This is a genomic window from Rhizobium oryziradicis (assembly GCF_001939045.1).
GTDB lineage: Bacteria > Pseudomonadota > Alphaproteobacteria > Rhizobiales > Rhizobiaceae > Allorhizobium > Allorhizobium oryziradicis.
Genome location: NZ_MKIM01000029.1, coordinates 1 through 103,885, shown reverse-complemented (window position 1 = coordinate 103,885; position 103,885 = coordinate 1). Strand labels below are relative to the sequence as shown.

Sequence of the window (103,885 nt, the reverse complement as noted above, 5' to 3'; positions counted from 1 at the left end):
AACCTGAAGGCCGCAGGTTCAAATCCTGCCCCCGCAACCAAATATACAACAAAATCAAAGCCCACTCTCGCGAGTGGGCTTTTCTGCGTATAGGGGGGTAATAGAAGCTTTAAACGCAGCATTGGACACTCAAGCGCCGAATGCGCCCGCCTCCAGCTCCATCCCACCGCCAACCTTCAGCCTGCCAGTGTTCAGCACATCACAATAGACGCCGAATGTCCGTCCGTTGTTGCGAACAATCGTGATTATTCGACACGGCCTTGAAGCCCATAGAGGGAAACTGGGAGCTTTGGATTGTCGGCATTGAATATGACGGGTTTGCCGTTACTGGCCATCGCGTTCTTGACCGCTTCGCTTCAGAAGGCTGCTTCCATCGTGATCGACAGCCCCCACGACAGAACAGTCCGACTGAACAAGTCCACGACGGCCCAGAGATAGAGAGAAGCACGTGCAATAGTGGTTGCGGTGCCCATCGAAGCGCTCGACTCAATCGCGGATGAGCTGCAAGCCGAGCCCGCCAATTGACGCGTCCTAGCTCCTCGAGCCCCCTTTAAAGATCAATGACAAAGCATGCAATGGGCGGACTGGTCCGCCTCCCGGCCGTTTCTGGTGCGCTGGCGTGGGCCATAGCAGTATCATCCTGATGCATATTGAAGGCCGTTGACATCAGGCAATTTCAGAGGGCCTCGTTATTAAAGGCAGGTTCGTTCCCAATGAAAATCAACAGTAAACACCGAGAGAAGGCCAATTGGCTGTTCGTCGAGACGTGAATAGGAATTCTTAGCGGTGTACTGATGCAGAAATGCCCACGAATCCCCTGCGGCCTTTATGTTGTAGATCTAACACTTTGTTAAACAGACTTCGATAGAAATTGTTAACCGTCCTGTCGATGTATTCGGTTACATGTTAGCCTCAGTTGGATCCAGATGAAATCACTGTTCTCAGCATTTTACAGCCGTATGTGCGTGTTCACGGCGCTGGCTTGTATCGTGCTGCCTGCGCAGGGTTTTGCCCAATCTGTTTGGTCTGGCAGTGCTGACAATCAATTCAGCAATACGTCAAACTGGACCCCTGCATCCCCTGGCGCAGGTGATACGGCGAGCGTCAATGCAGGCTCGCCACAGGTTACAAATAATGTGACAGTCAATCATCTGGATGTGGGTGGCGGAAACGTTACCATCACCAATACCGGCGCACTGTCGGCCACGAGTGGCACGACGATCAATTCTGGCAGTGTCAGCATCAATGCAGGCGGAGTGATGAACTCGAACGTCAACCTTGATGGCGGCAGCTTCGCCGTTGACGGTGATCTGAATGGTCAACTAATGCTTAACAACGGCAATGTCACCGTGAACGGCGGACTCAGTCGTGCCTTGGTTGGGGCTGGGACCGCGCTGTCCAACAATGGTGCGGTTGGCGCGGTCAACGTTTCCGCGGGCGCGACTTTCGTCAATAACAGTGGCGCGACGGGTGGCACGGTCACCAATGCGGGTACCACGTCCAATGCCGGGACGATAAAAAGCCTGACCAACACCGCAGGCAACTTCACCAACAATAGCGGTGGGACGGTGACGGGAAAAACAACGGTTTCGGGCGGAACTGTCACAAATAATTTTATCATGACGGATGCCGATGTGGCCGCAGCGGCCGCATTTGTGAACAATACTGGCGCAACCGCGGGCGCAATCCAGAATTTAGGCACTGTCGTCAATGCAGGAACCATTGCCTCCCTGCAGAACGACGACGGTTCTTTCACCAACAATGCGGGCGGCGTGGTGACAGGCGACAGCAACATTTCCGGCGGCAGCGTGGCGAACAACGCCACTCTCAAAAACGTCAATGTCGGTCAAAACGGCACATTCACCAATGCCAGCGGTGCCACCGCCGGTACGGTTGTCAATGCTGGCAAGAGCTCGAATGCTGGCTCTCTTGCCGCCTTGACCAACACGAGTGGCAATTTCACCAATAATTCAGGTGGTACGATTACCGGTAAAACGACAATCGGAGGCGGAACTGTTACCAACAATTTCGTCATTACCGATGCGGATGTGGCGGCGGTCGCTGCGTTCGTCAACAACAGCGGAGCCACGGCTGGCGCAATTCGGAATTCCGGTACGGTCACCAACGCGGGCGCGGTTGCGTCGCTACAGAACGATGCTGGCACCTTCACGAATAATGCAGGTGGTGCAGTTACGGGTACCACGACAGTGCATGGAGGCAGTGTTATCAACAATGCGACACTGGCTGATGTTGATGTTGGAACGGCTGGCCGATTTGTTAACAACAGCGGTGCAGTGGCGGGTTCGATCGCAAATTCGGGTAAGGGCTCGAACGACGGAACAATTGCAGCACTCACCAATAAACGTGGCACGTTCTCCAACACCGGCACAATCAATGGGACTGCAACAGTTTCGGGCGGCTCACTGATCAATGATGGAACGATATCCGGAGCAGTCGATATTGATGACGGTGGTCTGCTGTCAGGCAGCGGCCTCGTTGGCGGGCTTTTTGTGAATGCAGGAGGCGTGCTTGCACCGGGTCCGGGAATCGGAACGATGGCTGTTAACGGAGACCTGACGTTTCGCTCAGGTTCAACCTATCAGGTGGACATTGACGCAAGCGGGCTTTCCGATACGGTGCGCGCAACGGGTGTTGTTTCCATCCAAGGAGGCACGCTGGACATTAGAGCTGCCGGCGGCAATTATGGGTTGGCAACCAAGTATAACATCCTGAGCGCTGGTAACATCACGGGCAGATTCGACAGCGTTTCAAGCGATTTTGCCTTCCTGTCGCCAACGCTGGCCTACGGTGCCTCCACTATAGACATGCAACTTGATCGGAACAGTGTGCAATTCAAGGATGTTGCGCGCACCCCAAACGGTCGCGCGGCCGCGACGGGTGTTGAAACATTGCCATCAGGAAACTTGCTTTATGGTGCGGTATTGTCGCTGGATTCCACGACTGCGAACAGCGCGTTTTCGCAGTTGAGCGGCGAGGTGCATGCTTCACTCAAAAGCGCGTTGCTCTGGGAAAGCCGTTTTACGCGCGAGGCGATCATCGACGAAATCGCGTCGCGTCCTGCTCAGCCAAAGGACGGCGTGATGGTCTGGAGCTCTGGCTTTGCGTCGTCCAACCAATGGTCGAGCAATGCAAATGCAGCAGGCATTGATTCCCGCACCGCAGGCGTTGTCTTGGGGGCAGACGCGCCGATCTCCGATCAATGGCGCTTCGGCGGGCTGGTGGGCTATAGCCGTGACTCGTTCGATCACGCGAACACAGAATCGTATCATGCTGGCCTTTATACCGTGGGCGATATCGGCATGATGAAACTCGTTGGCGGGGCCATCTACGCCCACAACGAAGCGTCAACCCTGCGCACTGTCTCTTTTGGCACGTTTTTCAACCAACTCTCCGCCGATTATGCCAGCGCCACCTCCCAGGTTTTCGCGGATCTGTCCTGGACACAGGAACTGGATGCCGTCAAGCTTCAGCCATTTGCCAACGTTGCCTATGTCAATCTCGGCACTGGTGCTTTCCGGGAAAACGGCGGTGCTGCGGCCTTGTCGGCTGCCGACAGCCGTGATGCGATTGCGACGTCTACGCTTGGTTTGCGCTGGTCCATGGATTGGCTGGAAGTCGACTTGCCTGTGGCCGTCTCAGGCATGTTGGGCTGGCGGCATATCGGCGGCGATGGGACGCCGTATTCCAGTCTGGCTTTTGCGAGTGGCTCACCGTTTATCATCGAAGGTGTCGAGATGCCTCGGGATTCCTTGCTGGCAAAACTCGGCGTCTCTGCAAAGATCTCAAAGTCGGCCCGCCTGACGGTGGGCTATTCCGGTGAATTCGGCAAAGGTCTGCGCTCCAGCGCGGCGCAGATGAGCGTGGTTGCGAATTTCTAGAACCTGTCAGGTTCAGATTGGGCCAGACAGACTGCCATATTTCTTTTTCGCGTGTGTTTTGGCCGCCTGGAGCTGCGACGCAACCTCGCGGTGTATTTCAGCTTTGTCTGTTTGGTTAACCCATAATTAACCATATTTATTTAAACATTACTTAACTTCCTGTTAAAAGTTGAGAATGTTGCCAATGCCGTCGCTTTATCTTTTAAATATTGTCGGAGCTGCGGCTGCTGGTATCGGCAGAATAGGGGTGATTCTGTTCGGTCTTGTTCTTTATGGTTGTGCGCAAACCGGAGGTATCCAGACGTCTATTGTCCCGGTTACGGTGGCGCCAGAGAAAGCTTTGGTGTTTCTCTCGCCTGGGTCATTTGACGCGCTAACAATTGTTCAGACAAATTACTCCAATGCCGTTGTGCAGCAAATATATCTCAGAACAGATGCACTAACGTCAGGGCAAAACTACGTCAAGGCGACCTATTGGGGGCCTGTGGGGCCTCAATATGAAGCGCGAGAAAATCTCCCTTATGTTGCTTTCCATCAGGCGCGTTTGGCGGCAGAGATGCAGGCAGATTTTCCATCTACGCGTATGGTCATATCGCCTGACTATCTTCAGAATGATTATGGTGCGTTTTCCTATGCCATCGGCAAAGGTGTTGGAAACGATCTATGCCTGTTTGGATGGCAGCAAATTCGCACGGCTGACGAGAACCGAACCCTGTTCGGTGATACCGGCATGATTCAGATTCGGTTGCGGTTGTGTCAGGCAGGGGCGACGCAAAACACATTGCTGTCTGTGATGTACCACTACACGTTGACGGGCGCGTTCAATTCGTCAGCCTGGAACCCCTATGGAGCACCACCACGGCTTGCCGCAAACATTGGCACTGCCGGTCAACCGCTCTATCCGATCGGTAGACAGGGTGAGCTTGACAAACCCGTTGCCGCAACTCCGCTGATGGTCCATGGGGTAAGGCCCGTGAATGTGCGGCCTGCGAGTGTGCAGCCCGTAAATGTACAAAAAGTTCAGCAGGTTAATCGCGAGCCATCGAACGCGCCTCAGCCTGTTGCACCAATGGCAGCCACACCGGGGGCGGTCATGCCGCAGATTCCTGCGCCACCCGTCTCCACCAGCCAGCCTTCGTCTCAGGCTCTTCAAGGCATGTCCACCGATACAATGGGTGCCGGAAGCAGCAGGCCTTTCCAGAAAGTCACCATCCCGTCTCCGCCTTGCCCGGCAGGAAGGACAAATGCAACATGCGAATAGCCCGGCTGCCTTTCCCTGACCAAGCGGACCCTGACCAAGCGGATCGTGACCAATTGGATCGTCATCTGCGGCGGCATGCGCGCGCGGGCGCTCACAATTCAAATTCCTCATGTGAAGAGTTGTCGATATGCTAAAGGCAGTGAGCTTTCTCGCGTGGGCGCTGGTATCCGCCGGTTTTCTGATCCTGATCTCGCTGCCGATCAGTTTGCAGACGCATCTGATTGCGACACTTCTTGCCGTCGTTGTGCTGGCCACGCTCAAGACACTGGAGATTAAAGGGCCCTGGCGCATGGTTGGCCTGGCTTGCGGCACGGCTGTTGTGCTGCGTTATGTTTATTGGCGCACCACCAGCACCTTGCCGCCGGTGAACCAGCTTGAGAACTTCATTCCCGGCATCGTGCTCTACATTGCCGAAATGTACAGTGTGGTCATGCTGGCACTCAGTCTGGTGATTGTGTCGTCGCCCTTGCGCTCCAGCGTGGGCAAGCGCGGCTCCGCCGATTATAAACCGACAGTGGACATCTTTATCCCGACCTATAACGAAGATCCCCAGATGCTTGCCAATACGCTCGGGGCGACCAGAAATCTCGACTATCCGGCTGATAAAATTACGGTTTGGCTGCTTGATGATGGCGGCACACTTCAAAAGCGCAGTTCCAATGACATTCCGCAGGCCCATGCGGCAGAGCGACGCCACGAAGAGTTGCAGACCCTGTGCCGCGAAATGGGGGTACGCTATCTCACACGCGATAGGAATGAACACGCGAAAGCCGGAAATCTGAACAATGGCATGCAGCATTCAACCGGAGAGTTGATTGTGGTGTTTGACGCTGACCATGCGCCAGCCCAGGACTTTCTGTTGGAAACCGTTGGGTACTTCGAAGACGATCCAAAATTGTTCCTGGTTCAAACGCCGCATTTCTTTCTGAATCCGGATCCGATTGAGCGTAATCTCAATACATTTGAGAAAATGCCCGGCGAAAACGAGATGTTCTATGGCATTATCCAGCGCGGGCTGGACAAATGGAACGGGTCATTCTTTTGCGGCTCGGCGGCGGTGCTGCGCCGCAGAGCGCTTGACGAAGCTGGCGGGTTTAGCGGCATCAGCATCACCGAGGATTGCGAAACGGCGTTGGCCTTGCACTCCAGTGGCTGGAACAGCGTTTACGTTGACAAATCGCTGATCGCCGGTTTGCAACCGGCAACATTTGCCAGCTTTATCGGCCAGCGTAGCCGATGGGCGCAAGGCATGATGCAGATTTTGATTTTTCGTCAGCCCATGTTCAGGCGTGGCCTGAGCCTTGCCCAGCGGCTTTGCTATATGTCGTCGACGCTGTTCTGGTTGTTTCCAATCCCGCGCACGATTTTTCTGATCGCGCCCTTGTTCTACATTTTCTTCGATCTTCAGATTTTCGTGGCATCAGGAGGGACGTTCCTCGCCTATACAGCCACCTATATGCTGGCGAATTTGCTGATACAGAATTATCTCTACGGACGGTTTCGCTGGCCGTGGATTTCTGAGCTTTATGAATATGTGCAGACGATCCATCTCTTGCCTGCCATCATTTCTGTGATGCTTCATCCCACCAAGCCGACCTTCAAAGTGACGGCCAAGGACGAATCGATCAAGCAGAGCCGTCTGTCGGAAATTGGCCTGCCGTTCTTTATCATTTTCGGCGTGCTGGCCGTGGCAACCGTGGTGGCGGCCTATCGTATCTACGCCGAGCCATACAAGGCGGATGTGACGCTGGTGGTTGGCGGCTGGAACCTGCTCAACCTGATTTTTGCAGGCTGTGCGCTGGGTGTCGTTTCGGAAAAGGGCGATAAATCATCCTCCCGCCGTGTCACGGTCGAGCGCCGCTGCGAGTTTATGCTGGCCAATGAATGGCATCAGGCCCGTGTGGAGAATGTGTCGGTGCATGGCATGCTGATCCATGTGTTTTGCAAGGATAGCGATGCGGCCAGCATGCAGGCAGCCGCACAGGAAACGGCTGGAACAATCCGGATCAAACCGTTTTGCGACGGTGCGCCTTCGACCATGCCGGTCAATATTGTCCGCAGTCATGTGGGGGATGGCTATGTCGGCATTGGTTGCACGTTTTCTCCGCAGCAAACATTGGATCACAGGTTGATTGCCGATTTGATGTTTGCAAATTCCTCCCAATGGAGTGAATTCCAGAAGCGCCGTCATAAAAATCCGGGTCTTATCCGTGGAACGATCAACTTCCTCGGCATTGCATTTTACCAGACCACGCGCGGCTTCTATTATCTGACAAAGGCGTTCAGCACCAAGGTCAACCCGGTTGAGGGGGGCAAGTGATGAAGCGCGTATGTCTCACCATTGCTTTGTTTTCTGTGTCCGCAAGCGTGGCATTTTCACAGGCCGCTCCTTTTGACATGACGCCTGAGAAGGTGCCGGGTGCGGCCGCGCCGGAGCCTCTTGTGCAGAGCCCTGTGATGCCGCCTGCCAAATCCACACCGATGCTGGCACCTATATTGGCACCAGCACCGGCTCCCGCAAGCCCAGCACCCGCTCCCGCAGGCATTGCGCGCGACACCGGGGCTGCTGTGGCTGTGCCGCGTGAAGATCGCAATCGCCGTTACCTCTTGCCTTTCGCCAACTTAAGCCTTTCCGGCGAAATTGATGCGCGGCGTTGGGTGATCTATCTGACCGCAAAAGAGGCTGCTGCTGCCAACACAGTGACGGTTGGCTATCAAAATTCCATTCTTGTCTCACCGGAAAGCTCGCAGTTGTCCCTTGAGATTAACGGCGTACCATCGGGTTCTGCGGCAATCGCCTCTCCCGATGATGCTGGCGGGAGCATGGTCTTTACGTTGCCGGCCGGTGCTTTGAAGCCGGGGGCAAATCTTTTATCGCTCTCGGTCCTTCAGACCCATAGAACCGATTGCACACCACAATCCACCTACGATCTTTGGACCCGGCTTGATCCGGCAAAGACCTATCTCTCTTTCAGCAGCGATGTGGCGGGTGAGTTGACCAGTGTTGGTGATATTGCTGCTGTCGGTCTTGATGCGCAACGCGTGACCACAATCGATATTGTGGCGCCCGCATTGGAAAATCCGACCCGCACGGAAGAGTTGCTGCGCCTGGCGCAAGCATTGGCCCTTCGGGCGCATATGCCGAATGAGAAGATTACAATCCGGCCGGATCTGCCACCGTCTGCGCCCGCAGGCAATCTCGTCGTTCTTTTCGGCACGACGGCTGAGATCACGGGCATGTTGCCGTCCGCTCCGCAAGATTCACGAACCGGGCCAAGTGTTTCCTTCATGTCTGGCCCGCCCTCGTTTGGTGGGGTCAATGCATTGGTTGTCAGCGGGCCAACGCCGGAGGCGCTGAAAGCTGCCGTTGATACACTGGCGGGTTCACGTGTCGTTTCAACAGAGCAAAGCGCCATCGTGTCCAATAGCGGCTGGTCTGCGCCAGATGCACCTGTGATTGACTCTGAAACCACGCTTCCGCTGTCGCAATTGGGTATCCGCAGCCAGGAATTTTCCGGCAGACGCTTCCGCACGGGCTTTATGGTTGCCGTGCCATCTGATTTCTACGCGCAAGCCTATGGTGAGGCGCAGATACTGCTGGATGCAGCCTATTCGCCAGAGGTGTTGCCGGGAAGCCAGATCGACATCTACGTCAACGGGCAGATTGCCTCCACCATGCCCATCAGCTCGCACGAGGGCGGCATTTTCCGCCATATGCCGATTAAAATTCCGATGCGGCATTTCGTTCCCGGCACGAATAGAATCGATATTGAGGCCGTGCTGCGCACGGAGTCCGATGTCACATGCCTGCCCGGCGCTCCAAAATCCCATGCGCCGCGCTTTGCGCTATTCGATACGTCAGAATTCTACATGCCCGATTTTGCGCGCATGGGGGTGACACCCAATCTCGCTGCAACCAATGGAACGGCGGCCCCTTACGCGTCAGCCACGGAGCAGCGCCCGGCAGCGCTCTACATGAGCAGGCTGGATACGGATACATTTTCGGCAACGGCGACCCTTGCTGCACGGCTGGCAACCTCGGCGGGCCACATTATTCCGTTTGAGGTTGTTTCGACCCCTGCGGCGATGACGGGACGCGATAGCATCATGGTGGGCGCGATATCGGAAATGTCACCCGCTCTTCTGGCGCATCTCAGTATAGAACCCGGCAGCCAGACAGCCTGGCATACACCGGAGGCTCGAGCCCGTGAGGACGACAATACAGTGCGGTTCGAGGATTGGAAGACCAAGGTTCATGATGGCGGATGGCAAGGCAATATTGGCGTGTTCGGTGATTGGCTTGCCCGCAATTTCAACCTCACATCCGATTCACTGCGCTTTTTGCCGAGTGCGGATGTGGATTTTTCACCTTCCGACAATAGCGCATTCATGATTGCACAAGGCAAAATAAGCTCGGGAAAAGGGATTCTGACGTTGATAACAGCCCCGACAGGCACCGACCTGGATCTCGGTATGGCTTTGATGGCGAAAGAGGAAAACTGGCGTCGGATCTCTGGTCGCATTTCGACACTGAATACGGCGACGAACGAGGTGGAGACCGTTGCGCCTCAACGCACAGAACTGTTTGCCACCCAATCGTTTTCTCTCAGTAACGTGAGGCTGATCGCGGCCAACTGGTTCTCCAGCAACATCTCCTTTTATGCATTCACACTTGCTGGCTTTCTCGTCGCTTTGGGCTTGGTTACGAACTTCTTGCTTGGCAGACTTGGGAGGCGGCATTGAAATATCGCTTTATCATCGCTTTTTCATCTCTCATTGTGTCAAGCGGTGCCGTCGCAGGCATTCGTCTGGGTGGGTTGGATCAAGCGTTTGAGACAGGAGGTGAGCTGCTCTCAGCGTCCCAATCACAGGCATGGCCGCGCACCGAGCGATTGCCGCGTGATCCGGTGTTGCTGGCACAGGCGGTGCCAACCATCAATGGACAGACGGGGGCGGGGGCATCATCACCGGCGACAAACGCCAGATCAGGGCCGCTTCCTGCGGATCTCAGCGCTCTTCGCTATTTTGCAAGGCGTGGAGATACGGTCAGGCTTCAGGCTGAAACTGCGCGTCTAAGAGCGCTCTACCCCAATTGGGTGCCTCCCAAAGACCCCTTGGCAGACCAGCCTGGCGGAGATCCGCAGATCGATGCCATGTGGAAACTCTTTGCCGAAAAGCGCTTTGATGAGGTGCGGAAAGCGATCGCCGAGCGCCAAAAGACCGACAGCAGCTGGCAGGTGCCAGATGACCTCGCAGCAATGCTGAAGCAGGCCGAAGTTCATGAGGCCTTGGTCAAGGCTTCCGAGCTGAAGCAATATGGCAGCGTGATCGAGACGGCATCCAGGAATCCTGAATTGCTGACATGTAACGATGTTGATGCGCTCTGGCGCGTTGCGGAGGCATTTGCCAAAACCGGACGCCCTGAGAGGTCGCGTGATGCCTACGGCTATATTCTGACAAATTGTACGGTTCCTGCCGAGCGCCTCGCGACAGTGCAGAAAGCCTCCAATCTCTTGCCTCCGGCCATGCTGGATGGGCTTTTGGCAATGGAAAAGCCGGATGCGACAGGAAAGCCTGAGTTTGAAGGCTTGCGCGACGATCTTGCTCGCCGTTTTGTGGCCGAAGCCACCGATAAGCCATCTATGGCTTTGTCAGGTGTTTGGCTAGACAGATTGCGACATCTGGCTGAGACACGCCAAAGTGCTGCCGATGCCTTGTTGCTTGGCTGGTATAGTTTCCGGCGCAATATGCCGGGGGAGGCAGAAAAATGGTTCCGCTTTGCCCATGAAAAGCAAGACAGTGCATCGGCCTCGCAAGGGCTTGCACTGATTTTGCAATCGCGCAAGGATTTTGCAGCCGCAGAACAGGTCATGTACGGGTGGCGCAACAGCTCCGATGAGGCGCGAAGCTCCTATCTCGCCGCAGCAACCAATCTTCTGGCGCAGGTGCCTCCGGTTGCTATTCAATCAGACGTGCTCGAGCGCATGGCGACCGAAACAGCCTCTGCCAAAGACGCAAATACCGCCCAGCAATTTGGCTGGTATGCCCGCGCTTTTCAGCAGCCACAGCTCGCGTTGAAGTGGTTTGAGCTGGCATTGTCGTGGAAGCCCGATGATGAGCCTTCGGCCTATGGAGTAGCCGTCACTGCCGATGAGCTGAAAATGCCAGCTGAGGTCAAGCGTATCCAAGCGCTTTGGGCCGCGCGCTCACCGCGCATCGCCGCCTTGAGCGAGCGTCCGCCCGGCGTTGTCGCGTCTGCTGAACCATCTCGCAATGGTGTGCGACGAGAGGTTGTGTTGAATGACGCTGACAGGGACGGTTCAGGCAGCCTCGCGGATGGTCGCCGAGATACCGCTCCGCGTCCATCACCGAAGCACCGGGGAGCGGGTGCTGTTGGGTGCCGGTCGCTCCTGAACGCGCGAGATCTTTCGCAGGATGAAGCCCTGACACAAGGATGGTGCCTGATGAAAGCCGATCGCGCGGCGGAAGCCGTCGAGGCATTTGACCATGCTCTTGGCAGTGCTCAGGCCAAGGTGCGCAGCGACGCCAGCTATGGCAAATCACTGGCCTATATGCGGTTGGGTTTGACCAATAATGCCGCTTTTGCTGCGACAAATAGCGACCTCGACAGCACCAAGGCCACAGAATTGCAGGTGGCATTGTTGGCCGATCGGGCTGTTGCCAGTTTTCAGGCACGCCGGTATTCCGAGACGATCAATCTGCTGGATCGCCGTGCCCGCCTTGCAACGGAGCGTGTCGACCTGATGGTGCTGCGTGGTTATGTCTATCTGAATTTGAAACGCTATGGGGATGCCAAGAGAGTGTTTGAAAGTCTGGCCGCTATTGGTAATCCTGACGGCGTCAAAGGTTTGGCCGATGTTCGCAACGCAATGGATCCAAGCCACACCGGCTAGAGTTTGTCAGGGAAGAGCGGAATCCGGTTTTCCCGACAAGACAAACTCAAACAAAGAAATTTAGAGACTGTCTGGTTCAGTCTGAACCTGACAGTCTCTAATCTTGGGCTCTGAGCAGAAAATCTGCATCATCTCCATCAGAACGGCATGGCTGCACAACGGCCTGAGGGCCTCTCGTGCGACAAATCCGGCCGTGTGAAGGGGTATCGATCGAGCATGTTGATATGGTTGGGCCTGAGGAGTGGCCAACCTCCTCGGGCTTGACGTTATCGCCTTCGGATAGGCGTTTAACCGCGGCGAGTGCGAGGATGAATGCCAATGGCGCGATGCCGTCGATACAGAACGGATCGCCGCAGCCGTTCGGCTCAATTTCACATTTTCCTAAATCGCAAGAGTGTCGCCATCTTTCGAGCGTGCTCCTTTTTGGCAATTAACCGATTTGCCCATTTTGTTGTTTTTGTGATTATCAAATGAGCATTGAAGTCAGATTAAAACGGCAATAGTTAATGAAAATATTGATATTAAATTATAAAATAAGTTGGCACGGTTCATGCTTTCCCTGTGACTGTAAGATTTAAACAGTCAAAACGGTCAAACAAAAGGTCGGGGAACTCAATGACAAAATCGCATTTTTCCATGACAAGACGCCGGGCTCTGCAACTGGGAGGGCTTGGAGCGGGCATGCTGGCGGCACCTGTTTTTGTTCGTCAGGGCTTCGCAAAAGAAGCGCCGATCAAAATGGGCAGCCTGCTGGATGCCACGGGGCCGCTTGGCCTTGAAGGTCGCCGCATGATCAAGGCCACTGAATATGCCGTCAGCCAGATCAATGAAAAAGGCGGATTGCTGGGCCGCCAGATCGAGCTGAAAGCCTTTGATACCCAGAGCGACATCAAGCTCTATACCCAATATGCCCAGCAACTGGCCATGCGCGACAAGGTGGATGTGATTCAGGGCGGCATCACATCATCCTCACGTGAGGCCATTCGCCCGATTTTTGATCGCACCAAGACGCTGTATTTCTACAACACCCAGTATGAAGGCGGCGTCTGCGATCATAATGTGTTTTGCACCGGCACCACGCCTGCGCAAACGGTTAACCATCTGGTGGATTACGCCACCAAAAACTGGGGCAAGAAGACCTATATCATCGCCGCTGACTACAATTACGGCCATATCACAGCTGACTGGATGAAGAAATTCGTCACCGCCAATGGCGGCGCGGTGGCCGGCGTGGACTTTCTGCCGCTGGAAGTCACCAACTTTTCCTCCACCATCAGCCGCATTCAGCAGGCAGCACCTGAATTTGTGCTGTCCGCACTGGTTGGAGCCAATCACCTCGGTTTTTATCGCCAGTGGGATGCCACGGGCATGAAGGCCAAGATTCCGGTTGGCTCCAGCGTGTTTGGTCTGGGCGATGAATTGCAGGCCATGGATGTGTCCACCACTGACGGCATTGTCACCTGCTACGGCTTCTATCCCGATCTGGATACGCCTGCCGCCAAGGGCTTTGTCTCGGGCCTGCAAAAATTCATTGGCGAGGATGCCAAGGATATTTCCGAGCTTGCCACGGCCACCTATGACGGCGTGATGCTCTGGGCCAAGGCGGTGGAAAAGGCGGGCTCGGTTGAGGCGGCCAAAGTGATCACCGCACTGGAAAGCGGCCTTTCGATCGATGCCCCTGCTGGCAAAGTGACCATGGACCCCAAGACCCATGCCACCATTCGCCCGACCTATCTGGCAGAGCCGAAAAACCGCAAATGGGAGATCCTTGCCACCTTCCCCGATCAATATCCCGCCGACACGGGCGGACGTTGCGATCTGATTGCCAAGCCGGATACCAAGACACAGTTCACGCCTCAGTTTTAACGGGCCTCCCGGCGGGTCACCTACCACCCGCCGGACTTCTCTACGTTTCATCACTTGAGGACAGAGCATGGACATCTTTGGCCTGATTGCCTTCAACATTGTCACGGGCATTGCCACACTGGTGCTGATCACCATTGGCCTTGCGGTGATTTACGGCATGATGCGGATTATCAACCTGGCCCATGGCGAATTCATGATGCTGGGGGCCTATACGGCAGCAACCGCTGTGGAACATGGCGTCAATATCTGGATTGCACTGCTGATTTTACCACCGATTGTGGTGGCGCTGATCGGGCTCATTCTTGAGCGCTGCGTCATCCGCTTTCTCTATGGTCGGATGATTGATACCATGCTGGCCACATGGGGCATCAGCCTCGGGCTGGTGGGGTTGATCACCAGCATTTTCGGCAATGTCATCCATTCGGTGCCAACGCCCGTGGGTGGGTTCAACATTGGCGGTTATGGAGCCAGCGGCTATAGTCTGGTTCTACTAGCCGCCAGCATCCTCGCCCTCGGCGGTCTTTATCTGCTCATGCGCCGCACCAACTTTGGCCTGCTCTTGCGGGCCACCATGCAAAATCCGCGCATGGCGGCATCATTGGGCATTCATCCGCCAACGGTGTTTATGTCCACGTTTGCGCTGGGCGCAGGCCTTGCGGGCTTTGCAGGTGGGTTGTTGTCGCCCATTTCCGGGGTGTCACCCTCCATGGGGGCCGCCTATGTGGCGCGCGCCTTTATCACGGTTCTGGGCGGCGGTCCGGCAGTGGTGATGGGAACGGGGCTGGCATCCGGTCTGTTTGGCCTGATCAACGAGATCGTATCCTTCCTGTCCACGCCAGTTTTGGGCGAAGTGGCCTTGCTGGCAGCCGCCATTGTGCTGATCCGCAACCTTCCCAACGGCATTACCGGTCGATTTTTCAGGAGCAGCCTATGACGTTGCCCATCTCTTCGCGTCTTCTCAGTTTTCTCACGGTCACAGGGCTTGGTCTGGCGGCACTGCTGATCATGCCGCTGTTTCTCGATGGATTCAGCCTGCTTCAGGCCACGCTTTTTGTGGCGGTTGCCATTCTGGCGCTTAGTCAGGCTTTCCTGTGGGGCTATGCCGGAATCCTGTCGTTTGGGCAGGCGGCCTTCTTTGGTCTTGGTGGCTATACCTATGCCGTGGGCGTGATCAATTTTGGCGATTCCACCGGGGCCATTGCCCTGTCGATCCTCATTCCCGCGGCTTTTGCCGCCCTGCTGGGTTATTTCATGTTCTATGGCCGGATCAGCGATGCCTATGTCGGGGTCATCACGCTGACCGTCACCACCATCCTTTATGAACTGTCCAACAGCACATCGGGGGATCAATATCGGATCGGAAGCGCCCAGCTTGGTGGCTTTAACGGCATGCCGGGTCTTGCGCCTTTCAACATTCCCGGCGAGCCGGATCAATGGCTGGACGAGAAAGGCACATGGTATGTCGCCATGGGGGCGTTGCTGCTGATCTATGTGCTGCTGCGCGGCCTGCTGGCAACATGGTTTGGCCGGGTGGTGATTGCCATTCGCGAAAACGAAACCCGCGCCATGCTGGTGGGCTATGATGTGCGATTTTACAAACTCGCAGCCTTTGCCATCAGCGGTGCCATCGCAGGTCTCGGCGGGTGCATTTATGCGGCTTGGGGTGGGTTTGTGAACCCGTCGGTGTTTGCACTGTCGATGTCGGCACAAGCGATTGTCTCGGTGCTGGTCGGTGGCATTGGCACGCTTCTCGGCCCCATTCTGGGGGCGGTCATCATGCAGGCGCTGATCAATCTGTCGGGCACGCAAGCGGTGATCAACCCCAGCCTCGGCATGGGCATTATTCTGGTCATCTTCGTCATTCTGGTGCCGCAAGGCATTCTGCCATCGATTGCAGCGCTTATCTCTAAGCTGAAGCCAGCCCCACATCCCATTGCCGCAAAACCACAGGAGGCAAAACCATGACCCTTGTTCCTCTGGTCGATGCCAAAGGCATCACCATGCGCTTTGGTGGCGTGACAGCCGTGCGGGATGTGAATTTCACGCTGGCAGAATCCGAATTACGTTGCCTGATTGGCCCCAACGGGGCGGGAAAAAGCACGTTTTTCAAAATCCTCACCGGGCAATTGCACCCAACCGAAGGCAAGGTTACCTTTCGCGGCACCGACACCACCCGCGCAGAACCGCATGAGATTGCCAGGCTTGGCGTGGGCATCAAAACGCAAGTGCCCAATGTGTTTGATGGTCTCACGGTGTTTGAAAACGTGCTGGTGGCCGCCCAGCGTCAGCGCACCGGGCCAACGGCGCGCAAAATTGTCTCGGACGTGCTGGAGCGGCTTCGTCTTACCAGCCTTGCCCACAGTCTGGTGGGGCAATTGGCCCATGGTCAGCGCCAATGGGTGGAGATTGCCACTGTGCTTTCGCAAGAACCCGACCTGATCCTGCTGGATGAACCGGCAGCGGGAATGAACAACGAGGAAGTGCGCCGCACCGCCGAATTGATCAAGGAAATCAACAAAACCCAAGCCGTGATTGTGGTGGAGCATGACATGGCCTTTATCCGGATGATTGCCAAAACCGTCACCGTCTTTGCCCAAGGTGCTGTGCTGGTGGAAGGCGATGTGGATACCGTGCTGTCTGATCAGCGGGTGCGCGATGTCTATCTGGGGAGGACGGCGGCATGAGCAACGCAACTCCACTGCTTGAGGTGAAAAACCTGCGCTCCGGCTATGGCCGTATCCCCATTTTGCAAGGCCTGAGCCTGAGCGTTCATCCCGGCGAGCGGGTTGGCATTCTGGGGCATAACGGCATGGGAAAATCCACCCTGCTGCGCACTATAACCAGCCATTTGCCCACCAGTGATGGCAAGGTATCGTTTGAGGGAAAATCCATCACGGGTGCCAGCCCCACCACCATTGCTCGAAGCGGCATTGGCTATGTGCCGCAGGGGCGCGAGATTTTTCCGGGCCTGTCGGTCATGGACAATCTGCGGGTGGGGTGCCGCCTGTCCAAGCGCCCGGAAACCGACGTGCTTGCGGATATTCTGGAGCTGTTTCCCCGCCTCAAAGCCTATCTGGATCGGCGCGGCGGAGCACTCTCTGGCGGCGAGCAGCAATTGCTGGCGCTTGCCCGCTGCCTGTGTGGCGATCCTCGCATTGTGCTGCTGGATGAGCCAACGGAGGGCATTCAGCCTTCTATTATTGAGGAAATTGCCGATACGCTGAAAGCCGCAGCGATCAGCCGAGGGCTGGCCATTCTGCTGGTCGAGCAAAATCTCGGCTTTATCGCAGCCGTCAGCGAGCGGGTGCTGATCCTGCAACGCGGTGAAATCACCCGCGAAGTTCCCCCTGACGCCATGCATGACATTGAGCGGCTTGAAGCCTTTGCCGAATTGGCCTGATTTTTTCGAGGAGATGTATGATGAACCCGCATGTAAGCACAACCAGCATTGATCTGGTGGAAATGACAGTTGAACAGGCGGCAGCAGGTCTGGCCAGTGGTGCCTTTACCGCAGAAGAACTGACCATTGCCTTTCTGGAACGCATCAAGACCTATAACCCTGCTTATAATGCCATTATCTTTCCCAACCCGGAGGCGCTGGATGATGCCTGCGAGATTGATCGCAAGCGGGCCGCAGGCGAGCCGCTTGGGCCGCTGGCGGGCATTCCCATTGTGGTCAAAGACACCATGGATATGGCAGGCTTTCCCACCACGGGCGGCTGGAAGCTTTTGTACAGCGGCACGGGTGGCACCGATCTGATGCCGGACCGGGATTCGCCGGTGGTGGCACGGATGCGGGCCGCTGGTTGTATCATCCTGGGCAAAACCAATGTGCCTGTCCTGAGCGCCACCGGCAGCCATGCCAACGATAGCTGGGCCGGACCAACGCTTAACTCTGCCGCTCCCGACCGCATGCCCGGCGGCAGCAGTGCAGGCACGGCAACGGCGGTTGGCACCAGCATGGCCATTCTTGGCTTGGCGGAAGAAACGGGCGGCTCGATCCAGAACCCGGCCTCGGCGCAAGGTCTTGTTGGCCTGAAGCCGACTTTCGCACTGGTGCCCAATGCGGGCGTTATGCCGCTGGCGGGCAGCACCCGCGATGTGGTGGGGCCGATTGCGCGTTGCGTGAAAGATGCAGCGCTGGTGATGGATGTTCTTGCTGGCTATTGCGTGGAAGATCCCAAAACCGTGGCCGGCATTGGCAAGCGACCGGTGGGGGGCTACGCCGCGGCGATCACGCCTCACGCCATGAAGGGTGCAAAATTAGGACTCTATGGTTCCGGCTGGCGCAATCGTCCGCTGTCTGATGCAACGCAAGCGCTTTATGCACGGGCGCAAGGTGAAATGACTGGCCTTGGTGCCAGCATGGTTGCCGATCCGTTCAAAAACAGCGGCTTTGCCGATCTGGGTCAGCCTGTGCCCGGTCTGGACCATTATGATGCCCGCGGCATGGAATGCGTGCCCTATGACATGATGCTCTATTTGAAGCGTCTCGGCTCCGGCAATCCCTTTGCCACCTATGAGGATTTTGCCAAAGCCGTGAGTGCCGAAGACCCCTTTGCACCAAACGGTGTGCTGGCGTTCATGAACGAAATGCCAGAACTGCTGGAATGCATGGCCGACCCGGAAACACCGCCGTCCATGGCCGCATTTCTCAAGGTGCGTGAACAGTATCTCTCTATTTTTGATGCGGTTATGGCCGAGTATCAACTTGATGCTCTGGTCTTTCCGCAAATGCGCGATCCCTTGCCGCCAAGGGTCGGAGAGGAGAGCATTCACGAAACCACGGTGTGTGAAATCAACATTGCCGGCCTTCCGGCTCTGACCATCCCGGCAGGCTATTATGAGGATGGATCACCGTTCAATCTGGTATTTGTCGGGCCGCTTTGGTCGGAGGCACGGCTTTTGTCTTTGGCTTCCGATTATGAGCAGGCAACCCTTCATCGCAAGGCACCTGATTTGATTTCAATCGGGGACAAGAGCGCATGACATGGTTGCATTTTATGGCAATTCCTGTCACGCCCGGTGAAAATGCCCACAGTAGAGAGGGGGCAAGGAACAGGCATGGCAGAGCATCGTTACGAAGAAATCCTGCGCCACCTGCGCAGTCAGGGGCGTGTTGCCGTGGCAACGCTTGCGACGGGATTGAGCATTTCGGAAGAAACCGTGCGGCGCGATCTGGCCGAGTTGGAGCGGCGCGGCCTGTTGCGCCGGGTGCATGGCGGCGCGGTGCCGCCCCGGCTGGATCAGGAGCAACCGCTGATCGAGCGTGGCAAGCACAATATGCGCGGCAAGGCGCGGGTGGGCGAGCTTGCCCAATCCCTGCTCACCGATGGCATGTCGATTTTTATCGATACGGGCACAACAACGCTGGCGTTTGCGCGTCAGTTGATAGGCAAAAACATCACCGTCACCACCAATTCGCTGGATATCGCTCTGTTGCTCGGGCAAAGCCTGCCGAGGGTCAACCTGACCCCCGGCACCTTGCGCACCAAGGACAATGCGCTGGTGGGCTACGAAACCATTGCCTATGTCGGACGCTATTTTTACGACATGGCCTTCATGGGCATTGGCGGTTGCGATCTCGCGCTGGGCTGGATGGATTACGAGGAACACGAATCCACCCTGCGCCAAGCCTTGCGCAGCCGCGCCCGACGCCGGGTGATGCTGGCCGATGTTGGCAAGTTCGACCGGCAAGCCTATCTGAAAACCTTCGGTCTGGAAGAGCCGCTGACTGTGGTCTGCGACAAGGCACCGCCGCCGCAGTTTCAGCAGGAATTTGCCCGGCATGAGGTGGATATCCTGCATCCCTAAGGGGTTTTCCGTCCGCCCTAGCCGTGTTGGTGATCTGGTACGGGAGTTTGCACAATTCGGCAGTCTACCCGCCGGTGGTGTTTCGCGGCTTTGTGCGTCGCCCACAGACGGCGAGGCGCGGGATCGCCTGACCAAATTGTTGCAAGACGTCGGTGCCGAGGTGACGGTTGATGCCGTTGGCAATCAGTTTGGCCTGTTTCGACTGACCGATGATGACACGCTTGCGCCCGTGATGATCGGCTCACATCTGGACAGCCAGCCGCGTGCGGGCAAGATTGATGGCACGCTGGGTGTTATGGCCGCAGTGGAAGTGGGGCAGTTGCTCCATGCTGCCAAACAGCAAGGCCATGGGTTTCAGCGCAATTTTTATGTGGTCAACTGGACCAATGAAGAAGGTGCCCGTTTTCGCCCCAGCCTGCTGGGCAGTGGTGTGTTTGCCGGGCACCTGACCGAGGCCTTTGCACTGGCCTGCCGCGATGATGATGGTGTGACACTGGAAGACGCGCTTTTGGCGATTGGTTATCGCGGCACCGATCCTCGCCCGCCCATCCCCGATTTTTATATGGAGTTGCATGCCGAGCAGGGTTCACGGCTGGAGGGAGCAGGTCTTCAGATCGGCCTTGTCACGCGTAATTGGGGTGCGGCCAAGCTGGATCTGGTGTTTGAAGGCGAGCAGGCCCATACCGGCCCAACACCAATGTCCAAGCGCCGCGATGCATTGCTTGCGGCCTCTCGCGTGATTGACGGCTTGCGCCAATTGGCAGATGCCAACCCGGATAGGCTGCATACGTCTGTCGGACGCATCGTGGTGTCGCCCAATTCTTCCAATGTTGTCCCGGATCGGGTGGAGTTGACGGCGGAAATCCGCTCTCCCGACGACACCTTCCTGATTGAGATCGAAAAGCTTGCGCAAGCCCAATTTGATGCGGTGGCGCAGGCCACAGGTGTCACATTGCACCGCCAAAACCGTTCGCTGCGGCTGGCCCGCACCATGCCCGAAACCATGGTGGATTTTCTGGAAGGCTGTAGCACGTCACTGGGGCAACAGCCCATGCGGCTTGATACCGTGGCGGGCCATGATGCCCTCAGCCTGATCGGCATTTGCCCCACGGCGCTGGTGTTTGTGCCCAGCATTGGCGGCATTTCCCATAACGAGGCCGAGGCAACAGACGATGCCGATATGGATGCCGGAACCAGCCTGCTATTGGAAGCGGCCTTTCGGCTTTGCGGATCATCACACACCACTTGGGGGATGACATGATCTCTGACATTTGCACAGATGAGGAAGAGGTCGCAGCATGGCTTGGTACGCCGTTCACGCTCGATCCGCCGTTTGCGGCCACCGTATCGCCCTTGCATCAGGCGATTGATGCCGAAACGCGGGTGCTGCGCACGGCTGGCGATACACAGCGTTTTGTTGTGAAAATCTGGCATGATGATCTTGCCCAGCGCCCGGATGGACACGCCATTTTTGCCATGACACAGGCAGCATTCAGCCTTGGCATCACGCCTGCGCCAAGACTGCTGCTCAAAGATGGCCGTGGCATGGTGATGGATTATCTCGGCGATGGCTGGATGCCTGCAAGGTTGCATCAATTGAGCACCGAGGATGGTCTCAATCGGTTGTTGGCGGCCAAGCGCGCGTTGCATGGCCTGGCACCTTTTCCTGTTGATCGCAATGTGTTTTCCGATATCCGCGATCTCGCCGTCAAAGCGCGGTCCAAGACCGCTTTCTGGCCGCAGGAGATGGAGGAGATGCTCACCCTTGCCCAGACGCTGGATCAGGCAATTGTCGCTTCAGGTATTGATCGTGTTCCGGCCCATGCCGATGGTGTGTCATCCAATGTCATGCTAGCACCCGATGGAGCTCTGCAACTGATCGATTTTGATGAGGCAGGCAATGTTGATCCGCTGTTTGATCTGGCGTTGGTTCTCAATGAGATTTTTCCGCTTGATGAGGCACAACATCTGTCTGTTCTTGAAACCGTCGAGGGGCAGGTGCGTGCCACATCTCACGCCCGGATTGTTACCTACGCCTTTGCCGATGATTTGAAATGGGCGCTCTGGGGCCTGTTGATGGATGCAACATCGCCACGCCAGCATCTGGAATTTCTCAAATATGGGCAATGGCGCTGGCTCCGCTGCCGTATGGCTGTTCTTGCCAAGGATTTTCAGGAGATCATACGCCATGTCTGAGCAGATCGAGATAAGCGACGAGCCGCTGACCATTGAAACGGTACTGGATCAGATTCCCGCATGGAAAGGGCGCGTAACCCGCTTCAGTCCTGTTGGTGGTGGCATCAGCAATTCCAATTGGCGGGTGTGGATCACAGGCGAGCCAAAGAGTTTTTTTGTCAAAATTCCCGGACGCGGCACAGAGATGTTTATCAATCGGGCTGTGGCATTAGAAGCCAGCCTGAAGGCCGAGGCAGCAGGTATTGGCCCGCGCGTACATCAACTGCAAGCGCCACAGGGTGTGGAAATTATCGAGTTTGTAGAAGGCTATCGCACCGCGTCCAACCGAGATTTTTTGCGCCCCTCTGTGCGTGGGGCTGTGGTTGAAGCCTATCAAAAACTGCATGCCTGCACGCCGCTGTCGCAGACCAAAACTGTATTTGACATGATTGAGGAACATCTTGAGCAGATTGCAAAAGTGTCAGCCGCCATGCCGGACGCAACAGCCGGATTGATCACAGCCTATCGGCAGGCAAGGCAGGCGCTTGAGGCATCTGGCCTCGATTTCGTGCCCTGTTTTAACGATCCGATGCCCGGTAATTTTCTGCTCGACCCGAATGATCATCTGGTGCTGATCGATTACGAATATTCTTCCAACAACGACCGTTGCTATGATCTGGGGGCGTGGAGCACGGAAATGTTCTTCGATGAGGCCATCGAGGCCGCGTTGATTGAAGCCTATTTCGGCAAGTTTGATCAGCGTATGATGAACCGCATGACGGTGTATAAAGCTCTGGCCGATATCAAATGGACTCTTTGGTCCATGCTGCAAAACAAGATCTCCCTGCTGGAGTTTGATTTCAGCAAATACGGGTTGTGGAAGCTGTTGCGGGCCCGCTCGATTATCGAGCGAGCCGATTGGCAGGTCACGCTCTCAAAGCTTTAGGCGATGATGGCATCCTCTACCGCAAGTGAAAGGCCAAGCAGGGCATCATCACTGCCCGCAAGGCCAGACACCAACAGGCCAATAGGCATGTTGGCGTTACCCACGCCACAGGGGATCGAGACACCGCACCAGTTTAGAAAATTGCCGATGGAGGTGTTTCGAAGGGTCTTGCCATTGGTTTTCACGAACAACTCATCGTCGGCATGAAGCGGTGCCGTGGGAGGAGCCACATGGGGCAGGGTGGGGGTGAGAATGAACTCATTGGGGGCAATTTGCGCTGAAAATTGCGCAATCATCTGTTTGCGCCGCTCAAGAATCTCGATGTACTGTGGCAGGGAGATTGCCTCACCTTTGCGGGTTCTCTCCACCACCCGATGGTCCATCTGCAAGGCCTGTGGCCCGGTAAGTCGTTGTTGATGCAGGGCATAGGCTTCGGCCACCACCAGTGGGCCGTGGCTGCGCATCAGCTCGAAAATGTCGTCAATGACCGGAAATTTTTGCCGACGGATAATGGCACCCGCCTTCACCAAAGTCTCAAGGGCGGCTTCAAATGCGACAATCACGCCATCCTCGGCATCATCGAAAAACACCGTTTCCGGCACAACGAAATGCTGACCCGCAAGCGGTGCGCGGCGCACTGACGGCTGCGTCAAACCCCGCATGGCGGCATCCACCCAGATGGCGTCCTGAACGGTGCGGCACAGCGGGCCAAGGCTGTCGAGTGTTTTGGACAGCGGAAATACCCCATCCATCTGATAACGGCCCCAGGTGGACTTATAGCCGACAATGCCATTGAAGGCGGCGGGAATGCGGATCGATCCGCCCGTGTCTGTGCCAATGGCAACGGGCACCAGACCTGCGGCAACCGCCACCGCAGACCCGGAGGACGAGCCACCCGGAATCCGCGCCTCATCACGGCTGCGGGGATTGCGCGGTGTGCCATAATGTGGGTTAAGCCCAAGCCCGGAAAAGGCAAATTCGCTCATATTCACCTGTCCCACGCAGACCATGCCAGCCTGTGCCAAGGCCGCGACAACGGCCGCATCGCGCGCTGCCGGTGGCTCATTGGCCAAAACGACTGAGCCTGCGGTGGTGGTGATGCCTTTGAGATCAAACAGGTCTTTCCATGCAATGGGAATGCCGTCCAGCATGCCGCGAGAGCGGCCATTGCGAATGCGGTTGGCGGCGATGCCCGCTTCTATCATCGCCCGTTCAGGCGTCAGGCGGGTGAAAATGGTCTGATCATCATAGGCACCAATGGCAGCGAGCGTTTCCTCGGCAAGGGCGCGCGCATCCAGTTGGCCCGATTGCAATAGCACCGCAAGCTGCGCGATGGATTTGCCTGCATTGTCATAGCTCATGCCTATCTCACCCTATTCTGCCATCAATTGCATCCAGCGACGCACCAGATAATTATGCTCATCCATTGTGGTATTCCACACTGCAATGCGATTGGCCCGTTGCCAATAGGAGCCGCCGCTGCGGGCCTGGCCTGCCAAAATACACACCGCACCGTCTGGTCCAACCAGATCAGTCTCTGTGGGCAATCCGCCGTACCAGTAATCCCATTCGGCTCTAGAGAGATAGGCGCGGGAGCGCTCCGGCGTGGAGATATAATAGCCCTGCCGTGCCACGACGGCTCCGGGCCAGCCGGAAATCCACCAGTTCAGATAGTCATAGGCTACATCCAGCATGCGGCCACTGAGGCCACGGGCGATGCATAGGCCACCATGCCAGGCACGGTAGCCTTCCACAGGGGCGGCTTGGCGCGCAGGCACGCCCTGGCCTTTCAAAAGGGTAAGCCCCGTTGACCACATGCTTTGAATATCCGTGCGCCCCTCGGCCATAAGCTTTGCGGCATCTTCGGCGGTGCGCCAGAAGGTGCGGAAAAAACCGCTGCGCTTTCGCTCTCGTAAGATGTCCATCAGCTGGTCAATTTCCTGCACGGTCATGTTGCCGATGTTTTTAAAGCTCATCAACCCGGCGGCTTCTGCGGCCAAGGCCGCATCAAAAATGCCAATGGCGGGTTCATCCACCAGAGCCACGCGCCCGGCCCATTTCGGATCCAGCAAAGCGGCCCAGCTGGTTACGTCCGGCTGATGTTTGATCAAGGGGTCGCGATAGGCAAAACTATCGAAGTTGTGGGTGGTGGGCAGCATGGAAATCTGCCCGGTTGGATGCTCGCCCAAAGATTGATCCGGCTGCACAAACAGCTTTTTCACCGGGGCATCGCCTTGGCCCAACCGGGCATTGGGGCCAAGACGACCTGTTTTGGTCAGCTCGGTAATTTCATCCCAAAGCGCAATGCGTTTGATGGAAATGGGCTGAATGGCCCGCCAATACCAGACAATATCAAGATTATGGAAACATTGGTCGTAAATGTCGTAAGAGTCAGGCGATTGGGCAGCTTTGTGCTGGGTGGTGAGAAAGTCGTTGTTATCAAATACAACATCAATGCCGAGGTCTTCCTCGGCCCGCAGCCGCAACTGTTCCAGCAGGGAAATGGCTGTGCCCAACACGCGCAGGCGCGGACGACCTTGTGTGTGCAGGGCAGGCGCTGGAAAAACGTGGCTAGAGAGCGTCATAATGCTGTAAATGCCTCAAAAGATTGCCGGATCAGCTCCGTTTCCAATCCGTCCACAATAAACACCAGCCGTGAGCGCCGATCATCTGACGGCCAGCCTGCCATATGCACAGGCGGATGCACAAGGTGCTGCACGCCGTGAATGGCAACGGGGCGGTCTTCTCCCTCAAGATTCAAAATGCCTTTAACGCGGATAACCTGTTGTCCATGGCGGTTGAGCAACATGGTGAGCCAAATGCCAAAGGCGGTCCAATCCACCGGCTGATCGACCGTGACCACAAAGGAGCGGAAATCAGCACTGTGGCCATTCTCACCATTCTCAAGCGCATTGGGTATATCGCAATAAAATCCGCTTTGCGATTGCAGGCTGTCGCTGATCAGGTTGATGGTTTCATCCAGCACAGAGGCGGGCTGAAAACCCTGATCTGCGGCACAGGTCACCACGGCGTCGGGGTTGAGCCTTGCCAGTTGTGCCAGTAACTGGTCAAAATCCGCCGTATTGGTCATATCGGTTTTGGTAATCACCAGTTGATCGGCAATCACCACCTGGCGGCTGGACTCGGCATAGCGTTGCAACTGCCCCAACCCATTGATGGCATCCACGGTGGTGATGACATTGCCAGGGCGAAAATGATGGCGCAGAACGGAATCGGCTTTCAACGTCGAAAGTATGGGGAAGGGGTCGGCAAGGCCGGTGCTTTCAATCACCACCCGCTGAAAGGCGGGCATAGCGCCGCGCTCGCGCCGCTCATGCAAGGCCCGCAATGCTTCGGCCAGATCACCGCGAATGGTACAGCAGACACAGCCCGATTGCAGCATGACCATATCGCCATCCACCTGCTCGACCAGATCATGATCAAGGCCAATCTCGCCAAATTCATTGATCAGCACGGCGGTATCGGACAGGGCCGGGTCACTGAGAAGCCGTTTCAAAAGCGTGGTTTTGCCAGAGCCGAGAAAGCCTGTGAGCAGATTGACGGGTGTAAATTGCGGAATCTCAGCCATGAGCCTGTTCCATGCGGGCAATGACAGTGGGATCAAGCGGATCACAGGACCGACCGCAGAGTTTTTCGGCTTCTGACCACAAATGCCCAAGATCATCAATGATGGCCGTTTTTCCGGTCAGGCTTGACAGCAGATAGGCCGAGCCCTGCCAATCGGACAGGGATAGGCCAAAGGCGGCCAGCACGCGATTGGCAATGGCCACGCGTTTGAGGCGTTCGCGTCTTCTGTCGGTGCGCTCACCATTGCGGGTATAAACGCCGGGGCGCGGGGCCGCATCAGCCCAATGCTCGTTTCCACCGATTGCGCCGCAGAGTGAACACATGTGATGCCTCCTGAAAGAGATCGGGGCGGCGGTTGCCGCCCCGGTTATGCCTATTGTTACTTCTTGCGCGGAAAGCGCTTGGCGAAATCATCGGCGATTTCATTCATGGTGACAAATTTAACGCCCGGATGCTTGCTCATATGGGCAAACAGGCGCTCCAGCATCATCAACACCTGCGGGCGGCCTGCGACATCGGGGTGGATGGTGATGGGAAAGACAGCATAATCCATTTCCCGATAGACCCAGTCAAACTGATCGCGCCAGATCTGCTCAATATCGTGCGGATTGACGAAGCCGTGGCTGTTGGGCGATTTTTTGATGAACATCATCGGCGGCAGATCATCGAGATACCACGAGGCCGGAATTTCGATCAGATCGGTTTCCTGCCCGCGTTGCAGCGGCTTCATCCAGTCCGATGGCTTTTTGGAGTAGTCGATCTTGGTCCAGCTATCGCCCACGCGTACATAGTAAGGCGTGAAGTCATTGTGCATCAGCGAGTGGTCGTATTTGATGCCGCGTTCCAGCAGCAATTCGTTGGTGACATTGGAAAATTCCCACCATGGAGCCACATAGCCGGTCGGGCGCTTGCCCGAAAGTTTGGTGACAAGCTCAATGCACTTGTCCAGCACCTCGGTTTCCTGTTCGCGGGTCATGGCAATCGGGTTTTCATGGGTATAGCCGTGAATGCCAATTTCGTGGCCCGCATCGGCCACGGCCTGCATCTGCTCCGGAAAAGTCTCGATGGAATGGCCGGGAATGAACCATGTGGTCTTGATGCCAAAGCGCTCGAACAGTTTCAACAGGCGCGGTGCGCCGACTTCACCGGCAAACAGACCACGGGAAATATCGTCTGGCGAATCCTCACCGCCGTAAGAGCCAAGCCAGCCGGCAACAGCATCCACATCAATGCCGAAGCTGCAAAAAATTTCCTTTGCCATGGTGTTTCTCCTTTTTGAATTTCTTCGAGTTAATGGGCTGGAATAACGGTGGCATCCGCTGCCTTCCACGACAGCACCACCTTTGAGCCGGGACGGAAATTCCGGCCCTGATATTTCTCGCTATGGGCTTCGAGCGAGATCACCCGCCCATCCTCAAGGCTTGCCGACATATGGGCGATATGGCCAACAATGTCGCTTCGGGTGATCATCGCATCAATGGCATTGCCATCATTGGCGAAAGCGATCTGCTCTCTGCTGGTATGCTCGGCATTGTGCGCCTCGATGGCTTCGGCAGGCACCACAAGATTGACCCGGCTGCCGGAAGGGGCCGCACCGTTGGCAAGCCCGCCCAAAAGGCCGACATCGGTTTCAACATGGCGAAGGTCAGCTTGTTCGGAGCGAACCTGTCCCTTGAAAATTGTGTTGCGGCCAATGAACTGCGCCACAAAGGGCGTGTTGGGCCGGGTGTAAAGTTCATAGGGCGGGCTGATCTGCTCAACACGGCCTTGGTTCATCACCACCACCCGGTCTGAGAGCGCCAGGGCCTCGGATTGCGCGTGCGTGACGAAAATGAAGGTCACGCCCAAGGTCCGTTGCAGCAGCTTCAACTCATTCTGGATGGCTTTTCTGAGGTTTGCATCCAACGCGCCGAGTGGCTCATCCAGCAGCAGAATATCCGGCTCAATCACCAGCCCACGGGCCAAAGCCACGCGCTGGCGCTGGCCGCCGGAGAGCTTGTCGGGCTTGCGCTCGGCAATATCTTCAATGCCCAGCGTTGCCAGAATGCGCTCCACTTTGGTGTCACGCTCGCGTTTCGGCATACCTTTGACATCCAGCCCATAGGCAACATTGCGCCGCACGCTCATGTGGGGAAACAGCGCATAGTTTTGGAAAATCGTCGCTGTCGGGCGTTGTTCGGGGGCGATGTCATTCATCCGCACGCCCTTGATCATCATGTCGCCTGATGAAATACCCTCAAAGCCTGCAATCATCCGCAAGGTCGTGGTTTTGCCGCAGCCGGAAGGGCCGAGAAAGGCAATGAATTCGCCCTTGTTGACCGCAAGGCTGAATTCGCTCACAGCCGTGGTGCCGTTGTCATAAACCTTGCCGACATTGATCAGTTCGAGGTCATAAATCATCGATAAGCTCCGAGAGACTGGGAGTTTGTGACCGGAAGAAACACCTTCCGGTCACAACGGGATCGGATCAGGCGTTCAGGAATTCATCCCACTTTTGCACCAGATGGTCGTATTCATCAGGCCACTGGTGCCAATAGGCGACGTGCTTGGCGCGCTCTTCCAGCGAGCCGCCATCGCGCAAATCGCCTTCCTTGATGCCGCGATCTTCCTTGCCCATCCAAGGTTTGCCCTCGTACCAGAAGCCGTATTTTTCCGGTGCCATGACATTTTTGATGTTGGTGGAGGGCGAGTAATAGCCCTGTTCTGACACCGCAATGCCCGGCTCGCCGGACAGCCAATAATCGGCATAGGCGGCTACCGCATCCTTGTTGGGGGTTCCGGCAATCATGGCAGGGCCAATGGCCCAGGCGCGATAACCTTCCTTGGGAACCGCATATTTGCACGGCTTGCCTTGGGCTTTCACGGCCATCACGGCAGGCTGCCAGGCATCGCACACCACCATTTCGCCAGAGGCCATCAGGTTGACCAACTCGCCGAAATCGCCCCAGAGGGCGCGGAACTGCCCGTCCTTCTTTTTGGAAATCAGGAAGGCGGCGGCCTCGTCAATTTCCTTGGCGCTGGGGTTTCCAGGGTTTTTGACATTCAGCAGACCCAGCGTGTTCATGGCCATAATGGCTTGGCCAAAGGCAATCAGCGGGTCAGTGTTGAGGCCGGATTTGCCCTTCCATTTTTTGTCGAAAATCGCCGTCCAGGTGTTGGCTTCTTCGGCAGACAGAACATCCGGGTTATAGCCAATCGAGTCATAGTTATAGACGGCGGGCACCATGTTGAGTGTGGTCTGCGCTTCATCGGCCCAGATTTGGCCAACGATCTGCGCCTTACGATCCCACTTGTCTGAAGGTTTGGTGAAAGTGTCGCGGATATTGGCCCAGTTTTTCATCGATGCGGCAGGAATGGTCTCGACATTGTTGGTCATGACAATCGATGGCAGGCGCTCGGCGATGATTTCCCAGCAATCATAATCCTTGGAGCCGGACAGGATTTTTGTCTGCGCATCGGGGAAGGTTGCCGCGGTGCCGGAGGTGGCACCGACGCCCGAGGCCTTTTTGAAATCGGCCAGAATGCGCTCTTGCACTGTCACCGATAGGCCGATGGTGCGCAGTTGCTCGCTGGCCAGTTTCGAGGCTTGCGCATAGGCCTTGCCTGATGACAGAAAGGGCGAGCCAGCGCCCATGGCCAGCGCGATTGCGCCGGTTGAGCGCTTCAGCAGCGAGCGACGATTAAGCTCTTTGAATGACATGTCTCTTCTCCAGTGTTGATAGGTTCCCGACATTTTCTTTTTGATGCCCGGTCTTTGCCGAGCTTGAGTTTTAGTAGCGCCCCACCAGCAGGCCGCCATCCACCACCAGCACCTGGCCGGTCATGTAGCGGGCCGCATTTGAGGCGAGAAAGGCGATAACATCGGCAATGTCTTCTGGCGTGCCAAGCCGACCCATGGGAATGAATTCGGCGGCTTTTTCCGCCCCAGTCGGGCCAAGTGAGTTTTCTTCAGAGAGCAGTTGCGCAGTGCGGATATAGCCCGGCGCAAGGCCATTCACCCGTACGCCATCGCGGGCCAGCTCGACCGCAAGACCGCGCACCAGCCCGACAACACCTGCCTTGGCCGCTGAATAATGCACATGCTCATCCCAGCCATAGGCGACGCCCATGATGGAGGAGAGAGCGATGATTGATCCAGTTTTGCGGGCCCGCATGCCGGGAGCAGCTGCGCGGGTGAGACGGAAAATACCCTTTAAATCAATGTTAAAGGTCATATCCCATTTTTCGTCTGTCAATTGCGCAAGCGGCGTGCGGTGGGCAATGCCAGCATTGGCCACCACCACATCAATGCGGCCATGACGCGCCTCAATGTCTTGCACCAGTGCGTCTGTTGCATCGGTGGAGCGCACATCGTAGGCGTGGAACTCGGCAGAGCCACCAGTGGCGCGAATAGCGTGCGCTACCGCCTCACCTTCGCTGACGAGAATATCCGTGACCACCACATGGTCCCCAAGTGCGCCAAGGGCCATGGCCGTTGCAGCGCCAATGCCGATCCCGGCACCCGTGACGATCACCACCCGCTTTGCCTGATTGTCCATGGTTTCACCCTTTCCTGTCACAGCATCACATCGCCTGAATTTGGCCCAAGCGTTTGCCCCACAAACAGCGCCGCCTCATCGGAGGCGAGAAACGACACGGTAGACGCCACCTCTTCCGGCTCGCCAAAGCGGCCCAAGGGCAGTTCGGCTTTCTTGGCGCTGCGCCAGTCTTCGGAAATTGCCATCACCAGCGGTGTGTTGACCGGGCCGGGGGCAACGGCATTGACCCGCACGCCACGCGCAGAGACTTCGCGCGCCAAGGCTTTGGTCATGCCAATGATGGCGGCCTTTGCGCCGGAGTAATGCACAAGCTCAACTCCGCCGATCTGGCCGAGTTGGGAGGCGATGTTGATGATCACGCCTTTTTGGCTTTCCAGCATGGAAGGCAGGACTGCGCGGGTCATGAGAAAGTTGCCGCGCACATGAACGGCAAACATTCGGTCAAAATCCGCAAGTGCCATGTTTTCCAACAGGCTCTGGTGAACAATACCTGCATTGTTCACCAAAAGCCCAACCGGGCCATGGTTGGAAACAGCGCTTGCAACAATGGCGGCAACATCGCTTTCACTGGAGACATCGCCCGCCGCAAAAGCTGCTGTGCCGCCTAAGCTTTGTATTTCATCGGCCACCGCCTCGGCACTGTCCAAGGAGAGGTCGTTGACCAAAACAGCATGGCCATCTTGAGCCAGCCTGAGCGCAATGGCACGGCCAATGCCGGAGCCAGCCCCTGTGACAATGGTGGAAGTGGGAGTGATCTTCATGTTACACCTCCTCCTGCACGGCAATGCGCTTGGCGCGGCGCACGGACAGACCCATCAGCACGGCATAGGTTCCAAGCAGCGCAAAAGAAAACAGCGTGGTCAGCACACCAAAGGCAAAGACATTGGGGTGAACCTCCACCGAAAACGTGCCGTAAATTGCCAGCGGCAAGGTCAGATCGCGTCCGGAGGCAAACAGGGTGCGCGAAAACTCATCATAAGACAGTGTGAAGGCGAACAGCATGGCTGAAAGCACACCGGGAAAGATCAGCGGAAAGGTGATTTTGCGAAAGGTGCGGGCCGGGGTGACGCCCAAGGACCATGCGGCTTCTTCCACGCTGGGATCAAAGCGATTGAAAATCGCCAGCATCACCAGAAAGGCGAAGGGGAAGGTATAGACCACATGCAGCACAAAGGCTGTGCTCCACCAATGGCGATCAATGCCAAAGCTGTTGGCCACCAGCGCCATGCCCAGACCCACCAGCACGCCCGGCACCATCATGCCCAGAACAATCAGGTAGAACACGAAGCCGGAGCCTTTGAACCGGCTGCGAAAGGCCTGCGCCGACAAAACACCCAGCACGGTGGAGACAATCATGGTCAGGCCCGCCAGCACCACGGAGCGCACCAGCGCATCATTGATCGGCAACGGTGCCACGCGCGATGGCGGAGTGAGGCCAAACAGGTGCTTGTACCAATAGACCGACCATTCAATGATCGGAAACTGTGGCCCGCCATCTGGCCCCGCCTGAAACGACAGGATCGCCAGCACCACCAAAGGGCCGTAGAGAAACACCAGAAACAGGCCAGTATAAACGCCAAGGCCGAATTTGACACCGCCGGAGTTCATCTTAAAGCTCCCTTCTGAGATCAACGACGCGCAGGAGAGCGGCCACCACAAGGCCCATCAGCAGGGTGAGAACAACGCCCGCCACCGCCGCAAACGCCCATTTCAATGAGCCGACCTGGGTGACAATGATATTGCCCAGCAGATTGACCTTGCGGCCAGACAGCGCCGACGAGGTTGCAAATTCACCCAGCACCATGACGGAGACGAAAATGGAGCCGACCACCACGCCCGGCATGGACATGGGCAGAATGATGGTGCGGAAAATGCGCCAGAAACTGGCTCCCAGATCCTGTGCTGCCTCAATAATGGCAGGATCAATCCGGCCCATCATGAAGGCAATGGGACCGACCATGAAGACGCAATAGATCTGCGTCATGCCAATGATGACTGAAAGTTCGGAAAACAGCAGCACTTCGATGGGGTGGGTTATCATGCCCAGTTTCATCAGGATAATATTGATGGCACCTTCCTTGCCCAGCATGGGCCGCCACGCCAAAACACGGATCAGAAACGAGGTCCAGAACGGGATAACGCAGAGCACCAGCAGCACGGTTTGCAGCGTTTTGTTTTTGACAAACAGGCCCACGAAAAGCGCTGTCGGATAGCCAACCACAAGGGTTGCCGCCAGCACAATCAGCCAGATCCGCACCGTGGTCCACAGCGCGCCCATATAGGTGTCACTGGAGAAAAAGGTGATCCAGCTTTGCAGGGTGAGCGTCGGCTCGATCTTGAAGGTGGTCTGGGTCCAAAACGACACATAGACCATCATCGCCATCGGCAGCACCAGAAACAGCAGCATCCATATGACGCCGGGAAGCACTAGAAGCATGGTTTTGGGGAATGATTTCGCTGCCACGCTGACAACAGCGGGCTCATCGGTGACGATTGTGCTCATTGGGCGCGGCTCCCCTGATAAAAGGTGATGGGTGCGGCAGGATCAGGCATAAACAAGGGCGTCTTCCTTTTTCCAGACCAGCGCATAACGGCTTTGCGGCTCCAGCGTCTGGCGGCTGCGATGGCTGAGATGGGTTTCCACTTCAAACACCGCGCCGTCATCGAGCGCGAAGAACGAATAGATCGCCGAGCCAGTGTATTCCTCGGCCAGAAAGCGGCCTTCAATGCGAACCTCGTCGGGGCGAACCTCATCGGGTTGCGCCTGTTCCGATAGGGCGCAAACGGAAATGCGATCGTGGCGGATGGCGTAGGCGGGTGAGGCGGCAGGTTGGCGCAAACCGGCCAGGGGCAGAGTGCCGACTGCGGTTATCAGTGCATCGCCCTCAATACGGCCAGAGAAGAGATTGTAACAATTGAGAAAACGCGCCACATCGGCCGAGATCGGGCGGCTGTAGACCGCATCAGATTTGTCTTTTTGAGCAATGCGGCCACGATCCAGCACCAGAACCGTATCGCCCATGGCCAAAGCTTCTGTTTCGCTGCCGGTGACATGCAGAAAGGTGACGCCGCAGCGCTCGCGAATTTCGCGCAATTCGTGGCGCATGCGGCTGCGCAAATTGGCATCCAGCGCACCCAGCGGCTCATCCAGCAGCACCATTTTCGGCTCTGTCACCAACGTGCGGGCGAGGGCCACACGTTGTTTTTGTCCGCCGGAAATCTGCGTGACGGCACGGGTTTCAAGACCGGACAGCCCGACGAGATCGATAATGCTGCGCACCCGATCGGATATTTCGCGGGCATCGGTCAGCGCGTCAGCCTCCCGATTGGCGAGACCAAAGGCAATGTTTTCCTGCACGGTGAGATGGGGAAAAAGCGCAAAGTTTTGAAACACAAAGCCAATGCCACGCCGGTGCGGCGGTGTGGCATTGATTTGGCTGCCAGCAAAACGAATTGCGCCGCTTTCAAGCTTTTCAAAGCCCGCAATCACCCGCAACAGGGTGGTTTTGCCAGAGCCGCTTGGCCCCAGAAGAGAAATATACTGGTTCTCGGGGAGTGACACACTCAACCCATCCAGCGCCCGGGTGTCGCCGTAGGTTTTCACAAGACCGGTAAGCTCAAGCACTGATGTCACAGCGAATCCTGCCAGTTTTGGCCAACTCATCCTGCCGTACCTGCGCCATCAAGCGCGCACGGCCCGTTGTCTGCCTCATTGGTGTGATGACGCATGACAGGGGAGAATGAAGGGGCACTTTTAAAATGTTCCGCCGCTCACGTTTCTATTGTCGTGATGCACACAAATCATTGCATAAATGATTTTTGTATTCAATATTCTTTTTATTGTTTTTGCAAATTCCCCAAATTTTTAGGGTCTTTGATTGTTGTTATCTAATCTCGTGCTGTTGCTGCACGGCTGGTGGACGGTAAAATGCCTTAAAATTGCATTTTACCTCCGTGTTCGCCAGAGTGCAGCGAAGGTCGGGCGCTGCGGTTTACGTTAGGTGGTGTCGTCCATCTTGAAATTATATGAAATTGTACGCAATATTCATTTTATTTGGCACTAGGCCTTTGATGCCGAGTCACAGTAAACAGGCAGGATAGAGACCACAGGATCAACATCGCCCTATGCACGCCACGCGCACCCAACGCCGCTATGAAATTGCCGAGGAGGTTCTGCGCGCCAATATTGCGCAAGGAACGCTGCCCAATGGGCTGGTGTTGCTGGAAGGGCATATTGCCGAGATCTTGCAGATTTCCCGCGCGCCCGTGCAGCGTGCATTGCAAGCGCTGGAAGCCGATGGGTTGGTGCATCGCTTCAATGGTCGGGGTTATCTTGTTGGCCCGGCGGATCAGGGCATTGAACCAGACCGTCAGGATATTCGCACCCTTGGCCTGAGTGTGCCGGATGATGCCGACAATGCCTTGCAAAGCCGTTCCTCCTGGGAGCGCATTCACGACCGCGTTGAAAGCGACGTGGCGGGCTGTGTGGTGTTTGGCCAATACCGGATGATTGAGGCAGAGCTGGCCAGCCATTTCCACGTCAGTCGGACCGTGGTGCGCGATGTTTTGACTCGCCTCAGCGAACGGGGACTGGTGCGTAAAAACCAAAGCTCTCATTGGATTGCCGGTCCCTTGACCGCGCAAACCGTGAAGGATCATTTTGTGCTGCGCGGCATGCTGGAGCCGCAGGCGCTGGTGTCGGCCGCCCCTTTGATTGACGAGGATGCACTTTTGCACTTGTTGCAGCGCTTGATGGTGCTCGAAAAAAGCGTTGGAGCCGATGTTGTCGACCAGATGCGGGCCGCGCACGATTGCTTTATTGAAACCTGTCTGCTGTCTACGCCCAACGAGCGTTTGCAGGAATTGATCCGCAACAATCTTCTGCCTGTCACGGCCATTGAGAGCCTTTTGGGTCGCCTGGGTCTGCCCGGCGACCTTGGCACCATGACCGAGTTGCGCCTGATTGTGGAGCTGCTGACCCGTGGTGCCACGGCGGCTGCCGCCGCCATGCATCAGACCCATCTGGAAGCGGCCATGAACCGCACCATTGCCCAGATGAAAATCATTGCCATTATACCGGACCCAAGCGAAATCGCTCCCTATCTGACCCGTGTTCAGGAATGATGCTAGCGATCTGCCCATGATAGCCTCAACGGGTTGGTGAAAACAGGCTGCGGATTTGATTGATCAGCGCATGGCGCTCTTTTCTCGCCGCCAGTGCCGTTTCCATATCCACTTTGACAAAGTGGGTTGGCGTGTGCGGCTGCAATTGGCCGATCAGGTCCATATCTGCCGAAATCACCGTGCCGACCATGAAATAGCCACCGCCGGAAACGGCATCGCGGTGCAGAATAATCGGCTCCGTGCCGCCCGGCACCTGAATGGAGCCATAAGGGTAGCAGCTATCGACGATATTGGATGGATCGGAGCCCGCGCCAAAGGGCGGCGTGCGTGGCACAAAATCCAGCTTGCGCCCACCCCGGAAGCGATAGCCCATGCGGTCCGCTTCGGGGGCGACTTTCCACTCGTCTTCAAAAAAGTTACGGCCCGATTCTTCGGTGATCCGATCCCAGTACAGCCCCGGCAACACGCGCAATTCGGCTGGCTTTCCGGGGTGACGGCGAAGCTCTGGTGGAATGCTTTTGCCTTCTTCAGAAAAGGCTATCTCGCCAACCGGCAATTCATCACCGATCGCCAGCGGGCGGCCCTTGAAACCACCCAGCGCACCAATGGCATAGGTGGAGCGCGACCCCAAGGCTAATGGCACATCAATGCCGCCAGACACGGCGATGTAAATCCGCGCACCCTTTTTCAGAAATTCGAACGACAATAATTGTCCCGCCTTGACCTTGAAAGCCGTCCAGCCGGGCCTTTCTTCGCCATCCAGCTTGATGGGCATGTCTGCTCCGGTCACCGCCACCATGGTATCGCGTGTGAATTCCAGCTTGGGGCCAAGAAACACGGCTTCAAGACCGGCCGCCCCTTCCGCATTGCCCACCAAGAGATTGGCGGCTTTCAGCGCCAGCCGGTCCATGGCACCGCCCAGCGGAATGCCAAGGTGAAAGTAACCGGGACGGCCCAGATCCTGAACCGAGGTGGCAAGTCCGGGATGAATAACCTTAATGGCCATGGAGCAGGCCCTCCAGCTTGGCGTTATAACCATCAATGTCTTTTTGAAACTCACGCAGATCAAACGAGACCTCGCGGATTGGCGGAACAAATTGCCCCTTATCGACCTCTTCCACCGCCTGATCATAACCATCGCGATCGACCGGCTTGAACTTCACAATATCGCCGGGACGGAAGAACACCATGAAATCCTTGAGGTAGGAGGTGGTCTGCGTCGGATCATAAATCGGCATCGGGGTGATGCCGAACATCTGATAGCCACCCGCGCCGCGCACCGAATAGATGCAGCCAAAGCAACCACCGTGGCCCACCGTCAGCCTCGGCGTATCGGTGCGAGGCCGCAGGTATTTGGGCACTTCGATCTGCCGCTGGCGCTCGACCATTTGATACATGAACGGCAGCCCAGAGACGAAACCGACCATGGAGACAAACCATGGCGAGCCCGAATGGGCGGCAATGAAATCATCTACAGAGCTGTAATTGTTGATGCGCGATGCATAGTCCAGATCGGTGCCGCTGGGGTCCTGATGGCGCTCGCGAAAGCGCATCAAGGTTTCATGGGTCCAAGGGTCATTGTAAAACACCGGAATCTCGACAATGCGCGTGGTAATCACCGGCTCGGCCTTGGCGGCGGCCACTTCAATGGCTTGCACCTCTTTCAAAACATCATTTGGATGGATGATATCGGGGTCAAACTTGATCTGGAGCGAGGCATTGGCCGGGCAAATTTCGGTGACGCCCTTGATGTCGGCCTGTTTGATGCCGTTGGTCATCGAGAGCGAATTGAAGAAGGCTTCCAGCGACATCTCTTCGCTGCATTCCACAAAGAGATGTTCATCGCCGCCAAATGTGTAGCGCATGGGCATCAGGCACTCTCCTTCCTTGAGGCAACCACTGTTGGAAATACACTTTCCAGCCAGGGCTCCAGAAAACGGGTGTGGACATCTGCGGCTTTGACGGAAGCATCCCGAACCAACGCCTGATGCAGGGGAATGGTTGTGGCAATGCCGCCGATTGTTAGCCCGTCCAGCGCATCCGCAAGCTTCAGAAGGCAGGCCTCACGGCTGTCTGCCCAGACAATCAGCTTGCCCAGCAGCGAGTCATAAAAAGGCGGAACCGTATAGCCTTCATACAGCATGGTATCAAAACGAATGCCATCGCCTTCGGGAATTGTCAGACTGGTGATCAGCCCTGGTCCCGGCAAAAAGCCCCGCGTCGGGTCTTCGGCATTGATGCGGCATTCGATGGCATGGCCACGCACTTTTACATCGTCTTGCGTAATGGAGAGGGATGCTCCACCCGCCACCCGGATCATTTCCTGCACCAGATCAATGCCGGTGATCATTTCTGTCACCGGATGCTCAACCTGAATGCGGGTGTTGACCTCAATGAAGTAAAATGCGCCGCTCTGCTCGTCGTAGAGATATTCCACCGTGCCAGCGCCACGATAGTTCACGGATTTTGCCAGGGCCACAGCGCTCTCAACCAGGCTTTTGCGGGCATCAGCGGGCAGGGTCACGGATGGCCCTTCTTCCCAGACCTTTTGGCGGCGGCGTTGCAGCGAGCATTCACGCTCAAAACAGTGGATGGCGTTGGTGCCATCGCCCAAAATCTGCACCTCGACATGGCGGGCGCGGGTGATGACCTTTTCAATATACAAGCCACCATCGCCAAAAGCGGCCAGGGCTTCTGTGGAGGCTTGCGGGAAATGCCGCTCAAATTCCTCCATGTTTTCAGCAATGCGAATACCCCGACCACCACCACCGGCTGCCGCCTTGATCATCACCGGAAAGCCGATCTCGGCGACGAGAGAGCGGGCGAGATCAAGATCATCCACTCGGCCATTGGAACCGGGAACGGTGGGCACGCCCGCCTTCATGGCCACCTTGCGGGCCTCGACCTTATCGCCCAGCAGGCTGATGGCGGCATGGTCGGGGCCGATGAAAATCAGCCCGGCATCGGTGACGGCCTTTGCAAAAGCAGCATTCTCCGACAGAAAACCATAACCGGGATGGACGGCATCCACGCCGGTTTCCAAAGCCGCCTTCATCACCGCATCAATATTGAGATAGGATTTTGCCGCAGACGGCGGGCCAATCTCCACCGCCTGATCTGCCAGTTTCACCGCCAGCATATCGCGGTCGGCGCTCGAATGAACCTGCACGGTGCGTATGCCCATTGCTTTTGCTGCGCGTATAATGCGCACCGCAATTTCACCCCGGTTGGCAATGAGAAGGGACGAAATGCTCATGCCTTGACCTCGGCAATCACTTGGCCGGCCATGATTGGTTCATTGTCTTCGGCGATAAAGACAATATCGGTGCCGGAAGCGTCGGCATAGACCTCGTGAAAGGTCTTCATCACTTCAATCAATCCAATCACCTCGCCTTGCGCCACCGCATCACCATCGGCCTTGAATGGGGCCGCATCGGGAGAGGATTTGCGATAAAACGTGCCGGGCAGGGGCGATTGGATTTCATGCTTGCTCATCGCGGTCTCCGATTGGTGTGTGGTTGGGATTATCGTGTCGTGGGCGAAAGAGGTGAAATGCGAATACCCTCGGCAAGCAGGGCCTCGCGCATGGTGCGCACAATCTCGAGCGCGCCCAACGTGTCGGAATGAAAGCAGATCGTTTCAAACGGGATGTCAATGTCGTTGCCGGTCACGGTTGTGACTTTGCCTTCCAGACAGGCGCGCACCACCTTGCGGGCAATGGCCGCGGGATCGGGGCGTCCGACATCGCGGGTAAAGACAATCGAGCCGCTGTCGTCATAATCACGGTCGGCATAAAGCTCCCGGGCAACAGGCTGGCCCACATCCATGGCAACAGATTCAGTGATCGATCCGGCCATGCAGAACACGTAGGCATTTGGGGCCACAGTGCGCATATATTGCATGAACAATTGGGCAAGCTCCGGGTTGGCGGCCATTTCCATATAGAGCGCGCCGTGTGGCTTGACGTGTTGAAGCTGTGCGCCGTGGCGGCGGGCAAATTCGCGCAGCGCCCCCACTTGATAAACCATATCATTGACCAGTTCACGCGCCGTGCCATTGATGCGGCGGCGGCCAAAGCCTTGCAGATCCTTATAGCCCGGATGGGCACCAATGCTGACGCCATGCTCCACCGCAATGCGCACGGTTTCATCCATCAGGTTGGGGTCGCCGGCGTGAAAGCCAGCCGCAATATTGGCTGAGCTGATCAGCCCCATCAGGGTGGCGTCATTGGTATCGCCAACCCGCCAGCGGCCAAAAGCCTCTCCCATATCGCAATTGATATCGACAGTATCGCGCAGCACTGCTCTTCCTGTTCTGCCTGCATTTTTTGCAGATCAACTGAATGCCTGTGTTTTCAGCAAAAACTTTAGGAAGAAACAATGCGTTTGGAAAATTCTATTTTCAAAATTTGATTATCTGATTTAGAGATGTTGGTATGAGCCATGAATATCGGCAAAAATGTCATGATTTCTGCATTTTTACCGAAATCTAAACGTGTAATGTTTGAAAAAGCGCAATCAACAACATTTTCGTTCTGATTTTCAGAACATCGTCATCTTTGATTCAGATTGAAAGTCGTGCCATGTCCATCAGTCTGCGCCAGATTCGATATTTTGTTGCAACGGCCGAATCCGGGCAGGTCTCGCAGGCCGCAGTCAACCTTTCCATCTCGCAATCGGCCATCACGACGGCGGTCAAGGAGCTTGAGACCATTGTCGGGGCTGTGCTGTTTGAGCGGACACCACATGGAATGGAACTGACCACAGCGGGCCGCCAACTGCTCTCTCATGCCTATGATATTCTGCAAAAGGTTGACGATGTCGCGTCGCTGCATCTGGTCACCAGCGGGGTGAAGGGCAAGCTGACGCTTGCGGCCACCTACACAGTGATCGGCTATTTTCTGCCTTTGCATATGGAGCGGCTAAAGCGCCAATTTCCCGATATCGATATTCAGCTTTTCGAGCTGAACCGTGAAAGTGTCGAGGAAGGTCTGTTGAGCAATCGCTATGACCTTGCGGTGATGCTGACATCCAACATTCTCAACCCGGAGCTTCAGACAGAAAAGCTGTTGAGCTCACAGCGGCGGCTGTGGCTGCCCGCCCGCCACGCCCTGCTGGCCATGCCGTCGGTGGGTCTCAAGGAGGTGGCTGATCAGGATTATATCATGCTGACGGTGGATGAGGCATCCCATACCTCTTTGAAATACTGGAGCCAGACGCCGTACACGCCCAAAGTCAGCCTGCGCACATCTTCGGTTGAAGCTGTGCGCTCGCTTGTGGCCAATGGGCAGGGCGTTGCGATTTTATCCGATATGGTGCACAGGCCGTGGTCGCTGGAAGGGCGGCGCATTGAAACCGTGACGTTGCGCGATAACATTCCCTCAATGGATGTGGGCATAGCGTGGCGCAAACAGGTCGACTTCAGCCCGGCCATGGAAGCCGTGCGCACCTATTTTCGCCGCACCTTCAACATTCCCCACTAACCAGTCTCTTCACGCCCTTGGTAAGCCAATGGAGCTGCGCAATCACGCCCTGTGTTTGGCGCAAAGGCTGATCCGAAACAACATGCAAGCGCAAACACCTTGCGATTGCCCAGCCACAATATTTCTGATGACAACGTCGATCAGTCCATTGCGATGCCGACCATTGAAGACAATCTCTGCACGTAGACGATGGAAGTTCACGCTTAGACAGCTTTGTTTGCATCATTTGTAGCGTCGCGCACAGGAGCTATTTCTGGTGAGGTCATGGTGTCGGTGATCGCCACCTCTCCCAACTCTTCTTTCAGTCGCTGGCGGGCGCGGCTCATGCGGCTTTTGATCGTGCCGACCCTGCATCCATATATTTTGGCAACGTCCTCATAGGTCTCGTTCATCAAAACAACCAGAATAAGAACATTGCGGTATTGCAGAGGAATGCGCATCAAAGCGCTGTAAACGTCACGCGCGTGAGCGCTCCATTCCTGTGTGGCGGGCGTCGTCAGGGTGTTCAGCATGCCGTCGGGGATACCAACCGTTTCCCTTTTGCGTTTTCGATAGCGGGTGCTGAATGTGTTTCGCATGATCGTAAAAAGCCAGGATTTTAGCCGAGTCCCTTCATTATATTGATCAAAGCTGTTGATGGCGCGCACCAGTGTTTCTTGTACCAGATCATCAGCATCTTCGGGATTGCTGCAAAAGGTCCACGCGAACGCTCTCAAAGCGGGTATCAGCTCCACGATCTCTTCTCGAGCCATACTTGTACCTGTTGTCCTGGATTTTCGTGATATTTTATCGCTAATTAACGTGCACAATCACCAAATGTTCCGTGTAAAGCGTGCAGGCATGGGGAGGTGTGCGAATTTCTGAACCAGCCGCAGAGATTTGATCTGCCATAGCGGCACAGGTGATGCCGCCTTGCTGGCCAAAACAGATTAATCCACCAAATAGGCCCGCAAAAAAAGCAAAGAAAACTTTCGCAAATCAGCGAAGCTTTCTAAACACTCCTGAATTTTCGAGGTGCAAGGTCCGCGCCGCCATCAATATTTTGGGTAAGCAACAGCACATGAATTATGATGACACCACCATTTTGGATGAAATTTCACTGGTAAAGCTCGATCGTCGCCACCTGCAAGGCGGATTGAAGCTTTCGCAAGAGTTCTCCTGGCCGTACCGGTTGGAGGATTGGGCCTTCGCACTGGAGGTCGGCGACGGTGTTGTCCTTGAACGAAATGGCGAGGTGCTCGGCACGGCTCTTTGGTGGTGCTATGGCCAAGATTACGCAACAGCTGGCATGATTATCGTGACGGAGAAAGCGCAGGGCGGTGGCAATGGGTCTCGCTTGTTCGATGCGCTTTTGCAGGCAACAAGGGGGCGGAACGTTCTTCTCAATGCCACAGAAGAGGGGCTGCCGCTCTATCTTCGCCGTGGTTTCGAAAGATGGGGAATGGTGCACCAGCACCAATGCCTCTTGAACGAGGAATATACACCGAAACACCGTGACGACATTCGAGATGCGGTTGCCAGAGATTTTGACAGCATTCAAGCGCTCGACCACCGGGCGATTGGAATGCCACGCGGAACGCTCGTAAAGGCGCTGTTAAATGTTGGAGACGCCATCGTGCTGGAGCGCGATGGGCAAATATCGGGCTTTTCCATTCGCAGGCGTTTTGGGCGCGGCTACGTTGTTGGGCCGGTTGCCGCTGATAATATTGAGGATGCAAAATGCCTGATTGAGGCGCAGCTCGCCAAACTCACCGGAGAATTCGTGCGCATTGATGTGTATGCCGAAGACGGATTGAGCGAATGGCTTGAGGAGCGCGGCCTTAAACAGGTGAGTGAGGCCATATCGATGGTGAAGGGAGTACGGCCTGCGCCAATCGCTCCTACGCATATGTATGCGGTTGCCAATCAATCGTTCAGCTAGAGTTTATCAGGCAAGAGTGGAACCCGGTTTTTCTGAGCACGCAATCGAGGGGCTTTTGTTTTGACACAGCCTGTGCTGATTTTTTCACGCCACTGAGGTAATCGACAATGAAGCTTACATCCTACTGGTTAGATACCTCAGAGCCATTTCGGAGCGGGTCTGATCGTCCACTTGGTGGCCAATGTGACGTTGTTGTGGTTGGCGGCGGATTGACCGGCTCCTCCGCCGCACTCACCCTTGCCAAGAAGGGTGCCAGCGTTGTTCAGCTGGAAGCAAGCACCATTGGCAGCGCGGCGTCGGGCCGCAATGGTGGGATGTGCAACAATGGCTTTGCCCAGAACTATGCCGATCTATCGGCCCGGCTTGGGCGTGACAAAGCCAATGCGCTCTACAAGGCGTTTGATGCCGGTGTTTCACTGGTCGAAAACATCGTGAAAGAGGAAGACATCGATTGTAGCTTTGCCCGCTATGGCAAGCTCAAGATTGCGGCAAAGCCGGAGCATTACGATGTTCTTGCCCGCACACAAGAGCTTTTGGCCGCCAATGTCGATCCCGAAACACGAATGATTTCGCGCCAGGATCTGCGAAATGAAGTGGGGACTGACCGTTACTACGGCGGGCTGCTGTTTTCCAAGAGTGCGGGCATGCATGTCGGGCGCTTTGTTCGCGGGCTGGCCACTGCCGCCGCAAAGCGTGGTGCCCAGATCTATGAACAAAGCCCGGTGATGGGTATCCGCCGGGTTCAAGGTGGGCACCAGGTTCAAACCCCGACAGGCACGATTGTTGCGCGCCAGGTTCTTTTGGCAACCGGTATTTCGCATGTGGGGCCATTGGGCTGGATTCGTCGGCGTATTGTTCCGATTGGTGCTTTCCTGATCGCAACCGAGCCGCTGTCACCACAGGATGTGGCCCGTCTCATGCCCACAGGCCGCATGGTGGTGGATACCCGTAACCTGGTTGTCTATTGGCGGTTGACGCCGGATAATCGCTTGCTGTTTGGCGGTCGCGCGCGATTTGCCGTATCAAACCCGCAATCGGACGAAAAAAGCGGTCGGATTCTCAAGGCCGCCATGGTTGATGTCTTTCCGGAATTGGCCAACACCCGCATCGACTATTGCTGGGGCGGTATGGTGGATGCGACCCGAGACCGCCTGCCGCGCGCCGGACAGCGCGATGGGATCTATTATTCCATGGGCTATAGCGGTCATGGCACCCACATGGCGACGTTGATGGGCAGCATCATGGCCGATGTTATGGATGGCAAGGAAGAGCTCAATCCATGGAGAGATTTTGATTGGCCAGCCATTCCGGGTCACTTTGGTCCCCCCTGGTTTTTGCCCATTCTTGGTGCCTATTATCGGATGAAGGATGCGTTCCGATGAATGCGTCTCTTGAACACCTCAGCCGGGCCAATCGACTGGATCATTTCTTTATTGACGGGCGGTGGGTTGCTCCTTTGGGGGCGGCGAAGGGAGCGGTGACCAATCCCGCGACCGAGACGGTCTTCGCCCATATTGCTCTTGGCAATGCACAGGATGTCGATAAAGCGGTGCTTGCGGCGAGGCGCGCCTTTGCTTCCTGGTCTCGGACAACGCCCGAATATCGCGCTCAACTGCTCACACGCCTGATTGCGTTGATTGAAGAGCGCAGCGAGCTGTTTGCCCAGTGCATAACGCTCGAAATGGGAGCGGCGATTGGTTATGCGCGTGCGGCGCAGGTTCCGCTGGCCATTGCGCATCTTCAAACGGCGCGCGATGGTGTTTTGTCCTTTCCGTTTATGGAACAGCGTGGCCACACAGTGATTGCCCGTGAGCCGATTGGCGTCTGCGGTCTGATCACTCCGTGGAATTGGCCGCTTTATCAGATTACCGCAAAAGTTGCCTCGGCGCTTGCGGCTGGCTGTACCGTCATTCTCAAGCCGAGTGAGCTTGCGCCGCTTGATGCTCTGCTGTTTGCGGAAGCCATTGACGATGCGGGTTTTCCCGCCGGTGTGTTCAATCTGGTGAATGGCGATGGTCCGGTGGTTGGGCATCATATGGCCTCACACCCCGATATCGATATGATTTCCATCACCGGCTCCACCCGCGCTGGCGTTCTCGTGGCGCAGGCGGCGGCCCCGACTGTGAAGCGGGTGGCGCAGGAGCTTGGTGGAAAATCTCCGAACGTGATCCTGCCCGATGCCGATCTTGAGCGTGCTGTGTCGATGGGCGTTACGGCTGCATTTCGCAATCTCGGACAATCGTGCAGCGCGCCGACACGTATGATCGTGCCGCGTGTTTTGCTGTCTACGGTTGAAGCAATTGCGGCCAAAGCCGCAGCCGCGATTGTTGTTGGCGATCCGCTTTCACCCGCCACGACCCATGGCGCTATGGCCAACGTGGCCCAGTTCGACCGCGTGCAGACGATGATACAAGCGGGCGTGGCGGAGGGTGCCAAGCTGTTGGTCGGCGGAGTGGGACGACCCGATGGAATGGAGACAGGGCTTTATGTAAAGCCAACGATTTTTTCTGAGGTTCGAACCGATATGCGGATCGCCAAGGAGGAGATTTTTGGACCGGTTCTGTGCATTATTGCTTACGACACGGTGGATGAAGCAATCGAAATCGCAAATGATACAGTCTACGGACTGGGTGCCCATGTGCAAGGCAAGGATCTGGCGATGACCAAGAATGTCGCCGCCCAAATCCGCTCAGGTCAGGTTCACCTCAATTATCCTGCATGGGACCCCAATGCGCCGTTCGGTGGCTACAAGCAATCGGGCAATGGCCGAGAATATGGCTTTGAAGGAATGGCCGAGTATCTCGAGGTCAAATCTATCCTTGGTTATTTCGATTGAAACATGCGGCTTTGGTCCGAAAACCGGATTCCACTTTTCCCAGACAAACTCTAGGGTGCGGGCATCCGCAAGGATATTTCAAACGTTGCGCCACCCTTGGATGAGCGTCTGTACTTGATAGTACCGCCATGGGCCTCGACGATGGCACGCACGACGGACAGTCCCAACCCGTTGCCACTGGCTTCACTGAAGCCAGCATGGGCACCGCGCTTGAATGGCTCAAATGCCCAGGGCTCAAGATCACTTGGAAGGCCGGGGCCTTCGTCTGAAACGCAGATAATGGCCAGCTGGTTTTCCTCTGAGAGTGTGATCTCGATGGTGCCGCGCACAGCGTAGCGGCGAGCATTGGTGATCAATGCCAGTAGAGCTTGGCGAATGCGCAGCGCATCCGCGCGCACAACAATGTCATCCAGGTCCAGGGTGAGCTGGAAACCTGCCGCGTTCAATTCTGGCTCCATCACGTGCGTGAGGTTCTGGATCTCGTCTTGAAGCCGGATTGGCTCGATGTGCAGATCCAGATGGCCGCTATCGGCCAATGTCACGGTTCTGAGGTCTTCGACCAGCCGTGCCAGAGAATCCACCTGGAGGATCAGGCTTTGCAGCGAGCATTCGTCAGGCTCGAACACACCATCGATAATGCCCTGTAAACGCCCCTTCAAAATCGTCAAGGGTGTTCGCAACTCATGGGCAATCATGGCGTTCCACAGGGTCACATCCGCTGCCATGTCTTGCAGGCGCTGGGCCATGGCATTGAAATCGGCCACCAGATGGGCGGTTTCACCCAGCGAATGGTCTCCGGGCGTCGCACGGGCAGACAGATCGCCATCCTTGATGCGTCTGGCGCTTTGGGCGAGGGATTCGAGAGGCTCGAGAATGCGCCGCGCAAGCCGCACCGAGGCAATGGCTGCCATGATCAGGGCAAGGAAAATCAAGCCGGAAAGCACGAGAAAATCTGTGCCCGTGAGCAATCCATTCTCGTCTTCATTCCAGGGGCTGAAATAAAAAATGATGCTGAAGGCCAGATAGGTGCCAAAAAAGACCAGCAGACCTGCGATGACGGTCACAGCCGACATGGCCAGCAGGATTTGCCGGCTCAATCCCTGACGCAGCATCATGCCTCAATCACTAATCTATATCCAATGCCGCGGATACTTGCCAACATGCCCTCTGCTCCGGCCAGTTCCAGCTTTTTGCGCAATTTGCTGAGGTGGCTATCCACTGTGCGGTCCATGGCGTCAGAGCCAGGAAGGCAGGCATCAATCAGCTCGCCGCGGGTGAAGGCCTTGCTTGGGGTGCGTGCCAGGTGGGCAAGCAACCTGAATTCGGTCAGTGTCAACGTCACCGGCTTCACCGTACCGTTGGTTTCAAGGTTGACCTGATAACTGTCGAGATCAATGGTCAAGCGCCCAACGCGGATGGTTGCGCCCGTATTGGCAAGGCCAGCACGGCGCAAAATGGCTTTGGCACGAGCAACGACCTCAATCGGATTGAAGGGTTTGACGATGTAATCGTCAGCGCCAATGCGCAAACCTTGCAGCCGGTCAACCTCTTTATCGAGGGCCGTGATCATGATGACGGGCGTGTTGCCGCGCCGTCGCAGTTCGGCCAGCACCTCCCAGCCGTCAAGGCGGGGCATGGTGACATCGACAAGTGCAATATCGGGTTTGAGCGCTAGATGCAACTCAAGCGCGACTTTGCCGTCGCGCGCGTGCACGGTGCGAAACCCTTCGCGGATAAAATAAGCTTCGAGGATGTTGGCGATTTCAACATCGTCCTCGGCGATCAAAACAAGTGCTGTCATGGAAATTCAGTCTCCTTGGCTTATGATTGCCATCGAAATTGGCTGCCGTCGAGCATCCATTCCTCGCCTCCATCGGTTGTTAACATAACCTCCACAAAGCCGAAACCTGAGGCGCTTAAGGCCCATGGGATGAAATGCGACTTTGGATTTGGGCCTCGCACATATCTGGCCTCTCACGTTTTGGATGGTAATCAATCATGCGCCGCAAACCTCGTTCAATCAAAATTGCTTTGCTCATCGCATCAATGGGCTTTCTGGCGGCTTGCAGCGATGAAAAGGCCGCCCAACAGGCGACAAGCTCTGAGCCAGCGGCACCCGCGCGTGTCAGTGTTTTGTCCGTTCAGCCAGCCAAAGTCGTTGTCTATGATGAATTGCCGGGCCGGGTATCGGCCTATCGCACCGCTGAAATACGGGCGCAGGTCAGCGGCATTATTGAAAAGAAACTGTTTGAGGAAGGTGCGAGCATTGATGCTCATGCACCGCTTTTCCAGATCGACCCGGCGCTGTTTATCGCAGAAGTGGATGCAAGTTCTGCGGTGCTGGCCCGTGTTGAAGCCGAGCTATTGAACGCTCGCATCAAATTTGAGCGCACCGAGCTTTTGTCCGCCAAGCAGATCAACAGCGCAGAAGCGCTCAACAATGCGGCGGCCGCCCTTGCGCAAGCCAAGGCCAATGTGGCGGAAGCAAAAGCCAATCTGGCGCGGCGCAAACTGGAACTGTCCTATGCCACGATCAAGAGCCCGATTGCCGGCATCATTGGTCGGTCATTCCTCGGCGAAGGCGGCCTTGCGTCGTCATCGGCCACCACGCCTTTGGCCGTGGTGCAACAGATTGACCAGGTCTATGTCGATGTGCGGCAATCTGCGATGAGCAAGGAAATGCTTGAGGGCATGGCGTCGAACACCGGGGATGCCGCTCTCGATCTTCCTGTGAAGATCCTGACAATTGCTGGCAAGGCTTATGACCAGCCGGGAAAGATGCTGTTTTCCGATATTTCGGTCGATACCTCCACCGGCAGTGTTGCCATCCGGGTTCTGGTTCCAAATCCGGCACAGCAATTGTTGCCGGGCATGTATATTCGCGCCAAGGTGCCGCGCGCCATCTACAGCCAGGCATTGATGGTGCCGCAAGAGGCGGTGGTGCGGGATCCATCCGGGCGGCCGCAACTGGTTGTGGTCGATAAGGATTCTCACGGCAGTCGGCGCAATGTGTCCTTGGGTGCGCTTGTGGATGGTCAATATATTGTCCTCTCCGGCCTTGAAGCCAAAGACAATGTTGTCGTGCTTGGGCAAGACCGCGCACAAGACGGCGTGAAGCTGGAAACCACACCCTACATGCCATCCGCCCTAGACGTGAAGGGTTGAGGAACACCAATCATGCCACAGTTTTTTATCAATAGGCCCGTGTTCGCATGGGTTATCGCCATTCTGATTGTCATTGCTGGCGTTGTGTCCCTCCCGCAGCTTCCTGTCTCGCGCTTTCCGGTCATTGCACCGCCAAGCGTGTCGATTCTGGCCACCTACACGGGTGCCACGCCGCAAACGATCAATGACAGCGTCACCGGCTTGATCGAGCGCGAGCTGTCGAGCGTCAAGAACATCCTGTATTTTGACTCATCGGCGGATTCATCCGGCAGCGCCAATATTACGGTGACGTTCAAGCCGGGAACCAACCCTGAGCTTGCGCAGGTGGATGTGCAAAACCGTTTGAAAGCCATTGAGCCAAGATTGCCAGAACAGGTTCGCCGCGCGGGCCTGACGGTGGAGGCAGCGTCGTCAGGCTTCCTGATGATCGTTTCGCTCAAATCGTCAAATGGCAAGGTAGATCCGCTGGGGCTGGACGATTATCTGGTGCGCAATATTGCCCCAGAGCTTAAGCGCGTGGCGGGGGTCGGCCGCGTGCAATCGTTCGGCTCGGAAGCGGCGATGCGCGTCTGGGTGGATCCCGTGAAGCTGGTTTCCTATTCGATTTCGATGACGGAAATCACTCAGGCCATCCAGACGCAGAATGTGCAGGTGGCAGCCGGGCGGCTTGGCGAAGTGCCGACAGTGCCGGGTCAGAAAGTCAGCGTGCCTTTAAGCGTTCACGGCCAATTGCAGAGCCCTGAGGAGTTTGCCAAGGTTATTCTGCGCTCCAATCCCGATGGCTCAAAGCTGACGCTAGGGGATGTGGCAAAAATCGAGGTTGGATCTCAGACGTCGAGCTTCTCGATTAGAGACGGCGGCAGGCCTGCCACGGCTGCGGCCATTCAGCTCAGCCCGGGGGCCAATGCGGTCAGCACATCGCAAGGTGTCCGCGATCGGCTGGCCGAGCTTGCCACCACCATGCCGGCAGGTCTGGAATATGCCATTTCCTATGACACAGCACCCTTTGTGAAAGTGTCGATCCAGAAGGTGTTGCAAACACTGCTGGAGGCGATGGTGCTGGTGTTTCTCATCATGCTGTTGTTTTTGCAAAACATTCGTTACACCCTGATCCCGGCCATTGTGGCACCCATTGCGCTGCTGGGCACGTTCGCGGTGATGTTTGCAATTGGCTATTCAATCAACGTGCTGACCATGTTTGGCATGGTGCTGGCCATTGGCATCATTGTCGATGACGCCATTGTGGTGGTTGAAAATGTCGAGCGGATCATGGCGAAAGAGGGCCTCTCGCCGCGCAAGGCGACCCAAAAAGCCATGACGGAAATTTCAAGTGCTGTGATTGGCATCACCCTTGTTTTGACGGCTGTTTTCCTGCCCATGGGCATGGCCAGCGGCTCTGTCGGGGCAATTTATCGTCAGTTTACGGTGTCGATGGCGGTTTCCATCCTGTTTTCCGCCTTTCTGGCGCTGAGCTTGACACCTGCGCTGTGTGCAACGTTGCTTAAGCCGATTGCGGCCGATCACCACACACGTACCGGCTTTTTTGCGCGCTTCAATCGCGGGTTTGAGCGCCTGACAGCGCGATACGCAGGCTGGGTTGGCGTGCTGATCAACAAGACCGGTCGCGTGATAGCCATCTATGGCGCAATTCTCATTGCCGTGGCCCTTGGTTACAATGCTTTGCCAACGGCCTTTGTGCCTCAGGAGGACCAAGGCTCGTTCATGACCTCTTTCACGCTGCCCGCAGATGCGACGGCAGAGCGGACGCGCGCGGTGGTCGATCTCTTTGAAGCGCATGTCAAAACCCGGTCCAATATCGAGAATAATTTGACCGTCATGGGGTTTGGCTTTTCGGGATCTGGTCCCAACACGGCCCAATCTTTCACCACGCTGAAACCGTGGGGTGAGCGCACCACCACCTTGGATGAGGAGCTTGAGGCCGCAACCTCTGCCATGTCTGTTGCCAATGAAGGGCAGATCTTCAGTCTGAAACCACCAACGATTGATGAACTTGGCACGACATCGGGCTTTGCCTTGCGCCTGCAAGATCGCGCCAATCACGGAGCAGCTGCACTGCTTGCGGCATCGGCGCAGCTCACGCAGCTGGCAGCCAAGAGCAAACTGCTCTCGGATGTGCGCGTCGATGGTTTGCCCAGCGGGCCAAGTGTGACGTTGAAGATTGACCGACCCAAGGCGGCGGCGCTGGGCGTGGCTTATTCTGCCATCAGCGACACGCTCAGTGGTGCGGTTGGCTCCACCTATATCAATGATTTTCCGCGCGACGGTCGTTTGCAGCAGGTGATTGTGCAGGCAGAAGCCGCGAGCCGGATGCAGGTAGAGGACGTGCTGAACCTACATGTCAGAAATGATACGGGCAAGATGGTGCGGCTATCGGAATTTGTCACGGCGGAGTGGTCAACCATTCCTTTGCAGGTCACACGCTACAATGGCTATCCCTCAATGAGCATTTCCGGCTCTGCCACTGCTGGCACCTCCAGCGGCAATGCCATGGCGGAAATGGAGAGCCTGGCCAAGGAATTGCCCAAGGGCTTTGCCCTTGAATGGACCGGTCAATCGTTGCAAGAGCGGTTATCGGGCGCGCAGGCCCCGATGCTGATGGCGTTTTCCTTCCTAGTCGTTTTTCTGGTGCTGGCCGCCTTGTATGAGAGTTGGACGGTGCCGCTCTCCGTCATGCTGGTTGTGCCGCTGGGTGTCATCGGCGCGGTGATTGCTGTTCATCTGCGGGGTCTGGAAAACGATGTGTTTTTCAAAGTGGGCTTGATTACGCTGATTGGCCTTTCCGCCAAAAACGCGGTTTTGATCATTGAGTTTGCCCGCAAACGCCAAAAGGACGGCGAAAGCCTGAAAGATGCGGTTATCGAGGCGTCGCGACTGCGGCTGCGCCCCATCGTGATGACATCACTGGCCTTCTCGCTGGGCATCGTGCCTCTGGTGATTGCAAGTGGCGCGAGTTCGGAAACGCAGCATGCGATTGGCACCGGGCTGTTTGGCGGCATGATTTCGGCAACGGTTCTGGCCGTGTTGTTTGTGCCGGTCTTCTACGTGATTGTCATCAAGCTGTTTGGAAGAGGAAAGAGCAATCAGGAACGTGACGTGTGATTGATTGAGGCAAAAAACCGCCAGTCAGAGCCTGACTGGCGGCAGGATTGTTCTAACCGCTGATGATGCCGGGCAACCACAGTGTAAGCTGCGGGAAGATGGCAATCAGAACCATCAACAGCAGGGTGCAAAGCAGGAATGGGGCTGCGGCCATCACCACCTGGCGCATGGTTGTTCCGGGCGGGCTGACCCCCAGCATAACGAACAACAACAGACCAAAGGGTGGTGTTGCAAGGCTGAGTTCCAGCGCCAGCAGGGTCAGCACCCCAAACCAGACCTCGTTGAAATGATAAAGATGAACGAGGGGCATGAAGATGGGCAGAACCAGCATCATGATGGAAAGCTGATCCATAAACATGCCCATGACAATCACCACCATCAGCATGGCAAGAAGCATGACTGCGGGAGGAAGATCAAAGCCGGTTGAAAACTCGATCAAGCCGCGAGAGGCACCGGAAAAGGCCAGAATCTGCGAAAATGTTGTTGAGCCAATGATGATCAACAGCATCATGGCCGAGACTTTGACAGACCCCATCAAGGATTTCTGAATGACGAACCAGTTGAGGCAACGATAGACGGCGGCCAGGATCAGCACCGAAATCGCACCGCAGGCCGCCGATTCCGTGGGTGTCGCCCAGCCGAGCAAAATCAGACCGACGACCGAAAACACCACGAAGCCCATGGGCAAGACATCGCGGGTCAGTGCCCACACAACCTCTCGAATGCCGTATTTTTCTGTCGCGTAGCCGGGGGCGGCTTCGGGGTCGATACGGATCAAGATCCAGATCACCGCGACAAACATCAGTGCAAGAATGAGCCCCGGAATCAAACCGGCAATCAGCAGGGCACCCACATCAATACGGGCCAGCGAGCCGAGCAAGACCGCAAGCGAGGAGGGCGGAATGATCATGGCCAGACCACCTGTGGCCAGAATTGGCCCCATGATGATGTGCGGCTTGTAGCCCCGCGCCATCATGTCGGGCATCATGGTGGTGCCCAGCATGGCGGTGTTTGCCATGGATGAGCCGGAGAGCGTGGCAAAGATCGTACCACCGCCAACTGTTAGATAAGCCAGACGGCCCCGCACACCGCCAAAGCATTTGTCCAGCGCGTTGAAAACCCGAAACGCGAGGCCTGAGTGAAACAGCAATTCTCCCATGATCAGAAAGAGCGGCACGGGCACCAGTGCAAAGCTGGTGACCGAACTGGTGGAGTTTGCGATCATCTGTTCAACGCCGATCAACCCGCCCATGAAAACATAGACGCCGGCCATATTGATCAGCAGAAATGCCACGGCAACCGGGATGCCGATGAACATCAAAACCATGAGGCCGCCAATCAGAAGGGCGGTGGCTTCATACCATTCCATCATGTCAATGGTTCCCCTCTGCGCCATTATAAAGCTCGCCGCGCAACAGCAGGCGCACAAATTCGCAAGCCATAAGCACAAAGCCGACAGCGAGAAAGGCATAGAGAAGCCATGCTGGCAGATTGACCGAGCGCATGTCCACCGAGCCGTCCATCCATCGCTGCACGGTGAGATCTGCGGAGATAATGCCCAGAAATGCCAAGGAAAGCGCGGAAACGACCAGAGCCAGTTCACCAACAATGGTCTGGAGGCGTCGTGGCATCAGGTTGACGAATGATGATAGCGAAACATGGCCATTGATCCTCACCAGCCATGGGGCCGCTGCCATGGTGGAAAACAGCAAAACATATTCCACGACAGCGCTGATCCATCGCAGTGTTTGCATGTTGAGATTGCGCATGATGACGTCGAGCGCGACAATAACGGTGACAAGTGCCAGACTTGCCGCCGCGATATAGGCCAGCGCAAAAATGAGCCGGTCATAGAGGGATAGGATGGTTTTCATGGAGAAGCCTTCCGCAAAAGACGGCTACCTGCCTGAAGCAGGCAGCCTTACGGGATGAAGGGTTAAAATGCGCGTGGAGTCTGTCGGAGTCAGATTGGCGCTGACAAACTTTAATCGGCGAAATAGTGGGCGCGCAGTTTCTCATAATCAGGCGAACCTGAAGCCTTCAGCCGGTTCCAGACGGAATCATAGGCCGTTTTGAGATAGGCATCGCGGGCGGCCCCCTCAAGAACGATTGCTTTCATTCCCTGCTTGTCAAACTTGGCATTCATGGTGGTCGTCACATCCTGCCACTCCTTGTAGGAGGAGCCTTCAAACTCCACCGCCGTGTCGGTGAGGATTTTCTGGGAGTCGGCGCTCAATGCCGCCCATTTGGTAGGGTTGACGTAAATGCCGAGGTCGGATTGCATGAAACCCGGCTCGATGCGGTATTTCAAGAAGCGATCCCACGACCAGCCTTCCATGGCGGAGGGAGGATAGGCCATGCCGTCAAAGGTGCCGCGCTCCAGACCTGTGTAAACATCGGGCACTGGAATCGTGACCGGCGTTGCGCCCATTTTTTCAAAGAATGCATTGTAGAGCGGCGATGCGCGCAAGCGCAGGCCCGAAAGATCAATTTCGCCATCCGCCTTGAACTTTGGCGTATTGATCAAAAACACATTCAGCGGAGCCGCTGGTGCAAAGCGTGCCAGCACGTGGATTTTCAAGCGCTTTGCGGCAATTTCCTGAAACAGGGCAAAGCCACCGTTTTCGCGCTGAACACTTGGAGGCAGATTGCTGCCAACCCAGGCATCAGCCTCCGGCATGCTGCCCAATGAATAGCTGATCGGTGCGTAGGTCATATCGATTGAGCCACGCGCAACCGCTTCTGTTTGCTGAAAACCGGGCACAATCTCTGGCCCACCGACCACCGAAATCTTGATCTTGCCTTTGCCGCGCTCATTTACCAGCTTGACGAAGCGCTCATACAGCTGTGCCGTGGCATCGCTTGAGGGAAAGACGGTCAGGGAGCGAAGATTATCCTCAGCAAATGCGGCTGTCGACAATGTAAGTGTCGTCATGCCCGATAGAATTGCCAAGCCAAAAGAAATATATGTGTTAATGCGTGGAAGTCGTGACATTGTGTTCCCCTATCAGTTTGTGATCTGATTGTTGTTTTTGAGCGTCTTGAAATCAGCGTGCCTCCGTCATGTTGAGCGTGAACGAGACAGATTGCCGATTTTCGTTTCTGGCATCTCATCGAAACCCTTTTCAAGTTTTCGTGATCGCCTGTAAATGAAGGCTAGCACGTTGATGCGCAGAAGATTTTTGCGTTTTTTGGAAAACATTTTTGTGCTAATAATTGAGACGAAATCGTCGCCCGCTGCGGAACAGCAGATGCTGACGCATCCACACTTTTCCGCTTGTCAGGGATCACCTGCGCATAATTCCTTAAACCGCAGTCGATTTGAGACGGACATTATGCAGCTGATCTAACGCGTTAGATTGTTCTTTATGCGTTTTTATAAAACGCATAGCGATCTGGATATTCAAGCGCGCCACGCCGATATACTTATGCTGTGGCGAAAAGTTGCTTTTACATTGCTCTGCAAGCGGGTTGGATTATGAGGCTTCCAGCGGGTGAAAGCGGCGGCTAAACCACACCAGACCATCCGTATTGCCTTCAGCCAGTTCGGTTGCCATCACCTCGCAGAAAAATACGGTATGGGTGCCGCGGGTTTGACATTCGACAATACGACAATCAAAGGCCACGGCTGCGTCGGCCAGCACGGGTGCGCCGGTGCCGTTGCTATGCCACTCGGTTTTTGCGAACCGGTCTTCGCCGGTCCAGCGGGCAAAGGCGCGCGACAGCTCTTCATGGCTGGGGCTGAGCACGTTGACGCAAAGCACCTTGTTTTCGACAAAGGCATTGTGTGCGTGGCTGCTTTTGTTGATGCAAACCAGCAAGGTTGGTGGGGTATCCGTGACCGAGCATACGGCGGAAACGGTCAAGCCGTGGCGGCCTGCCGGGCCATCGGTGGTGACAATATTGACCGCCGCACCCAGGCGGCTCATGCCGTCGCGAAATGCCTGGGCCTTGGGCGAAATTTCGGGTGCAGTCTGTGGAGTTGTCATGATCAAATGTCCAATACCAGAGTTGAGGAGGATGCGCGTGAGCAGCAGGCACAGATCATCGTGCCTTCTTCTCGTTCTTCGTCGGTCAGGAATTTGTCGCGATGATCGGGAGTGCCTTCCAGAACGTCGGTCACGCAGGTGCCGCAGACACCTTCTTCACATTTCACTTCAATTTTGACCCCGGCCTGTGCGAGTGCCTTGGCAATGGTGTTGCCAGCCTCCACCCGCACCGTGATGCCGGATCGTTTGGCCACAACATCAAATCCGTCGCCCGATTGGTCGACATCCGCCGAGAAATATTCGCGGTGGACGTTGGCGGAGGCATGGCCTGCGGCTTCTGCGGTGTTGATCACCCAATCCATAAACCCTTGCGGGCCGCAGACGTAGAGATGCACATCTTTTGCAGGCGGCGGCAGATCGCGTTTCAGATTGAGGCGCTGCTCTTCCGCCTGATCATCGAAGTGAAACACAACGTTTGAGGCCCAAGGGGCATCGGCAATCATGGTTTTAAAGGCGGTAACCTCGCTTGAGCGCGTGCAAAAATGCAAGGTGAAATCGCGGCCAAGGCGATGAAGCCGCTGCGCCATGGCCAGCATGGGCGTGATGCCAATGCCACCGCCCAGCAATACGGTTTTGCGCGCCGTTTCATCCAGCGGAAAATGATTGCGCGGGCCTTCAACGTCAAACTGCGCACCCACCGTTGCGAGGCGATGCACGGCGATGGAACCGCCGCGCGATTTGGGATCGAGCAGAACACCGATTTCGTAGAAGCTTTGCTCCTGCGGGTCCGAACACAGTGAATATTGCCGCCAAAGATCAATCTGCCCATCCTGAAGATGCAGATCGAGATGAGCGCCAGCCTCAAATGCGGGCAGGGCCGCACCGGAAGCGTCAACGAGCGTCAAGCGCACAATGCCGCCCGGCTCTTCGATCCGTTTGGCAACCGTCAATTTCATCATGTTCGAGGCCATAATTCCACCTTATCTCATATAGAGGCCGCCATTGACGTCCCAGCAGGCGCCATTGACGAAACTTGCTTTAGGGCCTGCCAGCAGTGCCACCAATTCGGCCACGAAGGCCGGATCCCCCAGCTCTCCCACCGGAATATTGGCCAGCGCCGCCTGCATTTTATCCGGTGTGATCACCGAGCGGACCATGGGCGTATCCATGGGCCCGGGGGCAATGGCGTTGCAGGTGACACCGAAGGGAGCCAGATCACGGGCAAACACTTTGGTCAGCGTCAAAATGGCACCCTTGGAGGCGGCGTAATGGGCACCTGTGGCGGTGCCGCCATTTTGACCCGCAAGTGACGCGAGATTGATGATCCGGCCATAGCCACGCTGTTTGAAGTGGCGGCCAAAAATTTGGCTACCGGCAAAGGTGCCGCCAGCATTGGTGGTCAGAATGGCGTTGAAATCCGCAGGATCAATATCGAGCAGAGGTTTGACGGCGGTGCGTGCGGCATTGTTGACCAGCACTTCCACCGAGCCCCAACGCTCGATACAGCGATCAAGGATGGTTTGAAAATCCTCGGGCTTGCTGACATCAAGCGTTGCGGTCACCGCCGTTTCACCGGCCAGATCCAGCTCGGAGGCAAGGGCTGAGCCTGCATCCGCATCAAGATCGGAAATGACAACCCGGAAGCCTGCGCGGTGCAATGCTCTGGCAATTTCGGCCCCCACGCCACGGGCCGCACCCGTGACAACGGCGGTCTGGATTTTTTCGGGAAGGGGCGCTACCATTAGAACAAATAGCTGAACGAATTCAGCATCCCATCCGAGTTGAGAAGGCGCACCACTTTGGTGCGGATTTTAAAGCCGTCTGTGGCCATGACCAGCGTGTGGGTCATGTTCGCAGCCCAAACGCGCTGTCTGCCAAACTTGTCTTCAATCACATGTTCGGCGCTGGTCACCGTCACCTCATCACCCTCAACATGGGTGATGACAAAGCGTGACACGGTTCGGATGGTTTTGGCAGGCGGTGCCGACGAGATCGAGAACCCTTGCTGAAAGCGCTTGATCCGCTCACGGCGCATTTTATCGTTGTCGTGGCACAGGTTCAGCGCATTGTCGAAATCCTCGGTGTCGCCGATGGGCAGCGTATACATGCCATCTTTGAGCCAGAGCGCCAGCCAGGCGTCATAGTTTTTGCCATCCAGCAGATCGGCTTCAGCCCACAGAAAAGCGCTGACCTTTTGCAAAAGCGCATCGTCTTTGATTGTCGTGATCATGTTCATACCGACATCATCCTCTTCCACATCGCATAAGCGGCGCGCATTCCGGTTTCCGCGCTGATGTGGCCAATGGGGCCAGCCTCGCCGGGGGTTTCATCAATGATGCCGCGATTGACCAGAATCTTCAGCTCTTCACCGCCTTGGGTTCCGCGCTGCACGCGCTCCCACACTTCGGCATCATCTGGTGAGCCAAAGCCCATCGGGCCTTGAAAATGCTCATGCAGGCGCAGACGCATGCGGTTGGCCGCAGCCGGGCCGCCCTCCATGCCAAGGGCAATGTGACGGACATCGGTTTTATTCACTGAGATCGGTGTCAAAACGCGGAAGAAAGACAGCGAAAACGACACATTGGGAAACAGGTTGAGGTTAAAGCCTGCGCCGCCGACGGCACGCACGATCTTGCGCACCTGATCGTCCGGATAGCCCTCATCGCGCAGCTCTTGCGCCAGCTCTTCGAAACGGTCCGGGATAGGATCGTCGAGATTTTCATCGAGATCCACCAGTTCGGGGATCATTACCATCACGGAATGGCCATTGCCGAGGTCTTCAACGCAGCCTTTTCCCGTTTCGAGAAACTGGAAAATCTCGTTGGTCTGGCCATCGAGCGACTGAAGGAAGCTCTTGTGCACCACCGGGAAGTGATAGGCATCTGTGGTGTTTTCCAGCTGAACCTTCCAGTTCATGGGCACGCTGAACTGATGCTCGCCCAAAACCTTGACCGGAAAACCACCGCCCTGCTTCATAAACAGGTCGATCCATTTCTTCACCGGGCCGAGAAAATCCGCCAGCGGCTCAATGTCCTCGTTGAAGGTGGCAAAAATCATGCCGCCATAGCTCTCGGTGCGCAGTTTGCGTAAGCCGTGGCTTTCCTTATCAAAGTCATCGCCATATTGCTCAGGGTAGGGAAGTGCGCGCAAGGAACCATCCAGACCATAGCCCCAGCCATGGTAAGGGCATTGGAAAGACGAGGTTTTGCCCTTCTTGACCTCACAGACGGTGGCCGCCCTGTGGCGACACCGGTTGACCATGACGTGGATCTGGTCCTTGCGATCGCGCACGACGATCACAGGATCCTGACCGACGGTTGAGAGTTTGAACGATCCCTTTTCAGGCACCTCGCTCTGATGGGCCACCCAAACCCAAGTGTTGTGAAAAATCCGCTGCATCTCTTCTTTGAAGAGGTCTGGATCTTCGTACATGGAGGTTGCCACTTTGGCATCTGGCGAATAGAGCGCGTCCAGATCGCTGAATTTCATCTGTGCTTGCGACATTGGTTGTTCCTCTCGCAAAATTGATAGGTCTGGCGCAAATTCATAGGTCTGGAATGGTCAGCGCTCGGCCCATGCGGGCTTCAACGCGCATATATTTCCAAAGCCGGTGGTCATCCTCATCGACCACAATGGTGCGCAGCAGATTGCAGGCGGCAATCACAGACTGGCGGTCTGGGAAATCGCACATCATATACCAGGTCCAGGGAAAGGAGGGTGAGGTGCCCACTTGCGTCTGGTCGTCATCCAGCGTTCCCAAAACAGTGACGCCGTCAAGCTTGGCAACCCCGCTCATGAATTCCTGCGTACCCTTCCAGACCGGACCGATCTTGTTGAACGGAAGATCGAAAAACGCGGGCTGCACGGCCAGGCACAGAAGCGTGCGGATGGGTGTCGGTTCTGTCATCATAAAATCCTCAAGTTACAACAATCATGGATAACCAGCCGGTGTCGGCTGCTCAAAAAGCGCGGCTCCGGCGGCCTGCCAGGAGCCGGAATTGATAAAGGCGTGCTGGGCAACGCAGGCTGCATCAATCATCGCACGCCCAAGCGGATGGCCGGTGGCCATGGCTTCCGAGCCACCCATCACAAAGGCAAGGCGAGCGGCTTCAGCGCCATCTTGCGCGGCTTTGGAGGCGGCATGGCGCAGCCGGATCATGGTCGGGCGATCAACCTCGCCCTTGGTTTGCATCTGCTCCCAGCCATGTTCGATGGCGTCGTAGAAGGCAGATCTTGCCCCCATCAGCACACCTTCAGCCTTGGCATAATCAATCTGGATATAGGCACGCGCGGCCGGGCTTGGTGCACCGGTGACCGAGGCGCGGCTGATGGCATTGTTGCGCACCCAATCAAGCGCGGACCGCGCTGTGCCAAGGGCCACAACAGCCAGCACCTGCGCTGCCAGCGCCATGGCGGGATAGCGGAAGATGGTATCATCCTGCTGCGGCTTGCCACCGCGAATGAAGGTCCATTCTTCCGGCACAATCACCTTGTCGGCAACAATATCGTGGCTGCCGGTTGCCCGCAGACCCATGGTATCCCAGGTTTCGTCAACGGTGATTTTATCACGCGGCATAACGGCAGTGCGCGGCAGAGGATTGTTCTCACCCTCAACTTTAATACCGGCACCCACAATCGATGCGCCCATGACGCCCGAGCCCCATGGCCAGCGGCCGCTGACTTCAAAGCCTTGAGGCGTGGTGCGGGCAGGCCATGGCGGAAACATTGCGCCGGAAAACACGGTGTTGGGATCAGCACCATAGATTTTGGCATAGGTTTCGGGTGGCAAAGATGCAAGATAAGTGGCCGAAACGCCGAAACTTGCAACCCAACCGGCCGAGGCATCGGCCATCGAGATTTCTTCAATCAGCCGACAGAAAGCCTGCGGCGAAATATTGTCGCCACCAAAGCGGGTTGGTACAAAAGCGCGATAAATGCCGATGTCTTGAAATTTCCGCACGATATCGAGCGGAATATGACGCAGGGCCTGAAATTCCTCTCGTCTTTGGACGATTTCAGTCTTCAGGGCCTCAAGAGCGGCCCCCGGTGCAGGCGGGTTATGGGAATTCATGGTGTTATTCCTCCGTCTGAAAAATCAGATTTGTTTCAATGAGCCAGCGGGCAACGGCGCAAAGACGGGCGTCCTGCCCTTTGCGGGCAACAAGCTGGACGCCTGAAGGCAGGCCGTCTGCCGTCTTAGTGGGCAAAACGATGGCCGGATGGCCGGAAAGATTGAATGGACGCAAATAGCGGGTCAGCGTCAGAACCTTGGACGGATCGCGCGCCTCTGAGAGCAATGGCGGCACAATCGGCATGGCGGGTGTCAAAAGAACGTCATGGTTTTCGAGAATGGCATCAACCTGGGCGATAAAACGCTGCCTGATATGTTCAGCGGCAGTCATCTCCGCATCTGTGACAGCGCGGGCCCCTTCAAGGCGTTTGCGCACATCCTCACCCAAGGGGGCACCAGCATCAAGCAGGTGTGCATTGGCCAGAAGCGTTTCGCGGGCAATAATGGTCATGCCTGCGCAAAAGGCGTCGTCGAGCAAATCCAGCTCGACAGTGTCAATCACACTGCCGTCCCCTGCCCGCACCGCCATTGCGGCTTCAGCCATGCGTGGATCAATCTTGTCGTCAATGGTGAGCCGGGCAATGCGGGGCGCATGATCCAGATGCTCAATCTGAAATGTCGGATCAATCGCTACCATGGCCCGCTCGATCATCGACATTGTCCGGGCGAAGGGGCCAATGCTGTCGAGCGAGCTTTGAGCAGGTTGGGCACCTGTGCGATCAACCCGTCCAAAACTTGGCTTGAAACCAATAACCCCGCAACAGATGGCAGGTTGGCGAACCGAGCCACCGGTGTCTGTACCGATGGCAAAATCCACCACTCCAGCAGCGGCGGCCACAGCCGAGCCGGAGGAGGAGCCACCGGGGATACGGTCGGGCCAGTTCGGGTTGATTGGTGTTCCCTCAAAAACATTGATGCCGGTCATGCCATAGGCCAGCTCGTGCATCCGCGTTTTGCCAATGATCTGGCAGCCGGATTCCAGCATGTGATCAATCACCGGGGCATTGGCGATGGCAGGCGGCGCAGTGTTCAGCGCTTCGCAGCCGCAGCGGGTCACCATGCTGGCAATGTCGATACAGTCTTTGACAGCCACGCAAGGACCTTGCGGATCACCAAGCGTAAATGTGGCGATGAACGCCAGATGGCTTTCTGCTGGAATGCTCATGATGCACCATTGTTTATCAGCCTTATGGCCGGTTCCCTTTTATTGCAGTAAAATTACCGTAAAATTGCAGCTTGTCAATTGGAAAACAGTGAAGATTTTTAATTTTATTTCGTTATTTCAGACATTTAAACGCAGATTGGCCGCCCCGCGTGTGCTGCGGGCCGGGCGCAAGAGACTGACAAAGTTCAAATTTTGGCACCGGTTGGGCGTTGCTGGCCTGACGGAGATGCTTGATTTTGGTGATGGGACGATAACATGAATATTCATGTAATACTGTTGCGGAATCTGAAAAACAGTTTCTGACCCACAGCAAAGAGTGTGATTGCGCTTGGTAACAGGCACTTACGGGCATTTAGACAGAATGACGCCTGATTGCGTGAATATTACCGCTTGACCGGTGCCGAACCTGTATTAGGCTTCGTGTAGGCCACCCCGGCATCTTATCACCACGCCGCCCTTGTTTGAGCACACGCTCTGCAGCGCATGGGCCTTCACCACAGCAAGAGAACACATTTAAACAGGGAACTTTTCATGACCAGCCAAACCGACCTTGCGAGCTTGATTCATCGTATAGAAGTCCTTGAAGCAGAAGCCGACATTCGCCGCATTCAGGCCCGGTATATGTTTTTGTGCGATACGCCCAACCCGGAATATGGTGTTGAGGACGATGCCCAGCGCATCGACCGCATCATGGAACTTTACACCGAGGATGCCGTGTGGGAAGGCGTTGGCGAATATTACACCAATCAATTCGGCAAGGCCGATGGTGCGGCCGCCATTCGTCGCCATTTTGAAGGCTTCTGGGGTGGTAAGAAAGATCCGGCGCTGATCTTGAATTGTCACTACCTGACATCCGAGCAAATCCACATCCATGAGAATGGAACTACTGCTGACGGCCAATGGGTGCATATGCAGCCCTGGTTGTTTTCAGATGGCAAGGCGCTTTTGCGCTCGTCGCGCCTCAACAACACCTTCCGCAAAGAACCTGATGGTGTGTGGAAAATCACCCGCACGCGCACCGAAAATGTCTTTGTTGCACCGCTGCCAGCCACATGGGCGTCGGATTATCCATCAAAATCGATGCTGATGCAGCCCTAACGATAACGCCACGCGTTTTTCAAAGTACAAGCGTTGCTGCATAGGACATCATGCAGCAACGCAATTTTTGGTTAGTTATGGGCGGCGGCCATCATGTCGCCAGCCTTTGTGCCAATCATCACCGAGGGTGCAGCGGTATTGCCCGATGGCACGAAAGGCATGATGGAGGCATCGGCAACCCGCAAGCCTTTCACGCCATAGACCCGCAATTGCGGATCAACCACCGATTGGGCCGTCACACCCATGGCACAGGTGCCGACCTGATGGTGATAACTGCCGACAGCTGATCGGGCATAATCGGCCAGGCTCTCGTCGTTATTGCGCTTTGGACCAGGATAGACCTCTCCCTTGACCCAATCTTTCAGCGCCGGTTGCGCCGCTATCTCGCGGATCTGGCGCATGGATGTGATCAGCGTTTTCACGTCATAATCGGTTGCCAGCAGATTGGGATCGAGATGCAAGGGATCATTGACATCGGTGCCCGTCAGCTTGAGTTCACCGCGCGAGGTTGGCCGAATGCCCCCGGCATGAAGGGTGAATGCATTCATTGGCCCGCTTTGCCCCGGCGCGTAGGCGGGTACGGAAAAGAACAGCGGCTGAATATCGGCCACAGCGATATCTGGATGAGATTTCAAGAACATATGTACCTGCATAGGCGGCAGGGATGGATCATCAGGGAAGGGATAATCCGCGCGGGCTTCGAACACCATTGGCAGGAATGTGTGGTCGTGCAGGTTTTGCCCAACGCCGGCAAGATCGACCTTTGTTTCAATGTCAAATTCTGCCAGATGGGCTTTCGGGCCAATGCCGGAGAGCATCAAGATGCGCGGGCTTTCCAGCGTACCAGCCGAAAGCACCGCCTCAAAGCGAACACCCACATCAAATCGCTCCGCACCGCGCACGCAGTGTACGCCGGTGACGCGGCCTTTTTCAATGATCAGCTTTTCCACCCGCGTTGATGGTGCCACCGTGAGATTAGAGCGTCCGCGCACCGGTTCCAGAAAGCCTGCGGCGGTGGATACCCGCTTGCCCTTGGAAATGTTGAACTGAATGCGGCTGATGCCATCCAGCGATGCGCCATTATAATCCGGATTAAAGGGAATGCCCGCCTGCACGGCGGCATCAATCAAGGCGTCCATGAGCGGATGCGCCTTGTAATCGGTGGTGACATGCATTGGCCCGCCCACGCCGTGATAGGCGTCGGCACCCCTGTCAAAATCTTCCACTTGCTTGAAATAGGGAAGCACACTGGCCCAATCCCAACCATGATTGCCCAGATGCGCCCACATGTCATAATCCATGGCATGGCCGCGCACGTAAATCATGCCATTCATGGAGGAAGAGCCACCCATCACCTTGCCGCGCGGCCAATAGATCTGGCGATTGTGGCAGTGCTTTTGCGGGACAGTTGAATAGCCCCAGTCGTAATCCGAATTCCAGATTTCAATGGTGCGCAAGGGGGTTGAGACCATGTCTGGCGTATCGCCGTGGCCACCCTCGATCAGCAAAACGCTGACATTGGGGTCTGCACTCAGCCGCGCCGCAAGGGCACAGCCTGCGGCACCTGCACCGCATACGATGTAATCAAATTCGTCTCCTGAGACATTGATGATGGGAAATGCGGCAATCTTTGTCATTCTTGTTCCCCTTTTTGAAGTCCTTGTCCCTCGTGTCCGGGAGGAGGCCGAGGGAAGGCTTCTGTTTGTTAGACTTTGACCTTGGTAGAAAAGCACAAGCACCACGCGCCCCGGCGGTGGAAGGCCGGAGCGTTGGAGCAAATTCACGATGGAGCGTGGACAAAGGCAGGTCGGACATTTGCGCCCGCCTGCTTATCAATGGTTAGCGGTAAGCGACGCACACCGACTTGGTTTCAAGATAATTGTCGAGGGCACCGCTGCCATGCTCGCGGCCAATGCCCGATTGTTTCATGCCGCCAAAGGGCATGTTCTGGTCGGGAATGTTGTGGCTGTTGACCCAGACCGTCCCGGCCTGAAGCTTTGGCACGTAGCGCATAACCTTGTTCAAATCATTGGTCCAAAGCGACGCGCTCAGGCCAAATTTGGTGTCGTTGGCAAGGCGGATGGCCTCGTCCGGATCGCTGAACGGTGTGATTGTCACCACCGGGCCGAAGATTTCATCCTGCATCAGCGCCATATCCTGACGCACATCGGTGAAAAGCTCAGGTGAGACATAATAGCCTTTCTCCGGTGCTTGCGCGCCAATCAGCGGGGTTGCGCCCTGCTCAATGCCACGGGCGATGCAGGCTTTGACATGGGCCTGATGGCGCGCCGAGACAACCGGATTGATCTGGTTGCGCGGATCAAGGCCAGAGCCAATGGCAAGGCTGCGGGTAATGCCGGTTACAACCTCGAGAACCTTTTCGTAAATGCCTTTTTGCACATAAATACGGGTGCCTGCGCAGCAGGTTTGTCCGGTGTTGAAGAAGGCACCAATGCCGGCAGCCGCCCCCAAAAGCTCAAGATCCATATCATCAAACATCACCATCGGGGCTTTGCCGCCCAGCTCAAGCGTGACGCGCTTCATGTCGCGCATGGCCTGAATGCCAATCAGCTTGCCGGTCTCGGTTGAGCCGGTGAAGGTGATTTTGGCAACGCCGGGATGGGCAACCAGCGGTGCGCCCACAGCCTCACCCATGCCGGTGACGACATTGACAACCCCTTCAGGAATACCAGCTTCAAGGCAAAGCTGGGCCAGACGAATGGAGGTGAGCGGCGTTTCTTCTGCCGGTTTCAAAACCACGGTGCAGCCAGCGGCCAATGCTGGCGCAAGCTTCCAGACTGCCATATTGAGCGGGAAGTTCCACGGCGTTACGGCGGCCACAACGCCAACGGCTTCCTTGCGGGTAAAGGCCTGATATTTCATGCCGGGTGGAATGGCGATGGACACATCCAGCGTCGAGCCTTCAATCTTGGTGGCCCAGCCCGCCATATAGCGGAAATATTCGGCAGAAGACTGAACCTCGATCAGCCGCGACAGCATGATGGATTTGCCTTGGTTCAGCGTTTCCAACTGTGCCAGTTCCTCGCCATTGGCCTCAATCAAATCGGCCAGTTTGAGCAATATGCCCTGCCGCTGCGCCGGAAGAAGCTTTGACCACGGACCCTCAAAGGCAGCCTGTGCAGCGCGCACGGCCAGATCCACATCCGCCGCATTGCAGGCGGGCAGATGTGCCAGCACTTCGCCGGTGGCAGGATTGTAAACAGGATAGGTTTCGCCCGATTGCGCGGTCACGGACTTGCCGTCAATCAGTGCCAAAGGCGCTTTTAAAAATTCGGAGACGGAGGCCGCAATGGTATCAACGGCCAGATCAGGTTGAGCAATGTGCATTTTATGTCCCTTTGGAGCTTAATTTTTATTGTTGGTTTTGGTGATGATCGGAGCACCTCATGATGCTCGGTGCTGGCGTTTGGCTTTGTTGTTCACGGTTGCGCTGGACACAGCACAAAATCATAATCGGCATGCCATGCTTCGTTGACGCCATCTGCTGGCTCAAACGAAACGATCAGCGATTGTTTGACCCCAAACACGGCATCAGAAACGAGATATTGGTCTCCCGCTGCGAAAATATGGGTGATGACGCGGCGATAGCCGGGGGCCGTGACCATGAAATGCATATGGGCGGGCCGCCAAGGGTGGCGGCCAAGCGCTGCCAGCATTTTGCCCACCGGACCATCATCGGGGATGGGGTAGGAGACCGGCTTGATGCCACGGAAGGCATAGCGGCCATCAGCGCCGGTTCGAAAAGCGCCGCGGTTGTTGAAAGGCGGCTGAATTCCGGGCTGCTGCACATCGTAGAAGCCGTCTTCATTGTCGGACCAGACATCAATCAGTGCGTCTTTGATGGGATTGCCGTCCAGATCCAGCACCCGGCCTTGGTAGAGGCAAATCTCGCCCTTGCCATCAAGGCTGATATTGGCTCCCATCTCCCGCTCCGGGGCACCGTCAACATGGAAGGGGCCAAAAACGGTGGTTTCGGTGGCACCGGTTGGTGCCCGGTTGTTGATGGCATCCACCAGCATGGAGACGCCAAGCGTGTCGGAGAGAAGAATGAATTCCTGCCGGTTGCCAGAACAGATTTGCCCGGTCCGGGTCAGAAAATCGATGGCGACTTCCCATTCTGCTTCCGTCAATTCGACGTCACGGATAAAGTCATGTAAATGGCTGACGAGCGATGACATAATCTGGCGCAGGCGCGGCGATGTTTCCTCCCCCATGCGCCCATTGACGACATCAACGGATGTTTCCTCGGTTAAATAGCTCATTGTGTCATCCTCCCGATGTTCACGTGTTCCTCGTCAGTGATCTGTTGCGAGGGGCGGGGCTCCCTCATAGGCACGCCCGATCAAATCGCGAATCTGCGAAATCTCAAGCGCCCGTGGGTTCCAATAGCTGTTGGACATGGCAATGAAAGCTGCCCGCTCCACGCCATCAGCAGGCATTCCAATCTCTTTGAGGCTGGTTGGCGCGTTCACGCTGCGCGCAAGTTTCTGCAAGGCAAGCGCTGGATCAGGGCCTAAAACCCCCTCAAGTGCCACCATGACCTCGGGCATTGCCGGGGCATTATAGGCCAGCGCATGGGGCAGGATCACCGTGTGGGTTTCGGCATGGGGCAGATCAAAACTGCCGCCGAGTGTGTGACACAGCTTGTGGTGCAGCGCCATGCCCACCGAGCCCAAACAAATACCACACAGCCAGGCCCCGTAGAGCGCATCAAAACGCGCATCCCGATCGGTGGAGTCTTTGGCAATTTTGGGCAAGGCCACGGCTAGCGCCTTGATGGCTTGCAGCGCGAGGCTGGAAATCACTGGATTGCTATCGCGGGCGTACAAGGCCTCAACGGCATGGGCCATGGCATTGATGCCGGAGGTGCCGGAAATGCCGGGCGGCAGGCCGAGTGTTTGGTCCACATCATAAATCACCACTTCGGGCAGAACTTTCAGCGTGGTTTGTGTGCGCTTGGCACCATCGCTGGTTTCACCCAGAATCGGTGTCATTTCTGATCCGGCATAGGTGGTGGGCAGAATGATTTGCGCAAGATCGGTGCGCAGCGCAATGGCCTTGGCAAGCCCGGTGGTAGAGCCACCACCAACGCCCACCACAACATCGGCACCCACCTCTTTTGCAAGGCTGACAGCATGCTCGCTCACATCAACAGGCGTGTGCATGACAGCACCAGAGAAGATGCCGACACAGGTGGCACCAAGCAAGCCAGCCAAATGCTCCGCTTGCGACGTTTGCGCAGGCGTTGACAAGATCAGTGCGCGGCGCGCGCAAAGTCGCTCAACCTCATCCGGCAATTGTGTTGTGGTGCCAAAGCCGAAAATGACGCGGGCAGGGTGGCCGGTATAGGTAAAGTTTTGGGTGCTCATACCAGTTCAACCTCGGCGTTGTGCATGGGGTAATCCACCTGATGGCGGGCGATGCGCAAGCCTTCCAGCCGGTCGCGCACCGCAAGATGGGCCGGATGGGTGGCATAGGCATCAAGCGCGGCCTGGCTTTCGAACTCTGTGACGAGAACAACATCACACGCATAAGAGATGCGGCTGGTATCAACCCCAACCTCCAGCTTGATCATACCCGGAATTTTCCCTTTCAGCCCTTGGAATTCGCGCATGATGGTTGCGATATTGCCTGCCTTTTCAGCGGGTGTCGCACCGGCAGCATTCCACATGACGATGTGGCATATCGGGGAGGAAGTGGCCGAGGTTGATGTCATTCGCAACTCCGCTGGCGCTTAGAGTTTGTTGGGGAAAAGTGGCATCCGGTTTTCCCGAAGAACAAACGAAAACAAAGAAATCTGAACCTGTCAGGTTCAATCTGAACCTGACAGGCTCTGGAAGATGATCACACCATCTGCATTACCTTTTCATCGTTTTATTACAGGATAAATCACGTAAATTGGAAAACATTATTGCGGAATTTGCAAAAGACAAGGATTGGCCTTGCAATGTGACAAATTTAAGTGAAAATTACCGTTAAAAATAAGGGGAAGAGCCATGGATCGTTTCACAGAGCTTGAGGTCTTCACGAAAATCGCCGACGAGGCAAGCCTGACCCGCGCCGCAGAGATTCTGGGGCTTTCTGTTTCGGGTGTCAGCCGGTGTCTGACCAGTCTTGAGGCTCGGCTTGGCGTGCGGCTGGTGCAGCGTACAACGCGGCAATTGTCGCTGACGGCTGAAGGCGAGCGCTTTGCACATAACGCCCGCGACATCCTGATGAGCCTTCAGACCGCGGAAGACAGCGTCAGTCTTGTTTCGGCGGAGCCGCTGGGCACCTTGCGCGTTGGTGCTTCGCTGTCCTTTACGCTGCTGCATTTGTTGCCGGTGATCCAGATGTTCAAGCAGGACCATCCGCGCGTGCGGGTCGATCTGCAAGTATCAAACCGCTATTATGATATTATTGAAAATGGCCTTGATCTTGCGATCAGAACGCGGCGCATGGAGATGGATAGCTCTGTGACCATTCGCAAATTGGCAGAACTGCCGAGACTTCTCGCGGCGTCGCCGGACTATCTGGCCCGTTTTGGTGTGCCGCGCTGTCCTGAAGATCTGGAGCGCCATGCCATGCTTTTATACACCTTGTCCGACGATTGGGATCATCTGACCTTTGCGCGCAATGGCGAGACAAAACGTGTGACGGTCAGTGCCGAGGTGACCTGCAATGATGGGCAGGTGCTGCTCAAATCGGCGCTTAATGGCATGGGAATATTGGTTCAGCCGGCCTATATCATCAAGGATGACCTCATTGCTGGCCGGCTTGTTCCGGTTCTGGCGGAGTGGACGCTGCAACCGCTGATCATGAATGTGGCGTTTCCAACCCGCACCCATCTTCCCGCACGAACGCGGCTGTTCATTGATGCGCTGGTTCGATATTTTCGCGAGCATGATCTGGAGCGGGTCTGGAATGAACAGTCCAGCCCCGTCACGGTCATGCCTTTGATGGCGGATGACCTGCCCAACCCTTAAAGGCTCTCGAAAACACCGCGCCATCGGCATAGCCCAAGGCTTGCGCCACATCGGACATGGTCGAGGCGCTGGTGGAGAGCAGCCTGCTGGCCAGTTCCTGCCGGCACGCCAGTGTCAGAATGCGGATTGAGGTTCCTTCGTCCTCCAGGCGTCGTTGCAGGGTTCTGGGCTTCAGGCCCAGTTCTTCTGCAATCAGACCAATGGTGATGGGGCGCACACCGATATAAAGCTCAATGAGCGATTTCACTTTCGCGGTTATGCTGTTGCCAACGTTGGTTTCGTTGATCAGATCGCCAATGTGCCGTTCCAGAATAAGCGTCAGCTCTTTGTTTTCGGTGCGGTAGACCCGATCGGCTTCTTCCACGTTCATAATAATACGGTTGCTGGACTGTTTGAACAAAACCGGGGCCTTGAAAATTCGGCGGATAGCATCGGCCTGCTCTGGTGCTTCGTGCTCGAAATGCACTTCCATCGGCTGCCAGTTTACCTTGAAATTGGTGCGGATAAGCTGACAGCTCGCAGCCAGCGAATATTCGGCATCATGGCGGCGTGGCCAAATGGAGTCATCGGCGATGCGATAACTCCAGATCAGGATGTCACCATCCTGTCGGACGCTGGATGTTGTCGAATTTTGCAAGGAATTCACAAATTTCGAAAGGTTTTCAAAGGCTGAGCGAATGGTGGGCGAAAAGGACACCAGCACGCCCATCGGGCCGATATCGCCCGGTGTTAAGGTCGCACCCAACTTTGCGCCAAAAGCTGGGGCATCGAGAGAGCTGGCCGCATCCTCAAAAAACGCTACGAAACGATGGAGGGGAATGACGGCATAGTTGTCATCAAGAACCGATGGCAGGATCCGATGCTTATGCAGCAGCTCGCGCGCTTTGCTTTGGCGAGAGGCGAATTGTTCGAGCAAAGGTTTGATCGCAGCAACCCTGATAAAGGCAACAGACCTTGCGGGCTTCAGGATGTCATTCATCGGTGCCATCCAAATTTACGGTAATATTGACGTATATTATCAAATCCGTGACATGATTTGCAATACTGCCAGCGCCAAAATGAGGTTTAATCTCATCAACAATAAATGAAAATAAAAGGGGTTCAACATGCAAACTGGAGAGAGCACACCTGTGCCTTCCGATAAGTTGGCGCGCAATTCGATTGGAATTGCGCATATTGTCTTTTTCGTTGTCGCCGCCGCAGCACCACTGACAGCCGTTGTTGGCGCCACGCCACCCGCCTTTGCCTTTGGCAATGGCCCAGGCGTGCCGGGAGCCTTTGTTCTGGCCGGGCTTTTGTATCTGGTTTTCTCTGTCGGCTTCACCACAATGGGCCGCCACGTTCGCGGTGCAGGCGCATTCTACACCTATATCGCCAATGGTATTGGCAAGCCAGCCGGTGTCGGCGGTGCCTTCATGGCGCTTTTGACCTACAGTTCCGTGCAAATTGCCGTCTACGGCATGATCGGCGTTTTCACCCAAACCGCGTTTGCAGCGCTCGGAGTTGATCTGCCGTGGTGGGTTTGGTCCTTTTCGTTTTTGCTGATCGTGCATTTTTCCGGGCAGCGCAACATTGCCTTTTCAGGGGCCATTCTCGGCATCTGCATGCTGGCGGAGATGGTCATTCTTTTGATGCTGGATATTGGCATTGTGCTGCACGGTGGCGGGCCGCAAGGGTTCAGTGTGACCTCATTTGCCCCCGAAACGGTGTTCAGCCCCGGCATTGGCGTCTCACTGGTCTTCGTTGTCGGCTCGTTTATCGGCTTTGAAGCAACCGCTATTTTTGGTGAAGAGGCGCACCGCCCCGAGATCACTATTCCACGGGCCACCTATGTCTCGGTGCTGTTGATTGCCATTTTCTACGCATTCTCCACTTGGGCGATTGTGCAATATTACGGGCCGGACAACATTCGCACTGTTGCCAGTGGTGCATTGAACACGCTGTTCTTTGATGCCGCCACCAAAGTGCTTGGCCCATGGGCTGCGCATGCCATGAATATCTTGCTGATCACCAGCCTGTTTGCCTGCATCCTGTCGTTCCACAACACGCTGAACCGCTATTTCTTTGCTCTCGGCAGAGAAGGTTTGGCCTTCAAGGTACTTGGCAAGGTCCATGAGATCCACGGATCTCCCTATGTGGCAGGCATGCTGCAGTCGTCCATTGCAGCCATTGTTCTGGCAGCCTTCGCTCTCACCGGGCAGGATCCATTCACGGTGGTGTTTTCTTATATGTCAGCGCTTGCTGTGCTGAGTATTCTGAGCACGCAGGCACTGGTTTCTATCGCGATCTTGATGTTCTTCCACAACAACCGCAGAGGCCACGGCGTGTTGAGAACGGCGGTTGCTCCCGCAATCGCGCTCTTGGCCCTTGCTGGCGCAATTGTTCTGGTCATCTCTAATCTCGATCTTCTGGCGGGCTCGTCGAACATTGTCGTCGACTCCTTCCCCTTCATCGTCGTCGCTGTTGGCATCCTCGGTGTGCTTTATGCGCTGTCGATCAGGAAAACCAGTCCGGCACGTTACGCAGCCCTTGGCGAAATTTTTGAAGCTTGAGCGCATGGGGTTGCGCTGCAACCCCGGCCAACCAGGCCTTCTTTGAACATGGCATTTTTGCATCCGTCATCCTCTGCCCGAACTGGAACTTCGGGCGGCCACAATCCTCGCAACCCAACACGAGTTTTTATAATGAGCTATGATACCAAGATCGACTTCATCTACCTCTCCGAGCAGGACATGATCCGGGCAGGGGTGACAGACATGCCCCAGTGTGTTGACGCGATGGAAGAAATGTTCGGCCTGCTTTATCAAGGCGATTATCGCATGGCCGGCCCCAACAGCGATTCTCACGGTGCTGCGATCTCCTTTCCCGAAAATTCCCCTTTCCCCGATATGCCAAAGCCCACTGCCGATCGCCGCTTTATGGCCATGCCCGCCTATCTGGGCGGCCGGTTCAAAAGCGCTGGTATGAAATGGTATGGCTCCAACATTGAAAACCGCGAAAAGGGTTTGCCGCGTTCCATTTTGATGTTTTGCCTCAATGACGCCGACACGGGTGCTCCGCTTGCTTTCATGTCGGCCAATCTTTTGTCGGCCTATCGCACCGGGGCCATTCCGGGCGTCGGCGCGCGGCATCTGGCCCGCAAGGATTCGAAAGTTGTCGGCATTTTGGGTCCGGGCGTGATGGCCAAAACCACGCTCGCGGCTTTCATGGCCACATGCCCCAATATTGATACGGTCAAGGTGAAGGGTCGCGGCCAAAAGAGCCTTGATGCCTTTCTCTCCTGGCTGGCTGAAACCTTCGCGCAGGTCACAACGGTTGAGGTTGTTGATAGCATTGAAGCGGTGGTGCGCGATTCCGACCTCGTCACCTTCTGCAACTCCGGTGCCGTTGGTGATCCATCCACCTATCCCAAGATTCAGCGCGCCTGGGTCAAGCCGGGTGCCTTTTTGGCCATGCCAGCCCTTTGCGATATTGATGACGGCATGGAACAGCCGGATATTCGTAAAGTGGTCGATAACACTGGCCTCTATGATGCCTGGTATCACGAACTTCCAAAGCCTGCGCATGTGCATGTGCCCATTTTGGGCGTGAAGTTCATGGACATGATTGCTGACGGCACGATGAGCCGCGATCAGCTTGAAGACATTGGCAAAATCATTTCCGGTGACGCCGTGGGCCGCCAAAATGACGATGAGATCATCATCATGTCGGTGGGCGGCATGCCTGTTGAAGACGTGGCCTGGGGTACGATTGTGTATCGCAACGCCATTGAACGCGGCATCGGCACCAAATTGAACCTTTGGGATGTGCCTGTCTTGCGCTGATCTTTTGGCGAACCCGCTTCAACGCAAGGCGCTTTGATCAAGCAAGGCGTCTTGCCGTTTATGTCACTCAAAAAGCAATGGAAATACAATGACCAAGGTTGTGAAGATCAAAACGGGTTCCAAGTTTGAAGAGCATGGAAGTTATTCACGTATCGTCGCTGTCGATAACTGGATTTTTGTCTCCAATACCGCCGGTCGCAATCCGCAGACAAAAGAAATACCCGAGGATGTGACCGAACAGGCCAAACAGGTGTTTGCCAATATTGAGGCGGCCCTTGCCGCAGTCGGCTCGTCTCTTGCCGATGTGGTTGCTTCGCGCGTTTTCATTCAGGACCCGGATGACACGATGGCGGTTATGACGCTGGTGGGCGAAAAATTCCGTGGCATCAACCCGGCCAGCACCGTGACCTGCCCGCCACTCGGCTCCACCGTTTACAAGGTTGAGATCGAGGTGACCGCCTATAAGGGCGCATCCTCAGCTGACGTTGAAGAGCGTACGATTTCGCTGTGATCTCTTTTGGCGCAATGATCCAAGCCATTGCGTTAACTGCATTTTTCTAACCACGCAAGGACACCCCTGATGGCCCCGACGATTTCTCCTGTGCAAACCTCTCCCGGCTTTCCTTCATCAACGACGGTTGTTGTGATTGGCGCAGGCATTGTCGGGCTGACGGCTGCGCTGACATTGGCCGAGCGCGGCATTCCTGTCGTGGTGCTGGAAAAGGGCAGGGTGGCGGGTGAGCAATCCTCGCGCAATCTGGGTTGGGTGCGCAAAATGGGGCGCTCTGCGCCGGATGTGCCAATGTCGTTGGCGGCTGACAAGCTTTGGGCCGAGATGCCGGAGCGGGTCGGGGCGGATGTTGGCTATCGGCAGGCCGGGATCATGTATCTGGCCAGAACAGATGCGGAAATGGATATGCATCGCAGCTGGTTGAAAACGGTGAGCCAGTTGTCGCTTGATTCAAAGCTTTTGAGTGCAATAGAGATCGATAATCTTGTGCCGGGCGGACAAGGCAAGTGGGCAGGGGGCATTTATACGCCCTCTGACGGCCGGGCCGAACCAACCCTTGCTCCAAGCGCAATCGCCAATGCTGCCATCAAAAAAGGCGCGGTCATTGTCGAAAATTGTGCGGTGCGTACACTCAGCACGTCAAATGGCAAGGTCAGTGGTGTGGTGACGGAGCGCGGTGAAATCCGCTGCGATCAGGTGCTGCTGGCAGGCGGTCTGTGGTCGCGAAAATTCCTTGCCAATCTCGGCGTTTCTCTGCCCACGCTACCGCTGATCTCCTCGGTCATCCGCACCGCCCCCATGGAAGGGCCAACCGAGATTGCGGTTGGCGGGCCGGATTTCTCTTTCCGCCGCCGCGCCGATGGCGGTTTTACCATCACCCAGCGTGGTGCGCTGGGCGCACCACTTCTGCTCGATCACCTGCTGATTGGTATGCGCTATCTGCATATGTTGCGCGCTCAGCGCGATTTGCTTCGCATCAGTTTTGGCAAGGATTTCTTGCGCGATATTGCCATGCCACGCCGGTGGGGGCCAAAAAGCAAATCGCCGTTTGAGCATATCCGCACCATGGACCCGCCGACCATTCCGGCCCTCAATGACGAGGCCATGAAGAATTTGATTGCCGCCTGGCCTGCGTTTCAACAGACGAAAATCCAAGAAGTTTGGGCTGGCATGATGGATATTACCCCGGATTCGCTTCCCGTTATTGCGCCAGTTGCAAAAATCCAAGGCTTTACCGTGGCATCAGGCTTCTCAGGGCATGGCTTTGGCACAGGCCCCGCCGCTGGCCAATTGGCCGCAGATTTGATCATGGGGTATACACCGCTTATCGATCCTTCACCCTATCGGCTTGAACGGTTTTGATCGGCAATGTCTGTCGGGGCATGTGGCCCTGACAGACATTGCTTGTGCCCACTTAGAGCATGTCGCGTTTTATTGTCCTCAATAAAACGATAACGTACATGCGAAAAAAGCAAGAGCTAAAGCCTGTCGCAGTGAATCCTATTCACTGCGACAGGCTTTAAGTGCCTGCCAGCCGTAAGCCTGCTTCATCAAACAGATGAATGTCTCGACTTTCAAAGCTGAGCTGTACTTCTGCACCCTTTGCCAGATCATGCTGACCGGCTAGCACCGCAAGAATGGTTTCGCCGGTTGCGGCATGGGCATGAATGACGGTTTCCGAGCCAAGGGCTTCGACCATATCGATATGGGCGCTGATGCCGTTTTCCTCCGGCTTTGCCAGACGGATGTGCTGCGGGCGGACCCCGACACTGATTTTCTGACCGGCTTTTGCATCAAGGGCCGTGCGCGACGTGGTGAGTTGCGTTTCACCCAGCACGGTCAGTCGTGTGCCATCCGCTCCCGTTGATAGAATTGTACCGCTTAGAAAATTCATGCTCGGCGCGCCGATAAAGCCCGCGACAAAGCGGTTTGCTGGTGTGTTATACAGCTCCAGCGGGGTGCCCACCTGCTCGATCTTGCCTTTGCGCAACACCACAATGCGGTTGGCCAGCGTCATCGCTTCAATCTGGTCATGGGTCACATAGATCATCGTGGTCTTGAGGCGGGCGTGCAGGGCCGACAATTCGGCGCGCATGGAAATGCGCAATTCCGCATCGAGATTGGAGAGAGGCTCATCGAGCAAAAACGCCGTTGGGTTGCGCACAATGGCGCGGCCAATGGCAACGCGCTGGCGCTGGCCGCCCGAAAGCTGACCCGGCCTGCGGCTCAAATAGTCACCGATTTCCAGCATCCTGGCGGCTTCCGCAATGCGGGTATCGATCTCGTGCTTGGGCAGGCGTGCGTTTTCAAGCCCAAAAGCCAGATTTTGGCGCACGGTCATATGCGGATAAAGCGCATAAGACTGAAACACCATGGCAAGGCCACGATCAGCGGCTGGCACATCATTGACCAGTTCCCCATCAATATGAATTTGCCCGCTGGTTGGCTTGTCCAACCCGGCAATCTGGCGCAGCAGCGTCGATTTTCCGCAGCCCGACGGACCGACAAAGACGACAAATTCGCCATCTTCAATTTCAAGATCGATACCGTGGAGAATATCGAAAGCACCGAAGGATTTAACGACCTTTTGCAGCGTGATCCGGCCCATATTTTTCACTCCTATTTCAGACCGGTGGCCGCAATGCCGCGTGTGATGAACCGTTGCAGGAACACGAAGACAAGGACGACCGGGATCATGGTAACGACTGTCATGGCCAGAATGTAATGCCATTGAACGTTGAGTTGGCCGGAATAGACATTCAAGCCCACCTGAAGCGTATAAAGCGAGGAACGGCTCAGCACGATCAAAGGCCACAGAAAATCATTCCAGCGCCACACCACCGAGAAAATGGCAAGGACGGCCAAAGCGGGTGCCGAGAGCGGCATGACAATGCGCCAGTAAATCTGCCATTCCGAGGCCTTGTCCATGCGGGCTGCATCAATCAACTCATCGGGTATGGTCAGCATATATTGCCGGAGCAAAAACACGCCCGTTGGTGTGGCAACGGTTGGCAAAATCACGCCCCAGAGATTGTCCAAAAGCCCAAGCTTGGACACCACCGAATAGAGCGGCACCATGATAACGCCAAGCGGCACCATCAACGTCGCAACAATCAGCAGCAAAATCAGATTCTTGCCGGTGAATTGATATTTCGACAGCGCAAAGGCCGCCATGGAATTGATGGCAAGCGTGATGATGGTTGCCATGGTGGTGACAAAGACCGAGTTCCACAAATAGCGCAGAAAATCGAAATGCAGGAAGGGCTGCGTATAGTTCGAGGTTTCAAACGACACCTTCTGCACAGGCGTGCGGTCCTTGATATTGACCTTGATGATAGTGCCCGGATTTTTCGGATCTACCATTTGCGCCATGATGCCAATGCGGCGCACTTCGGCAAGCTCGGCCTTTTTGCCGTCTGGCAATGTCACGGTAAAGATTGGCAGGGGCTTATCATAGCCCTCAACAGCGACCGTTTGGGAAATATACGGCAAGAGAGCTGGGGGAAATTCGGCCAGCGCCGCAGGCGTCTTGAAAGACGACAAGCCAAGCCAGACGGCGGGGCCGAAAATGATGAACAACCCGCCAAACAGCCACACCCATGTGGCAATATCGCTCCAATGCCAGCGGCTGCCGCCACGGCGGCGGGTTAGAAATGTGAGAACATGCGCCATCAGCGTTCTCCCTTTTTCTCGTTACGGCGGGACGCCGCCATTTGCAAAAGTGTGAGAACCACCAGTACGGCTCCCATCAGAATGGATGCAGCCGCTGCAAGGCCTGGGTTGCGCAATTCGGAAGCAAAGCCCATTTCGTAAATATATTGCACGATATACATGGTGCTGGTGCCGGGGCCGCCGCCGGTGAGAACGAAGGCTTCATCGAAAATCTGCACAGCTTTGATCAGGGCCAGAACAAGCACAACGATCAGATTGGGCATCAGCAAAGGCAGCGTGATGCGCCAGAACATGCGGCCGCGACGGGTGCCATCCATTTCGGCGGCTTCATAGAGATCTTTGGGAATGGCCTGCAATCCGGCCAGCAGGATCAAGGTGTAAAAGCCAACATGCGCCCAGATGGACACGCCAATGGTGGCGGCAAAAGAGCTGGCGCGCTCGGTCAGCCAATTGGTTGGCTCGGTGCCAAACACATTCAAAAGAAAGGCGTTGAGAATGCCATTGCGTTGCAAAATCCAGCGCCAGATCAGGCCCGTGACCACAGGTGAGAGCAAGACCGGAAAGAAGAAAACGGCGCGCCAGAAACTGCGGCCAATCAATTCGCGATTGAGAATGAGGGCGGTAATGAGGGCCACCACAATCATCAATGTGACCTGAATGACCACAAACCAGGCGGTGTTGCTAACGGCAATCCAAAAACCATCCTGAACGCAGGTGTTGGGATCAAGATAGTCTTTGCAGTCCATGATCTGGCGATATTGATCAAGCCCGACATAGCTGCGCTGATCCAGAAAGATCGCCGCACCGCCGGTCATCGAATACATGAAATTGATCACAAACGGCACAAGCACAAACACGGCGAAAATGGCCATGTTGGGTGCGAGAAAGAAAGCGGCCATGCCGCGGGTGCCTGTTGCCTTTTGCAACGCCCGCAAGGGAATGTCGATCAACCCCATCACGCGACCAATGGCAGCGCCTGTCATGGTTTGCGCAATATTTGAAAATCCGCTCGGTTTTTCAACCATAGTGCCCCCTTGACCAGATGGTCGGTGCCTTGTGTGCACCAACCACGCCGGTCTTGCCGTGAATGTTCAGCAATTTGAAAACGCAAATCTCAATGGGGGGAGATTTCGCTCCCCCGCACTGGCTTATTTTGCTTCTTGCACCTTGGCAGCAATGTCGGAATCGATGCGCTTGAACGCTTCGTCCAAAGACATTTCACCTGCCATGACCTGTGAAATGCGGCTCACCAACGCGCCGTAATAGGTGTCGGACCATTTCCAGCCCGGCAGTTTCAGCGCAAGAGGGGCCGTTGTCGATGTCGCTTTGACAAAGGTGTTCAGGGCAGCCTTGGCCTGGGCATTGTCCGTCTTGAAGTCGAGCCCGCCAGCAACAACCTCCTTGTTGGATGGCAAGAACAGGGTGCGCTCGGCAAATTCCTTGGCAACCGGGGTCGAGGCCAGATAATCCATCACCTTGGCCACATCCTTTGGATTTTTGGTGGATTTGACGGCCACCAGTCCGGCTCCACCCGGCATGCCCGTGCAGGCTGCAGGACCACATGGACTTCCAATCGCCACCCAATCAAAATTGGTGCCAATCTTGGTCATGAAGTTGGGAATTTGCCACGATCCGGCGTAATACATTGCCACTTCACTGTTGATAAAATCATCGGCAGCGGCGCGATAGGTCGTACCCGCACTGGCCACCCAGACGTCCTTGTCGGCTTTGCCATCAGCGGTCCATTTGACCAGATCCGTCAGATATTTCTTGGTGTTCGCATCCAGAGGTGCGGGCATGCCATCGGCACCAATATAGTTGGCACCATAGGAAATGGCAGGCCCGGTGATGCGATGGCCGGAGCGATCTATGGCAAAGGCCGCTTTCAATTGCTGGCTTTTGGCAACTTTTTCTGAAGCTGCGACCCAATCATCCCAAGTGGCCTTTTCGCCGGGCAGGGCTACGCCCGCCTGCTCAAACAGAGTCTTGTTGGCAAAACCGCCGGTGAGGGTAATCTGCGTCATGAAACCCGGAATGATGCTCGATCCATCAGGCCGCATCCAGTCCATCTGATCGCCATAGTTTTTCTTCCAGAAATCAACGTCCTTGAGATAGGGCGTCAGATCCAGCCAATATTGCGACAGTGATTTGAGGTTGGTGACGCGGGCAATATCCGGTCCGTTTCCGGCGGCCAATTGTACCGGCAATTGTTCCTTGATGGTGCTGTAGGACACCTCATCAACGGTGACGTGAATGTCGGGATTGGCCTTCATGAAGCGGTCAATCAGATCCTTGAAGACCTGCCCTTCCACACCATCGGAATACCACATCACCCGCACATCGCCCGCAAATGCTGCGGTTGATGACAAAAGCGCAAGGGCGGTCGTTGCCAGAATGATTGTTTTTCTCACCATCGTCTCCTCCTTCGATGGACGGATTTACCGTCATTTTTAGAAAAGGCGGGGCGCTCCTTCCCAAAACCGTCCCGCCCGGATCGTCAATTTTTGCCCAGCAGGGGGCCTCTTGGCATCTGCGCTACATCCCCCTCCACGGTCCAGTTGGCGGGGTCAAGCACTCTGCCCTCGGCAGAAACACGCCCGTCATGGTGGAACTCCACCAGCCCGTACTCGGGATCATTGATCGTAATGGTACCATCAGCGCTTATGTTAGCACTTAGTGATCCAAATCGAGCGGAAAAATCTGGCTGTGGGCCGTGATCCTGCACAGCACCCAGCCGCACAATCCACACGCTGCGATGTCCCGTCAGACGCAGCTCGTTTCCAGCAGTCGGGCCATCATTGACCAGCTCAAAAGCACGGTCACCTTTCAGCAGCACCATACCCGTTCCCGATGTTGCCACCGCAACCGGACCGGAAACATCACTGGCATCGAACGCCTGACACGGAAACCATGCGTGGGTGAAATCGGGCTGTTCTGCCGCACATTCAAACACCATCACCGCCAGCCCGCGATAATGACCAAGCCGCGGCAGTGAGCCGGAACCACCCCAATAGGACGGGCGGCCATAGCCCGAGTGGATAGTTTCGCCGGGATGATTGATCCAGATTTGCGCATCAGGGTTGGTGCCAAGCCGTAATTGCAGCACGGTTTCCTGATAACCCCATTCCCGCCAGCGATAATGGGCGGCGGTGCCCATGGCGAAATCCTTGGTTTTGTAATGGTAGAGCCGTGCCATGCGGTCCTGCCCTTGGGCAAACATCCATTCTTGCGCGTCGTCACTCTGCCAATCGGCAATGGTGGAAAGCTCGCTCGGGATGGTCAAGCCGTGATCACGGAGGCTGATGGCCATTTGCGGCAGCGCATGAACACGGCGGCCGAAATTGCCCGTACCCCAGATCAGGCGGGCAATGCCCGACAGTTCCAAAGAGCCAGCGGCACGAAGTGTGTGCTCATAAGAGCGGCCTTGCGCGCCGGTCAGAATGCCATGGTGGGCCGACAGAGCAACAATGCGCACCAGTCTTTTCACCGCACGGCCAGCGCGCTCGCGAATATCCTGATCGGGTGCCAAAGCATAGAGAGCGGTCAGTCCCTTGAGGTCAATCGGGAAATAGGGGGCCGAATTGAACTCGGCCATTTCCCACGCTTCGAAATGATCGAGCCAGGCGCGAACCCGCTCACGGCCTACAGCGGATTGCTCGTGGCCCAGGCGACCGGAGCGCTGAAAGCGGGACTGCGGCAATAGGTTACCGGCCAGATAGGCCGCCGTGTGGAACAACAGCGCGTGGTTTTCAGAAAAATACCATTGCACGTCATTGCCGGGCTCATCCATCCAGTAACGATAGGACAGGATGGTGTGATCAATCTGCGCCACCAGATCAGGTGCCATATGCTGGGCATAGGCCGTGCGGCACCACAACAGCGGCACGAGCGCAAAATCGGCGCAGTCGTGGCAATCCTCAATGGTCGGCAGGGTGTCGCGGATCATTGCATCGGTTTTGTCGCCAAAGCGACCCGATGCAAGGCGGGCGAGGGCCGTGACATTGTCCGGCTCGCCGTATTCCGAGATTTCATCCAGCGCTTCAGCAATGCGCGCCTCAAGCTTTGCCGGGGCCACGCCCTGACGCTCAGCGGGGCAAATTTCAATGCCGAAAACCCGCGATGCAGTGAAGCCGTTTGAGTGCAGATCAACATGGAAATGCCGAAAATCGGCAGGCAGTTCTGCGGTGTCACCAAGGGGCAGGCGTGTCTGGCCAGCCGCAAGGGTCAAAGACAGCTTGACGCTTTCCTCTCTCGACATGAAATCACCGGCGATGGTGATCTCGACATCCACATCGGTCGAAACCGGGGCGGAGGTCATCAGTGCAACTTCGCCAGATCGATAGACCGGCTTTTCGAAATACATGCTGTCGAGGGCTTTTTCAAATTCGTCAGCCACCTTGGCCGCGACTGGCACCGGCAGAGCCTGTTCAGCTTGTGGACCTGCAACATAATCGAGCTGGAAGAAATAGCGTGCATCGCGCTCGGCCAGATCATCAAACCATAGCGAAATGGTATTTTCACCGGCTTTAAGCTCAACCGTGAAATCCTTTTTGGCTTCAAGGTTGCGCACATAATCGGCCATCCAGCCAATTTCCGCGCCATTGACCAAAAGCACCGCGCCACCGCAGGTGCCAAGCCGCAACGTGGCTGTGCCAGCTTCTTTTGCCCAGATGGTTGTGCGTGCCCATGTACCAATCACGGTTGGGCGAAACCAGAAACCGGAAAGATCAACGCGCGGCGAGCCAAACGGCAGCCAGAAGCGATTGAGCGCAAATTCTGATGTCACCTCTGGCCGCTTGCCACGGCGCTCAACACCGAAGGCGGTGCGGCAGGGATATTCATGCGGAATGAAATTCTTGTGCTTGGTCAGGAAGAAGAAGGGGTCCATTTCGCCCTTCATCGGCTGATCCGGCACATCATAGCGCGCCTCATCCGTGGCGCCGACCTGCCAATAGGTCACGGGTGCGCCAATCGGCAGGGGTCTGCGCAGATAATCAATAGGAGACGCAGTCATGTTCATTTCAACTCCGCAATGGCAACAGGAGATACATCGGTATAGGCTTGGTTTTCACCCGTCATGCCCCAGACAAAGGCGTAAGGCCCGGTGCCAGCCCCCATATGGATTGACCAGGCTGGTGAGAGCACCACATCGCTGTCTGCCACAATCAGGCTGCGGGTCTCATCGGGGCGGCCCATGAGGTGGATGACGCGCTCGCTGTCTGGCATGTCAAAATAGCAATAGGCTTCCATGCGCCGCTCATGCAGATGGGGCGGCATGGTGTTCCAGATGCTGCCGGGGGCGAGGTCAGTGATACCCATCAACAAAAGGCACGAGGGGGCGACTTCCGGGTGAATATACATGCGCAGCCTGCGCTTGTTGGCGCGGGCGTCTTCGCCGAGATCCAGCGGTTTGGCCTCAGCCTGTGTGATCAGGCGATGGGGAATATCGCGCCCGGCAGGCACGGAATTCATGTAAAAGCGGGCCGGATTGGCGGCGTCAGTGCTGGTCAAAACGACGTTTTCCGCACCGCGACCTACGTAGAGTATGTCGCGATTGTTCAGCGAATACACCTGTCCATCCACCGTGATGGTGCCTGAACCACCAAGATTGGCAATGCCCATTTCACGCGCGGTAAAAAACAAAGGCGTTCCAACATCCGCGCCATCGCCAAAGCTCAAGGGTGTATCGGTCGGGCAGGCCCCGCCCACAACCATGCGATCCACATGAGTATAGGCAAATTCGATCTGGCCGGGCTGAAACAGCTTTTCGATCAAAAATTCGGCGCGCAGCCGCTTGGTGTCAAAGCTTGGAATATCATGGGGTGAAACGCCATAGAGAATACGCATGATTTATGCTTCTCCATCAGATGGGATATGGGCCAAGGCTTCCGTCAGGCACAGAATGGCCAGCGCCTGACCGTAGCCTGTCGGCTGAATGGGAATATCACGATAAAACTGTAAATCATGGCCCATGCGGGTGCCGTAAGACACGTTGGAGACGGTGCCGGTGTCGTCAATATTGTCCATGACGACTTGGAGCGCCTTGAGGCCAGCCTCTCGGCATGTTTTGGGACCAATGCCAAGCCGCGCAGCTTTCAGCAGGCCATAGCCAATGCCCGCCGTGGCTGAGATTTCCTCATAGGAGGATGGATCATCCAGCAAGGTGTGCCAGGCACCGGAAGGCGCTTGCAGGGCCAAAAGCGCTGAAATCTGGGTTTCCAGAACGCCTAACAGGAAGCTGCGCACCGGTGCCGGGATCTCAGCGCAATCGACCAGATCCAGAATGCCCAGCACAATCCACGAGTTGCCACGTCCCCACAGCGCACGGGCAAAATTATGACGTCCTTCAAACGTCCAGCCATGGAACCACAGCCCAGACTTGGGATCGGCCAGATAGCGGCTGTGCAACAGGAATTGATGGCAGGCTTCATCGACCAGTTCCTTGCGGCCACTTGTCTGACCATAGCAGGCCAGAAACAGGCCAACCATTACCAGCGTGTCGTCCCAAAGCTCCTGATCGTTGATCTTGTCGGAGACAATATGCGGCAGGCCGCCTTCTGGGGTGCGCGGCATTTCGCTCAAAACCCGGTTTGCCCAATCGTCGAGAACGGTCTCCCAGCGCGGATCACGGGTTTCGCGCCACAAAAACGACAGCGCCAGCATGGGGGCGGTGGTGTTGATGTTCAGCTTTGGCAGACCTTCTGCAATACGATCCGAATACCAGCCTTCCAACAGGGATTTCAGCGCATCATCACCTGTTGCCTGCCAAAGCCGCACAAGCCCGTATAGACCCACGCCCTGCGGCCATTCCCATGATTTGAAGCTGATATAGTCGCCGGGCGTGCCGTCGAGGTTGGGCTCAACATATTGGCCGTCATGCTGCAAATTGGTCATGCCCGCAACAAGCGCGCTCAAGCGTTCGCGTATCACGCGTCCGTCAAGTGTCATCTGGAAACTCCTCCCAATATCCGCAAGTACAGCGTCTTCCCTCGCGCACTGCGTTGTCGAATGCAGTGGTGACATAGCGAATAGATTTGCGCAATATGAAAATTTATTGCAGTTTGCGAGAAAGAACCTTGAGGACCGCAAGATGACGAAACTGGGCAAGCGTGGCAAACCAAGCAGGAAAGTGCGGCTGGAAGATATTGCAGAGCGGTGCGGTGTCTCGCTGAGCACGGCATCGCGCGCCCTTGCTGGTGAGAAAGGCGTGCGCGCAGAAATTCGCAATCAAGTCATGGAGATGGCAAAGTCGCTGAACTATGTGGTTCCCGTCGCCGTGAGCTGTAAAAAAGTGGTTTTGGCCGCCAGCAGCGCGGCGATGATCGACTATGTGCGCAATCAATTCACCGCGCAGGTACTGGAAGGTCTTCATCAGCGGGCCGACACGCTGGGGATTGAAATCGTTACCCAGCCGATTGTTGAGCGAAGCAATATCGCTGAGTCCTTGCAAGAGGCATTGGCGGACCCCGATGTCGCCGGCTTCTTGTTCCTCACTTTGGACGACGAAGAAATTTTGGCGCTGACGCGCGATTTCAGCAAACCTGTTGTGCTGATCAATGGTGATGATCCTTTGATGCGGCTGTCCAGCGTCACGCCGTGCAATCGCTCCGCTACGCGCATGGCAACAGAATATCTGCAAAAGCTTGGTCATGAGCGCATTCTTTTCATGATGCGGCGTGGACGGCGCACCATCGAGCGAAGGTTTGAAGGCTGGCGCGACGCCATGGTTCAAAGCGGCATCAGCGATGTGCAAGACATGGTCGTGAATGTTGAGGACTGGCTGCCAGACCTTGCTTCTGACGCAATTTTCAAGCGCATTGCGCAGCGGGGGCTGGATTTCTCGGCCGTGTTGACGGCAGGCGAGAGCCTTGCGGCGGGGGCCATGGTTGGGGTGCAACGGGCTGGTTTCACGGTACCAAACGACGTTTCGGTTATGGGCATGGATGACTTGCCGCAGGCCGCATTTTACAACCCGCCCTTGACCACGATTCATATTCCGATGCGCGAAATTGGGGCCTCTGCCCTTGACCTTTTGCTCGATGGCATTGGCGGCCTATCCCGGCCCGCCCGTCGCATTGAGCTTGCATGTCATATTGTTGAGCGCAAATCCACCGCAAGCGTTGCCACACCGCCTTTGCCGTAACATCACCCGTCACGCAAAGGGTTCGGTCGGTCCTTTGGCAGGCATCGTGAACCATGAAGGCCCATCGGCGGTCATCTGGATGATGTCCTCAAGGCGCAGGCCGAATTGACCGGGCAGAACAATCATCGGTTCATTGGAAAAGCACATGCCTTCTTCCAGAGCAACCGTGCTGCCGCGCACGATATAGGGCTCTTCATGCCCCTCAAGGCCAAGACCATGGCCGGCGCGGTGCGGCAGACCGGGCAGGCGATAATCCGGCCCAAGTCCGTGATGGATCAATACTTTGCGGGCCGCATCATCAAGGCTGCCGCAGGTGGCACCAATGCGCGCGGCATCGAACACGGCTTGCTGTGCCTCGCGTTCAATGGCCCATATCTTCGCAAAATCCGCCGTTGGCTCATCCAGCATGTAGGTGCGGGTGATGTCGGAATGATAGCCGTCAATGCGGCATCCGGTATCCACCAACACCACATCACCTGGCTGATAAAATTGCTCGCCATCGGCCCCATGGGGGAGCGACGTGGTCTCACCAAAAGAGACGATGCAAAAGGTCGAGCCATTGCTTGCGCCAAGACGTCTGTGCTCTTCATCAATAAAACGAACCACATCGGATGCCGCAATGCCGGGCCTGATCATGGCGTGGGCTTTGCGCTGAACCTCCAGTGTCAAGTTCATGGCATATTGAATAATGGCGATTTCCGCAGGTGATTTTCGAAGGCGTTGGCCCCGCAGGAGCGGGCCGCCGTCGATCAGTCTGTCGGCTGAGATATGCTGCTTGAGCGCATGGTAGACGAAAAGCGGCACGGCATCATCCACGGCGAGATGGGTGCCTTGCGGCAACAGGGAGGCCACCAGACGCGCACTGCTTTCCTCTTCTTCCCAGACCTTTATCTCACCGGGCAGATGGTTGAGCGTTTCCACCCGGCTGCGCTCAAATCCAGGGACGATATAGACGAGATCAGAAGAGGTGATCACGGCACCCAGCAAGCGCTCGCTGGAATGCCAGACCAGGCCGGTGAAATAGCCCAGGCTCTCGGTGGAGCCAAGCAAGACGGCACCAATACCTTGCGCCGCCATTCTCAAACGCAAGCTCGTCAGCCGCTGGAGGCGCTCAGGAGTGGAAATCATCGGCACAGACGTGGGTGATGACATGTTTTATTCCCTTGTTTCGAAGCGAAAACCCTCAACGGATGACGGAATCAGGCTCTGCCTTCTTCAACGGCATGGCAGGCGACGGTGACGGTATTCACGATTGTCATCAATGGCATCTCTGCCTTGCAGCGCTCATTGGCCAATGCGCAGCGCGGGTGAAACGGACAGCCGGTGGGTGGGTTGAGTGGCGATGGCATTTCGCCAACAAGCTTTATGCGCTCGCCGCGTCGATCCGGATCGGCAATCAGTGTCGCGGATAGAAGTGCCTTGGTGTAGGGATGGCGCGGATTGCTAAACAGCATCTCCACCGGACCATGCTCAACCGCGTGGCCGAGATACATCACCACAACATCATCGGCGATATGCCGGACCACAGCCAGATTGTGGGAAATGAACATCATGGTCAGGTTGAGCCGGGTCTTCAACTGTTTGAGCAGGTTGAGGATTTGCGCCTGCACAGACACATCGAGCGCCGAGGTTGGCTCGTCACACACCAGAAATTCCGGCTGAAGAATGAGGGCACGGGCAATGCCGATGCGTTGGCGTTGGCCGCCGGAAAACTCGTGCGGATAGCGATCTGCGGCCTGGGGTGGAAGACCCACCAATTCCAGCATATCGCTCACGGCCTTGCGACGGCTGGCTTTGTCGCCGATGCCGTGGATGATCAATCCCTCGGCAATGGAATCACCGATGGGGAGGCGCGGGTCCAGCGACGAGTAGGGGTCTTGAAACACGATCTGGATGCGGCGGCTGGAGGCAAAATCAACGCCCAAGCCGGGTCCGGCAATCTGTTTGCCATCGAAAACAATCTCGCCAGCGGTGGGGGCAAACAATCCCACCACAATCCGTGCCAGCGTGGATTTGCCACAGCCACTTTCACCTACCACGCCCAATGTACGGCCGCGTTCAATGGTCAGGCTGATGTCGTTGACAGCATTGACATAGCCTTTCACGCGCTGAAAAGCACCGCCCGTAACCGGGAAGGCCATTTTGATATGGTTCATTTCAACAAGCGCGCTCATGCTGGCTCTCCCTCAGAATAGGCCGGAGTCGTCAGCCAACATCGACAGTGATGGGCATCGTTGATCTCGATGAGGTCGGGAGTCTCGTTCACGCAGCGCGGATCATTGGTCTCGCGCCGCAGCGTGCAGCGCGGCGCAAACAGACAGCCCTCCGGCAAATGGGTGAGTTGCGGTACGCGCCCTTCAATCACCTCAAGCATGTCCGGCGATTGGCCAAGCACGGGCACCGAGCGCAGCAAGGCTTGGGTGTAGGGATGTTTGGGGGATTTAAACAGCGTTCTCACATCGGCCAGCTCAACCACTTGCCCGGCATACATCACAGCCACATGGTCTGCCATTTCGGCAACCACTCCAAGATCATGGGTGATCAAAATGATGGCGGTGCCGAAATCGCGCTGCAAATCGCGCATGAGATCCAGGATTTGCGCCTGAATGGTGACATCCAATGCCGTTGTCGGCTCATCGGCAATCAACACTTCCGGCTGGCAGGCCAGCGCCATGGCAATCATCACCCGCTGGGCCATGCCGCCCGACATTTCATGTGGATAGGCTTTCATGCGGCGCTTGGGGTCTGGAATGCCGACCGCGCTCAACATGGCAATCGCCGCAGCCTCGGCTTCGCTTTTGCTCATGTTTTTATGCAGCCGATAGACCTCGGCAATCTGCCGCCCCACGGTGTGAACCGGGTTGAGGGCGGAGGATGGGTCCTGGAAGATCATCGAAATCCGGTTGCCGCGCACCTTGCTGGTATCCACTGGCGACATGGTACGAAGATCGACCCCATCCAGCAGCACTTCGCCACCAACAACTTTGCCGGGATAGGGCACAAGCCCCATGATGCTGAGTGCGGTGATGGATTTTCCGCACCCGCTTTCACCAACGATGCACAGGGTTTTGCCAGCTTCAAGCGACAGAGAGACACGATCAACCGCCTGTGCCGTGCCGGATCGTGTGTCAAACCGCGTGCTCAGATTTCGGATTTCGAGAATAGCCCGCATTTCGAGACTAGGATGGGTCATGCTGTCCTCACGTATGAAGCCGCGGATCGAGGGCATCGCGCAACCCATCTCCGAGAAGGTTGAAGCCAAGCACGGTCAGCATGATGGCAAGGCCGGGAAAGAACACCAGATGCGGCGCGGAGAAGATCTCGTTGCGGGCAGAGCCCAACATGGTGCCCCATTCCGGTGTGGGCGGCTGTGCCCCAAGGCCAAGAAAGCTTAAGCCCGCGGCATCCAGAATGGCGGTGGCAACCCCAAGCGTTGCCAGCACCACAATGGGAGTGATGGCGTTGGGCAGCACGCGCAAAAACAGAATGCGCCATTTGCTGCCGCCCAGAACGCGGGTTGCGGCCACAAAATCAAAGGTTTTGACCGAGAGCACGCTGGCGCGGGTGACGCGCGCATAGGCGGGCACCGAGACGATGGAGATTGCCAGCAGCGCATTGCGAATACCCGGCCCCAGCACTGCAACAATGGCAATGGCCAGCAACAGTGATGGAAAACCAAGGATCACATCCATGATCCGCATGATGATATTATCGACCCAGCCCCGGAAATATCCGGCAATAGCGCCGAGAAACACGCCAACGATCAGCGCGGTGGTGACGGTGGTGAGGCCAATGATCAGGCTGACGCGCGTGCCATAGAGAATGCGCGAAAAGGAATCGCGTGCGTTGCCATCGATGCCCATAATATGCTGCGGGCGGCTTGCATCGCAGCCAAGCAGATGAATGCACGGCGGTTCGCGGCGCTTGACCTGCTCAACGCCGATCAAAACCTGATCGGGATCATAGGGCGCAATCAAGGGTGCGAAAATCGCCACCAGAATCAAGGTGCCAATAATGAACAATCCGACCTGACCAGAGCGAAGCCGCAGCAAACGCCCCAACGTCTTGCGCCACAAGGGCACGGGATCACCAATCAGGCCATCTTCGAGAATAGTCTCTGCTGCATTGGCCGATGCAATATTCAAACGGGTCATGAGTGATCCTATTGTGGGCGAATGCGGGGATCGAGGTAAGTATAGGAGAGGTCCACCAGCAGGTTGATGGCCACATAGGACACGGCAATCATCACCGTGAACGCCTGCACCACGGGATAGTCGCGCGCAAAAATGGCTTCCACCAGCATGCGACCAACGCCAGACAGGCCAAAGACCGTTTCGGTCAACACCGCACCGCTGAGCAGCGCGCCCATTTGCAAGCCCAGAATGGTGACCACCGGCAAAAGCGCGTTGCCCAGTGCATGTTCGCGCACCACGCTTTTTTCCGGCACCCCTTTGGCACGGGCGGTGCGCACATAATCACGCCCCAGCACATCCAGCAGGGATGAGCGGGTCATGCGGGCAATAACGGCCATGGGGATGGTGGAAAGCGCCAAAACCGGCAGGACCATATGGCGCACAGCGTCCCAGAATACGGCCCAGTTTCCGGTCACCAAGGCGTTGAGGATGTAAAAATTGGAGAAAAACTCGAGGATTCTGCTCCAGCTGCTGTCCGCTGCCAATTGCCAGTGCCAGACCTCATAGAAGGGAATGGAATTGACCCCGGCTGAAAGCCGTCCCGATGGCGGCAACCAAAGAGGCGTGCCGCGCAGCATGACCCCAAACAGATAGGCCAGCATCAGGCCCAGCCAGAAGACTGGCATGGAGATACCGGCATTGGCGATGACCATGGTGCCAACATCAGCCGCAGAATTATGACGACGGGCGGCTATAACGCCCAGGCCAACACCGGTGATGGTGGCAACAATCAGCGCCAGCACCGCGAGCTCGGCGGTCATCGGTAGACGCTCAACAATGATCTGGGTGACAGGCCGTGAAGAGCGGATGGAAATGCCAAAATTGCCGTGCAGCATGTCGGTGACATAAATGAAAAACTGCGCAGGCAAAGGCTTGTCAAAGCCGTAGCGCGTAATGAAGGCCGCACAGGTCTCGGCATTGGCTTTTTCGCCAAGCATGGCCTTGCACGGATCACCCGGAATGAGCCGGGCGAGAGCGAAAGTCACAATCAGAATGCCGAAAATAACGGGGATGGATATCAGTAAACGTTTGAAAGCGTATCCGAGCATCGCAGGTCCTATCACCGGATTTCATTGCATAGACCATCGAACCATCAACGGCCTCGAGAAGATATTATGCAATAAATAGAATATATTATAGCGCATCCTACCCAGCCTGTCGGTGGGGCTTCGCTATAAAAGGCTGGGCAAATGTGCCCAGCCTGATGCGTCAGCGATGGTGTTACTTCTTCTTGGCGTTCATCAACCCGCCCCAGAGGGATGAGAAGTAATCGAACGAGCCGGTGTTGCCGACATGGGCAGGATTTGAAGCATCCAGACCCGCAGCCCAGGAGACCACAACATCATTGGCATTGAAATCCGATCCATCGGTGAATTTCACACCTTTGCGCAAATGGCAGGTCCAGACGGTGGAATCGTCATTGGCATCACAGCTGGTGGCAAGACCGGGGGTGATATCGCCGCTGTCCTTGGCATAGTTGAGCAGTGTTTCGGTGATGGGTGTGCAGGCGTTCAGCGTTTCGCCGTCGGTTTCATCGCCACAATAGAGGCTGATGGGCTCGGCGTTTTGCATAAACACCAGTGTGTCCTTGCCGGGAATTTCATCCTGCAACAGCGGTGAGCCAAAGGGGCGCACAGATGCATTCTTCAAGGTTGCACGGGCTGCAAAAGCGGCGGCCCCATGCACGATTGGCACCATGGGCACATGCTGGCGAATGGCATCGTTGACGGCCGCATAAATTGGCTCGGCCTTTTTGACATCGGCAATGGTTCCGCCTTCGGTCAATCCCTTGGTGATATCAGGGAAGGTGGTGCCGAACAGCTTTGATGTTTTGCCAAAGTGGTAATCAAGGAAATTGGTGATGTGCGGATAATCTGCACCCCAGCCAAGCAGGTAGAAGCCGTCGAGGCGGCCTGCGCTGGACTCGTCAATGAACTTGCCAGATTCCATGGGAACCACTTCGGCATCAATGCCGAGATTTTTCTTCAACTGGGTCTGGAACTCAACCGCCACCACGCTGGGTTCCGGCAGGTAGGAGCGGAAAACATCGCGATAATAGATCTTGGTTTTGAAGCCGTTTGGAAAGCCGGCATCCGCCATCAACTTTTTGGCAGCACTGGCATCAAAGCTATACCAGTCCTTGCCAGCACAGCCATTGGGCAGCGAGCAGGGCGTGAAATGCGAGGCGACGATCGAGCCTTGCGGGTAGAAATTGTCAACGATCCGCTGCCGGTCAATGCCCATGGCAATGGCCTGGCGCACCTTTTCGTTGTCAAAGGGTTTTACCGTATTGACCATGCCGAGATAGAGGATATTGGGCGCTGGCTGCGGCAAAAATTGCAGATCGGGATCGTTTTTGACGCTGTCAAAATCGTCGGGGCTGATGTTGGTGATTTCATCAACGGTGCCAGCGCGCAACTCATTCAGGCGGCCTGCACCGGATTGGTTCCAACGGAACACCAGCTTGTCGAAGGCGGGCTTGTCGCCCCAGTAAGCGTCATTGCGCACCATGGTGATGGAATCGCCACGGTTCCAGCTCTCCAGCTTGAAGGGACCGGTGCCAATGGGGTTGTCCAACAGCTTTTTGGCCGGACCCAATTCTTCAATGTGCTTGGCGGGCTGAATGCCAAAGGGCACAAAGGCGGCCTTGGCTTTGAAAGCCGGGTCTGGTGAGCACATGGAAAATGTCACGGTGTGCTCGTCAGTGGCGACGATGGATTTGATTTTGCCGCCATAGCTGCAATCCGGTGCCGTCAGGTTTTTGCCTTCAAAAGCAAAGGCCGGATGTGTGAGCAAAGCAGCAACCGAAACGGCAACAGCTCCGCCTAAAAGACGAAATTTCATACCTTTAATCCCCAGTTTATCTGTTCGCGCCTTTGCGGCACCCTCATTTTTTTGATGCGGATAACCTGTTGTTTTTGCTTTTCATCCTATCCGCGAAGATGAAATTTATGGTGTTCGCGTTCTTAGCTTTCGTCAGCGCCGTTGAGGTCGTCTTGACTTTGCCGCCGGGTGGCATACTGCTAAGATGTCAGACCAATTGTCAAGCGGTCGACAAAAGGAAGAATTCTGAATGACAAGCCCTCCCGAGGCCATGCAGCCTGACGCCACATCCATTGAAAAGGCAAAGAGGCGGTCCCAGCATCTTGTGGAACTGCCTCCATTGGATCGCGTTCAGCAGGTCAGCACTGCAATGGTCGGCTATATTGACAAAGCAGGTCTCAAGCGTGGTGACCGTTTGCCAACCGAGCGCGAATTGATGAATGCCCTTGGCGTGGGCCGCTCCACCGTGCGCGAGGTTCTCGGGCGGTTTCAGGCGCTGGGAGTGGTGGAAACCAAAAAAGGCAGCGGCACCTATCTGTTGCAACAGATCAATGCTTCCACTGTTCACATGCCGCTTCGCATGGAGACCGCCAATTTGCGCGATGTGCTTTTGCAAACGCTGGAGGTGCGCCGTGGCATTGAAGTGGAGGCTGGAGCCATGGCGGCCTTGCGCAGAACCGACGATGATCTCAAGCGGATTGAGCAAAAGCTGGATGTGATGGAGCGGGTGCATCTGGCCAAGGGAACATCGGGCAAGGAAGATCTTGCCTTTCATGTGGCGATTTACGATGCCACTCATAACCCATTGTTTGGCCAGATCCTCGCGCAGATGCGCGAGGCGTTTGAACGCTTCTGGGACAAGCCCTTTGATCGGCCCGATTTTGCCCGCCGTTCCTTTCCCTTTCATCGCACCCTGTTTTGCGCCATTGCCGATCAAGACAGTGCAGGCGCGCGCAACGAAACCCTGAAAATCCTCGGTATTGTCGAAGAAGACATCAAGGAAATGTCCAAATGAGTGACGCTTTTGATAATCTGCTAAGGGCATCCTTGATCACAGCCCATGATGAGAGCAATGCATTTGATGCGGTGGTGCCACCCATTGTGCAAACCTCTCTTTTCACCTTCAGTGATTACGATGAAATGGTCGCCACCTATCGCGGAGAAAAGCAGCGGCCCGTCTATTCCCGTGGATTGAACCCAACGGTTCGGGTGTTTGAAGACATGCTGGCAAGGTTGGAAGGGGCGGATGATGCGCTGGCGTTTGCCAGCGGCATGGCGGCAATTTCGTCCACGGTGTTGAGTTTTGTCGAGCCGGGCGATCGCATTGTCGCGGTGCGTCATCTCTATCCTGATGCCTTTCGGTTTTTTGAAACCGTGTTGAAACGCATGCGCGTTGAGGTGATTTACGTTGATGGGCGAGATGAAGAGGCAGTTGCCAAAGCGCTTCCCGGCGCAAAGCTTCTCTATCTCGAAAGCCCGACAAGCTGGGTGATGGATGCGCATGATGTCGGCGCTTTAGCAGCACTTGCCAAGCAACACAGCGTGTTGTCCGTCATTGATAACAGTTGGGCGACGCCGGTTTTTCAGCGGCCTTTGACCTTGGGCGTCGATCTTGTGCTGCATTCGGCCTCAAAATATCTGGGCGGACACAGCGATGTTGTCGCCGGTGTGGTTGCTGGCCCCAAAGCGTTGATCGAGCGCATTCGCACCGAAACATTGCCCTATCTCGGTGGCAAGCTCTCGCCCTTCGATGCATGGTTGTTGGTGCGGGGTTTGCGCACCCTGCCGATCCGCATGAAAGCCCATGAGGCATCAGCGCTGGAGATCGCCCACCGCTTGCAGGCACTGGATATTGTCGAGAAGGTTTGCCATCCGGCCCTCAACAATGCCCTCCCACCGGGATTGCATGGCACGTCGGGGCTGTTCTCCTTCATTTTCAAAGATCAGATCAATATTCGCAGCTTTTGCGATCATCTGACGCTGTTTAAACTGGGCGTGAGCTGGGGCGGCCATGAGAGCCTGATTGTGCCGGGAGATGTGGTGGCCAACCAAAAGGCACCGCCAAGCTTTGCCGCCGCTTTCGGTGTTGATCCGCTGTCTGTGCGTTTGCATGTCGGATTGGAAGGCACGGAGGCACTCTGGAGTGATGTGCAGGCCGCGATTGCGGCGGCGCGCACTAAGTAAACGATCTTCAGGGATAGAAAGCCGCGTGATGACCGATATCGAAAACATCCTTGCCCGCGTTGATGCCAATTTTCCTTCCAGTTTGGCAACGTTGTTTGAGCTGGTGCGCATTCCGTCGATCTCGACCGACCCCGCCTACCAAGGGCATTGTCGAAAGGCGGCTGAGTTTCTGGCACATTATCTGGCCGGATTTGGCTTTGATGCGTCGGTGCGCGACACCACGGGCCACCCCATGGTGGTGGCACATCATGCGGGCCACAGTCCCGATTGCCCGCATGTGCTGTTTTATGGTCATTATGATGTGCAGCCGGTGGATCCGCTGAACCTGTGGAGCCATGATCCGTTTGAGCCAGCCATTCGTGAGGCCGAAAACGGAGACAAAATCATCACCGGACGTGGCACCTCTGACGACAAAGGGCAATTGCTGACCTTTATCGAGGCGGTGCGGGCCTTAAAAGAGACAAACGGCGGCTTGCCGGTGCGCATCACCATGCTGTTTGAAGGCGAGGAGGAATCGGGCTCTCCCTCGCTCCGGCCATTTCTGGAGGCCAACCGGCAGGAGCTGAAGGCAGATTTCGCCATGGTGTGCGATACCGGCATGTGGGATGCGCAAACGCCAGCGATTTGCGCAAGTCTTCGGGGTCTGGTGGGCGAGGAAATCACCATTAAGGCCGCCAGCCGAGATCTGCATTCCGGGGGTTATGGCGGTGTTGCGGCCAATCCGCTGCATGTTCTCAGCGATATACTGGCGGGCCTGCATGATGAAACCGGAGCGGTGACCTTGCCCGGCTTTTACGATGGTGTCGATGAAACGCCTACGGACATAAAGGCGGTTTGGGACGCGCTGGAAAAATCGCAATCGTCCTTTCTCTCAGACATTGGCCTGTCCACCCCTTCTGGCGAAAAGGGACGCTCAATTCTGGAGCTGCTGTGGGCGCGGCCAACCGCAGAAATCAACGGCATGTCAGGGGGGTATACGGGTAAGGGTTTCAAGACGGTCATTGCCGCAGAAGCCATGGCGAAAGTGTCTTTTCGCCTTGTGGGTCGTCAGGACCCGCAGAAAATTCGCGAGAGTTTTCGTGCCTACGTCCGCTCAAAACTTCCGGTCGATTGCAGGGTTGAGTTCCAGGCTGAGGGCGCTTCGCCTGCCATCCAACTCGCTTACGATTCACCACTGCTTGCAAAGGCAAAGGCGGCATTGTCACAAGAATGGCCAAAACCTGCCATCGTTACCGGTGGCGGCGGCTCCATCCCGATTGTTGGTGACTTTCAGACCATGCTTGGCATGGAATCCCTTCTGGTGGGCTTTTCGCTGGATGACGATTGTGTGCATTCCCCTAATGAAAAATACAATCTCCCCTCTTTTCACAAGGGCATCCGCTCCTGGGTGAGAATATTGGCAGCGGTTTCCGATGAGAACGGGCCCGGTTCAATCTGAACCTGACAGACACTATCGCCAAGACAGCTGATCTTTCGGCAAGCGCCCGCTTGGATCATGCACATTGACCTGATGCGGCATATCTGCCCCCCAGTGCCAGAGCACCAGATTTTTATCGTCACGCTCCGCGCCCGGTGCAAAACTTGGGACAAGAATACCCGAGATATTGCGCGCCCTCAGCCGGTCAAAAATCCCCCATGAGGCTGGCCGCGTACCCCCTGCAAGCGCCATTGCCCAAGGGCAGCTCAACTCGTCCAGGGTAACGGAATAGCTTTCTCGCCCCTCCGATGAGGTGAGATCGGCAATATCGTCACAATCGACCTCGTAGGAGCACAGCACGCAAGGGTCGATGCGATGGGCAAAACCTTGATTGGCTTCCTTGATGGCGGTCATAATGCTGAGGGCCAGATAGAGTGCTGGAACTCCTTTGGGGTTAAAACGCGCACCCCGAATGGCGGCACCTTCTCCAGAAAGCGGTTTGAATGCCCATCTGGGATCATGCGCGCGATAACAGGTGCCTTTGAACCTCAAGCGAAACCACCGACTGCCATATGGTCGAGATAGTCTCTGACGGCAGAGGCCTTGCCATCTTTCACCAGCGCTTCCGCTGTTCTTCCGCCAAATGCGGGCAGTGGCTGGGCACGATACCAGGCCATGGCCTGTTCCTTGCCGCCAGCCCAATCGGCAACCCGGCTGATGATTTCCAGCATTTCCAGCAAACGCCCTTGCGTGCGGGCCGTATTGCTGCGTGCGGTGCGATAGACGGTTTCGCGCGACAGTCCGGCTGTGTCAGCCAATTGCCCTTTGGACATGCCAAAATCATTGGCAACGGCCTCGACGGCAATCTTGCCACCCTTGCCCATGTAAGACAGCACAAGCGGCTCGGCCTGAACGGGCAGGCTGTGTACAGAGCTCATATCGATCGCCTCGTGGTGTTACGCCATAAATAATGCCATATTCTACGCACATTATATATGGCATTTCACCGGCAATCGCAAGAAAATCACCAATCATGCAATTATAGCCCCATTGGCCAACGAAAATGGGCCGAGGCGATGTGCCGCCACGGCCCCAATCCATCATCACCGCTTGACATAGGCCTTCCAGGGATGGGCTTCCTTGAAGCCTAACACCTCACGCGCCTTGCGGTTGGAAATGGGAGCTTCATCTGCCCCCATCGGCCGCGTAACCGGGGTGTCGGGGCAGTATTTGGCGAGAAATTCCGGGGTGGGCAGGTCTGCGGTAATCGTATCATTGACGGCGTTAAACACCTGATAGCCGAGACCGTCTTTCTCGATGCACAGATGCACGATTTCGCCGAGGTCACGGGCGTCAATATAGCTCCAGGCATTGCGCTTTCGCGACATGGGGTTGTCGAGATAGCCGGGAAAATTGGCGTAGTCTTGGGGCTCAATCACATTGCCGATGCGGAGGGCATAGATATCGGCACTATAGCGCATGGCAAAGGCGCGGGCCGTTTTTTCATTCACGACTTTGGAAAGGCCATAGCTGTCCATCGGGTCGGTGTCATAATCTTCTTCAAGCGGAAACGAGTGGAAATCCTTATCGCCTTCCGCAAAGCAGACACCATAGGTGGTTTCGCTAGACGCAACGATAACCTTGCGCACACCCAGTTTCATCGCCGCTTCGATAACATTATACGTGCCAACCACATTGGCCGAGAACGTCTTGTTGTCAGGCTCGATCATGACCCGGGGAATGGCAGCAAAATGCACAATCGCATCCGGGGCAGAGGGTGGCTCACCGTTGTTGTAACCGTCAAAACCAAAATGCGTAGTCAAGGCATTAAACACCTGGCCGCTATCGGTAATGTCAGTGATCAGCGTATTTACGCCGGGCAGGTCCAGCGGTTTCAGATCGAGATTGAGGATAGAATAGCCCTTGCTCAGAAGATGAGCGACAGCATGGCGACCGGCCTTTCCGGTGCCACCTGTGAAGACGATGCGTTTGGTCATTTTCCTTCTCCGTTTGCCCGCCAATAGATGTGCCTCAATGCGGATCTGTCAAGCGCATGCCTTTCCTTGGGTCGTTGTCGAATCCGGGGCAGAACCGGAGGCAATATCGCGAAGCGAGGCGCACGCTCAGCATCATCACAAACCTATGATTTGACGATTGTAAGGACTGCTATAATAAGGATGCTAACTATAGCGGCACTTATGATCAGGGACATCATCATGGAGCTCAATCCGACGCTTGGCTTTTTGCTGCATGATGTGGCGCGCCTTTTGCGCAAGCGGTTTGAGCAGCATGCCAAGGACATTGGTTTGACGCGCACCCAATGGCAAACGCTGGTCTATCTGGCACGCTGCGAGGGTACCAATCAGGTCAGTCTCGCCGAGTTGCTCGAGATAGAGCCCATTACGCTGGCTAGGGTCGTTGATAAGCTCTGTGAGCGCCAATTGGTTGAGCGCCGTGCTGATACCAATGACCGGCGGGTCAAGCGGCTCTATCTCACCGATGTGTCCCGTCCGCTCTTGGGTGAGCTGCGCGCTCTGGGCGATGCGACTCGTGCAGAAGCGCTGGAAGGCATCTCGGATGCGGATCGCCAACGCCTTTTTGAAATTTTGAACAAAATGAAAGTCAACCTTCTAGGGGCCTGCCGATCATCGGCTTGCGAATAACATGTCTGATAACCTTTCTTTGCGCACCGGTAACGAAATTGGCAACAACACTGGCACCGGCGAAACCAAGTACGATGAGCCAACATCACCAAAACCTGGGCCTAGGAAAGCAGCGCGTTCACGCCGCGCCAACACGCGACTTTTCCTCTTTGCTCTGGTGCCCGTGGCCCTAGTGATTGGTGGGTATGCCTATGTTACGGGCGGGCAGGTCATGACGACAGACAATGCTTATATCGGGGCCAATATTGTTGGCGTGACCACGGATATTTCCGGCCTCGTCAAGTCGATTGATGTGCATGAGGGCGAGGCGGTCAAGGCTGGCCAAGTGCTGTTCACGCTCGACCCGCGCTCATTTCAGATTGCGGTGGATGGCGACAAGGCCAAGCTTGGTGCGGCCAGAGATCAGATTCTCAACCTTCAAGCCAGCTATCAACAAAGCTTGGTCGAGCTCGCTCAGGCTCAGGCGGATCTGCCTTATTATCAAACAAATCTTGAGCGCCAGCAGCGCTTGCAAAACACATCTGCATCGACGCAGGCAAATCTCGATGACGCCCAACATGCACTGATTGCGGCGCGCGAAAAAGTCGATGTTGCGAAAGCCGCAGTCAGCGTGGTTCTGGCCCAATTGGGAGGCAAGGCTGACGCACCCGTGGAAAGCTATCCTGTTTATCTGGAGGCCAAGGCAGCGCTGGACGATGCCCAAAGGCAGTTGGATCACGCAACTGTCCGTGCCCCCTTCAATGGCATTGTCACACAAGTCAGCAGCTTGCAGGTTGGCAGCTACATGACAGCTTCGCAGGCCGCGTTTGAGCTGGTCTCCAATGACAATATGTGGATTGACAGCAACCCGAAGGAAACAGAGCTGACCTATGTCCGCCCCGGTCAGGATGTTACCATCACGGTGGATACCTATCCGGGCACCACTTGGCACGGCAAGGTGGACAGCATCAGCCCTGCGTCCTCCTCCAGCTTCTCGCTGTTGCCGGCCCAGAACTCGTCTGGAAACTGGGTTAAAGTGGTGCAACGCATTCCCATGCGCGTGTCCATCACGGACGCTACCAACAAGCCCCCGCTGCGTGTCGGCATGAGCACAGAGGTATCGATCGATACGGGTCATGCGCGCGGTTTGCCAGATTTTATCGGTCAGTGGTTTGGGGCCAAAACGGCGAATGCGACCGAGGCCTCGCCAATGCACCGGGCCGTGAGTGAGCGTGTCAAATGACCACGCTCGCTCAGGATCAACCACATATTGCCAATCGCGGTGCTATCACGGCGTGCATTATTTTGGCCGTGGTCATGCAGGCGCTGGATACAACCATCGCCAATGTCGCACTGCCCTATATTCAGGGCAGTGTTTCCGCCAGCTCTGACCAGATCAACTGGGTGCTGACATCCTATATCGTGGCAGCCGCCATCATGACGCCGCCATCCGCATTCCTGTCGGCCCGCTTTGGGCGCAAACGCGTGCTTCTGGTGGCCATTATCGGCTTCGTTGCGGCCTCTGTGCTGTGCGGATTGGCGCAGTCTCTGGGGCAGATTGTCGGTTTTCGCCTGATGCAGGGCTTTTTTGGTGCTGCCCTCGTGCCACTATCTCAAGGTATCCTGCTGGATATTTATTCGCTGGAAGAGCGAGGCTCGGCCATGGCCCTGTTTGGCATATCTGTGATGGTGGGTCCGGTGCTGGGGCCTGTTATCGGCGGCTGGCTTACCGATCATCTCAGTTGGCGCTGGGTGTTTTATATCAATGTACCGATTGGCATTCTGGCTTTCATTGGCATTACCGTTTTTGTTTCAGAGACCAAGGTGGATAATCGCGCCCGCCTGGATTGGTTCGGATTCGGCTTGGCCAGCTTGTCTATTGCTGCGTTGCAATTGTTTCTCGATCGTGGCGAGCAACTGGACTGGTTCTCATCGGGCGAAATCATCATCGAGGCACTGGTGTGCGGCACAGCATTTTACATGCTGCTGGTGCATATGTTCACCTCCGACCGGCCGTTTATCAATCCCAAACTGTTTCTTGATCGTAATTTCGCTGTCTGTTTCATGTTCATCTTTGTCGTGGGCGTCACCTATCTCGCGTCTCTGGCTTTGATGACGCCCTATCTGCAATCGCTCATGGGGTATCCCGTGGTTACGGCAGGCATTGTCATGGGGCCGCGTGGCGTGGGCACGATGATGTGCATGTTCGTTGTCGGACGTCTGATTGGGCGGGTCGATACGCGCATTTTGCTCGGCCTTGGCCTCGGCGTGACGGCATGGGCCATGTATGACATGACCGGCTGGACGTCTGATGTCTCGCAATGGACGATTGTTTACGTCGGCTTTATTCAAGGGGCCGGACTTGGCTTTCTGTTCGTGCCGTTAACAACCGTGGCCTTTTCCACGCTTCCTGCGGATATGCGCGGTGATGGCACGGGCATATACAATCTATCTCGTAATATTGGCTCCAGCGTGGGCATCGCGGTGGTGTCAGCCCTGTTGGTGCGAAACGAGCAAATCAATCACGCCACGCTGGCAACCTATGTCACACCGTTTAATCATGCATTTCATGCCACGGCTGCGGCCGGGCTGAGCCCCTGGACACCCGCAGGCCGCGCAGGTTTGGAACAAGTCATCGAGAAACAGGCGGAAATTATCGCGTATATGAATGATTTCAAACTGTTGATGATCATGTCTCTCGCCGTAATGCCAGCCTTGTTGCTGCTGAGAACCAATGGCCCGCTGGATGTGGATCACACCATTGCTGTCGAGTAACGACATCAGAGACGTTCCATAGAATTATTCACCGCCTGAAATTGCCAAATATCGTGTACGATCAAACCATTGCCAGAAAAGTGGGATTTTCGCTAAAAATCTGTTTGACATATTTGGGCTGTGGGCCTAGAAACCGCCTCACCGAACGAGGCGGCGCTTCTGAGGAAGTGTTGGTTTCGCTCTTAGAGATCATCTTGATAGCTTTTATAGTTTGAATGACCGAGCTTTCGGGTTTGGTTGAGGTGGTTTTTTGACGGTTTTGATCGTCAGTTATTTGACAATTACATATGAGAAGAAAGAGAAACGTGGACGGCGGTTTTGCGTTGGAGAGTTTAGCAATAAACACTCTGATAGAAGACAAATGACGGTCACGTTTTGATATGAGAACACCATTTTTTGCTNTTGAGGTGGTTTTTTGACGGTTTTGATCGTCAGTTATTTGACAATTACATATGAGAAGAAAGAGAAACGTGGACGGCGGTTTTGCGTTGGAGAGTTTAGCAATAAACACTCTGATAGAAGACAAATGACGGTCACGTTTTGATATGAGAACACCATTTTTTGCTGGGTTCAGATGCCTTTAGTCCTTCCTTTGGAAGGACGGGACCTGAACCGGATTGATCAGAGCAGTGATGCTTTGAATTGGTTTGAAGCAAAAAATAAGTGAGTTCTCGTCGATTCAGAACATACAGTGATTAGTTAAGATTGAATTCTCAACTTGAGAGTTTGATCCTGGCTCAGAA

The 103,885-nt window shown here is 55.9% G+C and carries 88 protein-coding genes; 35 read left to right on the top strand and 53 right to left on the bottom strand.

Going from position 1 to position 103,885, the window contains the following annotated elements:
- Window positions 1–926: 926 nt before the first annotated feature.
- The 15 genes from BJF95_RS19965 (at window position 927) to BJF95_RS19895 (ending at window position 22,875) form a co-directional block, all read left to right on the top strand.
- A complete protein-coding gene (locus BJF95_RS19965) occupies window positions 927–3,899 on the top strand; it encodes an autotransporter outer membrane beta-barrel domain-containing protein (RefSeq protein WP_075641247.1) in 2,973 nt (990 codons plus the stop codon).
- 175 nt (window positions 3,900–4,074) lie between these two features.
- Window positions 4,075–5,160 (top strand): cellulose biosynthesis protein BcsN, encoded by a 1,086-nt coding sequence (bcsN, locus tag BJF95_RS19960; RefSeq protein WP_083638927.1) that lies wholly within the window; start codon window positions 4,075–4,077, stop codon window positions 5,158–5,160.
- Between the two features lie 127 nt (window positions 5,161–5,287).
- Window positions 5,288–7,480, top strand: a complete 2,193-nt coding sequence (bcsA, locus tag BJF95_RS19955) for a UDP-forming cellulose synthase catalytic subunit (protein ID WP_075641246.1) — start codon at window positions 5,288–5,290, stop codon at window positions 7,478–7,480.
- A complete protein-coding gene (locus BJF95_RS19950) occupies window positions 7,480–9,903 on the top strand; it encodes a cellulose biosynthesis cyclic di-GMP-binding regulatory protein BcsB (RefSeq protein ID WP_075641245.1) in 2,424 nt (807 codons plus the stop codon). The genes bcsA and BJF95_RS19950 overlap by 1 nt, the downstream gene beginning before the upstream one ends.
- Entirely contained in the window at window positions 9,900–12,074 is a 2,175-nt protein-coding gene (locus BJF95_RS19945) for a hypothetical protein (protein WP_075641244.1), read from the top strand. Before BJF95_RS19950 ends, BJF95_RS19945 begins: the two co-directional genes overlap by 4 nt.
- Window positions 12,075–12,689: 615 nt before the next feature.
- The gene (locus BJF95_RS19940) at window positions 12,690–13,940 is read left to right on the top strand and encodes an urea ABC transporter substrate-binding protein (RefSeq protein ID WP_139317576.1); all 1,251 of its coding nucleotides are present in this window, start codon (window positions 12,690–12,692) and stop codon (window positions 13,938–13,940) included.
- Window positions 13,941–14,007: 67 nt separating this feature from the next.
- The gene (locus BJF95_RS19935; protein WP_075641243.1) at window positions 14,008–14,874 is read left to right on the top strand and encodes an ABC transporter permease subunit; all 867 of its coding nucleotides are present in this window, start codon (window positions 14,008–14,010) and stop codon (window positions 14,872–14,874) included.
- Window positions 14,871–15,905: an ABC transporter permease subunit gene (locus BJF95_RS19930; RefSeq protein WP_075641242.1), complete on the top strand. Its 1,035-nt coding sequence runs from the start codon at window positions 14,871–14,873 to the stop codon at window positions 15,903–15,905. The genes BJF95_RS19935 and BJF95_RS19930 overlap by 4 nt, the downstream gene beginning before the upstream one ends.
- Window positions 15,902–16,624, top strand: coding sequence for an ATP-binding cassette domain-containing protein (locus BJF95_RS19925; protein WP_075641241.1), 723 nt, complete (start codon window positions 15,902–15,904; stop codon window positions 16,622–16,624). The genes BJF95_RS19930 and BJF95_RS19925 overlap by 4 nt, the downstream gene beginning before the upstream one ends.
- Window positions 16,621–17,340, top strand: coding sequence for an ABC transporter ATP-binding protein (locus tag BJF95_RS19920; protein WP_075641240.1), 720 nt, complete (start codon window positions 16,621–16,623; stop codon window positions 17,338–17,340). The genes BJF95_RS19925 and BJF95_RS19920 overlap by 4 nt, the downstream gene beginning before the upstream one ends.
- 20 nt (window positions 17,341–17,360) lie before the next feature.
- Window positions 17,361–18,929: an amidase gene (locus BJF95_RS19915; RefSeq protein WP_075641239.1), complete on the top strand. Its 1,569-nt coding sequence runs from the start codon at window positions 17,361–17,363 to the stop codon at window positions 18,927–18,929.
- Between the two features lie 75 nt (window positions 18,930–19,004).
- Window positions 19,005–19,754, top strand: a complete 750-nt coding sequence (locus BJF95_RS19910) for a DeoR/GlpR family DNA-binding transcription regulator (protein ID WP_075641238.1) — start codon at window positions 19,005–19,007, stop codon at window positions 19,752–19,754.
- Entirely contained in the window at window positions 19,729–21,015 is a 1,287-nt protein-coding gene (locus tag BJF95_RS19905; RefSeq protein ID WP_083638926.1) for a M20 family metallo-hydrolase, read from the top strand. Before BJF95_RS19910 ends, BJF95_RS19905 begins: the two co-directional genes overlap by 26 nt.
- Window positions 21,012–21,950, top strand: coding sequence for a phosphotransferase (locus BJF95_RS19900; protein ID WP_075641237.1), 939 nt, complete (start codon window positions 21,012–21,014; stop codon window positions 21,948–21,950). Before BJF95_RS19905 ends, BJF95_RS19900 begins: the two co-directional genes overlap by 4 nt.
- A complete protein-coding gene (locus tag BJF95_RS19895) occupies window positions 21,943–22,875 on the top strand; it encodes a phosphotransferase (protein WP_075641236.1) in 933 nt (310 codons plus the stop codon). Before BJF95_RS19900 ends, BJF95_RS19895 begins: the two co-directional genes overlap by 8 nt.
- Here the strand turns inward: BJF95_RS19895 and BJF95_RS19890 are convergent.
- From BJF95_RS19890 to BJF95_RS19835, 12 genes are all read right to left on the bottom strand, one after another.
- On the bottom strand, window positions 22,872–24,236 hold the full coding sequence (locus tag BJF95_RS19890) for an amidase (protein ID WP_075641235.1): 1,365 nt from the start codon (window positions 24,234–24,236) through the stop codon (window positions 22,872–22,874). The genes BJF95_RS19895 and BJF95_RS19890 overlap by 4 nt on opposite strands.
- Before the next feature lie 12 nt (window positions 24,237–24,248).
- Entirely contained in the window at window positions 24,249–25,460 is a 1,212-nt protein-coding gene (locus tag BJF95_RS19885; protein WP_075641234.1) for an ABC transporter substrate-binding protein, read from the bottom strand.
- The gene (locus BJF95_RS19880) at window positions 25,457–26,464 is read right to left on the bottom strand and encodes a CobW family GTP-binding protein (protein WP_075641233.1); all 1,008 of its coding nucleotides are present in this window, start codon (window positions 26,462–26,464) and stop codon (window positions 25,457–25,459) included. Before BJF95_RS19880 ends, BJF95_RS19885 begins: the two co-directional genes overlap by 4 nt.
- Window positions 26,457–26,786 carry a hypothetical protein gene (locus tag BJF95_RS19875; protein WP_075641232.1) on the bottom strand — a complete coding sequence of 110 codons (330 nt, stop codon included), beginning with the start codon at window positions 26,784–26,786 and terminating at the stop codon, window positions 26,457–26,459. Before BJF95_RS19875 ends, BJF95_RS19880 begins: the two co-directional genes overlap by 8 nt.
- 56 nt (window positions 26,787–26,842) lie before the next feature.
- Window positions 26,843–27,724 (bottom strand): polysaccharide deacetylase family protein, encoded by an 882-nt coding sequence (locus BJF95_RS19870; RefSeq protein WP_075641231.1) that lies wholly within the window; start codon window positions 27,722–27,724, stop codon window positions 26,843–26,845.
- Window positions 27,725–27,753: 29 nt separating this feature from the next.
- A complete protein-coding gene (locus BJF95_RS19865; protein WP_075641230.1) occupies window positions 27,754–28,863 on the bottom strand; it encodes an ABC transporter ATP-binding protein in 1,110 nt (369 codons plus the stop codon).
- 67 nt (window positions 28,864–28,930) lie between these two features.
- Complete coding sequence (locus tag BJF95_RS19860) at window positions 28,931–30,163, bottom strand: ABC transporter substrate-binding protein (RefSeq protein ID WP_075641229.1); 1,233 nt, start codon at window positions 30,161–30,163, stop codon at window positions 28,931–28,933.
- A 70-nt stretch (window positions 30,164–30,233) separates the two neighbouring features.
- On the bottom strand, window positions 30,234–31,001 hold the full coding sequence (locus BJF95_RS19855) for an SDR family NAD(P)-dependent oxidoreductase (RefSeq protein ID WP_075641228.1): 768 nt from the start codon (window positions 30,999–31,001) through the stop codon (window positions 30,234–30,236).
- A 17-nt stretch (window positions 31,002–31,018) separates the two neighbouring features.
- Window positions 31,019–31,762, bottom strand: coding sequence for an SDR family NAD(P)-dependent oxidoreductase (locus tag BJF95_RS19850; RefSeq protein ID WP_075641227.1), 744 nt, complete (start codon window positions 31,760–31,762; stop codon window positions 31,019–31,021).
- A 1-nt stretch (window position 31,763) separates the two neighbouring features.
- Window positions 31,764–32,609, bottom strand: a complete 846-nt coding sequence (locus tag BJF95_RS19845) for an ABC transporter permease (RefSeq protein ID WP_075641226.1) — start codon at window positions 32,607–32,609, stop codon at window positions 31,764–31,766.
- 1 nt (window position 32,610) lies between these two features.
- A complete protein-coding gene (locus BJF95_RS19840) occupies window positions 32,611–33,504 on the bottom strand; it encodes an ABC transporter permease (protein WP_075641225.1) in 894 nt (297 codons plus the stop codon).
- Between the two features lie 42 nt (window positions 33,505–33,546).
- The gene (locus BJF95_RS19835) at window positions 33,547–34,635 is read right to left on the bottom strand and encodes an ABC transporter ATP-binding protein (RefSeq protein ID WP_075641256.1); all 1,089 of its coding nucleotides are present in this window, start codon (window positions 34,633–34,635) and stop codon (window positions 33,547–33,549) included.
- 491 nt (window positions 34,636–35,126) lie between these two features.
- On the opposite strand from BJF95_RS19835, the gene BJF95_RS19830 reads away from it, so the two are divergent.
- Complete coding sequence (locus BJF95_RS19830) at window positions 35,127–36,125, top strand: GntR family transcriptional regulator (protein ID WP_075641224.1); 999 nt, start codon at window positions 35,127–35,129, stop codon at window positions 36,123–36,125.
- A 25-nt stretch (window positions 36,126–36,150) separates the two neighbouring features.
- Here BJF95_RS19830 and BJF95_RS19825 read toward each other — a convergent pair whose 3' ends face one another.
- Genes BJF95_RS19825 through BJF95_RS19805 form a run of 5 tightly spaced genes read right to left on the bottom strand, consistent with a single transcriptional unit; the run spans window position 36,151 to window position 40,423 of the window.
- Window positions 36,151–37,131 (bottom strand): 5-oxoprolinase subunit C family protein, encoded by a 981-nt coding sequence (locus BJF95_RS19825; RefSeq protein ID WP_075641223.1) that lies wholly within the window; start codon window positions 37,129–37,131, stop codon window positions 36,151–36,153.
- Window positions 37,121–37,996 (bottom strand): 5-oxoprolinase subunit B family protein, encoded by an 876-nt coding sequence (locus tag BJF95_RS19820; RefSeq protein ID WP_075641222.1) that lies wholly within the window; start codon window positions 37,994–37,996, stop codon window positions 37,121–37,123. The genes BJF95_RS19825 and BJF95_RS19820 overlap by 11 nt, the downstream gene beginning before the upstream one ends.
- Entirely contained in the window at window positions 37,996–39,381 is a 1,386-nt protein-coding gene (locus tag BJF95_RS19815; RefSeq protein WP_075641221.1) for an acetyl-CoA carboxylase biotin carboxylase subunit, read from the bottom strand. Before BJF95_RS19815 ends, BJF95_RS19820 begins: the two co-directional genes overlap by 1 nt.
- A complete protein-coding gene (locus BJF95_RS19810) occupies window positions 39,378–39,620 on the bottom strand; it encodes an acetyl-CoA carboxylase (protein ID WP_075641220.1) in 243 nt (80 codons plus the stop codon). Before BJF95_RS19810 ends, BJF95_RS19815 begins: the two co-directional genes overlap by 4 nt.
- A gap of 29 nt (window positions 39,621–39,649) precedes the next feature.
- Window positions 39,650–40,423 (bottom strand): 5-oxoprolinase subunit PxpA, encoded by a 774-nt coding sequence (locus BJF95_RS19805; RefSeq protein ID WP_075641255.1) that lies wholly within the window; start codon window positions 40,421–40,423, stop codon window positions 39,650–39,652.
- A gap of 284 nt (window positions 40,424–40,707) precedes the next feature.
- On the opposite strand from BJF95_RS19805, the gene BJF95_RS19800 reads away from it, so the two are divergent.
- The gene (locus tag BJF95_RS19800; RefSeq protein ID WP_075641254.1) at window positions 40,708–41,607 is read left to right on the top strand and encodes a LysR family transcriptional regulator; all 900 of its coding nucleotides are present in this window, start codon (window positions 40,708–40,710) and stop codon (window positions 41,605–41,607) included.
- A 203-nt stretch (window positions 41,608–41,810) separates the two neighbouring features.
- Here BJF95_RS19800 and BJF95_RS19795 read toward each other — a convergent pair whose 3' ends face one another.
- Window positions 41,811–42,359, bottom strand: coding sequence for a sigma-70 family RNA polymerase sigma factor (locus BJF95_RS19795; RefSeq protein ID WP_083638925.1), 549 nt, complete (start codon window positions 42,357–42,359; stop codon window positions 41,811–41,813).
- A 308-nt stretch (window positions 42,360–42,667) separates the two neighbouring features.
- Between BJF95_RS19795 and BJF95_RS19790 the strand changes: the two genes are divergently transcribed.
- The 3 genes from BJF95_RS19790 (at window position 42,668) to BJF95_RS19780 (ending at window position 46,364) form a co-directional block, all read left to right on the top strand.
- Window positions 42,668–43,528, top strand: coding sequence for a GNAT family N-acetyltransferase (locus tag BJF95_RS19790; RefSeq protein WP_075641219.1), 861 nt, complete (start codon window positions 42,668–42,670; stop codon window positions 43,526–43,528).
- Between the two features lie 107 nt (window positions 43,529–43,635).
- Entirely contained in the window at window positions 43,636–44,910 is a 1,275-nt protein-coding gene (locus BJF95_RS19785; RefSeq protein ID WP_075641218.1) for an NAD(P)/FAD-dependent oxidoreductase, read from the top strand.
- Window positions 44,907–46,364, top strand: coding sequence for an aldehyde dehydrogenase family protein (locus tag BJF95_RS19780; RefSeq protein ID WP_075641217.1), 1,458 nt, complete (start codon window positions 44,907–44,909; stop codon window positions 46,362–46,364). Before BJF95_RS19785 ends, BJF95_RS19780 begins: the two co-directional genes overlap by 4 nt.
- A 50-nt stretch (window positions 46,365–46,414) precedes the next feature.
- Here the strand turns inward: BJF95_RS19780 and BJF95_RS19775 are convergent, their stop codons facing one another.
- Window positions 46,415–47,479: an ATP-binding protein gene (locus BJF95_RS19775; RefSeq protein WP_075641216.1), complete on the bottom strand. Its 1,065-nt coding sequence runs from the start codon at window positions 47,477–47,479 to the stop codon at window positions 46,415–46,417.
- Entirely contained in the window at window positions 47,476–48,165 is a 690-nt protein-coding gene (locus tag BJF95_RS19770; RefSeq protein WP_075641215.1) for a response regulator, read from the bottom strand. The genes BJF95_RS19775 and BJF95_RS19770 overlap by 4 nt, the downstream gene beginning before the upstream one ends.
- Window positions 48,166–48,362: 197 nt before the next feature.
- Here BJF95_RS19770 and BJF95_RS19765 point away from each other — a divergent pair, with 197 nt between their 5' ends.
- Together BJF95_RS19765 and BJF95_RS19760 are read left to right on the top strand one after the other, a co-directional pair.
- Window positions 48,363–49,529 carry an efflux RND transporter periplasmic adaptor subunit gene (locus tag BJF95_RS19765; RefSeq protein ID WP_075641214.1) on the top strand — a complete coding sequence of 389 codons (1,167 nt, stop codon included), beginning with the start codon at window positions 48,363–48,365 and terminating at the stop codon, window positions 49,527–49,529.
- A gap of 12 nt (window positions 49,530–49,541) precedes the next feature.
- A complete protein-coding gene (locus BJF95_RS19760; RefSeq protein ID WP_075641213.1) occupies window positions 49,542–52,649 on the top strand; it encodes a multidrug efflux RND transporter permease subunit in 3,108 nt (1,035 codons plus the stop codon).
- A 52-nt stretch (window positions 52,650–52,701) separates the two neighbouring features.
- Here the strand turns inward: BJF95_RS19760 and BJF95_RS19755 are convergent, their stop codons facing one another.
- The 11 genes from BJF95_RS19755 to BJF95_RS19705 form a co-directional block, all read right to left on the bottom strand.
- Complete coding sequence (locus BJF95_RS19755; RefSeq protein ID WP_075641252.1) at window positions 52,702–54,018, bottom strand: TRAP transporter large permease; 1,317 nt, start codon at window positions 54,016–54,018, stop codon at window positions 52,702–52,704.
- Window positions 54,019–54,022: 4 nt separating this feature from the next.
- A complete protein-coding gene (locus tag BJF95_RS19750) occupies window positions 54,023–54,523 on the bottom strand; it encodes a TRAP transporter small permease (protein ID WP_075641212.1) in 501 nt (166 codons plus the stop codon).
- A 110-nt stretch (window positions 54,524–54,633) separates the two neighbouring features.
- A complete protein-coding gene (gene dctP, locus BJF95_RS19745) occupies window positions 54,634–55,644 on the bottom strand; it encodes a TRAP transporter substrate-binding protein DctP (RefSeq protein WP_075641211.1) in 1,011 nt (336 codons plus the stop codon).
- 481 nt (window positions 55,645–56,125) lie between these two features.
- Entirely contained in the window at window positions 56,126–56,638 is a 513-nt protein-coding gene (locus BJF95_RS19740) for a flavin reductase (protein ID WP_075641210.1), read from the bottom strand.
- Between the two features lie 2 nt (window positions 56,639–56,640).
- The gene (locus tag BJF95_RS19735) at window positions 56,641–57,609 is read right to left on the bottom strand and encodes a PDR/VanB family oxidoreductase (protein ID WP_075641209.1); all 969 of its coding nucleotides are present in this window, start codon (window positions 57,607–57,609) and stop codon (window positions 56,641–56,643) included.
- A gap of 9 nt (window positions 57,610–57,618) precedes the next feature.
- On the bottom strand, window positions 57,619–58,380 hold the full coding sequence (locus BJF95_RS19730; protein WP_075641208.1) for an SDR family NAD(P)-dependent oxidoreductase: 762 nt from the start codon (window positions 58,378–58,380) through the stop codon (window positions 57,619–57,621).
- Entirely contained in the window at window positions 58,380–58,874 is a 495-nt protein-coding gene (locus BJF95_RS19725; protein ID WP_075641207.1) for an aromatic-ring-hydroxylating dioxygenase subunit beta, read from the bottom strand. Before BJF95_RS19725 ends, BJF95_RS19730 begins: the two co-directional genes overlap by 1 nt.
- Window positions 58,871–60,142 (bottom strand): aromatic ring-hydroxylating oxygenase subunit alpha, encoded by a 1,272-nt coding sequence (locus BJF95_RS19720; RefSeq protein ID WP_075641206.1) that lies wholly within the window; start codon window positions 60,140–60,142, stop codon window positions 58,871–58,873. The genes BJF95_RS19725 and BJF95_RS19720 overlap by 4 nt, the downstream gene beginning before the upstream one ends.
- Window positions 60,143–60,182: 40 nt before the next feature.
- Entirely contained in the window at window positions 60,183–60,545 is a 363-nt protein-coding gene (locus BJF95_RS19715) for a hypothetical protein (RefSeq protein ID WP_075641251.1), read from the bottom strand.
- Window positions 60,546–60,569: 24 nt separating this feature from the next.
- Entirely contained in the window at window positions 60,570–61,709 is a 1,140-nt protein-coding gene (locus BJF95_RS19710; protein WP_075641205.1) for an acyl-CoA dehydrogenase family protein, read from the bottom strand.
- A gap of 4 nt (window positions 61,710–61,713) precedes the next feature.
- Complete coding sequence (locus BJF95_RS19705; RefSeq protein ID WP_075641204.1) at window positions 61,714–62,874, bottom strand: amidase; 1,161 nt, start codon at window positions 62,872–62,874, stop codon at window positions 61,714–61,716.
- Window positions 62,875–63,405: 531 nt separating this feature from the next.
- Between BJF95_RS19705 and BJF95_RS19700 the strand changes: the two genes are divergently transcribed.
- Window positions 63,406–63,972: a nuclear transport factor 2 family protein gene (locus BJF95_RS19700; protein ID WP_075641203.1), complete on the top strand. Its 567-nt coding sequence runs from the start codon at window positions 63,406–63,408 to the stop codon at window positions 63,970–63,972.
- 71 nt (window positions 63,973–64,043) lie between these two features.
- Here BJF95_RS19700 and BJF95_RS19695 read toward each other — a convergent pair whose 3' ends face one another.
- The 5 genes from BJF95_RS19695 to BJF95_RS19675 form a co-directional block, all read right to left on the bottom strand.
- The gene (locus BJF95_RS19695) at window positions 64,044–65,609 is read right to left on the bottom strand and encodes a GMC family oxidoreductase (protein WP_075641202.1); all 1,566 of its coding nucleotides are present in this window, start codon (window positions 65,607–65,609) and stop codon (window positions 64,044–64,046) included.
- A gap of 202 nt (window positions 65,610–65,811) precedes the next feature.
- Window positions 65,812–67,320, bottom strand: a complete 1,509-nt coding sequence (locus BJF95_RS19690) for an aldehyde dehydrogenase family protein (RefSeq protein ID WP_075641201.1) — start codon at window positions 67,318–67,320, stop codon at window positions 65,812–65,814.
- Between the two features lie 92 nt (window positions 67,321–67,412).
- Complete coding sequence (locus BJF95_RS19685) at window positions 67,413–68,255, bottom strand: intradiol ring-cleavage dioxygenase (protein ID WP_075641200.1); 843 nt, start codon at window positions 68,253–68,255, stop codon at window positions 67,413–67,415.
- Window positions 68,256–68,288: 33 nt separating this feature from the next.
- A complete protein-coding gene (locus BJF95_RS19680; protein WP_075641199.1) occupies window positions 68,289–69,362 on the bottom strand; it encodes a maleylacetate reductase in 1,074 nt (357 codons plus the stop codon).
- Entirely contained in the window at window positions 69,359–69,709 is a 351-nt protein-coding gene (locus BJF95_RS19675; RefSeq protein ID WP_075641198.1) for a Dabb family protein, read from the bottom strand. Before BJF95_RS19675 ends, BJF95_RS19680 begins: the two co-directional genes overlap by 4 nt.
- A gap of 280 nt (window positions 69,710–69,989) precedes the next feature.
- Here BJF95_RS19675 and BJF95_RS19670 point away from each other — a divergent pair, with 280 nt between their 5' ends.
- Complete coding sequence (locus tag BJF95_RS19670) at window positions 69,990–70,958, top strand: LysR family transcriptional regulator (RefSeq protein ID WP_075641197.1); 969 nt, start codon at window positions 69,990–69,992, stop codon at window positions 70,956–70,958.
- On the opposite strand, the gene BJF95_RS19665 is transcribed toward BJF95_RS19670, so the two are convergent.
- The gene (locus tag BJF95_RS19665; RefSeq protein ID WP_175577296.1) at window positions 70,921–71,937 is read right to left on the bottom strand and encodes an AraC family transcriptional regulator; all 1,017 of its coding nucleotides are present in this window, start codon (window positions 71,935–71,937) and stop codon (window positions 70,921–70,923) included. The genes BJF95_RS19670 and BJF95_RS19665 overlap by 38 nt on opposite strands.
- A 127-nt stretch (window positions 71,938–72,064) precedes the next feature.
- Between BJF95_RS19665 and BJF95_RS19660 the strand changes: the two genes are divergently transcribed.
- From BJF95_RS19660 to BJF95_RS19645, 4 genes are all read left to right on the top strand, one after another.
- Window positions 72,065–73,510, top strand: coding sequence for an APC family permease (locus tag BJF95_RS19660; protein ID WP_075641195.1), 1,446 nt, complete (start codon window positions 72,065–72,067; stop codon window positions 73,508–73,510).
- A 132-nt stretch (window positions 73,511–73,642) separates the two neighbouring features.
- On the top strand, window positions 73,643–74,782 hold the full coding sequence (locus tag BJF95_RS19655; protein WP_075641194.1) for an ornithine cyclodeaminase family protein: 1,140 nt from the start codon (window positions 73,643–73,645) through the stop codon (window positions 74,780–74,782).
- Between the two features lie 88 nt (window positions 74,783–74,870).
- The gene (locus BJF95_RS19650; RefSeq protein ID WP_075641193.1) at window positions 74,871–75,293 is read left to right on the top strand and encodes a RidA family protein; all 423 of its coding nucleotides are present in this window, start codon (window positions 74,871–74,873) and stop codon (window positions 75,291–75,293) included.
- 69 nt (window positions 75,294–75,362) lie between these two features.
- On the top strand, window positions 75,363–76,655 hold the full coding sequence (locus BJF95_RS19645) for an NAD(P)/FAD-dependent oxidoreductase (RefSeq protein WP_075641192.1): 1,293 nt from the start codon (window positions 75,363–75,365) through the stop codon (window positions 76,653–76,655).
- A 157-nt stretch (window positions 76,656–76,812) separates the two neighbouring features.
- Here the strand turns inward: BJF95_RS19645 and BJF95_RS19640 are convergent, their stop codons facing one another.
- The 7 genes from BJF95_RS19640 to bglB all read right to left on the bottom strand — a co-directional run bounded on the left by BJF95_RS19640 (window position 76,813) and on the right by bglB (window position 85,913).
- Window positions 76,813–77,901: an ABC transporter ATP-binding protein gene (locus BJF95_RS19640; protein WP_075641191.1), complete on the bottom strand. Its 1,089-nt coding sequence runs from the start codon at window positions 77,899–77,901 to the stop codon at window positions 76,813–76,815.
- An 11-nt stretch (window positions 77,902–77,912) separates the two neighbouring features.
- Entirely contained in the window at window positions 77,913–78,965 is a 1,053-nt protein-coding gene (locus BJF95_RS19635; RefSeq protein ID WP_075641190.1) for a carbohydrate ABC transporter permease, read from the bottom strand.
- A complete protein-coding gene (locus BJF95_RS19630) occupies window positions 78,965–79,948 on the bottom strand; it encodes a carbohydrate ABC transporter permease (RefSeq protein ID WP_075641250.1) in 984 nt (327 codons plus the stop codon). Before BJF95_RS19630 ends, BJF95_RS19635 begins: the two co-directional genes overlap by 1 nt.
- 165 nt (window positions 79,949–80,113) lie before the next feature.
- On the bottom strand, window positions 80,114–81,379 hold the full coding sequence (locus tag BJF95_RS19625) for an ABC transporter substrate-binding protein (RefSeq protein WP_075641189.1): 1,266 nt from the start codon (window positions 81,377–81,379) through the stop codon (window positions 80,114–80,116).
- An 83-nt stretch (window positions 81,380–81,462) separates the two neighbouring features.
- Entirely contained in the window at window positions 81,463–83,979 is a 2,517-nt protein-coding gene (locus BJF95_RS19620) for a hypothetical protein (protein ID WP_075641188.1), read from the bottom strand.
- A 2-nt stretch (window positions 83,980–83,981) separates the two neighbouring features.
- Complete coding sequence (kduI, locus tag BJF95_RS19615; protein WP_075641187.1) at window positions 83,982–84,812, bottom strand: 5-dehydro-4-deoxy-D-glucuronate isomerase; 831 nt, start codon at window positions 84,810–84,812, stop codon at window positions 83,982–83,984.
- 3 nt (window positions 84,813–84,815) lie between these two features.
- Window positions 84,816–85,913, bottom strand: a complete 1,098-nt coding sequence (bglB, locus tag BJF95_RS19610) for a beta-galactosidase BglB (RefSeq protein WP_075641186.1) — start codon at window positions 85,911–85,913, stop codon at window positions 84,816–84,818.
- Window positions 85,914–86,064: 151 nt separating this feature from the next.
- On the opposite strand from bglB, the gene BJF95_RS19605 reads away from it, so the two are divergent.
- Window positions 86,065–87,108, top strand: coding sequence for a LacI family DNA-binding transcriptional regulator (locus BJF95_RS19605; RefSeq protein WP_425348714.1), 1,044 nt, complete (start codon window positions 86,065–86,067; stop codon window positions 87,106–87,108).
- A 9-nt stretch (window positions 87,109–87,117) separates the two neighbouring features.
- Here BJF95_RS19605 and BJF95_RS19600 read toward each other — a convergent pair whose 3' ends face one another.
- The 6 genes from BJF95_RS19600 to BJF95_RS19575 form a co-directional block, all read right to left on the bottom strand.
- Complete coding sequence (locus tag BJF95_RS19600; protein WP_075641185.1) at window positions 87,118–88,260, bottom strand: M24 family metallopeptidase; 1,143 nt, start codon at window positions 88,258–88,260, stop codon at window positions 87,118–87,120.
- Window positions 88,261–88,307: 47 nt separating this feature from the next.
- The gene (locus BJF95_RS19595; RefSeq protein ID WP_075641184.1) at window positions 88,308–89,282 is read right to left on the bottom strand and encodes an ABC transporter ATP-binding protein; all 975 of its coding nucleotides are present in this window, start codon (window positions 89,280–89,282) and stop codon (window positions 88,308–88,310) included.
- Window positions 89,279–90,301, bottom strand: coding sequence for an ABC transporter ATP-binding protein (locus tag BJF95_RS19590; protein WP_075641183.1), 1,023 nt, complete (start codon window positions 90,299–90,301; stop codon window positions 89,279–89,281). The genes BJF95_RS19595 and BJF95_RS19590 overlap by 4 nt, the downstream gene beginning before the upstream one ends.
- 7 nt (window positions 90,302–90,308) lie before the next feature.
- Window positions 90,309–91,262 carry an ABC transporter permease gene (locus BJF95_RS19585; protein WP_075641182.1) on the bottom strand — a complete coding sequence of 318 codons (954 nt, stop codon included), beginning with the start codon at window positions 91,260–91,262 and terminating at the stop codon, window positions 90,309–90,311.
- Between the two features lie 8 nt (window positions 91,263–91,270).
- Window positions 91,271–92,350 (bottom strand): ABC transporter permease, encoded by a 1,080-nt coding sequence (locus BJF95_RS19580; RefSeq protein WP_075641181.1) that lies wholly within the window; start codon window positions 92,348–92,350, stop codon window positions 91,271–91,273.
- Between the two features lie 172 nt (window positions 92,351–92,522).
- A complete protein-coding gene (locus tag BJF95_RS19575) occupies window positions 92,523–94,145 on the bottom strand; it encodes an ABC transporter substrate-binding protein (protein WP_075641180.1) in 1,623 nt (540 codons plus the stop codon).
- 250 nt (window positions 94,146–94,395) lie between these two features.
- On the opposite strand from BJF95_RS19575, the gene BJF95_RS19570 reads away from it, so the two are divergent.
- From BJF95_RS19570 to BJF95_RS19560, 3 genes are read left to right on the top strand one after another with little or no spacing between them, the layout of a single operon-like run.
- The gene (locus BJF95_RS19570; RefSeq protein WP_075641248.1) at window positions 94,396–95,139 is read left to right on the top strand and encodes a FadR/GntR family transcriptional regulator; all 744 of its coding nucleotides are present in this window, start codon (window positions 94,396–94,398) and stop codon (window positions 95,137–95,139) included.
- On the top strand, window positions 95,136–96,308 hold the full coding sequence (locus tag BJF95_RS19565; RefSeq protein WP_075641179.1) for a PLP-dependent transferase: 1,173 nt from the start codon (window positions 95,136–95,138) through the stop codon (window positions 96,306–96,308). The genes BJF95_RS19570 and BJF95_RS19565 overlap by 4 nt, the downstream gene beginning before the upstream one ends.
- Before the next feature lie 28 nt (window positions 96,309–96,336).
- Window positions 96,337–97,746, top strand: a complete 1,410-nt coding sequence (locus BJF95_RS19560; RefSeq protein WP_075641178.1) for a M20/M25/M40 family metallo-hydrolase — start codon at window positions 96,337–96,339, stop codon at window positions 97,744–97,746.
- A 12-nt stretch (window positions 97,747–97,758) separates the two neighbouring features.
- On the opposite strand, the gene BJF95_RS19555 is transcribed toward BJF95_RS19560, so the two are convergent.
- From BJF95_RS19555 to BJF95_RS19545, 3 genes are all read right to left on the bottom strand, one after another.
- Window positions 97,759–98,277, bottom strand: coding sequence for an RES family NAD+ phosphorylase (locus BJF95_RS19555; protein WP_075641177.1), 519 nt, complete (start codon window positions 98,275–98,277; stop codon window positions 97,759–97,761).
- The gene (locus BJF95_RS19550; protein ID WP_075641176.1) at window positions 98,274–98,663 is read right to left on the bottom strand and encodes an MbcA/ParS/Xre antitoxin family protein; all 390 of its coding nucleotides are present in this window, start codon (window positions 98,661–98,663) and stop codon (window positions 98,274–98,276) included. Before BJF95_RS19550 ends, BJF95_RS19555 begins: the two co-directional genes overlap by 4 nt.
- 165 nt (window positions 98,664–98,828) lie before the next feature.
- Window positions 98,829–99,722: an NAD-dependent epimerase/dehydratase family protein gene (locus tag BJF95_RS19545; RefSeq protein ID WP_075641175.1), complete on the bottom strand. Its 894-nt coding sequence runs from the start codon at window positions 99,720–99,722 to the stop codon at window positions 98,829–98,831.
- A gap of 219 nt (window positions 99,723–99,941) precedes the next feature.
- Between BJF95_RS19545 and BJF95_RS19540 the strand changes: the two genes are divergently transcribed.
- From BJF95_RS19540 to BJF95_RS19530, 3 genes are read left to right on the top strand one after another with little or no spacing between them, the layout of a single operon-like run.
- Complete coding sequence (locus BJF95_RS19540) at window positions 99,942–100,388, top strand: MarR family winged helix-turn-helix transcriptional regulator (RefSeq protein ID WP_075641174.1); 447 nt, start codon at window positions 99,942–99,944, stop codon at window positions 100,386–100,388.
- Window position 100,389: 1 nt separating this feature from the next.
- Window positions 100,390–101,610: an HlyD family secretion protein gene (locus BJF95_RS19535; RefSeq protein ID WP_075641173.1), complete on the top strand. Its 1,221-nt coding sequence runs from the start codon at window positions 100,390–100,392 to the stop codon at window positions 101,608–101,610.
- Window positions 101,607–103,142 (top strand): DHA2 family efflux MFS transporter permease subunit, encoded by a 1,536-nt coding sequence (locus BJF95_RS19530; RefSeq protein ID WP_075641172.1) that lies wholly within the window; start codon window positions 101,607–101,609, stop codon window positions 103,140–103,142. The genes BJF95_RS19535 and BJF95_RS19530 overlap by 4 nt, the downstream gene beginning before the upstream one ends.
- Window positions 103,143–103,885 lie beyond the last annotated feature (743 nt).

Bases quoted from the DNA above. Each gene is read 5' to 3' on its own strand.
- BJF95_RS19865 (WP_075641230.1), bottom strand. From the start codon at position 28,863: ATGATTTATGACCTCGAACTGATCAATGTCGGCAAGGTTTATGACAAC.
- BJF95_RS19635 (WP_075641190.1), bottom strand. From the start codon at position 78,965: ATGGCGCATGTTCTCACATTTCTAACCCGCCGCCGTGGCGGCAGCCGC.
- BJF95_RS19665 (WP_175577296.1), bottom strand. From the start codon at position 71,937: ATGAATGACATCCTGAAGCCCGCAAGGTCTGTTGCCTTTATCAGGGTT.
- BJF95_RS19585 (WP_075641182.1), bottom strand. From the start codon at position 91,262: ATGACCCGTTTGAATATTGCATCGGCCAATGCAGCAGAGACTATTCTC.
- BJF95_RS19965 (WP_075641247.1), top strand. From the start codon at position 927: ATGAAATCACTGTTCTCAGCATTTTACAGCCGTATGTGCGTGTTCACG.
- BJF95_RS19820 (WP_075641222.1), bottom strand. From the start codon at position 37,996: ATGCCCATGCGCTACACATTTGGCGGCGATGAACATCTCTTTGTGGAA.
- BJF95_RS19750 (WP_075641212.1), bottom strand. From the start codon at position 54,523: ATGAAAACCATCCTATCCCTCTATGACCGGCTCATTTTTGCGCTGGCC.
- BJF95_RS19640 (WP_075641191.1), bottom strand. From the start codon at position 77,901: ATGGGCCGGATCACGCTGCAAAAGGTCGTTAAATCCTTCGGTGCTTTC.
- BJF95_RS19785 (WP_075641218.1), top strand. From the start codon at position 43,636: ATGAAGCTTACATCCTACTGGTTAGATACCTCAGAGCCATTTCGGAGC.
- BJF95_RS19685 (WP_075641200.1), bottom strand. From the start codon at position 68,255: ATGAGCTATTTAACCGAGGAAACATCCGTTGATGTCGTCAATGGGCGC.
- BJF95_RS19735 (WP_075641209.1), bottom strand. From the start codon at position 57,609: ATGGCCTCGAACATGATGAAATTGACGGTTGCCAAACGGATCGAAGAG.
- BJF95_RS19900 (WP_075641237.1), top strand. From the start codon at position 21,012: ATGATCTCTGACATTTGCACAGATGAGGAAGAGGTCGCAGCATGGCTT.
- BJF95_RS19570 (WP_075641248.1), top strand. From the start codon at position 94,396: ATGCAGCCTGACGCCACATCCATTGAAAAGGCAAAGAGGCGGTCCCAG.
- BJF95_RS19670 (WP_075641197.1), top strand. From the start codon at position 69,990: ATGGATCGTTTCACAGAGCTTGAGGTCTTCACGAAAATCGCCGACGAG.
- BJF95_RS19850 (WP_075641227.1), bottom strand. From the start codon at position 31,762: ATGAAGATCACTCCCACTTCCACCATTGTCACAGGGGCTGGCTCCGGC.
- BJF95_RS19860 (WP_075641229.1), bottom strand. From the start codon at position 30,163: ATGTCATTCAAAGAGCTTAATCGTCGCTCGCTGCTGAAGCGCTCAACC.
- BJF95_RS19855 (WP_075641228.1), bottom strand. From the start codon at position 31,001: ATGGACAATCAGGCAAAGCGGGTGGTGATCGTCACGGGTGCCGGGATC.
- BJF95_RS19625 (WP_075641189.1), bottom strand. From the start codon at position 81,379: ATGGTGAGAAAAACAATCATTCTGGCAACGACCGCCCTTGCGCTTTTG.
- BJF95_RS19930 (WP_075641242.1), top strand. From the start codon at position 14,871: ATGACGTTGCCCATCTCTTCGCGTCTTCTCAGTTTTCTCACGGTCACA.
- BJF95_RS19655 (WP_075641194.1), top strand. From the start codon at position 73,643: ATGAGCTATGATACCAAGATCGACTTCATCTACCTCTCCGAGCAGGAC.
- BJF95_RS19905 (WP_083638926.1), top strand. From the start codon at position 19,729: ATGAGGTGGATATCCTGCATCCCTAAGGGGTTTTCCGTCCGCCCTAGC.
- BJF95_RS19545 (WP_075641175.1), bottom strand. From the start codon at position 99,722: ATGACCAAACGCATCGTCTTCACAGGTGGCACCGGAAAGGCCGGTCGC.
- BJF95_RS19540 (WP_075641174.1), top strand. From the start codon at position 99,942: ATGGAGCTCAATCCGACGCTTGGCTTTTTGCTGCATGATGTGGCGCGC.
- BJF95_RS19650 (WP_075641193.1), top strand. From the start codon at position 74,871: ATGACCAAGGTTGTGAAGATCAAAACGGGTTCCAAGTTTGAAGAGCAT.
- BJF95_RS19590 (WP_075641183.1), bottom strand. From the start codon at position 90,301: ATGACCCATCCTAGTCTCGAAATGCGGGCTATTCTCGAAATCCGAAAT.
- BJF95_RS19845 (WP_075641226.1), bottom strand. From the start codon at position 32,609: ATGAACTCCGGCGGTGTCAAATTCGGCCTTGGCGTTTATACTGGCCTG.
- BJF95_RS19560 (WP_075641178.1), top strand. From the start codon at position 96,337: ATGACCGATATCGAAAACATCCTTGCCCGCGTTGATGCCAATTTTCCT.
- BJF95_RS19780 (WP_075641217.1), top strand. From the start codon at position 44,907: ATGAATGCGTCTCTTGAACACCTCAGCCGGGCCAATCGACTGGATCAT.
- BJF95_RS19720 (WP_075641206.1), bottom strand. From the start codon at position 60,142: ATGTCGCAAGCACAGATGAAATTCAGCGATCTGGACGCGCTCTATTCG.
- BJF95_RS19890 (WP_075641235.1), bottom strand. From the start codon at position 24,236: ATGAGCTATGACAATGCAGGCAAATCCATCGCGCAGCTTGCGGTGCTA.
- BJF95_RS19725 (WP_075641207.1), bottom strand. From the start codon at position 58,874: ATGAACATGATCACGACAATCAAAGACGATGCGCTTTTGCAAAAGGTC.
- kduI (WP_075641187.1), bottom strand. From the start codon at position 84,812: ATGCGTATTCTCTATGGCGTTTCACCCCATGATATTCCAAGCTTTGAC.
- BJF95_RS19915 (WP_075641239.1), top strand. From the start codon at position 17,361: ATGAACCCGCATGTAAGCACAACCAGCATTGATCTGGTGGAAATGACA.
- BJF95_RS19950 (WP_075641245.1), top strand. From the start codon at position 7,480: ATGAAGCGCGTATGTCTCACCATTGCTTTGTTTTCTGTGTCCGCAAGC.
- BJF95_RS19795 (WP_083638925.1), bottom strand. From the start codon at position 42,359: ATGGCTCGAGAAGAGATCGTGGAGCTGATACCCGCTTTGAGAGCGTTC.
- BJF95_RS19600 (WP_075641185.1), bottom strand. From the start codon at position 88,260: ATGTCATCACCCACGTCTGTGCCGATGATTTCCACTCCTGAGCGCCTC.
- BJF95_RS19815 (WP_075641221.1), bottom strand. From the start codon at position 39,381: ATGAGCATTTCGTCCCTTCTCATTGCCAACCGGGGTGAAATTGCGGTG.
- BJF95_RS19740 (WP_075641210.1), bottom strand. From the start codon at position 56,638: ATGACAACTCCACAGACTGCACCCGAAATTTCGCCCAAGGCCCAGGCA.
- BJF95_RS19755 (WP_075641252.1), bottom strand. From the start codon at position 54,018: ATGGAATGGTATGAAGCCACCGCCCTTCTGATTGGCGGCCTCATGGTT.
- BJF95_RS19775 (WP_075641216.1), bottom strand. From the start codon at position 47,479: ATGATGCTGCGTCAGGGATTGAGCCGGCAAATCCTGCTGGCCATGTCG.
- BJF95_RS19530 (WP_075641172.1), top strand. From the start codon at position 101,607: ATGACCACGCTCGCTCAGGATCAACCACATATTGCCAATCGCGGTGCT.
- bglB (WP_075641186.1), bottom strand. From the start codon at position 85,913: ATGACACTTGACGGACGCGTGATACGCGAACGCTTGAGCGCGCTTGTT.
- BJF95_RS19790 (WP_075641219.1), top strand. From the start codon at position 42,668: ATGAATTATGATGACACCACCATTTTGGATGAAATTTCACTGGTAAAG.
- BJF95_RS19800 (WP_075641254.1), top strand. From the start codon at position 40,708: ATGTCCATCAGTCTGCGCCAGATTCGATATTTTGTTGCAACGGCCGAA.
- BJF95_RS19840 (WP_075641225.1), bottom strand. From the start codon at position 33,504: ATGAGCACAATCGTCACCGATGAGCCCGCTGTTGTCAGCGTGGCAGCG.
- BJF95_RS19870 (WP_075641231.1), bottom strand. From the start codon at position 27,724: ATGGCAAAGGAAATTTTTTGCAGCTTCGGCATTGATGTGGATGCTGTT.
- BJF95_RS19765 (WP_075641214.1), top strand. From the start codon at position 48,363: ATGCGCCGCAAACCTCGTTCAATCAAAATTGCTTTGCTCATCGCATCA.
- BJF95_RS19875 (WP_075641232.1), bottom strand. From the start codon at position 26,786: ATGTGTTCACTCTGCGGCGCAATCGGTGGAAACGAGCATTGGGCTGAT.
- BJF95_RS19910 (WP_075641238.1), top strand. From the start codon at position 19,005: ATGGCAGAGCATCGTTACGAAGAAATCCTGCGCCACCTGCGCAGTCAG.
- BJF95_RS19810 (WP_075641220.1), bottom strand. From the start codon at position 39,620: ATGAGCAAGCATGAAATCCAATCGCCCCTGCCCGGCACGTTTTATCGC.
- BJF95_RS19700 (WP_075641203.1), top strand. From the start codon at position 63,406: ATGACCAGCCAAACCGACCTTGCGAGCTTGATTCATCGTATAGAAGTC.
- BJF95_RS19565 (WP_075641179.1), top strand. From the start codon at position 95,136: ATGAGTGACGCTTTTGATAATCTGCTAAGGGCATCCTTGATCACAGCC.
- BJF95_RS19825 (WP_075641223.1), bottom strand. From the start codon at position 37,131: ATGGCCATTAAGGTTATTCATCCCGGACTTGCCACCTCGGTTCAGGAT.
- BJF95_RS19895 (WP_075641236.1), top strand. From the start codon at position 21,943: ATGTCTGAGCAGATCGAGATAAGCGACGAGCCGCTGACCATTGAAACG.
- BJF95_RS19880 (WP_075641233.1), bottom strand. From the start codon at position 26,464: ATGGCTGAGATTCCGCAATTTACACCCGTCAATCTGCTCACAGGCTTT.
- BJF95_RS19705 (WP_075641204.1), bottom strand. From the start codon at position 62,874: ATGAGCATTCCAGCAGAAAGCCATCTGGCGTTCATCGCCACATTTACG.
- BJF95_RS19595 (WP_075641184.1), bottom strand. From the start codon at position 89,282: ATGAGCGCGCTTGTTGAAATGAACCATATCAAAATGGCCTTCCCGGTT.
- BJF95_RS19695 (WP_075641202.1), bottom strand. From the start codon at position 65,609: ATGACAAAGATTGCCGCATTTCCCATCATCAATGTCTCAGGAGACGAA.
- BJF95_RS19760 (WP_075641213.1), top strand. From the start codon at position 49,542: ATGCCACAGTTTTTTATCAATAGGCCCGTGTTCGCATGGGTTATCGCC.
- BJF95_RS19770 (WP_075641215.1), bottom strand. From the start codon at position 48,165: ATGACAGCACTTGTTTTGATCGCCGAGGACGATGTTGAAATCGCCAAC.
- BJF95_RS19575 (WP_075641180.1), bottom strand. From the start codon at position 94,145: ATGAAATTTCGTCTTTTAGGCGGAGCTGTTGCCGTTTCGGTTGCTGCT.
- BJF95_RS19620 (WP_075641188.1), bottom strand. From the start codon at position 83,979: ATGACTGCGTCTCCTATTGATTATCTGCGCAGACCCCTGCCGATTGGC.
- BJF95_RS19690 (WP_075641201.1), bottom strand. From the start codon at position 67,320: ATGCACATTGCTCAACCTGATCTGGCCGTTGATACCATTGCGGCCTCC.
- BJF95_RS19920 (WP_075641240.1), top strand. From the start codon at position 16,621: ATGAGCAACGCAACTCCACTGCTTGAGGTGAAAAACCTGCGCTCCGGC.
- BJF95_RS19645 (WP_075641192.1), top strand. From the start codon at position 75,363: ATGGCCCCGACGATTTCTCCTGTGCAAACCTCTCCCGGCTTTCCTTCA.
- BJF95_RS19580 (WP_075641181.1), bottom strand. From the start codon at position 92,350: ATGCTCGGATACGCTTTCAAACGTTTACTGATATCCATCCCCGTTATT.
- bcsA (WP_075641246.1), top strand. From the start codon at position 5,288: ATGCTAAAGGCAGTGAGCTTTCTCGCGTGGGCGCTGGTATCCGCCGGT.
- BJF95_RS19710 (WP_075641205.1), bottom strand. From the start codon at position 61,709: ATGAATTCCCATAACCCGCCTGCACCGGGGGCCGCTCTTGAGGCCCTG.
- BJF95_RS19630 (WP_075641250.1), bottom strand. From the start codon at position 79,948: ATGACAGGCGCTGCCATTGGTCGCGTGATGGGGTTGATCGACATTCCC.
- BJF95_RS19675 (WP_075641198.1), bottom strand. From the start codon at position 69,709: ATGACATCAACCTCGGCCACTTCCTCCCCGATATGCCACATCGTCATG.
- BJF95_RS19660 (WP_075641195.1), top strand. From the start codon at position 72,065: ATGCAAACTGGAGAGAGCACACCTGTGCCTTCCGATAAGTTGGCGCGC.
- BJF95_RS19730 (WP_075641208.1), bottom strand. From the start codon at position 58,380: ATGGTAGCGCCCCTTCCCGAAAAAATCCAGACCGCCGTTGTCACGGGT.
- BJF95_RS19885 (WP_075641234.1), bottom strand. From the start codon at position 25,460: ATGACGCTCTCTAGCCACGTTTTTCCAGCGCCTGCCCTGCACACACAA.
- BJF95_RS19830 (WP_075641224.1), top strand. From the start codon at position 35,127: ATGCACGCCACGCGCACCCAACGCCGCTATGAAATTGCCGAGGAGGTT.
- BJF95_RS19535 (WP_075641173.1), top strand. From the start codon at position 100,390: ATGTCTGATAACCTTTCTTTGCGCACCGGTAACGAAATTGGCAACAAC.
- BJF95_RS19680 (WP_075641199.1), bottom strand. From the start codon at position 69,362: ATGAGCACCCAAAACTTTACCTATACCGGCCACCCTGCCCGCGTCATT.
- bcsN (WP_083638927.1), top strand. From the start codon at position 4,075: ATGTTGCCAATGCCGTCGCTTTATCTTTTAAATATTGTCGGAGCTGCG.
- BJF95_RS19940 (WP_139317576.1), top strand. From the start codon at position 12,690: ATGACAAAATCGCATTTTTCCATGACAAGACGCCGGGCTCTGCAACTG.
- dctP (WP_075641211.1), bottom strand. From the start codon at position 55,644: ATGTCACGACTTCCACGCATTAACACATATATTTCTTTTGGCTTGGCA.
- BJF95_RS19925 (WP_075641241.1), top strand. From the start codon at position 15,902: ATGACCCTTGTTCCTCTGGTCGATGCCAAAGGCATCACCATGCGCTTT.
- BJF95_RS19715 (WP_075641251.1), bottom strand. From the start codon at position 60,545: ATGACAGAACCGACACCCATCCGCACGCTTCTGTGCCTGGCCGTGCAG.
- BJF95_RS19550 (WP_075641176.1), bottom strand. From the start codon at position 98,663: ATGAGCTCTGTACACAGCCTGCCCGTTCAGGCCGAGCCGCTTGTGCTG.
- BJF95_RS19935 (WP_075641243.1), top strand. From the start codon at position 14,008: ATGGACATCTTTGGCCTGATTGCCTTCAACATTGTCACGGGCATTGCC.